The organism is Methanobacteriaceae archaeon (assembly GCA_030656015.1).
Taxonomy (GTDB): Archaea; Methanobacteriota; Methanobacteria; order Methanobacteriales; family Methanobacteriaceae; genus UBA349.
In genome coordinates this window covers 1-115343 of record JAUSNX010000004.1, presented here as the reverse complement: position 1 = coordinate 115343, position 115343 = coordinate 1, and the positions used below count along the sequence as shown (strand labels likewise).

105 protein-coding genes, 1 tRNA gene and 3 pseudogenes (1 of these 109 running past the window's edge) are annotated in these 115343 nt (G+C 32.8%); 74 read left to right on the top strand and 35 right to left on the bottom strand.

Annotation, left to right across the window (positions count from 1 at the left end; genetic code table 11):
• From Q7I96_03735 to Q7I96_03610, 26 genes and pseudogenes are all read left to right on the top strand, one after another.
• Window positions 1–184, top strand: the final stretch of a protein-coding gene (locus tag Q7I96_03735; protein ID MDO9626723.1) for a 50S ribosomal protein L15e. It extends 362 nt beyond the left edge of the window; 184 of the gene's 546 nt are visible here — the last part of the coding sequence; its start codon lies beyond the left edge, outside the window; it ends in the stop codon at window positions 182–184.
• Window positions 185–420: 236 nt separating this feature from the next.
• The gene (locus Q7I96_03730) at window positions 421–846 is read left to right on the top strand and encodes an RNA-binding domain-containing protein (GenBank protein MDO9626722.1); all 426 of its coding nucleotides are present in this window, start codon (window positions 421–423) and stop codon (window positions 844–846) included.
• Window positions 847–1048: 202 nt separating this feature from the next.
• Window positions 1049–1855: an RNase P subunit p30 family protein gene (locus Q7I96_03725; GenBank protein ID MDO9626721.1), complete on the top strand. Its 807-nt coding sequence runs from the start codon at window positions 1049–1051 to the stop codon at window positions 1853–1855.
• Between the two features lie 132 nt (window positions 1856–1987).
• Window positions 1988–2359, top strand: coding sequence for an Rpp14/Pop5 family protein (locus tag Q7I96_03720; GenBank protein ID MDO9626720.1), 372 nt, complete (start codon window positions 1988–1990; stop codon window positions 2357–2359).
• A 143-nt stretch (window positions 2360–2502) separates the two neighbouring features.
• Entirely contained in the window at window positions 2503–3249 is a 747-nt protein-coding gene (gene psmA / locus Q7I96_03715; GenBank protein ID MDO9626719.1) for an archaeal proteasome endopeptidase complex subunit alpha, read from the top strand.
• A 5-nt stretch (window positions 3250–3254) separates the two neighbouring features.
• The gene (locus Q7I96_03710; GenBank protein ID MDO9626718.1) at window positions 3255–3959 is read left to right on the top strand and encodes a ribosome assembly factor SBDS; all 705 of its coding nucleotides are present in this window, start codon (window positions 3255–3257) and stop codon (window positions 3957–3959) included.
• 54 nt (window positions 3960–4013) lie between these two features.
• Window positions 4014–4664: pseudogene (gene rrp4 / locus Q7I96_03705) on the top strand (exosome complex RNA-binding protein Rrp4).
• Window positions 4665–5071: 407 nt separating this feature from the next.
• Window positions 5072–5791 carry an exosome complex exonuclease Rrp41 gene (gene rrp41, locus Q7I96_03700; GenBank protein MDO9626717.1) on the top strand — a complete coding sequence of 240 codons (720 nt, stop codon included), beginning with the start codon at window positions 5072–5074 and terminating at the stop codon, window positions 5789–5791.
• Between the two features lies 1 nt (window position 5792).
• Window positions 5793–6581 carry an exosome complex protein Rrp42 gene (gene rrp42, locus Q7I96_03695; GenBank protein ID MDO9626716.1) on the top strand — a complete coding sequence of 263 codons (789 nt, stop codon included), beginning with the start codon at window positions 5793–5795 and terminating at the stop codon, window positions 6579–6581.
• Window positions 6582–6931: 350 nt separating this feature from the next.
• Window positions 6932–7201: a 50S ribosomal protein L37Ae gene (gene rpl37A, locus Q7I96_03690; protein ID MDO9626715.1), complete on the top strand. Its 270-nt coding sequence runs from the start codon at window positions 6932–6934 to the stop codon at window positions 7199–7201.
• Window position 7202: 1 nt separating this feature from the next.
• Complete coding sequence (locus tag Q7I96_03685; protein MDO9626714.1) at window positions 7203–7334, top strand: DNA-directed RNA polymerase subunit P; 132 nt, start codon at window positions 7203–7205, stop codon at window positions 7332–7334.
• 64 nt (window positions 7335–7398) lie between these two features.
• Window positions 7399–7953 carry a ribosomal biogenesis protein gene (locus tag Q7I96_03680; GenBank protein ID MDO9626713.1) on the top strand — a complete coding sequence of 185 codons (555 nt, stop codon included), beginning with the start codon at window positions 7399–7401 and terminating at the stop codon, window positions 7951–7953.
• 48 nt (window positions 7954–8001) lie between these two features.
• Entirely contained in the window at window positions 8002–8277 is a 276-nt protein-coding gene (locus Q7I96_03675; protein MDO9626712.1) for a KEOPS complex subunit Pcc1, read from the top strand.
• A gap of 174 nt (window positions 8278–8451) precedes the next feature.
• Window positions 8452–8811 carry a prefoldin subunit beta gene (locus tag Q7I96_03670; protein MDO9626711.1) on the top strand — a complete coding sequence of 120 codons (360 nt, stop codon included), beginning with the start codon at window positions 8452–8454 and terminating at the stop codon, window positions 8809–8811.
• A gap of 4 nt (window positions 8812–8815) precedes the next feature.
• Window positions 8816–9100, top strand: coding sequence for a DUF3194 domain-containing protein (locus Q7I96_03665; protein MDO9626710.1), 285 nt, complete (start codon window positions 8816–8818; stop codon window positions 9098–9100).
• A gap of 877 nt (window positions 9101–9977) precedes the next feature.
• Entirely contained in the window at window positions 9978–10601 is a 624-nt protein-coding gene (locus tag Q7I96_03660; protein ID MDO9626709.1) for an energy-coupling factor ABC transporter permease, read from the top strand.
• A gap of 13 nt (window positions 10602–10614) precedes the next feature.
• On the top strand, window positions 10615–11085 hold the full coding sequence (locus Q7I96_03655; GenBank protein MDO9626708.1) for a hypothetical protein: 471 nt from the start codon (window positions 10615–10617) through the stop codon (window positions 11083–11085).
• 293 nt (window positions 11086–11378) lie between these two features.
• The gene (locus Q7I96_03650) at window positions 11379–15821 is read left to right on the top strand and encodes a cobaltochelatase subunit CobN (GenBank protein ID MDO9626707.1); all 4443 of its coding nucleotides are present in this window, start codon (window positions 11379–11381) and stop codon (window positions 15819–15821) included.
• Window positions 15822–16215: 394 nt separating this feature from the next.
• Complete coding sequence (locus Q7I96_03645; protein ID MDO9626706.1) at window positions 16216–20472, top strand: cobaltochelatase subunit CobN; 4257 nt, start codon at window positions 16216–16218, stop codon at window positions 20470–20472.
• Between the two features lie 263 nt (window positions 20473–20735).
• Window positions 20736–21188: a hypothetical protein gene (locus tag Q7I96_03640; protein MDO9626705.1), complete on the top strand. Its 453-nt coding sequence runs from the start codon at window positions 20736–20738 to the stop codon at window positions 21186–21188.
• Window positions 21189–21485: 297 nt separating this feature from the next.
• Complete coding sequence (locus Q7I96_03635; protein ID MDO9626704.1) at window positions 21486–25802, top strand: cobaltochelatase subunit CobN; 4317 nt, start codon at window positions 21486–21488, stop codon at window positions 25800–25802.
• Between the two features lie 172 nt (window positions 25803–25974).
• On the top strand, window positions 25975–26682 hold the full coding sequence (locus tag Q7I96_03630) for a DUF2162 domain-containing protein (GenBank protein ID MDO9626703.1): 708 nt from the start codon (window positions 25975–25977) through the stop codon (window positions 26680–26682).
• A 95-nt stretch (window positions 26683–26777) separates the two neighbouring features.
• Window positions 26778–27449: a MotA/TolQ/ExbB proton channel family protein gene (locus tag Q7I96_03625; protein ID MDO9626702.1), complete on the top strand. Its 672-nt coding sequence runs from the start codon at window positions 26778–26780 to the stop codon at window positions 27447–27449.
• Window positions 27415–27759: a DUF2149 domain-containing protein gene (locus Q7I96_03620; GenBank protein ID MDO9626701.1), complete on the top strand. Its 345-nt coding sequence runs from the start codon at window positions 27415–27417 to the stop codon at window positions 27757–27759. The genes Q7I96_03625 and Q7I96_03620 overlap by 35 nt, the downstream gene beginning before the upstream one ends.
• A gap of 233 nt (window positions 27760–27992) precedes the next feature.
• A complete protein-coding gene (locus Q7I96_03615; protein ID MDO9626700.1) occupies window positions 27993–28682 on the top strand; it encodes a HisA/HisF family protein in 690 nt (229 codons plus the stop codon).
• Window positions 28683–28735: 53 nt separating this feature from the next.
• Window positions 28736–29635 (top strand): PfkB family carbohydrate kinase, encoded by a 900-nt coding sequence (locus tag Q7I96_03610; GenBank protein ID MDO9626699.1) that lies wholly within the window; start codon window positions 28736–28738, stop codon window positions 29633–29635.
• Between the two features lie 149 nt (window positions 29636–29784).
• Here the strand turns inward: Q7I96_03610 and Q7I96_03605 are convergent, their stop codons facing one another.
• Window positions 29785–29970, bottom strand: coding sequence for a hypothetical protein (locus Q7I96_03605; protein ID MDO9626698.1), 186 nt, complete (start codon window positions 29968–29970; stop codon window positions 29785–29787).
• A 332-nt stretch (window positions 29971–30302) separates the two neighbouring features.
• On the opposite strand from Q7I96_03605, the gene pdxS reads away from it, so the two are divergent.
• On the top strand, window positions 30303–31184 hold the full coding sequence (gene pdxS, locus Q7I96_03600) for a pyridoxal 5'-phosphate synthase lyase subunit PdxS (GenBank protein ID MDO9626697.1): 882 nt from the start codon (window positions 30303–30305) through the stop codon (window positions 31182–31184).
• Window positions 31185–31477: 293 nt separating this feature from the next.
• Here the strand turns inward: pdxS and Q7I96_03595 are convergent, their stop codons facing one another.
• From Q7I96_03595 to Q7I96_03575, 5 genes are all read right to left on the bottom strand, one after another.
• On the bottom strand, window positions 31478–32404 hold the full coding sequence (locus tag Q7I96_03595; protein MDO9626696.1) for a P-II family nitrogen regulator: 927 nt from the start codon (window positions 32402–32404) through the stop codon (window positions 31478–31480).
• 276 nt (window positions 32405–32680) lie between these two features.
• The gene (locus tag Q7I96_03590) at window positions 32681–33019 is read right to left on the bottom strand and encodes a P-II family nitrogen regulator (protein MDO9626695.1); all 339 of its coding nucleotides are present in this window, start codon (window positions 33017–33019) and stop codon (window positions 32681–32683) included.
• A 15-nt stretch (window positions 33020–33034) separates the two neighbouring features.
• On the bottom strand, window positions 33035–34261 hold the full coding sequence (locus Q7I96_03585; protein ID MDO9626694.1) for an ammonium transporter: 1227 nt from the start codon (window positions 34259–34261) through the stop codon (window positions 33035–33037).
• A gap of 549 nt (window positions 34262–34810) precedes the next feature.
• Window positions 34811–35149 (bottom strand): P-II family nitrogen regulator, encoded by a 339-nt coding sequence (locus tag Q7I96_03580; protein MDO9626693.1) that lies wholly within the window; start codon window positions 35147–35149, stop codon window positions 34811–34813.
• 128 nt (window positions 35150–35277) lie between these two features.
• Complete coding sequence (locus tag Q7I96_03575) at window positions 35278–36513, bottom strand: ammonium transporter (GenBank protein MDO9626692.1); 1236 nt, start codon at window positions 36511–36513, stop codon at window positions 35278–35280.
• Window positions 36514–37084: 571 nt separating this feature from the next.
• Between Q7I96_03575 and Q7I96_03570 the strand changes: the two genes are divergently transcribed.
• From Q7I96_03570 to Q7I96_03515, 12 genes are all read left to right on the top strand, one after another.
• On the top strand, window positions 37085–37375 hold the full coding sequence (locus tag Q7I96_03570) for a hypothetical protein (GenBank protein ID MDO9626691.1): 291 nt from the start codon (window positions 37085–37087) through the stop codon (window positions 37373–37375).
• Between the two features lie 286 nt (window positions 37376–37661).
• Window positions 37662–38240: an XRE family transcriptional regulator gene (locus tag Q7I96_03565; protein ID MDO9626690.1), complete on the top strand. Its 579-nt coding sequence runs from the start codon at window positions 37662–37664 to the stop codon at window positions 38238–38240.
• A gap of 124 nt (window positions 38241–38364) precedes the next feature.
• On the top strand, window positions 38365–38784 hold the full coding sequence (locus tag Q7I96_03560) for a thioesterase family protein (protein ID MDO9626689.1): 420 nt from the start codon (window positions 38365–38367) through the stop codon (window positions 38782–38784).
• Between the two features lie 91 nt (window positions 38785–38875).
• On the top strand, window positions 38876–40537 hold the full coding sequence (locus Q7I96_03555; protein MDO9626688.1) for an AMP-binding protein: 1662 nt from the start codon (window positions 38876–38878) through the stop codon (window positions 40535–40537).
• A 258-nt stretch (window positions 40538–40795) separates the two neighbouring features.
• Window positions 40796–43303: a DUF5814 domain-containing protein gene (locus tag Q7I96_03550; GenBank protein MDO9626687.1), complete on the top strand. Its 2508-nt coding sequence runs from the start codon at window positions 40796–40798 to the stop codon at window positions 43301–43303.
• A 668-nt stretch (window positions 43304–43971) separates the two neighbouring features.
• Complete coding sequence (locus Q7I96_03545; protein MDO9626686.1) at window positions 43972–44343, top strand: metalloregulator ArsR/SmtB family transcription factor; 372 nt, start codon at window positions 43972–43974, stop codon at window positions 44341–44343.
• A gap of 88 nt (window positions 44344–44431) precedes the next feature.
• Window positions 44432–45655 carry a 4Fe-4S binding protein gene (locus Q7I96_03540; GenBank protein MDO9626685.1) on the top strand — a complete coding sequence of 408 codons (1224 nt, stop codon included), beginning with the start codon at window positions 44432–44434 and terminating at the stop codon, window positions 45653–45655.
• 67 nt (window positions 45656–45722) lie between these two features.
• Window positions 45723–45962 (top strand): thioredoxin family protein, encoded by a 240-nt coding sequence (locus tag Q7I96_03535; GenBank protein MDO9626684.1) that lies wholly within the window; start codon window positions 45723–45725, stop codon window positions 45960–45962.
• A 41-nt stretch (window positions 45963–46003) separates the two neighbouring features.
• Window positions 46004–46777, top strand: coding sequence for an NAD(P)-binding domain-containing protein (locus Q7I96_03530; GenBank protein ID MDO9626683.1), 774 nt, complete (start codon window positions 46004–46006; stop codon window positions 46775–46777).
• 51 nt (window positions 46778–46828) lie between these two features.
• Window positions 46829–47752: an ATP-binding cassette domain-containing protein gene (locus Q7I96_03525; protein MDO9626682.1), complete on the top strand. Its 924-nt coding sequence runs from the start codon at window positions 46829–46831 to the stop codon at window positions 47750–47752.
• A gap of 3 nt (window positions 47753–47755) precedes the next feature.
• Window positions 47756–48508 (top strand): ABC transporter permease, encoded by a 753-nt coding sequence (locus Q7I96_03520; protein ID MDO9626681.1) that lies wholly within the window; start codon window positions 47756–47758, stop codon window positions 48506–48508.
• Window positions 48509–48665: 157 nt separating this feature from the next.
• Complete coding sequence (locus tag Q7I96_03515; GenBank protein MDO9626680.1) at window positions 48666–49604, top strand: permease; 939 nt, start codon at window positions 48666–48668, stop codon at window positions 49602–49604.
• 467 nt (window positions 49605–50071) lie between these two features.
• On the opposite strand, the gene Q7I96_03510 is transcribed toward Q7I96_03515, so the two are convergent.
• Window positions 50072–50203: a hypothetical protein gene (locus tag Q7I96_03510; protein ID MDO9626679.1), complete on the bottom strand. Its 132-nt coding sequence runs from the start codon at window positions 50201–50203 to the stop codon at window positions 50072–50074.
• A 121-nt stretch (window positions 50204–50324) separates the two neighbouring features.
• On the opposite strand from Q7I96_03510, the gene Q7I96_03505 reads away from it, so the two are divergent.
• The 5 genes from Q7I96_03505 to Q7I96_03485 all read left to right on the top strand — a co-directional run bounded on the left by Q7I96_03505 (window position 50325) and on the right by Q7I96_03485 (window position 52601).
• A complete protein-coding gene (locus Q7I96_03505; GenBank protein ID MDO9626678.1) occupies window positions 50325–50675 on the top strand; it encodes a metalloregulator ArsR/SmtB family transcription factor in 351 nt (116 codons plus the stop codon).
• Window positions 50676–50864: 189 nt separating this feature from the next.
• Complete coding sequence (locus Q7I96_03500; GenBank protein ID MDO9626677.1) at window positions 50865–51209, top strand: DsrH/TusB family sulfur metabolism protein; 345 nt, start codon at window positions 50865–50867, stop codon at window positions 51207–51209.
• 23 nt (window positions 51210–51232) lie between these two features.
• Window positions 51233–51622, top strand: coding sequence for a DsrE family protein (locus Q7I96_03495; GenBank protein ID MDO9626676.1), 390 nt, complete (start codon window positions 51233–51235; stop codon window positions 51620–51622).
• A 1-nt stretch (window position 51623) separates the two neighbouring features.
• A complete protein-coding gene (locus tag Q7I96_03490; GenBank protein MDO9626675.1) occupies window positions 51624–51977 on the top strand; it encodes a DsrE family protein in 354 nt (117 codons plus the stop codon).
• Between the two features lie 12 nt (window positions 51978–51989).
• The gene (locus tag Q7I96_03485; protein ID MDO9626674.1) at window positions 51990–52601 is read left to right on the top strand and encodes a (Fe-S)-binding protein; all 612 of its coding nucleotides are present in this window, start codon (window positions 51990–51992) and stop codon (window positions 52599–52601) included.
• Window positions 52602–52821: 220 nt separating this feature from the next.
• Here Q7I96_03485 and arfB read toward each other — a convergent pair whose 3' ends face one another.
• Both arfB and Q7I96_03475 read right to left on the bottom strand, forming a co-directional pair.
• Window positions 52822–53535: a 2-amino-5-formylamino-6-ribosylaminopyrimidin-4(3H)-one 5'-monophosphate deformylase gene (gene arfB / locus Q7I96_03480; protein ID MDO9626673.1), complete on the bottom strand. Its 714-nt coding sequence runs from the start codon at window positions 53533–53535 to the stop codon at window positions 52822–52824.
• Between the two features lie 81 nt (window positions 53536–53616).
• Entirely contained in the window at window positions 53617–54093 is a 477-nt protein-coding gene (locus Q7I96_03475; GenBank protein MDO9626672.1) for an RNA-binding protein, read from the bottom strand.
• A 387-nt stretch (window positions 54094–54480) separates the two neighbouring features.
• On the opposite strand from Q7I96_03475, the gene Q7I96_03470 reads away from it, so the two are divergent.
• Window positions 54481–55959, top strand: coding sequence for a PAS domain-containing protein (locus Q7I96_03470; protein MDO9626671.1), 1479 nt, complete (start codon window positions 54481–54483; stop codon window positions 55957–55959).
• Window positions 55960–56258: 299 nt separating this feature from the next.
• Here the strand turns inward: Q7I96_03470 and Q7I96_03465 are convergent, their stop codons facing one another.
• From Q7I96_03465 to Q7I96_03455, 3 genes and pseudogenes are all read right to left on the bottom strand, one after another.
• Window positions 56259–56909 carry a TrkA family potassium uptake protein gene (locus Q7I96_03465; GenBank protein MDO9626670.1) on the bottom strand — a complete coding sequence of 217 codons (651 nt, stop codon included), beginning with the start codon at window positions 56907–56909 and terminating at the stop codon, window positions 56259–56261.
• Between the two features lie 132 nt (window positions 56910–57041).
• Window positions 57042–57486: pseudogene (locus Q7I96_03460) on the bottom strand (universal stress protein).
• Window positions 57487–57604: 118 nt separating this feature from the next.
• Complete coding sequence (locus tag Q7I96_03455) at window positions 57605–58945, bottom strand: DASS family sodium-coupled anion symporter (GenBank protein ID MDO9626669.1); 1341 nt, start codon at window positions 58943–58945, stop codon at window positions 57605–57607.
• 903 nt (window positions 58946–59848) lie between these two features.
• Between Q7I96_03455 and Q7I96_03450 the strand changes: the two genes are divergently transcribed.
• The 5 genes from Q7I96_03450 to Q7I96_03430 all read left to right on the top strand — a co-directional run bounded on the left by Q7I96_03450 (window position 59849) and on the right by Q7I96_03430 (window position 64376).
• Entirely contained in the window at window positions 59849–60085 is a 237-nt protein-coding gene (locus Q7I96_03450) for an LSm family protein (protein ID MDO9626668.1), read from the top strand.
• A gap of 236 nt (window positions 60086–60321) precedes the next feature.
• Window positions 60322–60507 (top strand): 50S ribosomal protein L37e, encoded by a 186-nt coding sequence (locus Q7I96_03445; protein MDO9626667.1) that lies wholly within the window; start codon window positions 60322–60324, stop codon window positions 60505–60507.
• On the top strand, window positions 60508–61491 hold the full coding sequence (locus Q7I96_03440) for a toprim domain-containing protein (GenBank protein ID MDO9626666.1): 984 nt from the start codon (window positions 60508–60510) through the stop codon (window positions 61489–61491).
• A gap of 50 nt (window positions 61492–61541) precedes the next feature.
• A complete protein-coding gene (purF, locus tag Q7I96_03435; GenBank protein ID MDO9626665.1) occupies window positions 61542–62942 on the top strand; it encodes an amidophosphoribosyltransferase in 1401 nt (466 codons plus the stop codon).
• Window positions 62943–63179: 237 nt separating this feature from the next.
• A complete protein-coding gene (locus Q7I96_03430; protein ID MDO9626664.1) occupies window positions 63180–64376 on the top strand; it encodes a U32 family peptidase in 1197 nt (398 codons plus the stop codon).
• Window positions 64377–64495: 119 nt separating this feature from the next.
• On the opposite strand, the gene Q7I96_03425 is transcribed toward Q7I96_03430, so the two are convergent.
• Both Q7I96_03425 and Q7I96_03420 read right to left on the bottom strand, forming a co-directional pair.
• Window positions 64496–65968 (bottom strand): MDR family MFS transporter, encoded by a 1473-nt coding sequence (locus Q7I96_03425; protein MDO9626663.1) that lies wholly within the window; start codon window positions 65966–65968, stop codon window positions 64496–64498.
• Between the two features lie 11 nt (window positions 65969–65979).
• Window positions 65980–66441: a MarR family transcriptional regulator gene (locus Q7I96_03420; GenBank protein MDO9626662.1), complete on the bottom strand. Its 462-nt coding sequence runs from the start codon at window positions 66439–66441 to the stop codon at window positions 65980–65982.
• A gap of 309 nt (window positions 66442–66750) precedes the next feature.
• Here Q7I96_03420 and Q7I96_03415 point away from each other — a divergent pair, with 309 nt between their 5' ends.
• Both Q7I96_03415 and cfbC read left to right on the top strand, forming a co-directional pair.
• Complete coding sequence (locus tag Q7I96_03415) at window positions 66751–67233, top strand: CBS domain-containing protein (protein MDO9626661.1); 483 nt, start codon at window positions 66751–66753, stop codon at window positions 67231–67233.
• Window positions 67226–68095, top strand: coding sequence for a Ni-sirohydrochlorin a,c-diamide reductive cyclase ATP-dependent reductase subunit (cfbC, locus tag Q7I96_03410; protein ID MDO9626660.1), 870 nt, complete (start codon window positions 67226–67228; stop codon window positions 68093–68095). The genes Q7I96_03415 and cfbC overlap by 8 nt, the downstream gene beginning before the upstream one ends.
• Window positions 68096–68115: 20 nt before the next feature.
• Here cfbC and Q7I96_03405 read toward each other — a convergent pair whose 3' ends face one another.
• Window positions 68116–68598: a GIY-YIG nuclease family protein gene (locus Q7I96_03405; GenBank protein ID MDO9626659.1), complete on the bottom strand. Its 483-nt coding sequence runs from the start codon at window positions 68596–68598 to the stop codon at window positions 68116–68118.
• Window positions 68599–68951: 353 nt separating this feature from the next.
• On the opposite strand from Q7I96_03405, the gene Q7I96_03400 reads away from it, so the two are divergent.
• Window positions 68952–69368, top strand: coding sequence for a DUF371 domain-containing protein (locus Q7I96_03400; GenBank protein ID MDO9626658.1), 417 nt, complete (start codon window positions 68952–68954; stop codon window positions 69366–69368).
• A 153-nt stretch (window positions 69369–69521) separates the two neighbouring features.
• Here Q7I96_03400 and Q7I96_03395 read toward each other — a convergent pair.
• Window positions 69522–69608: transfer RNA gene (locus Q7I96_03395), tRNA-Leu, on the bottom strand.
• 196 nt (window positions 69609–69804) lie between these two features.
• Here Q7I96_03395 and Q7I96_03390 point away from each other — a divergent pair.
• The 5 genes from Q7I96_03390 to galU (Q7I96_03370) all read left to right on the top strand — a co-directional run bounded on the left by Q7I96_03390 (window position 69805) and on the right by galU (Q7I96_03370) (window position 72807).
• Entirely contained in the window at window positions 69805–70089 is a 285-nt protein-coding gene (locus Q7I96_03390; GenBank protein ID MDO9626657.1) for a DUF167 family protein, read from the top strand.
• A 263-nt stretch (window positions 70090–70352) separates the two neighbouring features.
• On the top strand, window positions 70353–70589 hold the full coding sequence (locus Q7I96_03385; protein MDO9626656.1) for a hypothetical protein: 237 nt from the start codon (window positions 70353–70355) through the stop codon (window positions 70587–70589).
• Window positions 70590–70598: 9 nt separating this feature from the next.
• The gene (locus Q7I96_03380) at window positions 70599–71267 is read left to right on the top strand and encodes a hypothetical protein (GenBank protein ID MDO9626655.1); all 669 of its coding nucleotides are present in this window, start codon (window positions 70599–70601) and stop codon (window positions 71265–71267) included.
• 43 nt (window positions 71268–71310) lie between these two features.
• Window positions 71311–71943 (top strand): hypothetical protein, encoded by a 633-nt coding sequence (locus Q7I96_03375; protein ID MDO9626654.1) that lies wholly within the window; start codon window positions 71311–71313, stop codon window positions 71941–71943.
• A gap of 12 nt (window positions 71944–71955) precedes the next feature.
• Entirely contained in the window at window positions 71956–72807 is an 852-nt protein-coding gene (gene galU / locus Q7I96_03370) for a UTP--glucose-1-phosphate uridylyltransferase GalU (GenBank protein ID MDO9626653.1), read from the top strand.
• Window positions 72808–72969: 162 nt separating this feature from the next.
• Here galU (Q7I96_03370) and Q7I96_03365 read toward each other — a convergent pair whose 3' ends face one another.
• Window positions 72970–74277 (bottom strand): tetratricopeptide repeat protein, encoded by a 1308-nt coding sequence (locus tag Q7I96_03365; GenBank protein ID MDO9626652.1) that lies wholly within the window; start codon window positions 74275–74277, stop codon window positions 72970–72972.
• A 99-nt stretch (window positions 74278–74376) separates the two neighbouring features.
• The gene (gene galE, locus Q7I96_03360; protein MDO9626651.1) at window positions 74377–75363 is read right to left on the bottom strand and encodes a UDP-glucose 4-epimerase GalE; all 987 of its coding nucleotides are present in this window, start codon (window positions 75361–75363) and stop codon (window positions 74377–74379) included.
• Between the two features lie 540 nt (window positions 75364–75903).
• Here galE and Q7I96_03355 point away from each other — a divergent pair.
• Complete coding sequence (locus tag Q7I96_03355) at window positions 75904–76257, top strand: metalloregulator ArsR/SmtB family transcription factor (protein ID MDO9626650.1); 354 nt, start codon at window positions 75904–75906, stop codon at window positions 76255–76257.
• A 131-nt stretch (window positions 76258–76388) separates the two neighbouring features.
• A complete protein-coding gene (gene lon / locus Q7I96_03350) occupies window positions 76389–78767 on the top strand; it encodes an endopeptidase La (protein ID MDO9626649.1) in 2379 nt (792 codons plus the stop codon).
• 271 nt (window positions 78768–79038) lie between these two features.
• Here lon and Q7I96_03345 read toward each other — a convergent pair whose 3' ends face one another.
• On the bottom strand, window positions 79039–79755 hold the full coding sequence (locus tag Q7I96_03345; GenBank protein ID MDO9626648.1) for a DUF4012 domain-containing protein: 717 nt from the start codon (window positions 79753–79755) through the stop codon (window positions 79039–79041).
• 375 nt (window positions 79756–80130) lie between these two features.
• Here Q7I96_03345 and Q7I96_03340 point away from each other — a divergent pair, with 375 nt between their 5' ends.
• The 3 genes from Q7I96_03340 (at window position 80131) to Q7I96_03330 (ending at window position 82022) form a co-directional block, all read left to right on the top strand.
• Window positions 80131–80448, top strand: a complete 318-nt coding sequence (locus tag Q7I96_03340; GenBank protein ID MDO9626647.1) for a hypothetical protein — start codon at window positions 80131–80133, stop codon at window positions 80446–80448.
• 545 nt (window positions 80449–80993) lie between these two features.
• Complete coding sequence (locus Q7I96_03335; protein ID MDO9626646.1) at window positions 80994–81233, top strand: PRC-barrel domain-containing protein; 240 nt, start codon at window positions 80994–80996, stop codon at window positions 81231–81233.
• Window positions 81234–81308: 75 nt separating this feature from the next.
• The gene (locus tag Q7I96_03330) at window positions 81309–82022 is read left to right on the top strand and encodes an Hsp20/alpha crystallin family protein (protein ID MDO9626645.1); all 714 of its coding nucleotides are present in this window, start codon (window positions 81309–81311) and stop codon (window positions 82020–82022) included.
• A 332-nt stretch (window positions 82023–82354) separates the two neighbouring features.
• On the opposite strand, the gene Q7I96_03325 is transcribed toward Q7I96_03330, so the two are convergent.
• The 4 genes from Q7I96_03325 to Q7I96_03310 all read right to left on the bottom strand — a co-directional run bounded on the left by Q7I96_03325 (window position 82355) and on the right by Q7I96_03310 (window position 85244).
• Window positions 82355–82780 carry a hypothetical protein gene (locus tag Q7I96_03325; GenBank protein ID MDO9626644.1) on the bottom strand — a complete coding sequence of 142 codons (426 nt, stop codon included), beginning with the start codon at window positions 82778–82780 and terminating at the stop codon, window positions 82355–82357.
• Between the two features lie 131 nt (window positions 82781–82911).
• Window positions 82912–83898, bottom strand: a complete 987-nt coding sequence (locus tag Q7I96_03320) for a magnesium transporter (protein ID MDO9626643.1) — start codon at window positions 83896–83898, stop codon at window positions 82912–82914.
• Window positions 83899–84040: 142 nt separating this feature from the next.
• Window positions 84041–85027 (bottom strand): tocopherol cyclase family protein, encoded by a 987-nt coding sequence (locus Q7I96_03315; protein ID MDO9626642.1) that lies wholly within the window; start codon window positions 85025–85027, stop codon window positions 84041–84043.
• Between the two features lie 85 nt (window positions 85028–85112).
• Entirely contained in the window at window positions 85113–85244 is a 132-nt protein-coding gene (locus Q7I96_03310; GenBank protein MDO9626641.1) for a hypothetical protein, read from the bottom strand.
• 79 nt (window positions 85245–85323) lie between these two features.
• Here Q7I96_03310 and Q7I96_03305 point away from each other — a divergent pair, with 79 nt between their 5' ends.
• Window positions 85324–86079, top strand: coding sequence for a response regulator (locus tag Q7I96_03305; protein MDO9626640.1), 756 nt, complete (start codon window positions 85324–85326; stop codon window positions 86077–86079).
• A 103-nt stretch (window positions 86080–86182) separates the two neighbouring features.
• Here Q7I96_03305 and Q7I96_03300 read toward each other — a convergent pair whose 3' ends face one another.
• On the bottom strand, window positions 86183–86485 hold the full coding sequence (locus Q7I96_03300; GenBank protein ID MDO9626639.1) for a hypothetical protein: 303 nt from the start codon (window positions 86483–86485) through the stop codon (window positions 86183–86185).
• A gap of 168 nt (window positions 86486–86653) precedes the next feature.
• Between Q7I96_03300 and Q7I96_03295 the strand changes: the two genes are divergently transcribed.
• Window positions 86654–87031 (top strand): hypothetical protein, encoded by a 378-nt coding sequence (locus Q7I96_03295; GenBank protein ID MDO9626638.1) that lies wholly within the window; start codon window positions 86654–86656, stop codon window positions 87029–87031.
• Window positions 87032–87045: 14 nt separating this feature from the next.
• On the top strand, window positions 87046–87279 hold the full coding sequence (locus Q7I96_03290; protein ID MDO9626637.1) for a hypothetical protein: 234 nt from the start codon (window positions 87046–87048) through the stop codon (window positions 87277–87279).
• Window positions 87280–87435: 156 nt separating this feature from the next.
• Here the strand turns inward: Q7I96_03290 and Q7I96_03285 are convergent, their stop codons facing one another.
• Complete coding sequence (locus Q7I96_03285) at window positions 87436–88665, bottom strand: GDP-mannose 4,6-dehydratase (protein ID MDO9626636.1); 1230 nt, start codon at window positions 88663–88665, stop codon at window positions 87436–87438.
• 303 nt (window positions 88666–88968) lie between these two features.
• Between Q7I96_03285 and Q7I96_03280 the strand changes: the two genes are divergently transcribed.
• On the top strand, window positions 88969–89577 hold the full coding sequence (locus Q7I96_03280; GenBank protein MDO9626635.1) for a hypothetical protein: 609 nt from the start codon (window positions 88969–88971) through the stop codon (window positions 89575–89577).
• The gene (locus Q7I96_03275; GenBank protein ID MDO9626634.1) at window positions 89574–90200 is read left to right on the top strand and encodes a metal-dependent hydrolase; all 627 of its coding nucleotides are present in this window, start codon (window positions 89574–89576) and stop codon (window positions 90198–90200) included. Before Q7I96_03280 ends, Q7I96_03275 begins: the two co-directional genes overlap by 4 nt.
• A 59-nt stretch (window positions 90201–90259) precedes the next feature.
• Here Q7I96_03275 and hjc read toward each other — a convergent pair whose 3' ends face one another.
• Window positions 90260–90670, bottom strand: a complete 411-nt coding sequence (gene hjc, locus Q7I96_03270; GenBank protein ID MDO9626633.1) for a Holliday junction resolvase Hjc — start codon at window positions 90668–90670, stop codon at window positions 90260–90262.
• A gap of 1413 nt (window positions 90671–92083) precedes the next feature.
• Between hjc and Q7I96_03265 the strand changes: the two genes are divergently transcribed.
• Both Q7I96_03265 and Q7I96_03260 read left to right on the top strand, forming a co-directional pair.
• Window positions 92084–94777: a carboxypeptidase regulatory-like domain-containing protein gene (locus Q7I96_03265; protein MDO9626632.1), complete on the top strand. Its 2694-nt coding sequence runs from the start codon at window positions 92084–92086 to the stop codon at window positions 94775–94777.
• A gap of 1175 nt (window positions 94778–95952) precedes the next feature.
• Window positions 95953–97221 (top strand): oligosaccharide flippase family protein, encoded by a 1269-nt coding sequence (locus Q7I96_03260; GenBank protein ID MDO9626631.1) that lies wholly within the window; start codon window positions 95953–95955, stop codon window positions 97219–97221.
• Here Q7I96_03260 and Q7I96_03255 read toward each other — a convergent pair.
• From Q7I96_03255 to Q7I96_03230, 6 genes are all read right to left on the bottom strand, one after another.
• The gene (locus tag Q7I96_03255) at window positions 97206–98669 is read right to left on the bottom strand and encodes a DUF2206 domain-containing protein (protein ID MDO9626630.1); all 1464 of its coding nucleotides are present in this window, start codon (window positions 98667–98669) and stop codon (window positions 97206–97208) included. The genes Q7I96_03260 and Q7I96_03255 overlap by 16 nt on opposite strands.
• 642 nt (window positions 98670–99311) lie before the next feature.
• Window positions 99312–100445 carry a glycosyltransferase family 4 protein gene (locus Q7I96_03250; protein MDO9626629.1) on the bottom strand — a complete coding sequence of 378 codons (1134 nt, stop codon included), beginning with the start codon at window positions 100443–100445 and terminating at the stop codon, window positions 99312–99314.
• A complete protein-coding gene (locus Q7I96_03245) occupies window positions 100445–101656 on the bottom strand; it encodes a polysaccharide pyruvyl transferase family protein (protein MDO9626628.1) in 1212 nt (403 codons plus the stop codon). Before Q7I96_03245 ends, Q7I96_03250 begins: the two co-directional genes overlap by 1 nt.
• Window positions 101657–101661: 5 nt before the next feature.
• Entirely contained in the window at window positions 101662–103113 is a 1452-nt protein-coding gene (locus Q7I96_03240; protein MDO9626627.1) for a radical SAM protein, read from the bottom strand.
• On the bottom strand, window positions 103110–104081 hold the full coding sequence (locus tag Q7I96_03235; GenBank protein MDO9626626.1) for a glycosyltransferase: 972 nt from the start codon (window positions 104079–104081) through the stop codon (window positions 103110–103112). The genes Q7I96_03240 and Q7I96_03235 overlap by 4 nt, the downstream gene beginning before the upstream one ends.
• Before the next feature lie 37 nt (window positions 104082–104118).
• The gene (locus Q7I96_03230; GenBank protein ID MDO9626625.1) at window positions 104119–104802 is read right to left on the bottom strand and encodes a glycosyltransferase family 2 protein; all 684 of its coding nucleotides are present in this window, start codon (window positions 104800–104802) and stop codon (window positions 104119–104121) included.
• 330 nt (window positions 104803–105132) lie between these two features.
• On the opposite strand from Q7I96_03230, the gene Q7I96_03225 reads away from it, so the two are divergent.
• A complete protein-coding gene (locus Q7I96_03225) occupies window positions 105133–106149 on the top strand; it encodes a sugar phosphate nucleotidyltransferase (GenBank protein MDO9626624.1) in 1017 nt (338 codons plus the stop codon).
• Window positions 106146–106997 (top strand): annotated as a pseudogene (galU, locus tag Q7I96_03220) (UTP--glucose-1-phosphate uridylyltransferase GalU). The gene Q7I96_03225 and the pseudogene galU (Q7I96_03220) overlap by 4 nt, the downstream one beginning before the upstream one ends.
• A gap of 52 nt (window positions 106998–107049) precedes the next feature.
• Here the strand turns inward: galU (Q7I96_03220) and Q7I96_03215 are convergent.
• The gene (locus tag Q7I96_03215) at window positions 107050–108216 is read right to left on the bottom strand and encodes a nucleotidyltransferase family protein (protein ID MDO9626623.1); all 1167 of its coding nucleotides are present in this window, start codon (window positions 108214–108216) and stop codon (window positions 107050–107052) included.
• 115 nt (window positions 108217–108331) lie between these two features.
• Between Q7I96_03215 and Q7I96_03210 the strand changes: the two genes are divergently transcribed.
• Window positions 108332–108736, top strand: a complete 405-nt coding sequence (locus Q7I96_03210) for an FxLYD domain-containing protein (GenBank protein MDO9626622.1) — start codon at window positions 108332–108334, stop codon at window positions 108734–108736.
• On the opposite strand, the gene Q7I96_03205 is transcribed toward Q7I96_03210, so the two are convergent.
• Both Q7I96_03205 and Q7I96_03200 read right to left on the bottom strand, forming a co-directional pair.
• Entirely contained in the window at window positions 108728–110488 is a 1761-nt protein-coding gene (locus Q7I96_03205; GenBank protein ID MDO9626621.1) for an ABC transporter ATP-binding protein, read from the bottom strand. The genes Q7I96_03210 and Q7I96_03205 overlap by 9 nt on opposite strands.
• A 38-nt stretch (window positions 110489–110526) precedes the next feature.
• Window positions 110527–111414 carry a hypothetical protein gene (locus Q7I96_03200; protein ID MDO9626620.1) on the bottom strand — a complete coding sequence of 296 codons (888 nt, stop codon included), beginning with the start codon at window positions 111412–111414 and terminating at the stop codon, window positions 110527–110529.
• 529 nt (window positions 111415–111943) lie between these two features.
• On the opposite strand from Q7I96_03200, the gene Q7I96_03195 reads away from it, so the two are divergent.
• Window positions 111944–115343, top strand: a 3400-nt coding sequence (locus Q7I96_03195) for a hypothetical protein (GenBank protein ID MDO9626619.1), incomplete at its 3' end; no start/stop codon positions are given.

Sequence of the window (115343 nt, the reverse complement as noted above, 5' to 3'; positions counted from 1 at the left end):
TAAACATAAATACTATGAAGTTATTTTAGTTGACCCTAACCATCCTGTTATTAAAAGTGATCCTAAAATCAATTGGATCTGTGAAAAACAACACACCGGACGGGCTTTCCGTGGCTTAACCAGTCAAGGTAAAAAGTCCAGAGGTCTCCGTAATAAAGGAAAAGGTGCTGAAAAATTAAGATAATCTTTTAGATTTCTTACTTTTTCCTCTTTTTTTATCTTAATTATCGATTATACTATTTTCATAGAATATCAGTTTTATAAAAAAAACCAATCTTCTGTTCTAATTATCAATAAACCTATTTATTCATTACTATTTGAAAATTAAAAGTAATAATCTCCGTAAATGAGCTAAAATGAGTTATAATTTAACTTATTAAAATTTCTTATTTATTAATTTCCTGATTCAAGTTGATTAAAATGATCCACAATATTTCATATAGGGTTTTTATCCAAGGTACTGAAAGGCCAGAAAAGGTTGAAGAGTCATTAAAGACTATATTTTCCCGGGCTGAACCTGAAATAGAACATACAGAAGGTTATTATCTCAATCCAGTTACAATTTTAAGTCAAAAAATAACTAAAAAACGGGAAATCAAAGAATTTATTCAAAAACTTCGAGAAATGAATAAAGAAGATATTATAAAAATATCCTATGATTTTGAAAAAAAAATGGATGATAATGGAAATTTCTTTCTTAGATTTGATAAGCAGGAAGCTTTAAAAGGGAATTGGAAAGTGGTAGGACATGGTGATTCTATACACGTTCGAATAAAAATTGCAGCCTATCCTGCTAAAAAAGATGTGGCCATTAGAATAGCTCACCAAATATTTGAAACGGATTAATTATTGTATTGATTTTATATTAACTTAATTAATATTCAACTAATTATATTGATTATATTGATATTACTCTAAATTTATTAATTAATCACTAATTTAAATTATCATTAAATTATAAATCTTAAATTATAAAATATTCAATTCATTAAAATATTATTAATTAAATTTTACAAAGGGGCAATTGTCCGGGAATTATCTGATTAAATTGAAATTTTACGATTTTCACCTACAGGGAAGAAATTATAACTCTGATAAGAAATTAATTTTTGAAGCAAAAAGATTGGGATACTCTGGTGTTTCTTTATTATATTCTAAAGATGATTATAAGGAATCAAAAGAATATTTAACCGAAATTGAAAATGAGATTAATTCAGAACCAACTATGGATTCTAATTCTGTTTCTAATCCAGTATCTAATTCCGCATATAATCTAGATTCTAATTCAGATAATAATTTAAATTTTGAGAAAACTTTTAAGATTTTTCCAGGAATTAAAATTTTCCCGAAAAATTCGGAAGATCTAAAAAGGCAGATTAGAAGTTCTAGAAAAAAAACTAATATTTTAATGGCTGTTGGTGGTGATTTAAAGATAAATCGTGCTGCATGTGAAAATATTCAGCTTGATATTCTTTCAAGACCATATTATAAGCGTAGGGATTGTGGAATTAATCATGTTCTTGCTAAAGAGGCTGCTAATAATGATGTAGCAATTGAATTAAATATTTGCGACATACTGAGGGCCAGATCACCTATTAGATCTAAAATAATGGCGCATTTTCAGGAAATTGTTAAATTACAAAAGAAATTTAAATTTCCACTAATTATTGGCAGTGGAGCGGTTTCTATTTATGATTTGAGAAAACCTAAAGATTTAAATGCACTCAGCCAGTGTTTTGGATTGAGTAAAAATGAAGTGAATTTAGCTATTTCTAACAATCCAAAAAATATAGTTGATTTCAATAATCAGAGAAAGGACATTATTATTGTTGGGGCCAAGAAAGTTGCCAATTAACCAGACAATTAATTTAATTTAATTTAATTTAATTAAATTAAATTATTATTATTATTATTATATTCAATTAATCAATTTTCTAGCCAATTTTGTACTTTTATAAGAATATTTAATATAACAAGATGATTATCCATGAAACTTAAAATATTACCTCCTACACTTAGAGGTTCAAAAAGGTATATTGCATTTGAATTGATTTGCCAAAAATCTATAACTAGGGATGAATTAGTCAATTTAATCTGGAATTCGTGTCTGGAACTCTATGGTGAATCTGAAACAAGTAGATTCAGACTATGGCTCATGAGAAAATGGGACTGTGGTCAAAAAGGTAATGATTTTATTATAAAAGGTATATTGCATTGTAATAGGGGAGATGAAGAAAAAGTTAGGGCTTCTCTTTCATTAGTAACAAATTTCCGTGGAAAAAAAGTAGTTTTCCACACTCTGGGTTTATCTGGAACCATTCATTCTGCAACACAAAAGTTTATTAAATCCAGACCCTAACATAAATACACAGTATTAATAAATTATTAAATTGATTTGAAAATAAGTCTTGATAAAGAAATTGAGCATTTTAAAATCAATTAAATGTCACTAAAAATAAGAAATCACATTCATAAAATAAGATAAAAAAGAGAGGTATACATATGCAACCACTTCAAAGTGCAGGTTATGATAGGGCCATTACTGTATTTAGTCCAGATGGAAGACTATTTCAGGTTGAGTATGCAAGAGAGGCCGTAAAACGAGGCACAACTTCATTAGGTGTCAAATCAAGCGAAGGAATAGTGCTTGTTGTGGATAAAAGACCCACAAGCAAACTGGTCGAACCTAAATCAATTGAAAAGATATTCCAAATCGACCAACACATTGGCGCTGCTACATCAGGATTGGTGGCAGATGCTAGAGCTATTATTGAAAAAGCTAGAATAGAAGCTCAGGTTAACAGAATAACCTATAATGAACCTATTCGTGTAGAAACACTATCTAAAAAGATTTGTGACATGAAACAGATGTACACTCAGCATGGTGGGGTGCGTCCTTTTGGATCCGCTTTAATAATAGGCGGAGTTAATGGTAAAGGATGCAGATTATTTGAAACTGACCCTAGTGGTGCACTAATAGAGTACAAAGCTACAGCTATAGGTGCTGGAAGACAAGTGGCTATGGAAGAGTTTGAAAAGAAATATGAAGAAGACATTACTCTTACAGATGCAATTGAACTTGCTCTAGATGCTGTTTACGAAGCCACTGAAGGAAAAACAACTCCTGAAAGTGTTGAAATAGCTGTTATTGATGCTAAAGACAAAAAATACAGGAAATTATCTGAAGAAGAAATTAAAGATCATGTAGAAGAACTTCTCATCAGAAAAGAGAAGGAGGAAGAGGAGTAAAAAACATGGTTAATCTTGAAGATGCAGTTATTGCCCGTTTGGAATCCCATGGGGAACGATTCGAGATTTTTGTGGATCCTGATCTTTCTGCAGAATATAAGAAAGGATCTAATGAATCTAGGATAGAAATAGAAACAGTTCTTGCAGTGGAAGAAATTTTTAAAGATGCTAAAAAGGGTGATAAAGCGTCTGAGGAAGGTATGCTTAAAGTATTTCAGAGCACGGATCCCTTGGAAGTTGCAGAGTTAATTATTCAGAAGGGACAAATCCAGCTCACTGCCCAACAGCGCAGGGAAATGCTAGAGGATAAGCACAAACAAATTGTTGCTAAAATAGCTAGGGAGGCTATTAATCCTCAAACAGGCTTTCCTCATCCACCAAAGAGAATTGAAAAGGCCATGGAAGAAGCAAAAGTTCATATTGATCCATTTAAAACTGTTGATGAGCAGATAAATATTGTTCTGAAAGCTATTCGGATTAAAATTCCAATTAGATTTGAAAAGGTGAAAATGGCAGTTATGATGCCTGGTGAATTTGCCGGTGGCGCATATACAGCCATATCTAAATTTGGAAGAATATACAAAGAGGAATGGCAGCAAGATGGATCATGGATAGCTGTGGTTGAAATACCTGGAGGCCTGCAAGATAGTTTCCATCAAAAAATGAGTGAACTCACAGGCGGGAATGTGGATACCAAAGTTATTAAATAAACTTCTTCTTTTTCCTATTCTCATATGGCTTTCATATAGAAAAGGAGGCATAATGTGATATTAATAAAAGATAAGGACCTTGTAGTTCCTGGTGAAGTGCTGGCGGAAGACGATTTTCACGCTGGTCGAGGAACTTTCAGGGAAGAAAATAAAATATGCTCTTCGGTAGTAGGCTTAGTTTCTATTAGAAATAAGAAAATTAGTGTAATTCCGCTACAAAGTAAATACCTTCCTAAAAGAGGGGATGTGGTTATTGGAGAAATCAATGACATAAGATTCTCTATGTGGGGATTAGATATTAATTCACCTTACTCTGGTCTTTTACCAGCATCAGAAGTATTTGGAAAAGAAAAAAGGGAACTTGAAAAAGTCTTTGATGTTGGGGACGTCCTTTTTTTGAGAGTAATTGATGTTGATGAAGTTAAAAAGGTCAAACTTGGATTAAAAGGTCGTGGATTAGGCAAATTTAAGGGCGGAATATTAGTTTATATCACTCCTACTAAGGTACCTAGACTTATCGGTAAAAAAGGATCCATGATTAATATGATCAAGGATAAAACTCACTGTGACATTGTTGTTGGTCAAAATGGTGTGGTATGGGTCAAAGGACAGCCAGAAATGGAAAGAATTGCTGAGAAAGTCATAAAAATGATTGAAGAGCAGGCCCACACTTCTGGACTGACAGATAGGGTACGAGATTCACTGGCTGAATTAACGGGTGAAAAGGTTGAATCTGATGATAACCATGAAATTCTTCAATCAGTAGAAGATAAACTGGAAACTGAATTGGGCAACAAACCCGATGAGGAGCATACTGATTTAAAAGAATCTGAATCGGATGAATCTGCAATTGAAGAAGATGAAGGCCAAGAAGAAGATCAATTAGAATCTGGTCAAAAAGATCAGGAAACTCAGCAAAATGTCCATAAAGATGAAGACGATGCTGAAGAGGGAGAAAGCGCAGAAGAGAAGGAAGCGCAGGAAAAAGATGAAGTAGATGAAAAATCTGAAGATTCAGATGAATCTACTGAAGAAAAAACTCCAAAAGATGAGAAAAGTTCTCTCCCTCGTAAAATAATTGAATCTAAATTTAATTTTAATCAGTTTAAGAGGTGATTATTATCATCACAGAAGATACTAATTTAGGGGCAAAATCAAGGGAAGATGGAAGAGCTTTTGATGAATTACGTCCCTTGAAAATTGAAGCAGGCGTTTTAGAAAGAGCTGATGGCTCAGCATATTTAGAATTTGGTGGAAATAAAATACTTGTGGCTGTTTACGGTCCAAAAGAATCGCATATTCGCAGATTCCAACGCCCAGATAGGGCCTATATCCGTTGTAGATATAACATGGCTCCATTTTCAGTAGATGATAGGAAAAGACCAGGCCCTGATAGAAGATCGGTGGAAATTTCTAAAGTGACTGCAGAGGCCCTCCAACCATCCATACTTCTTGAAAAATATCCAAGAGCTTTAATTGATATTTTCATTGAAGTATTAGAGGCAGAAGGTGGAACTCGGTGTGCAGGGATAACTGCAGCATCAGTGGCTCTAGCAGATGCAGGTATTCCCATGAAAGACATGGTTGTGGCCTGTGCTTCTGGTAAAGTCAACGACCAAATTGTTCTTGATCTTTCAGAAGTTGAAGATAAAGAAGGTCAAGCTGATGTACCCGTTGCTATCATGCCACGCAGTGGGGAAATTACTCTTTTACAAAGTGATGGTAGTTTAAATGCTGGAGAATTCGAAAAAGCAATTGATCTTGCAGTAGAAGGATGCCAAGCCATTAGTAAAGTTCAGCAAGATGCCTTAAAGAAAAGGTATGGTGAGTAAAATGAATGTTGTTCCTGAAATAACTCGCAAAAGTATAACTGACCTTATCAATAATTTAGAACGTCCGGATAGCCGAGCTTTGGATGAATATCGTGAAATTTCACTGGAAACTGGTGTAATTTCTAAAGCTGAAGGCTCTGCCAGGGTTAAGATTGGAAATTCTCAGATTATTGTAGGTACTAAATCTCAACTAGGTTCTCCATTCCCTGATACTCCTAATGTTGGGGTTATAATGACTAATTCTGAATTACTACCTATGGCAGCACCAGAATTTGAACCAGGACCTCCGGATGAAAAATCTGTGGAGCTAGCCCGGGTCACAGACCGCTGTATCAGAGAAAGTCAGATGGTGGACCTGGAAAAGCTATGCCTGATTGAAGGAAAGAAGGTTTGGATGATTTTTATTGACTTACACATACTTGATTACGATGGAAATTTAATGGATGCTGCGGTTTTAGGTGCAGTTGCTGCTTTGTTAAATACCAGGATTCCCAAGGCCACTATGGTAGATGATGAAATAGTTATTGACTATGAAAACAAGGAACCTCTTCCAATTAGAGAAAAGGCATTAATGTGTACTTTTGCTAAAATTGGTGAACAGATGGTTTTGGATCCTTCTCTTGCAGAAGAGGAAATCCTTTCTGCTAGACTTTCCATTGGTATGACTGAATCTGGAAATATATGTGCCCTTCAAAAAGGTGGAGCAACTCCTTTAACTAAAGAAGAAATAATGAATGCTGTAAAAATTACTGAGGAAAAAACTAAAGAATTGATGGAATATTTACCATAATTAACCATCAATTTCAATTTTTAAACCTAACATTTATATATTTCTTTAATTAAATTTTAAATTACTAAATTATTTTGTCGATCATTTAATATTGGCATAATAAACTAATTCACGATACTAAAGTAATTTTTACTTTTTTAGCTGTTATATAGAACTTATTAACTCTATATATCACTATTTAACAAAAGAAAGGTTATTTTATATCATAGTAACTGCAATTAATTTCAGAAATTGTCAGTTTTTCAGTGTTAATCACTAATTCAGTGATTCATTTCCCATTTATTTGGGAATTGATGATGAGTTTGAGGCTTATCATTTATAAATTGTAAAATTTACTCGGAGTGATTCAAATGGCAAGAACCAAAAAAGTTGGTATTACAGGAAGATTTGGTGCAAGATACGGTCGTAAAGCCAAAAGAACTGTAAAACAAATCGAAGAAAACATGAAAAAGAAACATGTATGCCCTACATGTGATCGACCTGCTGTTAAAAGAGTTAGCAGTGGTATATGGAAATGTAGAAAGTGTGGCGCTGTCTTCACTGGCGGAGCATACGTACCTGTTACTCCTATGGGTAAAACCGCTACCAGAAACATAAAACGGATTATTGGAGGTTCATGATTTGTATAAATGTGCTGAATGTGGAGCTATAATTGACCCTAAAGGGTACATGGAAAATAAATGTCCTAGATGCAGATACAGAATTCTCTTTAAAGAAGTTCCCACTGTTAAAAGGACTATAAAAGGAAGATAAGGTAATTATTAATATTTTAATCCTTATTAACCCTCTTTATTCTAACTATTTTATCTGAGATTTTATGTTAATTACAACTTCAAGAAAACCTTCTAAACGTACCAGATCTTTTTGCCAGTATTTAAATCGTGTTTTCATTTCTGAATACACTAATCGTGGTAAAATGAGTATGAGGGACGTTCTTTTAAAGGCAGCCAATTTAGGATATTCCTATTTGGCAGTTGTTTTTGAGTATAATGGCAATCCCAGTAAGATCACCTTTTTTAATAAGGACGGATTAGAAATTATTTCTATGACAATAAATGTGGCCTTACCTGAGAAAAGAATCAATATTCAAAAAGAGGATTTGTCATTTAAATGTGACTTTGAAGAAATGGCCATTTTAGGGGATATCCTTCAATTAAAAACAGTAAATGATTTTGAATCTGAAGCAGATAAAAATGACTTGGATTTTGAAGATTTTCAAGAATCAAATCTTATAACAATCAAAGATTCCAAATCTAATGATTCAAAACAAGATTATAAGGCTATTTTAGATGTTTTTGATAAAAAAGGCATTTGCACTGGATTTAAAATTTTTATTAAGAATTTTAAGCTTGAAAATAGTTCAAAAGATTGATTATTTGATAATTAAATCTATTATTAATTATAATCTGGAGATTGTATTTTGATTCAGAATACTCCATTAAAGTCTGTGGAAAGTGAAATTGAGATAGTACTTGATAGCAATTTACAAGCCCAAGTAGTATTTACTTCAGTTAACCCTGAAATCATCAGTTCTCCTTCACAACGTTCTTCAATGGAGATGTTAGTTAAAGGGAAGTCTATTTTCCTTAAAATTAAGTCTAAAGATTCAGCTTCTTTTAGAGCATCTTTAAATTCTTCTATTAAATGGATCATGTTATCTCTAGATGTTTTGGAACTTCAAAAAGAGGATTATTGATAGGATTATTGATATAATACAAATGTGATATTGTTTATATTAAAATTCAATTAATAGATTCCAAAATGAATTTATAAAATTAATTTAGAAATAATATAATGGTCTATAAATCTATAGATTAAATGGCATTAAATTAATATTTTAAAATCATTCTAAATATTATGAGGTGAAAAAATGGAAGTACCACAAAATATTCAACACCAACTAACTCAATTCCAACAACTACAACAACAGGCTCAGGCCATCTCCATGCAGAAACAAACTGTTGAAGTACAAATTCAGGAAACCCAAAAAGCATTAGAAGAACTCAAAAAAGCTGATGATGAGGCTGATGTTTATAAATCTGCTGGAAATCTATTAGTCAAAGTTGATAAAACTGAAATCAACACTGAACTGGAAGATAAGGTGGAAACTCTTAAACTTAGAGAAAAAACCATTTCTCGTCAAGAAGAAAGGGTAATGAGTAAACTTCAGGAAATGCAAGCTTCCCTACAAGAAGCCATGCAAGGCGCTGGAATAACTCCTGGGATGTAATTAATTGAAAAATAAGCTCAAAAATTTGACTCAAGAAGATTTAAACGAGATATCTGATTTTATTTCTTCTTCTGCTCAAAATTTTATTTCACAGAAAGTTTCTCAAAAAGAGATCAATGACCTGGATATTAAGGTTGAACTCTCTTACGAAGAAAAACTTGAAGTTGATATTACTATAGATCTTTCGCTGGATGATTTATCTTCAGTGAATCCTGATATTGTTGATGAGGCCATTGAACATTCTTTTGAAGTTCTTGAACCTTTTTTAGATGTTAATTTCAGGACATAGGTTTTTTGAAGTTCTTGAACCTTTTTTAGATGTTAATTTCAGGACATAATTGATTTTTAATTTAGTTTATATTAAACTCATTTTTATTTTTGCTTGATTTATTGATTTTACAATAGATTAAATTCTTATTTTGATATTTTTCACCAAAAACTGTTTAATACCATTCTAGGGTTTTTTACTCAATTTGTAATACTTATTTTCCAAAAAGTATTTATAGTATTTTGACATTCTATTAATTGGGCATTGTTTCCTCCACTGCTCGGTCATCTTTGGTATGACTTAATAAAAATATGGGCATCTAATAACAATCCTTTCGCTCAGCCTTTATTATTGGATGTCCTATTTTACATTTCAATACTTTTTATTACTTTTTCTTTATATTCGGGCCTAAAGTTAATAATAATAAATAAATAGAAAGTGTTATAATTATCTAAACAATCCATATTTGTCACAATAAATTTGGCACTAGTATGATATTTTATATTCGCCAATTTATTCCCTCTTCCAGTAGGGATAATCCCTATTGGAACTCCCACTTATTTTATTTTTTAATCCTGTTAGTTTAGAGTTATGTATTACTTTCTGTTTAATGAGTTTCATTTGTTATTTATATTTGTGAGTGAGGGTTTTTTTAATAATTATGCCTTTTTAAACCTTTAATTTTTTTATAGATTTTAATAAAACTTTTAGACTTCTTAATTTCTTATTACTAATATTGCTTTTTAATCCATTTTGTGTTACTTAAATTAATCTATTATTACTAATATTATGGATTTCATTAGATTTGTAATAAGATAAACATTATAAATGTTATTACAACAATCTATTTTAGCAGTATTGTAAAAATGATTAAAAATTTAAAAAAAGGAGGACTTATTTGCATTTACCTGATGGAATTATACCTTTATGGCAAGCGGGGATTTACTGGATCTTAGCCATTATACCCTTAGCATTTTATGCTTTTAAAATTTCTAAAAGCGAGCAAAAAGATAAACTGATTATAAATACGGGAATTTTTGCCGCGGTGACCGTTTTAGTATCTTCTTTATCCATACCATCTCCCTTTGGTATCCCTATGCACTTTTTCCTGATACCCCTAGTAGCTATTTTGCTGGGCCCCCTCACAGGCATAGCTGTAGCTTTTTTATGTTTGCTTTTGCAGTTCCTTTTCTTAGGAATGGGGGGAATAACCACTCTGGGAGCTAATGTACTAGCTATGGGTGTGGTAATGAGTATTTCAACTTATTTATTCTACAAACTAACCTATGATCTTGATGAAAGATTAAGCATCTTCGCGGGTACTCTAATGGGTATAATAATGGCCACAGTCACTAATGCTATTATTCTAATACTGGCTGGAGTTGCTACTTTAGAAATGTTAATGGCTACTTTAATACCATTTTATTTATTCATTGCGGTTATTGAAGGGCTAGCCAATGTTGCTATCATATCATTTATCTCCAAAGTCAAACCTGAAATGTTAAAAATAGATAAAATTTAAAAAGAGGATTAAAATGAAAATAAAAGTAATTTGCTTATTATTTATTCTTTTAGGAACGATCTCCGCGGTCAGTGCCCATGGAATAGATGTCACTAATCAATCAACCATTGTCATTGCAGATAATTCTACCGGAGTGCTGGCTAAAAAAGTAACAACTGATTTGGGACTTAATATCTCTGTTTATAAATTTAAATCAGCAGATGAGGTAACCCACCAGCTGGAACATGCTTTAACCAACTCCAATAAGAAAATTCTGGCAGTGGCCTATCAAGATACTGTCAATGATTTTCTAGCTAAAAACCCTAGTGTGTCTAACCGGATATTTGTTAGTTCTGGGGATGAGATGGATATAAAAAATGGATTAACTCTTTTATCTTCCAATAATAATACTGGATTTTTAACACCACTATTGGCTGGTCTTTTAATTGGTATTATGGCTGGTTTAGGCCTGGGTGCTTTCTGGATGAAGAAGAAGTTAAGTTGATTAAGTTTTTAATTATTCTTCTTTTTTTTAATTTTTTAAGGATTTTATTTTATAATTAATACTTTGGCCTGTTCAATGCTGATTTTATAGATATTACTTTTTAGGTGTGGGATTTATTTTTAAGGACATAATAGTCATTTAAATTTAGATTTTCTTTAAAAAGTATTATTCTTTTTATTATTTTATTACTAAATTTAAAATATATTAAAAAATGTAATAATATTTAATTAATAACTATTATTATATACTGGTAAGTTCAATTTACTTTGATTAAACGTAAAGGAGGTGAAAAGATGAAAAAAAACGTAATTTTACTAGTAACGACTTTATTTTTCATCATTGCAATGTGCGGAGCAGTATCCGCAACAGAGAATAACACTGGAGGTGATCAGAACAATTCTCAAATTGTTATTTCTGGTCAGGTTCTGGATTGTGTTACCAAAGAACCATTTGCAGGAGTAGATGTAACTGCTTCAAACAATGGAAACAATATATCAAAGACTAAAACAGACAACCAAGGTAAATACGAGCTCAAATTTTTAAGTAATTATACCCAATTCAATATCACCGCCAGCCAGGATGGTCATAAATCATCTACAAAACTGGTAAATGTTGATTCGGATTCAAATAATCAAAATAAGAATCTAAGTGGTAATGCTAATTTTGAGATGGGAAAACCTAAAGTGTTGATTATTGTTTACTCTGTTAAACCTGGATTCCTTGATGCTATCAAAGATTGTGATTTTTTAAACATTACATTCTATACTTATACTGCAGGAAATCTTCCACAATCAGTCAATATAACTGATTATGATATGGTTTTTGTGGACTATTTAGCATCAGGACTAAAAAATAATGACTACGTTAACCGAGTAGCAGCTTTGATGAATCAATCAGCAGCAAATGGAATTCCCACAGTAATGACTATAAATTATGCCATTAGCATTCATAGTGCAGTAATTATTGCTAATGGGAATTCACAGTACCAGTGGATGAGAGATTACTGGTCCAACATTAACTATGCCAATGGAAAAGAACTCTTTAAATTCATTGGAGTGAAATTTTTCGGATTAAATGTGGGAACACCCCAAATACCAATCTATTCAATCAGTGAAGCCATATACCATCCCGATGCAAATAAGCTTTTTGCGAGTTTGGATGATTATAAAACATGGTATCAATTCAAGGCAGGAAAACCTACTGTAGGGATTGTATTCAGTCAGTCTGAGTATTCAGGCACTGATATGGCCACAATGGATTCTTTAATCCGCGCTTTTGAAAATAAGGGTTATAATGTGATACCATATTTCTATCCGCATAGTGGAACCCCAAATATCAATAAGTTTCTACTACAGAATAATCAATCCGCTGTGGATTTAATAATCCATTATAAAATGTTTGGTTGGACTTCCAACAGCTCGTACAATGATACTCAATTAGACCTCCAAAAACTGGATGTTCCTATCATAAAAGCCTATAAATATTTCGGGAACTATTCAAGTTGGCTAAATGGCACACAGGGAATGCAAGCAAGTACCTTAGGTAGTACCATTGTTCCTTCTGAACTTGATGGGATGTTTGATCCAATCATAATTGCCACGCAGGAAGAAATGCCGCAGTACTTGCCATACACTATTACATTGTTCAAACCAATTGATCGCCAGATAAATTGGTTGGTGGATAGTGCCATAGCATGGATTAACCTCAGGTACGAATCCAATAGTGATAAAAAAATAGCAATAATTTACTGGCACGGAACTGGTAAAGACCAGGGAGCAACAGCAGGGCACCTGGATGTATACAACAGTATTAGCAGTATATTACAGGCTCTTAAAGACAGTGGTTACGACCTTGGAACCAATAATGTGCCTAATAACAATACATTAGTGGATTTAATCCGTAATCAAGGTTTGAATGTAGGATTATGGGCTCCAGGGGAGTTAGAAAAACTGGTAAAAAATAATCCAGTGATCTTGGTTTCTGAGTCTGAGTACTTGACCTGGTTTAATAAACTCAATGCTGCAAAAAGAAAAGAAGTCATTGATATGTGGGGTGAACCACCAGGTGACATAATGACTTACACTAAAAATGGTGTAAAATATCTGGTTCTTCCAGTTATCCAATATGGAAATATTATTCTGGCACCTGAACCTTCACGTGGTTATAACCAGGATATTGATGCCATGTATCATGCAGGCAGTGTGCCACCTACTCACCAATATCTGGCCTTTTACTTCTGGCTAAAGAACGACTTTAAGGCAGATGCAATTATTGACATGGGAAGGCACGGTACTGTAGCATGGCTACCTGGAAAAACTGGGCCTGGTCTGGATATAGATAACTGCTGGGCAGCTATTGTAAGTCAGGATATTCCAGTGATATATCCATTTACTGTAGAAGGTAGTGAGGGTATGTTACCAAAAAGACGTCAAGGAGCACTAATGATAAGCCATTTAACTCCATCATTAACTGTTTCAGGACTCTACGGTAATTTGACCATACTCAACGACAAAATTTCAGAATACAATTCCCCTAATATTGATGCCGAAACCAAAGCTAAACTAAAGATAAGTATTTTACAATTAGTAAAGGACTTAAAAATCAATGAAGATATTGGAGTGAACTTAACCACAATCAACGACACTAACTTTGACCAGTTCCTGGGAAAAGTGCACGCGTATTTGGATGATATAGAATCAGAATTCATACCCTATGGATTGCATGTATTTGGACAGCCACCTCAGGGAGATGAGCTTACCAATCTAGTTCAATCTTTGCTTGGGTTTGGTTTCAGAGATTATATGAAAGCGAATAACCTATCTGATGCACAGGTTCAGTTAATACTTAAAAAGTTATTAATTGAGGGATTGAACGTAAATCAAGCTCAAATTTCAGTTCTTGGTTCAACCTCTCCACAAATGACCACGTATCTAAACCAGGCTTTAGTACACGCTGCAAATATCAATAAATGTACCAATGAGATGACAGGTCTTCTCCGGGCATTAAATGGTAGATATATCCCTCCAGGTATTTCTGGTGATCCAATTAATAACCCGAATGTACTTCCAACTGGAACTAACTTCTATTCATTTGATCCTAGGAAAGTTCCAACTGCCGAAGCTACAGCTATTGGTAATAAATTAGCTCAAGACTTAATTGACGACTACTTGAAGAAAACAGGTAATTATCCTACTAAGATATCATTCATGCTCTGGGCTATTCATACGCAACAGGATATGGGTGTAATGGAAGCAGCGATATTTTATCTGTTAGGTGTAGAACGAGTACCTGATGCCTCAAATCCAAGTATTGTAACTGATGTTAAGTTAATTACTAACTTAGGAAGGCCTAGAATTGATGTAGTGGTGAGTACTACTGCTCTATACTTGACCATGTTCCGATGTAGATTGGATCTCATTGATAAAGCAGTTAGATTAGCCGCAGCAGCCAATGATACTCAGCCAAACTATGTGAAACAGAATTCAGAAAATACCTACCAATACTTAAAGTCAAAGGGATACTCTGATGATATGGCCAGAAAACTGTCCATGGCAAGAATATTCTCTCAAGAAGAGGGTAATCACAAAAATGCCATGCAGCATGCATTGCTTGCAGGTGGGTCCTGGGAAAATGAGAGTCAATTAGCTGATACTTACATCAGCACCTTTGGAAATCTATTCCAGGGATCAGAGGTTAACTCTATTCTATTTGAAGATTTGTACAAACAAAATCTCAATGGAACAGAGGCAGTCGTATTTAGACGAACTTTCAATGCTAATAGTTTATTCAGTGACAGTGACTACATGGGATACTTTGGTGGTCTGGGCCTTACCATAAGAGAAATATCAGGTAAGGAGCCACTGATGTATATTATGAACACAGAAAATACCAACAATCCTAAACTGGAAACACTGGCAGAATCTCTTTGGAGGGATGTAAGGTCTACTTACATTAATCCAAAATATATTGGGAAGATGATGCAGTCTGGTGCTCCAGGTGCAGCTCAGTTCTCAGAATTCATAAAAAACATGGCTGCTTGGAGAGTAACTTCACATGATTCTGTGAATTCCAACATGTTCCAGGAAGCATATGATGTGTACTTCAAAGACAAGTATAATCTCAACATGAAAAAATGGTTTGATAGTGCTAATCCATACTCACATCAAGCTATGGCTGCTGTTTTATTGGATTCCATAAGAAAAGGTTACTGGGATGCAAGCGAATCTGATAAAAAATCTTTGGTTAATATTATAGCTCAAAATGTTATTGACAATGGTATGGCGTGTAGTGACTCTACTTGTGGTAATCTGGCTATGATGCAATGGGCTTCTCAGTACTTAGACCCAAATATGCTGGCTAAGTTCAAAAATGCTGTTTACACGTCCACTTTGTCTGCAGGTTTTGCTCCGGAACCTGCTAAACCATCTGAAGGCGGTAATCCTTCTGAAGATGGTTCTGATGGTAGTTCTGATTCTGGTTCTAGTGGTGGATCTTCTACTAGCTCTGGTTCTGATTCCAATTCTGGTTCTAGTTCTGCTTCTTCTCAGGATAAATCTGTCAGTGAAGAATCTCAGGCCACTACTGGTGAACAATCTTCTCAGAAGGCCTATGAGGTTTCTGAAAACAATAAAACCTCATCTAAACCTAATAACAACTATATTTATGCTATTGTTGGCTTATTAGCTTTATTAGGCCTTATTGGATTTGGATACTTCAAAGGTGTTGGAAGAAACTAAAACCTATAATCTACCCTTTTTCTTTTTTTTATTTTTTAATAGATTAGTTAATTATAGTATTTTTAATTTTCACGAATATCATTGAGTAAATTTATTTTTTTAGTTATCATATGCTTCATTTTGAGTTAAATAGGGGTTTCAGGTTTTATTTTCTACTTTTTAATGGTTTATTAATTTTAAATTATTATTTTAACGGATTATGTCTTATTAAAATTTTAGTATTAACTTTCTATGTTTATAATTTATTTTTAATTGAATTTAATAATTTTAAGTAGCTTATTTCATTAAAAGTATTATTTATCCTATTTTTTTATTACTAAATTTAAAATATATTAAAAAATGTAATAATATTTAATTAATAACTATTATTATATACTGGTAAGTTCAATTTACTTTGATTAAACGTAAAGGAGGTGAAAAAATTAGAAGACAAGTGATTTTAATTATAGCTACATTTGTTTTCATCATGTCACTGTGTGGTGCAGTGGCCGCAACAGATTCACAGGAGGGTATAAATGATACGACAACTGTGCAAACTGTAAATGGAACAAATGCTAGTTCAAATGAACCAGACCCACGAATACACGGTGTAATAAGAAATAACACTACACTGGCCAATGGGGCGGTAATAAACATTAGAAACCCATCTAATAACTCGTTGATTATCAGTGGAACAACTAATTCCAGTGGAGAATATGATATCTACTTCAATTCCAGTTTAACACAATTTAAAGTGGAAATTCTCTTTGGAGGAAGAAACTACACTACTAGCGTAACACCAACAGGTACACCCATACCTACGGCCGAACTCAACCATACCTTTGTACCAACAAAAATGCTCAAAGATGTGAAAATGGTTATACTGGTAGCCGGTGGTAGAGTTGGAACTGTAGATCGAGTAATGAATGATGTATATTTGAACAATTTGCTTCCTGAAGGGTATGATTTTGAATTAAGAATCTTCTCTGAAGATACTCTTTCTACTGATTCAGCAACATTCCAGAGATTTAGCGATGAATTGAAAACATCGAATATTTTCTTAATGGTTAACCCTGGTGTCAGCACATTCACAGCATCCCTTGCACCGTCTGTAAAGCAAATGCCTACAGGTTCCAAGGTATATTTGTTAGGAGGATCAAATCCGTTGACAACAGATATCAGTGTGACCACTCTTGCATATTCATCTGTTCTTAATGCTAATTTAACTACAGAAAATATTAAAAGAGCATTATTGGCTACATTAAAAAACTTCACAGCAATTAACAGCTCAACCAATACTACAATCATTGGAATGCCAACAGAATTTGTTTATCATCCAGATACTACAAAAATTTTTACTACAAGGGCAGATTATGAAGCTTGGTATATTTCATCAGGTAAATACAAAGCAAACGGCCCATGGATTGGACTACTTTTCCATGCGTGGTATTATGGTGCCAATGATCTAGCAGCATACAATGCTTTAATTCATAAATTGGAAGAGAGTGGAGCCAACGTAATAGTGCCTATTTTCTCAGACTTTGCTACCACGGCCAACAAATTCTTTATGGTTAATGGAACTCCAGCTATAGATGTGTTGATTACGCATTTACACAGTGGAATGACTGATAATGCTAGTTTAAATATATTAAATACTTTAAATGTACCAATTTTAAGCCCAGTCCATGTATTCCTTCAAGATACCCTTGACGGTTATCTAGCAAGTAGCACGGGATTATATGGTGGCGAATTAACAACATGGATCATCACTCCTGAGATAAATGGACGAAGTCAACCTGTTTTAATAGGTGGATCCAAAAGTATTGGAACTGACCCAACCACAGGTGCGGATATTAAAATATTTGTTCCATATCAACCAGGTATTGATCAGTTAGCTGATCGGGCTGTTTCATGGGGTATTTTGAAACATAAATTGAATGCTGACAAAAAACTGGCTTTAATTTATTTCGACAATACTCATGATGAAGGAATGCCTACTGGAGGCAGTTTAAATATTGAGGCTAGTCTGGCAAATATTCTAAAAGCTCTTGCAGCTCAAGGATACAATGTTGGATCTATAAATGCCACAAATTTAACTGCTGATAGTGTTCTGGCCATGATTAATGACCATGGTAGGAATTTAGTGAATTATACTCAAGCAGATCTGGCGAACCTTATTGCCAAAGGAGCACCAACCATAACGGTTGCTCAGTACATGCAATGGTATAACCAATTACCTGCTTCTCTTAGAGCACAAGTTGAAGAAGTTTGGGGCCCCGCTCCAGGCAATCTGATGATTTACAATGGTAAAATTGTATTCCCTGGTATAATGTTAGGAAACATATTCATGGGACCACAACCAATATGGAAGTGGAATGGTAATTCATCCAGTCTGGATAATAACACTCTACCACCAACCCATCAGTATATTGCTTTCTACCTATGGCTGCAAGATGGTTTTAATGCCGATGCTGTAGTCCATACTGGAGAACACGGAACATTAGAACTTCTTCCTGGTCACACTTCAGGTATGACTGAGGACGATTGGTCAAATACTCTGATAGGGGAAATGCCAAATATCTACATCTACTCTGGAGCAAATGATAATGCTAAAAGAAGAGCTTATGCCGTTCTTATTTCTCATTTGACACCACCAGTAGTTGAATCTGCATTATATGGTAATTTAATGGAGATGCATGATCTACTGACTTCATTTGATACAGCCTACCAGCAAAACGATACTGGATTAATGACTATCTACTACAACCAAATCTGGAAAAAAATTAATAATGAAACAGGTTTAAAGGAAAGATTGGGAATTAATTCATCTACTCCTTCTGGAACTGTATTGAATACATTACATAGCTATTTGCACACATTACAGCAACTACTGACTCCTTATGGTTTACATACCTTTGGAGAGTTACCTGATAATGAAACTTTGGAGAAATTCATTGCCGCAATTATTGCATTTGATCCAGGAAACAGGACGGGCCAGCATGATTATATTTTGAACTTACTAAATCAGAGTGTAATTAATGAGATGGCCTCTTTGTTAAAGGCATTAAATGGAGGATATATTAAGCCAGGTGTAGCTGCGGACCCTGTTAGAAATTTGGCATCCCTACCAACTGGAACGAATACATATTCTTTTGATCCAAGAAAAGTTCCTGATGCAGCGGCTTTAACAATTGGTTATACTGCAGCAGAAGCTGTTTTAAAAGAATATCTGAGTAGTAATAATGGAACATTTCCAGAAACCATGGCCACATCTATACGTGGTAATGAAGTAATTACTACCAATGGACAAAGTATTGCTACGATTTTCTACTTGCTGGGTGTAAAACCGATTTATTTAAGTGGAACTGTTGTAGGAACTGAAGTCATTCCTCTGGAAAACTTGACCATCACTATTGGAAATGTAACTGTACATAGGCCAAGAATCGATGTTCTTATCAGTGCTTCTGTAAGCTTCATTAATGTATGCCCGAATATTATAGCACTCATTGATAATGCTATTAAACAAGTGGCTATTTTAAATGAATCTAGTGACAAGAACTACGTGCGCAAGCACTACTTGGCTATGATTCCTCAACTAAAAACTGAGTTACTGGCACAAGGTTTAAGTCAAGCTGAAGCAGATACTCAGGCCGAACGCTTAGCAAGAGCCAGAATATTTGGTTTACCACCAGGTGCTGATCCCCATGCTATGGGAACTGCAAGAATCCTACGTTCCTCTGAAACATGGACTGAAGAAGAGCTTGCTGAAGCTTACCTGGAATATGAATCATATCTCTATGGTGATGGTTTAAGTGGTGTACCTGGTCGAAGTGTTATGGAAAAATTACTCCGAACTGTTGATAGTGCCATGGTAATCACACCGCGTGTATCTAATGGGGCTCCTGCACCAACTTATCGTGGTGTAACTATGATACAATTCCTGGTTAAACGCATGACTGGTAAGGACATAACTCCAATAGTTGTTAACACTGCTGATCCAAAAAACCTCATCATAAGAACTCTAAAAGAAGCTCTTGATGATAGTATAACCATGACTCTACTTAATCCGGTCTGGAGAAAAGGTTTGTTTGATGAAGGACCTGCTGGACAAAGACGTATGGCTTTAGCTTTTCGCAGTATAATTACCTTAAACATTAATCATGACATAAGCTCTGATAAATTACTGCAAATAGCCAATGAGCTTGTATTTGGTTCTGATGCGCTTACCGATCCTGATGCACTGAAGATGGCTGCTAAATCTCTTCTCATGGCTTATAATCATGGAATGATTTCCCTGACATCCGAACAGAAGAAGAAACTAACTAAGATTTTGGGTATAGATGGCACTACTCCGGATAATGGAAATCCATCAACTCCTACGAATCCGTCTAACCCGTCTACTCCAAGTAATCCTGGTGCTACTCCGTCCAGTCCGTCTGCTTCGGATAGTGGTTCATCCAGTTCGGTGAGTCCTGCGGCTAGTGCATCTGCAGCTTCTGTTGCATCTGCTTCTGTTGCTGGTGATCAGTCTGGTAAATCCTATGAAGTTTCTGAAAATACTAAAAGCTCATCTAATAAGAATAATGACAACTACGCTTACGCTATAGTTGGCCTAATTGCTTTAATGGGCCTTATTGGATTCGGATACTTCAAAGGTGTTGGAAGAAACTAAAAAACAAATAATCTACCCTTTTTTCTTTTTTTATTTTTTAAAGTAATTCGATAGAAATTCATATTTAATTATCACTAATTTTTAGGGATTTATTACAAAACCTTTTATTATCTCAAAAAAAGTAATAATAAAAATTTAATAGTAAGTATTATATAATTAATTTTTAAATATATATTATTTGAATCAAAATTTTAAATGTTTTATATTATTGTTTAGGAGGTGAGACGATAATAAGACTAAAAAATAATTTTATCCTTTTTATAATGTTAATTACCGTAGTTTTTGCTTTTAGTGGGATGGCCTCGGCACATCCGGGACATACTGAATATCCAGAAGAAATTCCTATTGAAGTTACTGATGATACTTCTGATTCTGGATCTACCACTACAACAACTTCTAGTAATGATAAGAGCAAAACTTCTAATTCCAAGGATAAAACTAAAACCACTACTTCTAAAAGTAAAGGCGGGTCAAGTAGTACAAATAGTACAAATAGTGTATCTTACTCCAATCAAGATGATGGTACAGTAAATAATGTGGAAGATAGTGCAACTCCTGATGCTGAAGAGGTTACTAGTGCCGGATCTAATAATTCTACACCAAAAAGTTCATCCTCGGGATCAAGTTTTCCAGGAACTGGTGCTGCTTTAGTAGTGGCCATTGGTGCTATTGCTGGTGGAGGATATTTATTTAGAGATAAAATATTTAATAGATAATTATTTTCTTATTTTTTTAATTTAAGAATTTTTTAGCATGGCTTTTTTTAATTAATTAACCTTAATTTTATGATATATTGATTTTTTTATTTAAAAAATAGTAATTGGGAGAATTAATCTCCCTTTAGATATTTCCTAAGTAAGGAGGTAGTTTAGGATGACAACATCAACCCCGTTATTCTATTCTCATTTATTTTATTTAAATTTTACTTGAATAAAATTAAAGTTAACTTGAAAAAATAGAAAGATATAAATATCAATTTTACTTGATTTATATTCAAGTACATTTGCAAAGGGATGTACTATAAATTTAAAGGAGGTGAAAAGATTCGAAAACAAATGATTTTTTTAGCTTTGGCTATGGTTTTCGCAATAATAATCTGTGGATCGGTTTCTGCAGCAAACACTACACAAGGGGGTGAAATAGATTCAGAAATTGCTTTAAATATTACTTTAGAGCATCCAGAAGCTCTCTCAGGCAATAATTTGCCAAATGTTGTTGTAAAAGATTCTGATGGAAATTCTATTTCTAATGTTTCAGTTACTAAATCTGGGAATAGTCAGTATAAACTGAATTTTAAAAGTAATAAAACTAGTTTAAAGGTCAATGTTACTGCTTTGGGCCACTTGTCTCAACTGGTAAATGTACAAATGAACTGGTTAAACTCAACAAATTCAAGCTACGGTTATTCATCAGTAAACTTGAGAGCCTACAATCTTCTCATTTTGAGTGGATCTTCAACCTACTCCAAACCAATGGTTTACTCCAATAGAAAACTTCGAGAAGAAGGATACTATTACAATTTGAAGTTTTACACTACCAGTGATTTAACTTCTGGAAACACCATCCTTGAAAATGAGATTAAAGAATTTGCCTTGAAATCAGACATTATTGTTCTGGAAATGATTGGTGTAAGTTCGGTTAACAAGGTGAAAGAGCTAATTAATGGTACTAATGCCATAATATGGGCTTTAAGATCTAATTCAACTTTCAACAATGATTCATCTATTAATTCCAATGATACACAAATGAGAATTTACTGGGATAACTCGGGTGAAGAAAACATGGGCCGATTCCAGCTTAAAACACTTCAAAAAATTGGAATGTATGTTATCCCTTCTCAGGATTTAAGCCCGGTTTCTTATCCTACAGTGTTCGTTTACCATCCGGATTCAGTTATTGCATCATTTACCAGTTTCAATGATTATCTGAATTGGTATTCACAAAATGGATCATATAATGCAAGTGCTCCCTGGGTTGGAATCTTGGGTTATAAATCTCATTTCATGAATGGAAACGGCGAATTATTGCAAGCGCTTTTAAGAAGCCTGGAAGAAAAAGGCATGAATGTAATGCTTGTTATCTGTGATTCAAGTAATTCTGCAAGAGCCAGTGCATTTTCCAGTTTTTTCATGAATGGAAATTCATCCCGGATTAATGCTCTGGTATGCTGCATGGGATACACCATGGTATTGAGTAATGCCACGGCCAGTGCTGAGATTCTGGAAAAACTTAATGTGCCTGTTTTTGCTCCAATTTATGCCTCAGATATGGATACTTGGGAAAATAGTTCTTCAGGACTTTCCAGTGAGGTATACTGGCAAGTGGCCTGGCCAGAAATGGAAGGACGTATTGAGCCTATTTTGATGGGTGGTGTTGAATCTAGTGAGATTGATTCTTTTACAGGAATAAGTATAAAAAAATACACACCAATACTCGATCGAATTGAAAGAGTCACCAGCAGGGTTGTAAACTGGATAGATTTACAAATACTCCAAAATTCTGTTAAAAAGATAGCTCTTATTTACTACAATGCTGCTGGAGGAAAAGATGGTGTAGGAGCATCTTATCTTAATGTTCCAGAAAGCATATCTCAGATTCTTAAAGCAATGGATGATGCGGGTTATACCGTAAATGGTAATTATTCGGTAGAATCAATAATTAATCTGTTTTTAACTGCTGGAAACAATGTGGGTTCCTGGGCTCCAGGTGAGCTTAAGAAACTAGTTGATGCTGGGGCCATAACCATGCCCTTAAGTGATTATCAGAAATGGTTTGCGACCTTACCCCAAGATCTTCAAAATGAAGTTATTGCAAAGTGGGGACCTGCTCCCGGAAATGTCATGGTTTATGATGGAAAAATTGTCATTCCCGGTATAATGCTAGGCAACATTTTCGTGGGTGCTCAACCCATGAGAGGATGGGGTGAAGACCCAACTTCTATTGCCCATTCAGCAACATTACCTCCCACACATCAGTATATTGCGTTTTACATGTGGTTGCAAAACAACATGAAAGCTAATGCTGTTATTCATCTGGGAACACATGGAACTCTGGAATGGCTCCCGGGTAGAAGCGTAGGGCTGGGTATTGAAGATTGGCCTGATGTTCTTTTAGGCAATATGCCCAATATATATCCATATATTATGGATAACACTGGTGAAGGAACACAAGCAAAAAGAAGGGGTTATGCAGTAATTATTGACCATTTAACTGCCACCATAGTTAATTCTGGTCTTTATGGTGATCTTGCAACACTTAAAGATAAAATTAGTAGCTATGATTCTACAGATCAGTCTGATAGAAAAGCAGTACTTCAAAGCGAAATATTAGGACTTATTAAATCCTTAAATCTAAACGAAGATCTCAATATCGACCTAAATTCCACCAGTTTTGAAGATATCAAAAATAAGGTTGAACATCATTTAGAGAAAATTGAATCTTCTTTGATTCCATATGGACTGCATACATTTGGTGTTGCTCTTAATGGAACTGAATTAGAACAAATGATTGATTCTATTGTTAGTTTTGATCCAGTAAATAGAAACAATACTGAGTATCGGAATTATTTGAGGTCATTACTTACTTCTAATTTGGAGATGGAAAACTTATTAAATGTTCTTAATGGAACTTTTGTTTCTCCATCATTAGGTGGCGATCCTATTCGTAGGGGTGAAGATGTTTTACCTACGGGATTGAATTTTTATTCATTTGATCCGCGTATGGCACCAGATGCAACTGCCTGGAAAATTGGAAGTCAACTGGCCGATGAAATGCTGGCCCAATACTATGCCGCAAATGGAAGATATCCAGAAACCGTGGGAATTGTATTGTGGTCTACTGAGACGATGCGTACCATGGGCCAATCTATTGCCATGATATTAAGGTATATGGGTGTAGAACCAACTTACGATAGTAGTAAACGTTTTACGGGCTATAAAATAACATCTTTAGCAGATTTAAAGCGCCCAAGAATTGATGTGCTGGTAACCATAAGTGGATTATTCAGAGACACCTTTTCATATACTACTAACGTTTTGGACAATGCATTCAGACAAGTTGCTAATCTATCAGAAAGTGCTGAAAACAACTATATACGCAAACACTACTTGGCAGATTTGGCTAATTATACCCAAAGTGGAATGAATTCTACCATTGCTCAAACTTTAGCAGGATCACGTATATTTGGTCCTCCTGCTGAGGCATATGGTACTGGTGTTGCTCAACTGATTCCTTCCACATCTGGATGGGATGATCAGAATGATTTGATAGAAGTTTATCTTTCCAAGATGTCATATATTTATGGCAATGGGATATATGCTTTAAATGGTATTGATGCATTTAAAAACCAGTTAAAGAACGTTGATGCTACTATTCAAGTGAGAGACAATAACTACGGACTTCTGGATAATGATGACGTATATCAATATCTAGGTGGCCTTACAATGACTGCTGAAAGTATTTCTAACAAAGATGTCAGTGTTTTCATTGCCAATACTCGGGGAACTCCACGCATTGAGACTTTAGGTCAGTTTATGTCTACTGAAATACATTCAAGGATTTTAAATCCTAAATGGAAAGAAGGTATGCTTAATGAAGGTTTTTCAGGTGCCAATGAAATTGCCAGAGAAATTGGTCATTTATTTGCCTGGGAAGCAATTATTCCAGAATCTGTTAGTGATTCAACCTGGAAATCTATTGCTGAAAACTATATACTTGATTCTAGTGTTAAAAATCAGCTTTTAAAGGCTAATCCTTATGCATTTGCTTCAACTGCAGCATGGATACTGGAAGCTGCTCGAAGAGGTATGATTACTATGGATGCAGCAACTCAAACTGCAGTGGCCAATGAATACATCAAAGCTACGGTGGATTATGGAGTAGTTTGTTGTCACCATACTTGTGCTAATTTAGAGTTCAATAAGTGGGTGGCCAAGGCTTCCTCTGCTTCCTCTGCGACACTGAAAGCTTATGCTAAGATTATGCAAGCGGCTACTGGTAAAGATATTGGCATAGTATCCAATGATCCATCTACTCCTTCACAGGGTGGTTCATCTACTGGAGAAAATGGTCAATCTTCATCTATTGAGGATAAGGGTCAATCTTCTTCCAGTAATAGTCAATCTTCTGCTTCGACTCAGTCTAAGGAATCGTCTGACTCATCTGCATCTGAAAGTACAACTGGTTCCAGTAGCTCACAGCAAAAAGCATATGAAGTTAGTAAAAACCCGCAAGGATCCTCGGATAGTACGGGAGTTTCATTCTTTGCTATTTTGGGTATAATTGGACTTTTAGGACTATTCGGTGTTGGATATTATAGAAAAAACATTTAAAAACCCATTTTCCTTTTTCTTTTTTTTTTAGTGAAGTAATAAAAACAGATTCGATTTCAAAAATAAGTATTAATCATGATTTGTTATTACTAAAAAGGCAAAATAAGGTAGAAAAGTAATAATACGTTTTATATAGGAAGTATTATATATCAGTTTTTATCAAGGTGAAAGTATGGATATTGTGAGTTTATTATGGCAAATGGGAGTATTATCAGTATTACTGGTATTTGGAATAAAGATTGGTCTGGCTATGGGATTTGCAGGCCTTAATAAAAAGACGGCGGCATTAATTATTATCGGATATGGATTAGGAATACTAGCAATCACTACGCTGGCCAGTGCCTACATGTCATTGGTACAAGGCTTTTTTACGCAGTATGCGTCTGTTATCACCATAATTATGGCGGTTGTTATAATGTATGCTGGATTTCACACTATTCGTGAATGGAAACAGAATCAAAAGAATACTGCTAAAGCGACATGTATGGCTATGGTAGCACCATGCCCTTGCTGTTTTGGAGCAGTTATTGCGGTTATTGTAATGGTTTCTCCATTAATTGGTCTTTCTGCAGCCACTATTGGTCAATATTCTGCATTGTTTTTAATGATATTGATAACGATATTTTACTTAAGTTCAGGTGCAATTGTTAAATTTGTGAAAAAACCTTACCCTGTTCTTTTAGGAAATTTTATGCTATTTGCAGGCCTTTATTTTATGGTGTCTGCTATAGTACTCCCTAATATAAATTCAGTTTTAAGTTCAAAAATGACTCCTTTGGACATACCATCCATTACTACTTTGGTACTGGCTCTGTTAGGTTCATTAGGGTTATTGGTTCTTGGAATATTCTTAAATAAAAAAAGAAGTACTTTAAATTGATAAATAGATGAAAAATAGATAATAAAATTGAATCTAATGATATAAATTCAATTTTTTTTTAAATATCAATTATCATGATAATATGAGGTGATTTAATGGTTGCAGTCCCTGGCAGTGAAATGTTAGGTAGTATTTTACATGTAATTTCTCTTAGTCTTTTAATACCAGTTATTGTAGGTCTTTTGGCTTTTATGGCTTATGCTATAATTTCTTTTGGTGGGATGATTTCAGAATATTCCAGCCGAATTAAGACTACTCCTAAAGAAATAGAAGATATTATTAAGCAGATTTCTCATCCACCTACTTCTGAACAGATTATGGCTGTAGTGGAGAAAAGTGGTATTCCACAAGGCCAAAAAAATATTTTAATTGATTTGGCTAATACACAAGATATGCCTGATGCTTCACGTGAGGCACTGGCCCGTAAACTGGTGGAAAATGAAGAAATAAAAGCAATGAAAGGAATAGAAAAAACAGATATTGTAACTCGTTTAGGACCTACTCTGGGATTAATGGGTACTTTAATTCCTATGGGTCCTGGACTCGCTGCATTGGGATCGGGTGATATAAATACTCTGGCCCAGGCTATTATTATAGCATTTGATACTACAGTAGTGGGTTTGGCTGCTGGAGGTATTGCTTATGTTGTTTCTAAAGTTCGAAGACGATGGTACGAAGAATACATATCTAACCTTGATACATTAGTGGATTCAGTTCTGGAGGTTATGAAACATGGTGCGAAAACACAGACGGCGAATGCTTTCTAGTCAAGGTGAAGAAGATCCCACAGCAGGATCCGCCAATCTGGTTGATGCCATGCTGGTACTGGCCGTTGGATTTTTGATCTTTTTGGTAATGTCTTGGAACATGCAGAATGTAGTTTTCTCTGACATGACTCCTCAAGAGCGTCAGGAAACCATGGAAGCAATGAAAAAAGCAGTAGAACTCAATCAAGGTGATGAGCTGAATAATACTCCTCAAACATCTTCTGGATCTGGCCAGGGATATGTGGAAATGGGCCAAGTATATAAAGATCCTAAAACAGGCAAACTCATTATGGTTCAAGGTGGTGGATGACATAAACTAATTATTTTTTTTATTTACTTTTAAGTAATACTTTTTTTAAAAAAGTAATTAACTTTATATAGTTTATTTAACTTAATTAGATTGGGGTTAACAAACCCCTCCCCCTTAAATATAGTTCTATTTTGAAGATTAAAATTGTATATTTAATTTTTTTTTACTAATTCTTAGATTCAATATATTCAAATCAATTATTTTAATAAATATAAAAATCTAACTTTAAAGATATGATGGAAATTATACCTGTACTGGACTTAATGTCTGGAATGGCAGTCTCTGGAAAATCAGGCCATAGAGAAACTTATCAACCATTAAAAACGGTTTACTCTTCTTATCCAGATCCAGTGCAAATTGCAAGCAGCCTTAAAAGACAAGGGGCTCATCAAATTTACATTGCAGATTTAGATGCCATTGAAAAAAAAGGATCAAATCTGGAATTGATAAGAAAAATTAATCATATATTGCCGGTAATGATGGATTGGGGAGTTAAAGACTTAAAAAGCTTTGAATTTGCCCTTGAATTTGCTGATAAAATAATTGTGGCCACAGAAACCCTGAAAAGTCTGGGGGAACTTTCGAAAATATTTGAAAAATTTCCTAAAGATAGAATAGTGGTCAGTGTGGATATAAAAAATGACCAGATTCTGGCTAAAGAAATGGATATTTCTTTAAATGACTTTAAAGAATTTTTAATTGATTTAAATCCTTCTCAAATAATATTACTTGATATTTCTCAAGTGGGAACTTTTAATGGTTTTAATAAGAATTTGATTGATGAATTTTCAGAATTTAAAGATTCTTTAATTTTAGGTGGTGGAATTATACCCTCTGAGATTAAATCATTGAATGAAAAAGGACTAAATAAAGTATTGGTTGGATCAGCACTCCACAAAGGAGATATTCCTTTGAAACTGTAGGTATTATGTGTTTATAGATTAATATAATTTAATATTAAAAATTAAGTGATAAAATGGGAGAATTTCTACTTTTAGGCCCGGTTAGCAAGGATACTATCATCCGACGAAATCAAAAAACTCATTCTGTAGGGGGAGCAGTTTATTACCAATCAAAAGTCTTTAATGGCCTGGGATTGAATTATAAAGCTGCTGTTACTTTGGCAGTTGAAGATAAAGATATTTTGAACCGTTTTCCTGATAAAAACAGTATTTTACCTATCTTTAAAAAGGATACGGTAAAATTTGAGAATAATTACTATGATGAAAACCCTAATCATAGATTCCAGAGATCCAATGCTCCAAGAATTCCAATTACTAAGGAAGATATTTCCAATATATTTTCTAAAATGGGGGGCAAATGCAATGGGATTTTATTAGGCCCTCTTTTACCATCAGATATTCCATTGGAAACAGTTTTAGAATTAAGTAAAAAAAATATTCCCATATATTTGGGATTTCAGGGATATTTAAGACAATTTGATGGGTGTGACATATCCCTGGAACCTTTAAGTGAAATTAAAAAATTATTAAACCTGGTTGATATTCTATTTTTAGATGAAAAAGAGGCCCGAGTTGTGGGAAATCCAGATGACAACCTTTCTGAAATTGCTCGAAAATTATCACTAAATGGTCCTCAAGAAGTAATTATCACCTGTGGGAATAGAGGATCCATTATATATTCCTGTGAAAAAAGAACTGCGTTCAAAATAATGCCCTATGCTCCCACTAAATTGAATGATCCAACAGGTCTTGGTGATACCTACATGGCTGCTTACATTTCCCGGAAGATAATGAGTAATGACCCTCAAGATTGTGGAAAGTTCGCTTCCATGGTGGCCACCATAAAACTGGAAAGTTCAAATGGGTTTGATAAAAATTGGCAGTATATAGAAAAGAGATTGAAGATTGATTAAATATATTTGAATTTTATTTTTAAATTTGTATTTTTAATTTATAAAAAAAAGATTGTAAGATATATCTAAAATATTAGAAAAAAATAAAATATATACTAATCTATTAAATATCTAAAAATGAAATATTAATGGTTAGAATGCTATTTAAGTTATGTTCCTAGCATGAATGGTAAAATTAAAAATGGTAATAATCCTGCTAAGAAAAATAGAGCTATTCCTATTATTGTATAATTATTTTTACGATCCATAATTCCATTACAAATAAGAAAAATTCCTATAACTGCTAGAATTCCAGGAAGAATGTGTGAGTATATTAAAGTTCCAGTAAATGCCATATTATCACTTTTATTTTGATAATGTATAATATTAAGTTCTATATTGATTTTTAATTTTTATAATTTATTTTTTAATATAAAATATTTTAAATTGGTTATATTGATTTTTTGTATGGATTTTTGAAATGATTTTCAGGAATGGTTATTTAAATTTCAAATCTTTTTTTCTTAGATTTCTTTTAGAAATTTCAATAAAAAGTATTTATTATCCTAAAATCAAACTGTTTATGTTGATTACTAATTTTAACCATCAATTATATAAATTTTTGCGTAATCAATACAAATTTAACAGGTAGGAATCACGCTAAACTTATAATAATGGAGGAAAATTTATGTTACATGGTACAGAAGTTTTAAAAAAGGGCTTTGCCAAAATGACCAAGGGCGGAGTTATAATGGATGTTGTAAATGCAGAACAAGCAGCTGTTGCTGAAGATGCAGGTGCTGTTTCAGTCATGGCCTTAGAAAAGGTCCCTTCAGACATTAGAGCTGACGGTGGAGTGGCTCGGATGGCAGATCCAACTAAAGTACAGGAAATTATTGATGCAGTATCTATTCCAGTAATGGCCAAAGCTAGAATAGGCCATCTTGCAGAGGCTCAAATTTTGCAGTCTCTGGGAGTAGATATGATTGATGAGAGTGAAGTTTTAACTCCTGCTGATGAAATGTTCCACATTGATAAAAAACAATTCACCATACCTTTTGTATGCGGAGCCAGAAATCTTGGGGAAGCTTTAAGGAGAATTGACGAAGGTGCAGCTATGATTCGTACCAAAGGTGAACCTGGAACTGGTAATATTGTAGAAGCGGTCCACCACATGAGAATTATTATGGGCCAAATTAGGGAAATCCAAAATAAAGAGGAAGAGGAACTCTGGACCTTTGCCAGGGAAATTGAATCTCCACTATCTTTGGTTAAAGAAACTGCTAAATTAGGCCAACTTCCAGTTGTTAACTTTGCTGCTGGTGGAGTTGCTACTCCTGCTGATGCTGCTTTAATGATGCAACTCGGTGCCGACGGTGTATTTGTTGGATCTGGAATATTTAAATCAGATGATCCTGAACAATTCGCCCGAGCTATAGTAGAAGCAACTGCTCATTACGATGAACCTGAAGTTTTAGCTGATGTTTCAAGGGGACTTGGAAAAGCTATGCATGGTCTGGAAATCAGTGAAATAGCTGATGCGGACCGTATGCAAGATAGGGGAATTTAATTAATTCTATTTAATTTTAAATTCTTTTTTTATTTCATTTATTTTTCATTTTTTCTTTTAAATTAATTTTAAATTCAAATAAAGTCTTTTGTTGATGGATTACTAATTTAAGTAGCTAATTTAAGATATATTTTTTTTAAAAAATAAGATAACTAATTAGAAAATAAGAAAATAAAAATTATTCACAAAAAAGAAATAACTAAAAAAATTTATTTAAAAATTAATTTATTATTAAAAAAAAATTAGAAATGAAAGTTGTATAACCTAAAAAATAAAAATTATTAATTAAAATATTAATCTAAAGCTTCTGATCCTCTCTCTTCACTACTAATGCGTATTGCATTATCAGAGGATGATATTATAACTTCATCACCAATGTCCTCATTTTTTAGCTTTTTAAGCATATTTACTATGAAATCTACCTCGTTTTTTCTCAGCACAATCATTATTTCATGCCATTTTCTGGCCTTCATTTCATAGTTACTGGCCCGATAAATTTCATGGGTGTGTTTTTCTGAATCATAGTGCTTTATATCAGTTATAGTAATATTAGAGAATCCCAATTTTTTTAATGATGATTTAACTGAATCTAGCATAATGGGGTGCAGGGTGAATCTGACCTTTTTTAAGGATTCTTCCTGCTGCATTTCAATTTGTTTATTAAAATTTCTGATTTCAAACTTTCGTTTCTCAAAATGAGGATAGGGCTCTGCTTTACTATTTAAATCATCGGTGAATTCTTTTTTATCAGATTCTTTATTCAATATATTATTTTCTTCATTAAGTTCTTTTTCTTCTTTTATTTCCCCTATTTCACCATCATTAACTTCTTTTATTAAAGAAGATATTCTATTCAAGGCCGTAATAATTGCTTGAAAATGCTGGCCTTCTATTAAGATGAAATAGTTTTTAGAATTTAGAGTTTCTAATTCATTTTCTGACAATATGACATAGGGTATTTCTTCTTCAATCAATGTTTTTTCAAGGTTTATTATGCACTGATACCGGGATTTTTCTGCAAAAATCATTAGGCCATCAATTTGAGCTATTTTTTCATTAATCGAATAAAAATTGTCATTAGATGGTTCCTTTAGAAGACAAGTCTTTGTCCCGTCAATACTAATTTGATTATAATTTAAAATTTCCATATCCAGCCAATCGTGGCTATCAATTTCAAGACTTCCTTCATTTTTCAATACAAGAATTTTTTTAGGTATCATTTTGCAACCTACTGCAAATTTCTTAATATTTTCTTTAATATTTCTAAAATCAAAAATAATCCATTAAAATAATTTAATTCAGATTTAGAGAATAAATATAAATTGTTTATTATTTTTAGAATAAATGAATGAAATTAATAGGTAAAATTACTATTAAAAATCAGATTTAATAAATTTAAAAAAAATAGATTCCCCAATCTTTTTAATTTACTTTAAGTTTTTTATAAACAATTTTAAAAAAATAAAATGAATAAGGTCATTAGACCTTATTTCCAATTAAACAGCTTTTTTGCCACTTTCTCCGGTACGAATCCGAATTACTTCTTCTACAGGAGATATGAATATTTTTCCATCTCCAATGTCTCCAGTTTGAGCAGTTTTAACAATGGCATCTGTAATTTTTTCTACATCTTCATCGTTAATTATAATCTCTAATCTGGTTTTTGGTAAAAGATCAATTCGGTAGTCGCTCCCCCGATAGCTTTCGGTTATGCCTAACTGCCTGCCTCGTCCTTTGACTTCGACCACAGTCACACCATTGCAACCGATTTCTTCCAGGGCTTTTTTAACATCTTCCAGTTTTTCTGGGCGGATAATTGCTACTATCTCTTTCATTTTCATTTCCCCTTATTAGATTCTGTAACCTGACTCTTCGTGGAGATTAGTGTCCAGACCTTCGATTTCATCTCTTTCTTCTACTCGTAGTCCCATTGTGTATTTAATGGCTAATCCGATGATTAGGGTTACTACAAATGAGTAAATAATTACTACGAAAACTGCTATTAGTTGGATCCAAAGTTGTTCAGGATTTCCATAGAATAATCCAGTTCCCAGGGAGTTTATAAACGGTGCTGCGAAAAGACCCACAGCTATTGATCCCCATAGCCCAGACATTCCGTGTATTCCAAATACATCCAGTGCATCGTCGTATCCTAATTTCGGTTTTAGGTAGGATATTGCGGCGTAGGAGATAAATGAGGTGACAAAACCTATTATAATGGCGGCTTGTATGGTTACAAATCCGGCTGCCGGAGTAATTGCTACTAAACCAGCAATGGCACCAGATATGGCACCTAGCATGGTTGGTTTTCCTGTTTTAATGTAGTCAATAATTACCCAAGATATCATACCCGCAGCAGCAGCAGTGTTTGTTGCCAGGAATGCAGATCCAGCCAACCCTCCAGCAGTAAGGGCAGATCCAGCGTTAAATCCAAACCATCCAAACCATAGGAGGGCTGCTCCAATTACAGAGTATCCTAGGTTATGTGGTAGTAATCTGGTATCTTTTCTTTTACCTAGTAGTAGAATCAGGGCTAAGGCAGCTATACCTGAGTTTATGTGTACAACGGTACCGCCTGCAAAGTCAAGAGCACCCAGGTTGAATAAAATTCCTCCACCCCATACCATGTGGGCAATAGGAACGTATACTAGGGAGACCCAGGCCACAATAAATACCATCCAGGAAGAGAATTTCATTCTCTCTACTACTGCTCCAGAAATCAAAGCCACGGTTATAGCGGCGAAAGTCATCTGGAAAGCAATATAGACAAATTCAGGTATAGTTGGGGCTAGTGTTGCCAATTGGTCTACACCAATTCCATTCATCATCAAATTAGTCGGATTTCCAATTAATCCCATCAAAGTATCTGCACCAAATGCAAACTGGTACCCATAGAGTACCCAGATTATACTTGTTATGGCAAATGCGATGAGAGATAAAAACATTGTATTTAATACATTTTCTTTTTTAGTTAGCCCGCCATAGAATAATGCCACACCAGGGATGGTCATGAGCATTACCAGGGCTGTGGATATAAGCATCCACGCTGTATCACCAGAGTTAAGAACAGGATCCATAACATTTCCTCCATTTTTTTATTAAAAAATTTGCAACTAAAATGCAAATTTTAATAATCGATTTTATTTAATTTTGCTATAAATTAGAATTTGAATGTTTATTTCTATTATTTATTTATATATCTAATCTATAAGACTTATTTCAGTGAAATTAATATCCACTGAGATTATTTCCGGGATCATGGTCTTTATACCATGATGGTATATGGGACTAAATATGATCCTTTCGGAAATCGGAAGCCATCTTCCGACATATTAGATGTAGTGAATATTAGTATATAAATGTTTCGAATCTGAGCCTTTTTTTGTTCAGAAAAAATAGAAAATATGTTACTTTATATGAGAAAAATTACTCCAATAATGAAAAATTAATCATTTTAAATGAAAAAACATGATTAAATATGGTATTTTAATATTATTTAAAAAATTATCTTTACTATAATTAATTTATTTAAAAAAAAATTGGAAAATGTTTAGAATTATATTCTTATAAAAATCAATTTAAAAATATTATTTAAAATAAAAAAAAAATAAAATTAGAAGAAACTATTAAATAGCTCCTTCACCTTTTTCACCGGTTCTGATTCTAACTACTTCTTCAATAGGGGAAATGAATATTTTTCCATCACCTATATCTCCAGTCTTGGCTTGATTTACAATGGTATCCACTACTTTATCTACATCAATAGATTTTACAATGATTTCTAACCTGACTTTAGGCAGGAGATCTACAGTGTAATCTTTGCCCCTATAACTTTCTGTTATTCCTAACTGTCGGCCACGACCTTTAACATCTTCTACAGTCATACCATTAATGCCTAACTCTTCCAATGAGTTTTTAACAGTTTCAAATTTATCTGGACGAATTATTGCGATTATCCTTTTCATTTTATCACCTTATTAGCTGATTTTTGTCCTAATTACTCATAAAATTGAATATAATGAATCTATATTATTAAAAAGTTAATTTAAATAGGTTATTATTTTTCAATTGTCTTGAGTGCATTTATAAATATCTAGGATAATCTGTAACCGGATTCCTCATGCAGATTAACATCAAGTCCATTTACCTCATCTTGAGGAGCAACTCTTAAACCAATAACTTTGTCCAGAACTTTTCCAATAATCCAGGTCATTATAAATGCATAAGCACCTACAATGATTATGGCAATTGCTTGGGAATATAATAATCCTAAATTACCAGTTATTAAGCCACCACTGGTTAAAACACTATTAATGGCGGGTAATGCGAAAACTCCTACAGCCAAGGAACCTACTATTCCGCACACGCCGTGTATTCCAAATACATCCAGTGCATCGTCGTATCCAAGACGTGGTTTAATATGAGATACAGCATAGTATGAAATTATTGAGGCCACAAAACCGATACAAATGGCCGCTGTGACATTTACATAGCCTGCAGCAGGTGTAATTGAGGCTAAACCAGCAACAGCACCAGATAATGCTCCTAAAAGAGTAGGTTTTCCAGTGTTGATTTTATCCATTAACATCCAGGTTAATAATCCCACTGCAGCGGATATATTAGTTACTATCATAGCAGAAACTGCTAAATCACCGGCTGCTAGGGCAGATCCTGCATTGAACCCAAACCACCCAAACCATAATAATCCAGCACCAATAACGGAGTATCCCAGGTGGTGTGGTAACAATCGCATGTCTTTTCTTACTCCTAAAAGCAATACTAAGGCCAGAGCTGCAACACCACTACTCAAATGAACCACTATTCCGCCTGCAAAGTCAAGAGCACCCATTTGAGCCAAGAATCCTCCGCCCCACATCCAGTGAGCTATAGGAACATAAACCAGCACTAACCAGATTGGTACAAATGCCAACCATGCAGAAAATTTCATTCGCTCTACAATGGCACCAGAAATTAGGGCCACGGTTATGGCAGCAAATGTCATCTGGAAAATCGCAAATAATCCTGTGGGTATGGTCGGTGCCAGATTTGCTAGTGTTTTTGACTCTAAAACCCCATTAAAGAATGGATTCTGGATAGCACCTATCAATCCCGATACATCATTACCAAATACAAGATCATAACCAAATATGAACCATAATATACTTACTATGGCAAAAGTTACAAATGATAAAAGCATGGTGTTTAAAACATTCTGTCTTCTTATTAATCCGGAGTAGAACATTGCCAGTCCGGGTATTGTCATCAATATAACAAGGGCCGTGGCAATTAACATCCACGCGGTGTCCCCTGAACTAAATACAGCTGTCATTTTTTTTCTCCTAAACCTTATCAACAATTTTTGGACTATAAAATATTAAAATAGCTCATAAGTCCAATTATCTAAATTAATAGCTATCTAAATAATAGCTCAATACAATTATTTTTAATTTAATTTTTATTAAAATATTCTATCCTATCACACGGAAAACAGAAACATACTTCCGATACTTATTCTATGTTCTTATTTTCATCTTAGTAGGATATAGGAAACCTATTTCCGATAAAAATTTAATTTAGCTACTATATAATACTTACGGACAATAAAAATTATAAAAAAATAATAATTTTCAGGGAAAGTTATTTTATAATTCGGTTATTAATTGTTTAATTAAAAAAGTTAGAATTAATTCTTTAATTCAAGAAAAAATATATATTGTTATTTTAAATGAAAAATGAACATTAAATTTAAATATTTCTGAAATAATAATGATTAATATATAAAACCGAATAATAAACAGAATAATTATATACTGAATATAATTAATTATAATAATAACCTAATTTAACGAAATTTAAATATTCTCAAGCTTTTGTTAAATTAAATCAATTAGAGGGATAAATTGAATTCAAAAAAACGCGGTAAGCTATTTGCAGTTTTAATGGTTTGTTTCATTGCTTATGGTTTTGGTTCTTCAGTAAGTCTTTTGACATCAGATACAATTTCTCTGGAAGTTCCATCAGTCCTGGCAGCAGACCAGCAACAAATAAGTACTATTGGTGACCCTAATTTTGAACCAGTATGGTTAAAACAGCAATTAATTAAGAATATCACTAACAATACTAATATAACGATACATAACAATACAAATACGAATAATAGTACACCTAAAAGGATTAATAATTCTAACTGATACTTTAATTAATTTTTTTATATATTATATTTCAGTATTATAAAACTATTTATTTAGATTTTTTTTATTTAGAGTATATTATTAAAAGCAATATTAGTATAATAATTAAAAATTACTATTATAATTAAAAAGTTTATTTTAGGTTAATATTATGTTTGAACATGTTTTGAACTAAGAATATGGGTCTTAATGATTTAATTATATAAGGCACCATACACAAACAAGATATGGAATTAATCATAATTAAAATCATTTTAAAAATAGAAAATAAATTAAAGGTGATCATGTGTCGGATAAGAACTTAATTGGGGCAAAAATTCGCCAACTAAGAGAAAACAGAGAAATGAACCAGCAGCAACTGGCTAATGCAAGTGAAAACAGTGTAGAACTATTAGAACATATTGAAAATGGGGATGTAGTTCCTTCCCTAACACCTTTAATTAAGATTGCAAAGGCTCTTGATGTGAGAATTGGTACATTTATGGATGATGTCCAACAAAGAGGCCCAGTCATTGTTGAACAAGGGCAAACAGAAAAAGTAATTTATTTCTCTGGCCAAAAAGACCAAACCAAAGAAAGTGCTATGGAATTTTATTCACTGGCATCTGGCAAATGTGATCGTCATATGGAACCTTTTTTAATTGATGTTGATATCCATGACGATGCTGAATTCAAGCTGGAATCTCATGAAGGGGAAGAATTCATCTATGTTATTGAAGGCGAAATTGAGATCGTTTATGGAAGTGAAAAATATACGGTATCTAAAGGAGATACTATTTATTATGATTCAGTAGTTCCTCACCATCTACATGCCTATGGGGAAAAACCGGCCAAGATTTTGGCTGTAATTTATGCTCCATTTTAATGATTTAATTATTTGGACTTAAAAACTAATCAACAAAAAATAACACAATAATACAACAAATATATTAAATCTTTTTATTAATTTTGAAATTAATAAATTAAATTTACTTAATGAGGAATATTGAATGTTTAAAATAGATGTTATACCTCGATTTGGGGATATAGATGGATTGAAGCATGTTAATAATACTGTTTTAGCAATATGGTTTGAAAAAGGAAGAAATCCTATATTCCGAATGTTTACTCCTGATCTGGATTTGAGTTACGAAAAATGGAAATTAATTTTAGTAAGAACTGAATTCGACTTCATAGGTCAGATGTACTATGGCGGAGATGTGGAAATTCGAAGTTACATTACTCATATTGGTAATTCGTCATTTACTATTGGACATGAGGCCTGGCAGGATGATGAAATAAAAGCAAAAGGTAAAGCTGTCCTGGTTCATTATGATTTCATCGATCAGGTTCCTTTAGCTATTCCCGATGAAATAAGGGCCGATTTAGAAGCCAATTTTGTTAAAGAAGAAGATATTGGTAAAAAATAATATTGGTGAAAAATAAAGAATATTTAGTTAAAAAATTTATATAAATTGGTAATTTAACTGATTGAACAAATTTAAAGATAATGGTGATTTTATGGTCTTTACAGAAGACACCATAGGCGAATTTTTTGAAAAACAGGTTAATAAATATCCTGATAACGAATTCATGGTTTATCCAGACCGTGATCTGAGATTCAAATACAGTGAATTTAATGATAGAGTGGACATGCTGGCCAAGGGCCTATTATCCATTGGAATTACTAAAGGCGATCACGTGGGAATATGGGCCAATAACGTACCTGACTGGTTAACATTCATGTTTGCAACCGCTAAAATAGGAGTAGTGCTGGTAACAGTTAATACGGCCTACAAAAGCCATGAACTGGACTATGTATTGAAACAATCTGACATGAAAGCCTTAGCAATCATTGATGGGTTTAGAGACGTTGATTATGTAAAAACAGTTTATGAACTGGTACCGGAATTAAAGACGCATGCTAGAAGTAACCTGGATAGTGAAGAATTTCCGCATCTTAAGAGTGTTATTTACATAGGTCCGGAAAAGCACCGGGGAATGTATAATACCAATGAAATAATGCTTTTAGGAAAACATACTGAAGATAGTGTTCTGGAAGATGCTAAAAAAGGCCTATCTTGTGACGATGTGATTAACATGCAGTACACCTCTGGAACTACTGGCTTTCCTAAAGGGGTTATGTTGACTCATAAAAATATTTTAAATAATGGTTATTATATTGGTGAGCGACAAAAATTTACTGAAAATGATAGATTATGTTTAACTGTGCCTCTTTTTCACTGCTTTGGAATAGTACTGGGCGTTATGGCTATTTTAACTCATGCAGGAACATTTGTAATTGTGGAATTGTTTGACCCATTACTGGTTCTGGCAGCAGTTCAAAAAGAGCGCTGCACAGCATTATATGGGGTTCCAACCATGTTTATTGCAGAGTACAGCCACCCTATGTTTGAAATGTTTGATCTTTCCAGTCTGCGTACTGGAATCATGGCGGGTTCTACTCCCCCTATCGAAGTCATGAAAAAAGTGGTTAAAGACATGAACATGAGTGAGATAACCAGTGTATATGGACTAACCGAAGGGTCGCCTGGATTCACTCAGACCAGTGTAAATGATCCACTGGAAAAAAGGGTGGAAACTGTTGGTAAGACGTTACCTGCTTGTGAGGTTAAAATTGTAGATCCTGAGACTGGTGAAACCCTGGGGCCAGGTGAACCCGGTGAAATATGTTGTAAAGGTTACAATGTAATGAAGGGTTACTATAAAATGCCTGAAAAGACCAGAGAAGTAATTGATGAGGATGGTTGGTTGCACAGTGGGGATTTGGCCTCTGTGGATGAAGAAGGTTATTATACTATTGTAGGTCGTATCAAAGATATGATTATCCGTGGTGGAGAGAATATTTATCCTCGTGAAATCGAAGAATTCCTTTACACTATGCCTGGAATTAAAGATGTGCAAGTGGTAGGAATCCCTGATGAAAAATACGGTGAAATAGTTGGAGCATTTATTATTAAGGATGAAGATGCTGACATCAAAGAAGAAGATGTTCGAGATTACTCTATTTCTAATATAGCTCGCTATAAAGTCCCTAAGCACGTATTTTTCATTGATGAATTACCTTTAACTGCCAGTGGAAAGGTGCAAAAATTTATACTGCGAGAAATGGCCGTTGAATTTTTAAATAAAAAAATATCTGAAGAAGAAACTCTGGATTAAGAATCTGGATTAAATAATAAAAGTTTATAATTTAAAGTTCCCTAAATATTTTCTTTTTTTTATTTATTATATCTTTTTTAATGATATTATGCAGTTAATTAATTAATAATTACATAACAATCTTATAACGAGATAAAGATTTGATTTACTTGAAAAATGGTTTTTTAATCAAATGCTTTATTTAAGGCAGATAATTAAATAAAATAACTTATTATAATTAACTTAATTATAAATTAAATTTCATTAGTCACGATTTAAATGATTATTTTAAAAAGAAAAAAGAAAATTCTGGAAGTTTTCCCCATTGGAAGCCCTAAGGGTGCCTTAAATTCCCGAAGAAAACCAGAATTTCAGGGATATATAAAATTCAAAAAAACACCTAATGGTCCTAAAATCCATAAATTCGTGATAAAAAAGGATAAAGAAGAGTTGTTACCTCCTGCGGAGGCAGTGAAGCTCTTTAGAAAACAGGCCGTGTTTTTAATTGATAGAGATCCTGAAGTGGAAGAATTTTTGGATTCACTTAATATAAAGTACAGAAGAACCATTATATGCAACCACTGCACCATGGAAGGACACATTACTATTATTAATTCCAAATCATCTTTTAATTATCATGAACAGAAAATTTGCCGACTCTGTGCCGAAGAAGTAATTAAAAGAGAATTAAATTACCGGGGCATAGATAAAAAGACTTTTAAAAATTTTAAAAGAATTCTAGATAAAACTGGAGATCTTGATCAGGTTTTAAAAGTTCTTGATCCTAGTTTTGATCCTCTTAAAAATTCCAATCTCACTCTTTTTGATAGAATTTCTTCCTCTAAAGATAATGATTTTCCTAAATTAAGTGTGGACCAGCTGGATATCCCTCAAAAGTTTAAAACTATTCTAAAATCTCATGGAAGTAAAAATCTGCTTCCGGTGCAGTATAAGGCTGTGGAAAATGGGGTTTTAGATGGAAAAAGCTTGATGGTGGTATCGGCCACTGCCAGTGGAAAAACTCTTATTGGTGAGCTGGCAGGCATACCACGGGCCATGCAGGGCCAGAAATTCATTTTTTTAACACCACTGGTGGCACTGGCCAACCAGAAGTATAGGGACTTTAAAAAGAGGTATTCCAAATTAGGCCTCAAAACTTCTATTAAAGTGGGAATGAGTAGAATACGGGCTAGAGAAGAAATTAAACTTCCTGACGATGATATTAAACAGGCAGATATTATAGTGGCCACCTATGAAGGTATAGACTTCATGTTAAGGTCAGGCAAAGCTCAGCTCCTTGATGGTTTAGGAACTGTGGTTATTGATGAAATTCACACCCTGGACGATGAAGAACGTGGCTCTAGGTTGAATGGCCTTATTAAACGACTTAAAAATATTTATCCTAATTTACAGCTTATTGGTCTCTCTGCAACAGTTCAGAATCCTCAAGAAATCGCAGGATCATTTGGATTAAAATTAGTGGAATACGACCGCCGTCCAGTACCTCTGGAACGGCATCTGGTTTTTACGCGTAGTGAAGAGGAAAAAAGGAGTTTAATTGCTAGATTTTCTCGCAGAGAATTTAAAAATAAGTCTGAAAAAGGTTTCCATGGCCAGACCATAGTTTTCACAAATTCTCGTAGAAAAACACATCTCATTGCAGATTACCTGACTCGTAACCAGGTTAAATCTTCAGCATATCACGCCGGACTTTCTTATGCTCAAAAAGAAAGAATAGAAAAGGCCTTTATCAAACAGGAAATTTCAGCTGTGGTTACCACTGCGGCCCTAGCAGCAGGGGTGGATTTTCCAGCATCTCAGGTTATTTTTGAAACCCTGACCATGGGAAATAAATGGATTAACCCCAATGAATTTTCTCAGATGTTAGGCCGGGCGGGAAGGCCTTCCTATCACGACCGAGGAATTGTTTATCTTTTACCAGAGATTGGTCTGAGTTATGATGATGAGAGTGAAGAGTTGATGGCCCTGGAGCTTTTGGAAAGTGATGTAGATCCAGTCCATGTTAATTACTCTGAAGAAGATACATTAGAACAGATTTTAGCAGACATATGTTCGGGATCAGTTTCAACCAATGCCGGACTTTCTAAAATGTATAATGGAATGAATATTCCGGTGGATGCTCTTAATGGCCTCAGCACCATAGAATCTTATGGATTCGTTCAAGAAGATCATGGAAATATACGACCTACCAATTATGGTAAAGCAGTTTCCATGTCTTTCTTGCAGTCAGAAGAAGCTGAATACATTAAAAAACATTTAAAGAAAAAATCTAAAAAAGACCCCTTACAAATTGCTCTTTCATTGGAACCTTTTGAGAGCGTATATCTATCAAGCAGGCTTCATAAACAACTAAGCCGGGCCTTAAAGGCCAATTTTTCCACCAGACTATTTGCTGATTCTACGCTGGATATCATTTCCACTGGAGAAAACTTAGTTAAACTGGATCCTAATTTTCAACAGGCTGTTTTAAATATTCAGGTGGACTTTTTATCATGCAAATGCAAGGATCGACCGTTTTGCTACTGTTTACAACGGGAATTATCATCTTATATTGTAAAGCAGCGTTTAAAAAAGCAAGACCCGGTAGATATTACTAAGAAACTTCTAAAAAAATACCAGATACATGCCTATCCTGGAGATATATTTTCCTGGTTGGATGCTCTAGTAAGGATGCTGGAGGCCACTAAAAGAATTGCTAGGGCTCTACATTATCATAAAAAGGCCAAAGAATGTGCTAGAATTATTAGGGCCATTGAAAAGGGATAAATACTGCTGATATCAGGTATTTATAGAATTATTTTAATAAATAATTAATTTTAATTTTTTAGTTTATTCTTTTGTTTATTATTTTAAGAATATATTAGAATTATATTAAAAATAATAATATGATATTAAATATTTACTAATTCTGTTTGCTCTGACTTTGGAATGTTGTTGCAAAATGGTTATATTGCTAAAAAATAAACTATAATTGGGTTTGGTAATTTGGTTTGGTATCCATATTAAACCTTTGAGTTTGGGGTTTCCCCTAACTCATAAATTATTATAATAAATATTGTTTTTAAATTCAGATTTCGTTAAAAATAACCATAATTCCTTGGTTATTCTCTAATTTTCATCATTTCATATATTCCTAATTAATAATCAAAAATTAAATTTAAGAGAGAATAATCCCGGAAAATCTTAAATATCACTAATAATTGATAATCTTATCTATTCATTATATTTGACTATTTTTATACCTTTTATATCCATGAACGTATTCATTTAACATTTAATTATTCTTATAGGTTGAATATTTAATAAGTGTACATTTATCAATATATTTATATATTTGGATATATGAAATTAATTAATGTGGATGGAATATTCTTGCAATGACAATTATTTGTGAAAATGACTAGATGATCTGATAGATTCTAAATAGGAGTATTATGAAAATAAATGAGCTTAAAAATTGTTGTAATATTGATTTAGATGAACTAAAACGTTTAAAAAATGAATTTTCTAATTTATATGATGATGAGAAACTAAATCAGAGTACAGGAATTTTCAAGGCCATTGCAGATCCTACCCGTCTTAAAATATTGTATTTACTCAAGTTTAGGGATTTTTATGTTTGTGAAGTTATGGGAGTATTAGATAAACCCCAATCTACTATTTCACATCATCTTAATGTTTTAAAAAATGTTGGCTTAATTAAATCATCCAAAGAAGGTATTTGGATTCTTTATGGGCTGAAAAACCCAGATATCATACATTTTATGGATGATTTATGTGAACCTGTTCAAGATATAAGGAGATGAATTATGACGGAAGTTATTGATGTTAAAAAAGTAAGAGCTAGGGGTAAGTTGATGAATTCAAAAACTTGTGGAAATGGAGGTAATTAATATGGCATGGCTTGCTGGATATCCAAGAGAAAAAATTCAATGGTACCCCACCATAGATGATAATAAGTGCGTTAAATGTGGAATGTGTATGAACTGCGGAGGAAAAGTCTACAAATGGTCTAAGGATGGTCCTGTGGTGGATAAGCCTTACAACTGTGTTGTAGGGTGCACCACCTGTGCAACTCTCTGCCAGGGAAATGCAATTTCATTCCCAGACAAAAAAGCTCTTCGCGAACTATACCAAAAAGAGAAAATCTGGACAAAAGTCAAAAAAGAACTCAAAGAAGAGGGTCGTCTGGAACAGAATGAAACCATTAAAGATAATGAAAGTAGTTGTTGCGAAACTAAAGCACCAGTCCAAGCGATAGAAAATCAGGGATGTTGCGGAGGCACTGCAGAACCTACTGTCAAATCACCTGAAAATACTCCTGAAGAAGGAGAAAGTAGCGGATGTGGATGTGGATGTGGTGCAGATTACCCAGATGAATTTGTAAAAAACAATCCAGAACATCCAAAAACCATAGCTGACGATGAGTTCATCCAAAAACTCGAAGAATACTCCCACTCCATTGGCATCAAAAGTATAGGGTACACCAATGTTTCCCCAGAATTAATAAATACTGGAAATTCGATCATGTTTCCAAATGCAATTGTTTTAACCATGGAAATGGATGAAGAATTAATTATAACAGATCCTGGAAATGAATCACAGGCATTGAATGATGAGCATTATGAAAAGCTGGGTAATATGACCTACCAAATAGCGGACTATCTCAGAGAAAATGGTTTTGCAGCCGAGGCAGCTCACCCTTACGGAAATGTGGTAAAATTGACACCACTTGCACAAGAAACAGGTGTGGGATGGATAGGAGAAAGTGGACTTCTAATAACTCCAGCATCCGGCCCAAGACAAAAAATTTCAGCCATATTCACCAGCATTGAAAATCTACCAATCAAAGCAGATAATGAACACGCCTGGATAACAGAATACTGCAAAAGATGCGGTAAATGTATCAAAGCCTGCCCTGAAAAAGCACTTATTGAAAAAGAGACATGTTGTGGTGGAAACGAAATCGAATTCGTGGAATCACTTTGTATTGGTTGTAGTGAGGGCTGTACTTACTGTATAGAGGACTGTCCATTTTATGAAAAAGGATATGCTCATATTAAAAACAAATTTGACAAAATGAATGCTAAATTAGCAGAAAGAAATATAACTTCTTAAATGTAATCTTTTGAATCATTTATGGGATCCATTAAAAACATAGCGAGATTATTTGAGGTGATTATGCATGAAAATAGAAGTATACGGAACTGGATGCGGAAATTGTAAAACTTTAGAAAGTAACGCAGAAAAAGCAATAAAAGAATCAGAAGTAGACGCGGAAATCATTAAAATCCAGGAGATGGATAAGATATTTGAGGCAGGGATCACCAGCACCCCAGGATTAGGAATAGATGGGGAAATAAAATCCATGGGACGTATTCCCTCAGTAGATGAGATTAAAAAATGGATAGAATCAAAAAAATAAAATAATTCTTTGATTTACATTTTTTTATGGAGGTTACTTTAATGAAAAGTATGGGCTTTATTGGCGGAGGAAGAGTAACTAAAATACTACTAAATGGTTTTAAAAAGGCAGGAATTGAATTAGATGATGTAGTGGTGTATGATACAAGTTCAAGTACTATTAAAGAACTTAAAAATGAATTTTCTGAAATTAAATCCGTTTCAAATGATAATAAGCTTGCTGCTTCACAAGATATGGTTTTCTTAGCTGTTCATCCACCGGCCATGAGTGGCGTGTTAGATGAAATAAAATCCTATTTGAATCCAAATTCCATTGTGGTTTCCCTGGCACCGAAACCCAAAATCGAAGACATTTCCAGTTTGCTGGGTGGATTTTATCGTATAGTACGTATAATGCCCAACGCACCATCCATCATCAATCAGGGCTACAATCCAATCAGTTTTGCTCCAGAGATAACTGATTCTCTGAAAAAAGAGATCATGGCATTATTCAGTGTTTTGGGAGAAACTCCTGAGGTGGATGAGGATAAATTGGAAGCTTATGCTGTTTTAATCGCAATGGGACCTACCTATTTCTGGTTCCAGTTTAATGAGTTATTCAAATTAGGACGTTCCTTTGGACTGGAAGATAACGAGATAAAGGATAGCTTGCAAAAAATGGTCACTGGTGCAGCCCAAACTTTTTATCAGTCCAGTCTAACCCCAGAAGAAGTCATGGACCTCGTTCCAGTTAAGCCCATGGGAGATGAGGAGGAAAATATAAAAACCGCATATCAATCTAGGTTGACATCAATCTTCCAACAGCTGAAAAAGTGAATAAAACTTAAAAAAAATCTTATTTCAAAAATAAATGATGGGGAGATATTAATGGAGTACGTTGTAGAAGTTCAGAAACTAGCCAAGGGCTACAATGGAATTAAGGCCGTTGATGATGTGGACTTTAAGGTTAAAAATGGCGAAATATTTGGTTTTTTAGGGCCTAATGGGGCTGGAAAAACCACCACAGTCAGAATGTTAACGGGTATAATCAAACCCGATAGTGGGAAAGCTTATATTTTGGGATATGACATTCAAAAAGAACCTTTAAAGGCCAAAGAACATCTGGGTGTGGTCCCCGAAACTTCCAACGCCTACATAGACCTATCCGCATGGCAAAATCTGATCTTAACAGCTGATCTATACGGAGTGCCTAAAAAGGACGCTGAAATAAGAGCCGATGACCTTTTAAAGGAATTTGACCTTTATGAACGAAAATATGATAAGGTTAAAGGATTTTCCAAAGGTATGAAGCAGCGTTTGATCCTGGCTATGGCCCTAATTAATGACCCACAACTTTTATTTTTAGATGAACCTACCAGTGGGCTGGATGTTCAGAGTAGCATTTTAATCCGAAATATGTTGTTGCAGCTCCGTGAGAAAGGTAAAACCATCTTACTCACCACCCACAACCTGGAAGAAGCCAATAAGTTATGTGAAAGGATAGCTATCATCAACAAAGGCAAAATTACTGCCATAGACACTCCTGAAAATCTTAAAAAAATGATAAAAAAGTTGAATGCCATAGAGGTAACCTTCGATGTCCCAGTATCTGTTCAGGATTTATCAGACCTCCCTGAAATACAGGAAATCCGTAAAACTGGTGATAAATTCATTTTAAACACAAATAATGTCAATAACCTCATTTCTGAAGTTACAGAATATGCAAAATCTAAAGATATCAAGATAATGGTTCTGAACACCTTGACCCCGTCACTGGAAGAAGTTTTTTTAGAACTTACTCGGAGGAGGTAATAGATGTTAAATCTTTATTTCAGTCAGTTCAAACGTTCCCTTGCCATTATGAAAAAGGACATCTTGATCTACTATTTTAAAGGACCAGTAATCATATTTGGGATATTGATACCATTATTCCTGTTTCTGGCATTTTTAACCGGTAGTAAGAATTTATCCACAGATTTTCTAATATCCGGGCTAATTGGGATGACCATGCTCTTCACTGCCACTTCTGTATCTCCAGTTATAACACCTTGGGAATCACAGATGAATACTCTAGAAAGACTGATGACATACCCCATATCCATTTACACCCTCATACTCGGCGATATTCTGGCTTCAGTCATCTTCGGAACATTAATCACCCTGGTGCCTGTGATCATAGGATTAGTCATTGGAGTAAATATAATACATCCCATTATCCTCATCGCAGGAATTGTTTTGGCTTCAATTTGTTTCTCAGCCTTGGGACTCTTACTTGCCACACCCCCCACTAATGCTCCATCCAACGTCATGATGATTTCATCCCTGGTTAAATTTCCACTGGTATTCATAAGTGGAATTTTTATTCCCCTAGAAAGCATGCCATTCTGGGGCAAAGCCATTGCATCGTTTTCACCTCTCACCTACTTCACAGATTTAACGCGTTATTCTCTAGGAAATGGTAGTTATTACTCCATACTAATTGATTTCGCAGCTATTGTGTTGTTCACAATTATATTCTTTGTACTGGCAGTTAAAATCCATAAAAAAACATTACCTATGCGAATTTAGGCCAAACATTCCGATTTAAATGATATGCTGAAGATGATAAAAGATTATATGCAAAGAATAAGGAATCAAATTAAAAAAATTTTAAAAAAAAGTTAAGAGGTAAAATATGGTCCCTGATATTCTACAGGAAAGTGTTAATTATCTTACTTACGTTCTGATGGGTTTAGATCCGGCATCAGCGTTAGGAAGTGCAGTAAATTTTTTCATATATGACACTATCAAAATCTTAATCCTATTAATTATAATAATATTTGCCATAGCTTTCTTCAGAAGCTATATATCTCCCCTTAAAGTTAGGAAAGCTTTAGGTAAACGAAATGAGTATTTAGGAAATGTTGTAGCAGCATTAATAGGCATAATTACTCCTTTTTGTTCCTGCTCAGCTGTCCCGCTTTTTATTGGATTCGTTGAATCAGGAGTGCCCTTAGGTGTAACCTTTTCATTTTTAATAGCATCACCTATGATTAATGAGATCGCTATTATCCTTCTTTGGGGTATGTTGGGATGGCAAGTAACAGCTTTATACATCATATCAGGGCTTATTATTGCTATAATTTCTGGTATAATTATTGGAAGGCTTAAACTGGAAGGTGAAGTGGAAAGCTACGTTTATGAAATGATTGAAAAAATAAAAGAGGCAGAAAAATCAGGCATAGCTTTAGAAGAAGAAAAGCAAACCTTAAAAGAACGCGCCCTATCTTCAAGAGATTATACTTTTGATCTATTGAAAAAAATAGGACCCTATGTGGTAATAGCTATTGGAATAGGTGCAATTATTCACGGTTATGCTCCTGCAGATTTCCTCCTCACATATGCCGGACCAAATAATCCTTTAGCAGTACCTATAGCCGTATTAATTGGAGTGCCTTTATATTCTAATGCTGCGGGAATTATTCCTTTAGTCGCGGTCTTTATAGAAAAAGGTATACCAATTGGAACCGCTTTAGCTTTTATGATGGCCGTTACCGCACTATCATTACCCGAGATGATTATACTTAGAAAAGTTTTGAAACCTAAACTTCTGGTTATATTTATAGGCATACTAGTGGTTTCCATAACTGCTATAGGTTACTTATTCAATGCAATAATATACTAAGATTATTTAAGTATCATCTATTTTTTTCTTTTTTTAGTATAATTATTAAAATAGAAAGTAAAAAAATTAAAAATATTATTTTAAAAAATAAATAATGAATAATACTTTATTAGAATTCGATTATTTCATTTTCATAAGTCCTATTTTCCAAACGACACTTCCATAATTCATGGTTTCTTCAAAGGCATCATCCAATCACCGTAAGGATAATCAGTAACAGCAACAACTTTTAACATTTCATTCACTTCTAAATGTTTCCATTATCTATTATTTAATTTCATCTCTAATGCTTCTGAAAGCATTAGTTTTCTCATGTTCACTACCATCTACGGTGGTGGGGTCTTCAAATGATTCATGGAGATAGTTTTTTCCTCCCGGGAAAAAGGGACATACCTCACCTTCTCACCACATACAGTAACCACATAATCATTTCAAAGCCCTCAAACTCCTTGAGACTTTTTGAACGATTACGGGATTATATCAACATTCACTTCTTCTAAGACTTTCACTGCATAGGGATTTACAGTACTAGGATTACTTCCTGGGCTGTAAACATCATAATATTTTATATACAATGATTTTAGAAGTCTTTTTGCCATTTGGGATCTTTCAGAATTGTGGTTGCAAATGAATAGAACCGAATTTTTAGATTGTTACTTCATCTTATCAATAAATAAAACATCCATATATTTAAATATATCATGAGTATAAAGAAAACTCATGAAATCATGCGAAATTGGTGGGGGAGACAAGCCCAGCGAAGAACAAATTAATCGGCTGAAAAAGATAACATCCCAAATTCCGGCTGATGAGTTATTATATGAAAATGCAAATGTCATAAAGGCCCTTGCAGATCCAACCCGACTAAAAATACTCCACTTATTAAAACATGGCGAATTATGTGTTTGTGAAATTATCACTGCAATGGAAAAACCACAACCAACCATATCCCACCATTTAAACATCTTAAAAAGAGCAGGATTCTTAAAATGGCGTAAAGAAGGAGTTTGGATACATTATGGCCTTTCTAATCCAAAAATTATAGAAATTTTAGATAACTTGACTAAATAAATTATTAAAACTAAATAAATTATTAAATGGAGATAAGTAATAAGTCCTTTAATAGAGGTTTCCTATCTTAATAAGTCTGGTTAATGTTGTTTCAATCTTCCAAAAACGTTATTTTAAGAAAAATAGACAAAGCACTTATAAATTAATTGACTACATTATCTTCCATAACAATCGCATTAGAAAGAATAATTGAAAATCATTGATGGAAACAACATGCATATAGGATTCATATTAACCAAAAGCCCCTCAGAGCAGGGATTCATGACATTTATTGATTTTTCAAAATTATATATTAATAATGATCAAATTTCCATTTATCTTGTGGGAAACGGAGTTTACTGTGCCCGGAAAAGTTATTCTAATCCTGATTTAGAAATGCTCTTTAAAAGTTCAAAGGTTCATGTGTCGAGTAATGACCTTAAAACAAGGGGAATTGAAGATGAACAGATAAAAGAGGAATTTGTTGTGTTTTCTCAGTATGATAATATGATAAAAGATGTTATGGAGAATTTTAATCAAGTTGTTAGCTTTTAAATTTAAAGAGTTAGATGATGAGAATGATGAGCAAACCCCATGAAGATTTATCCCATAAAAAATTCCTAGTAATTGTGCTAGTGGATGGTCCTTACATCTCACAATATGCAGATATTGGATATAATATGGCTCAAACGGCTCTAGGCTTAGGATATGGAGTTAAAATATTCTTATACATGGATGGTGTACACATATTCCGAAAAGATCAGAACCCTCGTGTCCTTCCAAATATTTCCCAGAATTTTGAAGAATTAATAGAAAATGGTTGTGAAATTAAAGCTTGTATAAGATGTGCGGATGCAAGAGGATACCTGGACAAATCACATTATTTAGACGGGGTTGAAATAACAAGCGTATATGATCTTGCAGAATGGATGGATGAAAATAGTAAAGTTGTAATGTTGGGCAGTTAACATGACCTCTTCATTAGTTATTATAGATAAAGCCCCTTATGGCCATGAAAATGCTTTAAGCGGAATTTATATTGCAATAGCAAGTTTAGATAAAGGAATTGATTCAGATGTTCTTTTAATGGGTGATGGTGTTTACGCCGCCCAAAAAAACCAATTCTCAAAACAAACAATTGGTTATCCATCCGTAAGTGAATTAATATATTCCATGTTCCCTAATGGAACTTTATTTGTTCATTTAGACTCTTTAATTCAAACAGGAATGGTATATGATGATTTGGTAGAAATTGCTGAACTCATTGATGGTAAAACTCTTTACGAACTTTCAAAATCAAAAAAACATATAATAAAAATTTAAGAGGCAGTTAAAATGGAAATGAAAGAGTTAAAATATGATATTTTCGAAGATGGTGCACTAGTAAAAAGTGTTTCTATCACTAAGATAATGCCTTGCATGGCAGAAGAAGGTAGGGTTAAGCTGGCAATGCAACTTGATTCAACATTAGGTACTGTAATGCCCCTACTTATGGCTAAATTCCCCCCAGGAAATGTAAATTACATTAAAAATAAAAAAATCCTAACACTAAATACACATAAACGGGTGATAACATTTTTTCCCTCAGGAAAGATCATGATGATGAACACCGTAGACCCTGAAGAAGGAATTGAAATAATTACGGAGTTTATGGAAAAAATAAATCAATGTTACCTGGAAAGTGAGAACGGAGATGCTGGTGAAGATCTATCGGGAAAATTATCAAAAATAGGACCATTAAACCTTTATAACTGCCTACCTCAGACCAACTGCGAAGAATGTGGAACCGCTACCTGTATGGCATTTTCAATGAAGCTACTCTCTGGAGACAGCACCTTAGATCAGTGCAAACCTCTCCTCAATGCTGAGAACCAGGACAAACTGAATTCTTTGAAAGTGCTCCTAGGAGATCAACTTATGAAAACCCTGGGATGGAAAGGAAGCTAGTAAATATTTAAGACTTATTTTTTTTAGTAGATATTATATAATTCCTGATAATTTTTTAAAAAAGGTTCCTAGTTATGCTCAAGAAGATTTTCAAAACAAATAAATATGCTATTAAATTTAGTAAACATTTAAAGTAATGCTGGTTTTATTTAAAATAATATATTAATTAAAATTCTATATAATTTAAAAAAAATAACTAAATGGAATATTAGTCTTTAAATTAATAATAATCTTCTTCATCAGACTCTATTAATTTCCTAACATCTTTTTCAATGCTGGTCAGGGCCTTATCAATTAAGCTCTGGCCTAAAACTGGATCTAAACATATTCCCTCTTTTTCTAATAGCTGAGCACCTTTTTCAATGCCTTTATCTTTGGCTCGGGCCTCAGTAAATCCTACCATACCCACTTCACCGTATTCATTAATATTGCAATGCTCTTTTAGTTTTCTCTCATCAACCAGACCTAAAATCATTCCCATGGAAAGTTCACCTGAACCGGCATGAGGCCCTTCAATTTCCACGATTTTATTATTAAAAACTATTTTAAGATCCAGTTCTTCTTCTAAATCTTTTAAATAATCTTTAACTGGAACATTTCCGCCGTGTCCATTCACAATAACTATTTTTTCTAGTTGTAAGCATTTTTTAGCAGATTTAAGGGTAGGTTTTAATCGTTGTTCTACCAATTCCTCTACTGAAATGTGTATGCCGTGTTTTATATATGGAAATTCAGTGGCCGCATATAAAACACCTAAAAACTTGGCACCTGTTTGAAATGAGGCCTCTAGTGCCATATATGATGCAATTTTAGCATCAGTATCAATAGGTAGGGCGGCCCCATGATTTTCCAGATGTGAACCAAGGGCCAATATCCCAATTTGATGCACTTCTGGTGAAATTACATTTCCAGATTCATAACGAAGTTGTACCATTAAAACACCATTAAAATATGTTTATTTTAAATTTATATGGTTTAAATACAAGTTATATCCCATATTCATTTATATCATATATTAAATTTCTAAATCCCAGATAGGATCTCCAATAAAATGAATGGTTGTTACAGCCTTTCCTTTATTATTTTCCACCATTTCGGAACCACTTATTAATGATATGCCCACTGCCAGTGGTTTTCGATGAGTTTCATCAATAACTACTACCACATCGCCTTCTACCAGGTCGGGATCTGCATCAACTATACCGGGACTCATTACATCCGCGCCATTGGCCATGAACCTTACGGCCCCCATATCTACCACGACGTATTTTGATTTCAGGTCCATGGTAAGTGCGGCCTTTAATGTGGGGAATGGCTTATTATCCACTAACATAACTTGTGGCTGACCATCAACCAAAACAATAGGATATGGTTCCGCTTCCAACATTTCTATTTTAGCTTTTGAAGGGATAAGGAATGAGTAATCTCCTAATTCTTCGGTTATCTTTTTCAATTTCTTTTTCTGAAGATGGTATCTTTTTCTAATCTTCAATTAAAACACCTGATATAATATATTTAAATTTCAATGGATTACTATGAACTGATTTTGTTCATTTTACTTATAATTTGTTTAAAACTCTAAAATTATATATTATTTTGTTTTTTCTTGTTTATTAATCATTTCTTAAAATATAATTAGATTTTGCAAGGTTAAAATTCAAAATATTAGGGGGAATTTGGATGAAATCAATTTTATTAAATTACCTTATTTTTTTTATTAGATCTATGATTTATGGAGATAACTTTATGTCTGAAAGACTATAATTTATTTAATACAATTAAGTGAATTAATGTATTAATTATAATTGGATTGTCAAAAAATATAACTATATTTAATGCTATGACTGAATTAAGCTAATTATATTCACCATATCTATAATTGAGTATCAATGGGGGAATTAAATTAAAAAGCAACCAAGACTTTAAAGAAGAAATATTCTACAAATCTCCTATTGGGATTCTTTTTTATGATACTGATGGTAAATTAACTGAGGTTAATCAATCTGCTCTGGAAATTGTGGGAAATTCATCATTAGATATTTCTAAAGAGCTTAATTTGTTTGATAATCCATTTATTGCTTCCCATAAGGAAAAATTTCTTAAAGAGGAGATTATTAAATTTCAAACTCCTCTAGATTCCAGTAATCATGAAAAAATAGGTTGGTTCACCCCTACATTTCAGGGAAATGTTTTTGTGGATTGGACTATTTCCTGTATTGATTCTGGATTTTTAGCACAAATTCAAGATATAACTGAACGTAAAAAGGTTGAAGAATCCATTAAAAATAGTGAAGAGAAATATCGCAGTTTGTTTGATGATGACTTAACTGGAGACTTTATTGCTACACCAGAAGGTAAAATAATTGAATGTAATCCTGCTTTTGTAGACATATATGGCTTTTATACTCATGATAATGCTCTCCAATCACATATCTCAAAATTTAATTCAACTGACTGGATTAATATTATCCATAGATTAAAAATTGAGGGTAAAATTAAGGGTTATCAAAGTTGGCAAAAAAGACAGGATGGCCAGGAAATCCATGTTATTGCTAATGTGGTTGGCATTTTTAATGAATCAGACGAGCTTATTCAGGTTAAAGGCTATATATTCGATGATACTGAGCGTAAAAAAACAGAAGAGTCCCTTAAAAAAAGTGAAGAAAAATATCACCGTCTTTTTGATGAAGATTTAACTGGAGATTTCATTGCCACCTTGAAAGGTGAAATTATTGAATGTAATCCGGCATTTGCAGAGATATATGGGGTTAATAATTTTGAAAGTTCACCTAATTTAAATATTTCTCAATTTAACTCATTTGACTGGCCATATATAATTACTCGTTTGAAGAAGGAGCGTAAAATTAAGGGTTATCAGAGTTGGCAAAGACGGGCTGATGGTCGCAGAATCCATGTTATTGCCAATGTAGTTGGCATTTTTAATGACGTTAATGAACTTACACAGATTAAAGGCTATGTTTTTGATGATACTGATCGGGAAAATGCTGAAGAAGAACTTATTTTAAGTAAAAGTCAAATGAAAGATATTTTAGATAGTATTCAAGATGGTTTTTCGGTTTTGAGTAGATTATGGATATTCACCTATGTAAATGCAAATGCGGGTGAATATTTTGGTATGGAACCTGATGAACTAATTGGTCAAAATATTTGGGAATTATTTCCCGAGCTTTTAGGCACATCTTATGAAAAAGTATTCCGCTCGGCAATGGAAACTAAGAAGACAAAACACTTTGAAGTTCTAGGTATTACCTATTCGGATCGTTGGTTTGAGTTCACGGTTTATCCATCAGCAGATGGTATTTCTATTTACTGGAGAGATATCACTATACGCAAATAAAATAAGAGTTATGGCTTATTGAATTATTTATAACAGATTATGTATTCTTAAGTGGTGGAAAGATTAGTAAAAAAAATTATATAATAATTCTAGAATAAAGCATTTAATAAACCATATTTAAATAAAATCATTTTATTTAAATTTAATTAATAACATTAATTATGTATATAAAAATGGGTTTATGCAGTTTTAGGATTTTAAGTATTCAATAAATCGTAGGTGTATTGAGATTTGTCTTCTGGGTATTTAGGAGATTTATAGTAATATTTATTAGAATATTTAGTTAGGATAATATTTATTTAGGAAGTGAACATTTCTTCAACTTTTTTTATGGCCTTTGTTTTTACCAGAATCGATATTTTACAACCTTCTTTTAAAGTGGTCTTTTTATCAGGAATTATGATGTCGTCCTTTTCATGCAAGGCACTTATAATAAAATTTTTTGTAGGACTTACATCGCTGACTTTTTTATTAAACATTTTTTTATTGGTTACCGTAATATCTAATAATTCAGCGTTTCCCTTACCTATAATCACTAAGTCTGCTATTTTAGGCCTAATTATAAGTCTTTCGAGATAACTTGCTGCAGTAAGTTCTGGATTAACTACAAAGTCAATACCTACCTTTTTGAAAGCTTCTTTGTGACTTGGTTCACTTACTCGAGCAATAACCTTGGGAACATCATAATTCTTAACCAGTATACATGCCAGGAGGTTGGCTTCATCGTTCCCGGTAGCAGCAACAAAAACATCAGCATTTTTTATATTTACTTCTTCAAGAATTTTAGTTTCGGTCCCATTTCCACAAATAACCAGTGCATCTAATTTATTCACTACACTATGGGATAAGTTTTCATCTTTTTCAATAATAGTTACATCCTGATCATCATTAATTAAAAATGAAGCAAGACTCAAACCTACTCTTCCTGCACCCATTATCACGACATGCATGAGAACTCCTTGTTATATGGATTTAAAATTTATCTAAACATTTTAGTATTATAGTTAAAATCATTGTTATATTAAATCTAAAATTTATCTAAACATTTTAGTATAGTTAAACATGTAATGAATTAATCTAATTTAAGATATGATATTAATGGGAACTTTTACTCCACGTACTACTCTTTCTGTAGTACTTCCTAATAAAAACTTTTCCAGGCCAGGCTTTCCAGATTTTCCCATTATTATTTGATCAATTTCTAATTCGTCCGCTGTTTTTAGTATAACATCATCTGGTTGACCTTATTTTATTAAGGTTATCAATTTAACGTTTTTACATTTACCATTGCACTTAGCATCTTCTATTTTCTTTTTAAATTTTTTGACTGCTTCTGTTCCTTCTGCTCTAAGCTGTTTATCTAATGATTCCCTTAAATCTGGTTGTGGTAGGGAACTCAAATAATGGTGTCAATCACATTAAAACAATAATTTCAGCCCCCACTATGTTTGCAGTAGAAATAGCATATTTTCCAGCTTTTTGGGACTGTTCTGAGTTTTCAATGGGTAATAATATTTTTTCATACATGTTTTAACCCCTTTAATTTCTATATTTTTGTAAATTCAACATTTTATAATATTTAAAAAAATAAAAAAAATTTTAATAAATTGGTTTTTTTAGCCAATTTATTTTATTTGGATTGTTTTTAGATGAAGTATGGTGCCCAGAAGATCATTACTAGTATAGTTAGTATGATTCCTATGACTACCAGAGGTATTCCTGCTTTTAATATCTCTTTGATGTTCACATATTTGGTTCCGTAAGCCATGGCGACGGTGGGATCGGCCATGGGGAACATAAATGATAATGAACAGGCAATTGCTACTGGTACGGCGTAGGTTCCGAGAGCTAGTCCTTGTGCACTGGCTAATGTTACTGATAGTGGTACTAATATTGCGGATAGTGCGATGTTAGACATAACCTGTGTAATTAAGGTGGCTATGACCATTAACAGAATCATTATGAGTATGGTAGAAGGGTGGCTTCCGAGCATGGCAAGTATGTTTTGTATCATCCAGTTAGCGGCTCCAGTGTTTAGTAATGCTGCTCCTAGTGATAGTGCTCCTCCAAAGAACACTATGAGTCCCCAATCCACATTTTTCTGTGCATCTTCCCACTCAATTATATTGAATGCAAAGAAGAGGAAAGCACCCATTAATGCAATAGCATAACTGCTCAAACCCGTATAACCAGTAGTTAACCATAACCCAATAGTTAATAACAAAATAATTCCAGATAATTTTTCATTCCGAGAAATCGGACCTAAATCATCTAATTTAGATTTAACTAAATCTTTCCCGCCAGAAATTCCTTTAACCTCGAATGGGAATATTTTTCCCAGTAATTTCCAGATTACGAATAGCATGGCTATGGCTAGTGGGAATCCAAAGGCCATCCAGTTTGCAAATGGTATTTGTAAATAAGCATAGGCCATTAAGTTAGGTGCAGTTCCAATGGGTGTACCAAATCCTCCAGCCAGTGATCCATATGATGCTCCCAGCACCATAGCTTTAGCAAAGTTACTTTTTCCTTTTTCTGGATCCTCAGCACCCATCATAGGAATGACTTCTTTAATAATGGGCAGTAACATGGCAAAAGCCACAACATTCTCAATCCACGCAGATAACAAACCTGTAGCGAATACACTTACAAATAGTCCACGATCAGGTGTGGTTCCTACCTTACCTAACATCCAAAAAGTCATACGCTGTGCAAGTCCACTTTTCCTTATTGCTTCGGCTATGATAAATCCACCAATCATTAAGAAGATTATAGGGCTGGCAAAACCCAAAATAGCCTGGTCAAATGTGGTAACTCCAATAATGGGTTGCAAAAACAAGATAACTATGGAAGTAACAGCTAAATGATAAGCTTCACTGGCCCATAAAATTACAGCAAAAACTAATAAAGCAATAGCAGCATGACCGGGATAACTAAGGCCCTGCATAGGGACTAACATTACTAAAATAAACGCAACAATTCCAATAGGTAATCCTAAAGTCTTTAATGATAATTTCGTTTATAATCCCTCCTTTTTTTAACAGATAATCTACTAATAATATCATATATAAAGATATTTTATAATGATTAATCATCTTCAAAAACTTTAATATATCATAATAAGTTTCGAAATTCCTTTTTGAAAATTGTAGTAACCATAACTTCAAAATAATTAAAAATTAATAAAAATAACATAGAATAAATAAATCAATCAAATTAAAAAAATTGATACCTTTTTGCACGGATATTATAATTTTTCAATTAAGAGTTAGAGGGGCTATAATGGAAAGTTACATTCAAAACTTATTTGGGAAGATGCTGGTAATTATATTCGAATGGCTGCATGTTTTGAAGCATTCAAAGACGGTGAAAGTTCTCTTGAAGAGGAGAATAGGATTCTGGGTGAGCTTAAAAATAGGTTAGCAAGTGTGGATTTTGTATTTGAATAATTTCCATTTTTAATTTTTACATAATTCTTTCAATATTTTATAAAATAATCCTTAAAAACTAAGCGTCAATTTTAAATATTATTTCAAAATATTGTATAATCACCTAATAAATTAAATACTATAAAGAAATGATTTCAGGTATATAACTGATGAAAATTAAAGTATAATTATGAAATAAATATTAAAATATAGTTTCTTTAAAATAAAGATTTAAATACTCTATTTTACATAGAAGATTATAACAAGTCTGTATATAGAACTTGATCATGATTGTCGATTGAATTTATGGATAATAAGATTTTGTGACATTCTTTTCTAATGATAGATTATTATTTGAGTTCCAATAGGATTATTAGAATTCATTTATAGCTTTTATCTTTGAGAGCGTTACATTTAAATATAAATCCAGCCAACATTGAAGGTATAGGATAGGTGATATTATGAATGCACAAAAAGTGAATGTACAAAGACCACTTGATGCATTAGGTAAATCTTTGAATTCTCCTGTGTTAATCAAGCTGAAAGGTGAGAGAGAATTTAGAGGGATTTTAAAGAGTTTCGATTTACATATGAACTTAGTGTTAAATGATGCTGAAGAATTAGAAAAGGGTGAAGTGACCCGAAGATTGGGCACCGTGCTCATTCGTGGAGATAATATAGTATATATATCTCCTTAAACTCCCTTTTGGATATATTCTTTTAATTAAATAATAAAAATTAAATAATAATTATATTGCATTAAATCGGTTTTTTAACCAATATTTAAATATTTTATTTGATATTATAATGCTCTTGATTAATATTGATTGAAAGAAAGTCTTTTTATAATATTAAATTGACTTTTAAGCAATCTCATTTTATTTAAGTTTATATTCCATCAGGATATCACGTCTTATTTTAGGAGGACTTAACAATGAAAGGTACACCATCATTTGGTAAAAGGAATAAGAAGACTCACATCCGATGTAGAAGATGTGGACGAAATGCTTATCATGCTCGCCAAAAAGTATGTGCTTCCTGCGGCTTTGGTAAAACCAAAAAAATCAGGAGATACAGCTGGCAGAACAAGAAAGTAACTACTGGTATAAGGTTGAAATAGATGGATAATACTAGTCCTATTGATGTTCGAATAATCGTAGAAGGCGCTTCTGATGTGGAAAGTGTTTCTAAGGCCATGCAAGGTGTGGCTTTAGGCGCGGAATACCATATCACTATCTCTTCTATAATACCTACCACTAGCCTTGAAATTGCTCAAAGGGCGGTTCAAGGGGCAGATGTGGTTTTAATAGCCACTGATGTGGATGCTCCTGGGAGAGAATTGGCTGAGAAATATCAGGAAGCATTAAAAGATCAGGTAGGCCATTTAGAACGCATGAAATTCCCTTATGGGCATGATGTGGAATACATTGACCCGATTTTAATAAGGGATGAAATTAAAAATGCAATCATTAGGGCGGGACTATCATCTATAAGTTACATTAAATATTTTAGAGAACTGGAAACTGAACTGGACGCTTCAACTGATAAACTAAGAGAAATTTCAGTGGAAAATCAAGAACTTCGCAGTGATAATCACGATACACAAGAAAAGCTGGAAGAAACTATCCAGATCAATCAGCAACTTCAAGAAGACTTACAAGCCCTTCACGATGATTCGCATCAAGTGAAAAAGGAATATGCTCAGCTGAAGAATAGATGTTCACGTCTCCAGGAAAAAAATTTATTAGAAGCTTTTTCTATTAAAAAGCTTTGGAATGAAGCTTTTGATCAAATATTAAAAGAAGAAGATCAAATTATTTTTGCTACTAATCAATTTAAACCAGATAATATTGTGGTTGGTCAGGGATGGATTAGTGCCCGATCCCGCGATGAGGCCATTGAATGGCTGAAAGTTATTAAAACTGCTTTAATTTTTATAGATCCGACTACTACTGAAACTGATTCTTCAATATCTGAAAAAATGAGTGAATTTTCAAATTCACACGTAGATTCGGATATTCTGAATAAAAAATTTAAAAATTCTGAAGATTCAAATGAAGAAGAAGATAGGTTGGATAAGAGATTTAAAAACATATTTGATTAGTTTTTTATTATTTTCACACCCTTATAACACTGGGAAACGGAGAATCCAAATTGCGAGATAAATGTGGTATTGTTGGTATATATTCCTCTGATCAATCTAGAGACGTCGCAACCCCTATTTACTACGGTCTTTTTGCCCTGCAACACCGCGGACAAGAGGCTGCGGGCATATCTGTCCATAATGGTAAAGAAATTAGCACATACAAGGGTATGGGTCTTGTTTGTGATGTATTTAACAATGGAGAGATTGAGGGATTGGAAGGAAACGTAGGCATTGGCCACGTAAGATATTCGACTACTGGAAAATCAAAATTAAAAAATACACAGCCATTTACCACTGAATTCCAGGACGGTCGTATTGCCATTGCCCATAATGGAGATATAATCAATTCTATGGAACTTCGCCAAGACTTGGTAGATAAAGGCCATGAGTTCAAATCGACCACTGATTCTGAGGTTATCAGTCACATGCTGAGCAGTGAGTATGCTAAAAGCATGAACATGATAAAATCCATTGAAAATGTGGCTGAAAAACTTATAGGATCGTATTCATTAGTTGTTCTTTTAAATCATGAATTATATGTTGTCCGAGATCCAGTAGGAATAAAACCACTGGCCCTTGGTGAAAAGAATGGCTTGAAGATGGTGGCATCTGAATCGGTTGCTTTTGATGTGGTTGGTGCAGATTATATTCGGGATGTGGAACCTGGAGAAATATTACTTTTAAATGAAAAAATTTACTCTCACAAAATGAAAATCGCAGAAAGCACGCCTCGTGCACACTGCATGTTTGAATACGTTTATTTTGCTCGTCCGGACAGTATTCTCGATGGAAAGAATGTTTATAATGTCCGCTTAAATATTGGCCGAGAACTGCATAGGGAGTTTCCGGTTGATGCTGATGTGGTAATGCCCGTACCAGATTCTGCAATAACGGCAGCTATTGGCTATTCTCGAGCATCAGGACTACCTTATGGTGAAGGTCTAATTAAAAATCGTTATGTGGGTCGTACATTTATCATGCCTACACAAGAAGAGCGTGAAATGTCTGTAAAACTCAAAATGAATCCTATCAAATCAGAGTTGGAAGGTAAAAGTATTGTTCTGGTTGATGATAGTATAGTTAGGGGAACTACTTCCAAGGCTCTTATTGATGTTTTGAAAGAAGCTGGAGTAAAAGAAGTTCACCTAAGAATAGGATGCCCACCAATTATTTCCCCATGTTATTATGGGATTGCTATGGCCTCTAAAAAGGAGCTTGTAGCAGCTAATAAGTCTGTTGAGGAAATCAGAAAGTCGTTGGGTGTTGCATCACTGGGTTACCTCTCTATTGACTCGCTTAAGAAATGTATTGGCCTTGATGAGGAAAAACTCTGTATGGGATGTTTGAATGGAAAGTACCCAACAGAACTACCTAAAAATCTGAAAGAATATGAATCATGTCGTTGTTAATGTTTAAATCAGGGAAATAATGATTTAAATAAATGATTTAATATCTTTTTTATTTCTAATTGGATTTCACTTACAAATATTTTTAATTTTATTTTTATAATAATGAATAAATTATTTTATAATTGAAACCGGATTACTAAAAATTTAACCAGGATACTACAAATTTTAAAACTTTAATTTAAGATTAATATTTATTAAATTCATTAAATCACAAAAAAATTGATAGTAGATGAATATATGGTCGAATTACTCGCTCCTGCAAAGGATTTCAAGGCTTTAACTGCTGCTCTAAAAAATGGTGCAGATTCTATTTATGTAGGTATTGAAGGATGTAATATGCGGGCCAATGTTTCAAATTTCACTCTTGAAACACTTAAAAACGCCGTGAAACAATGCCATGATTTAGATAAGAAAATATATGTCTGTACCAATACCATAATGAAAAATAAGGATATTAATTACTTTAAAGATATTTTACCAGTAATCCATTCTTATGAGGTGGATGCCTTAATTATTTCTGATTTAGGGGCCCTTAAACTTGCCAGAGAAGAGGGTATTGAGACTCATATGAGTATTCAGGCCAATATTTCTAATTTTGAATCTTTAAATTTATTGGAAGAGTTGGGAGTTAAACGGGTGGTTCTCTCCCGAGAATTATCACTTCCAGAGATAAAGGAAATTAAAGAAAACACTAATCTAGAAATTGAAACCTTCGTGCATGGTGCCATGTGTGTGGCTGTATCAGGTAGATGTTTTTTAAGTTCTCATCTTTACCATAAAAGTGCCAATTGTGGGGACTGTTTACAGCCCTGCCGTAAAGAGTGGAATCTCGTCTCTGAAGATGATGATTCATTTGATTTAGTTCAAAATCTAAATGAAAGCCATATCTTGAGTCCTAAAGACCTTTGCATGATAAAACACATTCCTGAACTCATGGAGGCCGGAATTGATGCCTTTAAACTTGAGGGAAGGGCCAGACCGGCCGACTATGTGGCCACCGTAACTAAAACCTATCGGGAAGCTATTGATAGTTATGAGTCGGGTAACTGGAAATTTGATGAAAGCTGGGCAGACGAACTTAAAAAAGTCTTTAATAGAGGTTTTGACACTGGTTTTTACTTTAGAAATCCCTACAAAACCAGTATAGATAATGAATCTACTTATATTAAAAAAGACATTGGTTTAGTAGTTAATTATTATAAAAATGTTTCTGCAGCCGAAATAAGACTTTTTCACGACCTGAAAATTGGCGATGAAATTATCATTCAGGGAAATAAGACCGGATCTATTACGCAAAGGGTGGAATCAATGCAAATTGATGGTAAAAAAATTAAGGAAGCTAAAAAAGGCCAAAATGTGGGATTAATAATTAAAGATCAAGTAAGGCCTAATGATATTGTTTATAAAAGGATTTTAAGAAATAATAAACCTTAATGTCAAATATATTTAAATAATCTTTTTAAATTAATCTAAAATAAATAAAAATAAATCCAGAACACCAAAATGTGTCCCGGTACAATTCCTGGAATTTTATAAATTATTTATTTAAATATTCATTTTGCGTTTTCTAAAAATTCTTCTGACATCTTATCTTCAACAGTTTCGTTAGGGTCACTTAAAATTGCTTCTTTAAGGAAAAATGCAATAATTAAACCAGCAAAGGCCAATATTATAGATACCATGAAGATGTTTTGAATGGATAAAGTTAAAATTTCCTTTTGACTTAAATTAAAGGCTGCTGAACTGTTCATCGAATAGTTCATTATAAATCCAAATATGGGGATGGCTACGGTGGCCCCTACATTTCTGAAAAACTGCATAGCAGCTGTAGTAATCCCTATTTCTCTGTTTGAAAAAGCATCCTGCACACTTATGGTAAATACAGTGTACATTATTCCAGATCCTAAACCAAGAATGGTTGAATAGGCCAGTAGTTCATAAGGGGTGGTATTTACATTCATGGTTGCCAACAGGATAACTCCCACTCCCGTAATTAAAAATTCTGCAATAGCCAGCTTTTTATATTTTCCAGTTCTGGAAATAATCTGTCCTGCAATGTTAGCTGATATGGTGAGACTTATGAGCATAGGAATCATTAATAATCCTGAATTAGTGGCACTCATTCCTAAAACGCCTTGAGCAAATAGTGGGACATAAATTATCCCACAAAATATCAATGCACTTGCTAAAAAGTTTTCTATAGATGAAATAGTAAATGTTGAATTTTTAAATAGATACATGGGTAAAATCGGTTCTATAGCTTTTTTTTCAGCCCAGATGAACAATACGAACATCACCGCTGAAAATATAAACAATCCTATTATTTCAACTAAAGGATAAGCATTTAAATCTTGGGCCAGTGTTAATCCTAAAAAAAGCCCACTTAAAGCTAAGGTAAAGGTTATAATACCTGAATAATCAATAACTTTTTTTACACCATCTAATTTTAAATCAGGGAGTGAATTCATCAGCATTCCTATAGCTATAATTCCTATAGGCACATTAACGAAAAATATCCATCTCCAGCCCACAGTGTCGGTAATTACTCCACCTAATATAGGGCCTAAAACACTGGAAACACCAAAAACAGAGGCCAGTATTCCCATATATTTACTTCGATCTCGAGGAGAGAAAATTTCTCCCACTACAATAAATGGTAGGGCTATTAAAATACCACCCCCAATACCCTGAATTCCTCTAAATATAATTAATTCCATCATGTTGGTTGAAAAACCACACATAATTGAAGATATTACAAATATGACTATTCCCAGGATTAGAATATTTTTTCTACCATAAATATCAGATAATTTTCCAAATAATATGATGGCAATGGTTGAAGATAGCATGTAGGACGTAAATGGCCATACATAGTATTCCATACCTTGCAGGTTACTGATAATTTGGGGCATGGCCGTACCAATTATGGAATTATCCAGTGCCGCCACCAGGAGTCCCACCATTAATCCGGCCATGATAAAGACCAGATTCTTGTCGTGTTTGGTAGTAGTTGATTCAGTATTCATGATATTCACTCTCAGTTTATTTTAAAAACCAGGCTTTTTATGGTTTTTAAGGAGTCATTTAATGAGTTATATTCGTCTTGATTTAGATGGGAAATATTATTGCTAATTATTTTTTCCACTATTTTACGGGATTCCACTAAAAACTGGATGCCCTCTGGAGTTATGTCAATATTGGTAATTCTTCGATCTGTCTCATGAGATGAACGGATAACCTGGCCTTCTTTAACCAGATTATCAATATAAATTGTCATATTAGGCTTAGATATGCATAAAATTTTACCAATTTTAGATATGGACATGGTTCCATTAACTTTCAATGTTCCCAGTATCTGATAGTATCCTGCTGATTTGGATTTTTGATTTTCATGATCCACTGACATTTTCAGCTTTCTATAAAATAGGGGATAATAAATTAATAGATTATCAACCATTTTTTCAAATTCTGGTTTTTTAATATTCTTACTTTCTTCCATTATCCCACCATATTTATTTTTATTGTAAGTTAACAATGATGATTGCTTTAAATTTATTATACTCTTTTAGATTTCTAAATATTAGCCATTATAGGGTTAATTAAATTTAATCGAATTTTAATCTAAATGGTTATGCACTTTAATAGTTACTAACTTTAACTAATTTTTTTTAATTATTTTCTATTAAAGTTTTCCACTATATAAAATTACACCAAAAGAATTACTATAAAAAGGAATATAACATTATTATTCTAAGTATAATTATAAAATGATAATTTTAGTATTAATCAGTTATTGGGAGTTGAAATGATGATTAGTGTTCAAGAAGCCATGCAAAAAGATGTCATTACTTTAAGAAGAGTAGAAAAAATCGAAGAAGCAGCGAGAATTTTAAGGGCTAAAAAAATTAGTGGGGCACCTGTTGTAGATGAAAATAATAAAATGATAGGTATAGTCAGTGAAGGCGATATCATGAGACTTCTGGAATTCCATTCCCCTAATTTAAACCTTATTTTGCCTTCTCCTCTGGACTTAATAGAATTACCCATACGAATGAAATCAGAATATGATGAAATTTCCGCAGGATTAAAAAAAGCATCTGTGGTGATGGTAAACGAAATAATGACCAAAAAATTGATTACTATCTCTCCAGAAAAGTCCATTTCTGATGCTGCAGAACAAATGGACATGCATAAAGTTAAAAGACTCCCAGTTTTAGATGAGAAGGGTGATCTCATTGGTATAATTACTAGAGGAGATATTATCGGCGCCCTGGTGAAATCCAATGAGTAAAACCAAGTGTATGGTTACTCCCACCAATAAACACATTACTGAGCCAATAGTTAAGGCCACCAATAAATCCACAACCAAGCGTATAGCTATTTATGGTAAGGGTGGAATTGGAAAATCAACTATTGTCTCAAATATAGCTGCTGCCTATTCTGAAAACCATAATGTGCTGGTTATTGGATGTGATCCTAAAGCAGACACTACTCGTACCCTTTATGGTAACAGGCTGCCTACGGTACTGGATGTTTTGAAAACAAAAAGGCAGGCCCAGGTAGAAGACGTTATATTTGAGGGATTCAACCAGGTAATGTGTGTGGAAAGTGGAGGGCCAGAACCAGGAGTGGGATGTGCTGGTCGTGGTGTTATTGTGGCTATGAACCTCCTGGAAAAGCTTCAGGTGTTTACTGAAGACTTGGATGTAGTTATTTACGATGTCTTGGGGGATGTAGTCTGTGGAGGATTTGCTGTTCCTTTAAGGGAAGATTTCGCTGATGAGGTCTACATCGTCACTTCTGGAGAATACATGGCCCTTTATGCGGCCAACAATATTTCAAAAGGAATCAAGAAGCTTAAAGGGAACCTGGGCGGAATTATATGTAACTGCAAGGGCATAGAAAATGAGGAAGAAATTGTTTCGCAGTTTGCATCAGAAATAGGTTCTATGGTTATTGGTGTAATCTCCCGCAGTGAACTGGTCCAAAAAAGTGAAATTGAGGCTAAAACAGTTTTGGAGAAGTATCCGGAATCAGAACAGGCTGATTTGTATCGTAAATTGTCTGAGGATATTTACCACAACACAGAATTTACAGTTCCTCGTCCCATGGAAATTGAAGAATTTGAGGAGTTTTTTAGAAGATTCCATTGATGATGGGATTAATTTTTTCTTTAAATTCCACAATTATTTTTTGTTTTATTTTTACTATTTTTATTCATGATTTTATTAAAATCATCTAAATTATTAACTGATAATTCTAAATCTTCAAATGCACTCAAAACCCCTTTCAAGGCATCATCATAGTCTTTAAAGTAAAAAAGATGTGATACACAACTACAATCAGAACAACCAAATCGGATCATAGGGGATGATTTATCTGAAATTAAAGAGGCCAGGGAACACTCTATTTTTTCTTCTCCAATGGAATAAATCACTTCTTTTATATTAGAGCTGGAATCCATTAGCAAATAATCCGCATGCCAGTGTAATTTCTTCTTTGAAGATAAATGTCGAGTCACCCGACTTTCCAAGGAATTAAGGGCCGATCCCACGTAAATGTAAAATCCTCTTTTAAACTGCAGTTCCTCAAGTCTACCCACTGATATTTTAGAATCTTTTTCCACTTCAATGATTAAACAGTAAGTCCCTTTCATAAATTGCACACCGGAGGATTATCTTATCTTTTACATGACTCAAATTTAATTTAAAATCAATGAATTCTTAAATGAATAATTAAGCTATTTTATAAATAAATCTATTAATTAATAGTACTCTATCAATTATAATAAATATTCATATATGTTGAATCTAGACTACAGTTATATTGCTCAAACAATAAATATTATAAGTTTCTGCGGGCCTAGTTATCGCCTGGGGGGGTTATAATCAGGGCAGTTGCAAAATGCTCCATATTATCAACATATTTGATTTTAATGGGTATGATTAGTAGGAGTGCCCTATCCATACTCAAAGCTATTATTACTAAATAACAACTTGAAGTGATTTAATGAAACTCACCCTTAAAACACATGGACATACAAATGTAACCTCTAAACACAAAACAACCTTTGAAGTAACCACTGATCATGAAATTTCTATAAAAGCGGATTGTATTGTAGGCGTGGCCTCAGAAAAATCCATGAAAGACTTCTCTGAAGAACTTAAAAAGGCCATGAGAAGAACAGATGTTGAAATAAAAGTAATTTTAAGTACTAAAAATGCCCATGATGAAATTACTGGTTTTGGACACTCAGATTTGCTTTTAAATCATCCTACAGACATTGTTTGTAGAAAAAGTAATTATATTTGTGGCCGTACTTTAATGATAAATGCGGACAAGGCTGCCTGTGATTTAAATAGTGATTTAATAAATGATTTAAAAAATGGGGAAGAAATGCAGGTGGAAATTACTGTAAAAGACTGATTTTTTAAATTAAGGTCCTAATATTTTTATCAAATAGGGTTATCAATTTTAAGGTAGTATAGAATTAAAATTAGATATATTATAATTTAATTTAGCTTTTAAATTCTTATAAATCTTTTAATTATTTTAAAAATAGTATTTTAATTATTATAATGGTGCGGGGGACGGGACTTGAACCCGCGAAGGGACTCACCCACTAGGCCCTCAACCTAGCGCCTTTGACCGCTCGACCACCCCCGCATTCTTGAAAAACAGTTCTAAATGCAAGTACTTTCATCTTTTCTCTTTTTCACTATTTATACTTTACCTTTTGGGGGGTTATGATTAAATTATTTATCAATCTAATAATCTAATATACTTATTCAAAATATTTATTTATATGCTATTTCATAAAGTTATAATTATAAATCATGTTTTATGGTGAATGGGAAATAAAATGAAAGCTATAAAAGAAACTGAGGGTGGAATTTTAGTAGATATTGAAGTTTCACCCAATGCATCCAAATTTGAAATTTATGGTTATAATTCTTGGCGAGAAAGACTCGAAATACGAATAAAAGCCATACCTCAAAAAGGGAAGGCCAATAAAGAAATTATTAAAGAAATGTCTAAATTGACTAAAATGGATGTAGAGATAATATCTGGAATAAAAAGTCATCAAAAAACACTTTTGATAAAGAAACTATCTCGGGATGATTTTATAAATATTATTGTGATATAAAATGGTTATAGCTATATTAATTTAATTAAAATTTGCTTATTTTATTTCTAATTTAAATAATGGTTGAATATAAATGATAGTATTCCTATAATTCTTATTAGTGCATATAATGCTCTTATTATGGTGATAAAGATTAATATTAATTAGAATTAGGGTTAAAATCAAAAGATTTATATCTAATACTTTTTATAAAATATATTATATTAATTAACGTTAATTAATAATATAATTTTAATAGTAAGTAAGAATTGACGGGGGAAAATATGATATCAACTGTAACTACAACAACAACTGCTGTTACATTGGGCCAAGTAATGACTTACAGTATAATCGCTGTAATCGCATTAATTTTGTTTTTGGCCTTAAAGGAAATTTTAAGCTCGGAAGTAAATTATAGCAATCGAATAAGCTCGTTTATAAAAGGGTCTAATATCGCGATTATGCCTCTTTTGCTGGTTTTCGCTGCTGTTGTTACTTATAAGATAGTAACCATTTTGTAAGGTGAAACAATGAACAAAAATATACTTTTTATAGCTTTAATAGTGATTTTAGTTGCTATTATTGGTGTTGCTGCATATATGATGTTAACACCTAGTGCTGAACCTTCTCAGGTTGGTGAAAAAGGAACTAAGTTTGCTATTCATAACAATGGTACTACTTGGGCTCATGTGGATATGATCATAGAAAATGCTACCTTGAAGAATGGAACTGTCCAAAATTTCTATATTGAAACTTGGATGAAACCAACTAATGGGTCTGTGGTTATAGATTTAAGTAAATTATTAGGCTATGGCAATGAAAAACTTCCAGCAGGGACTACTATTAGAATTGTAGGATGGAAAGGTCTTTACGATAGTGCTAGTACAACAAATCAAGATTTAAATCTTAAAATGGAAGGATGGTCAAATACTATAAATCCATTAACCAATAACAATTTGTCTGATGTTTTGCTAAATAATCTGACGGTAGCTAAACTTCCAAATAACCTTACAGATAATACTGTGATTATTGGGAATTCTATATCTGAAGTCGAACAAAATGACAATTTGGATGGCATAAGTCTCTTTAATGAGTTAGTATATGAAGAAGAACTTTTAACAGTTAATGCTGATGGGTCTGTTTCCATTGTATTTACTCAAATACCGGCTTTATGTAGTTTACCTGCCCGGATAGTATAATTTTTCTTCTTCTTTTTATTTTTTATTTTCGTTGGTGAAATTAATGTCTCGTAAGTATTTAATTTTTTTAGTAATTGTTTTATGTGCGAGTGGTATTTTTATATTAGATTATTCCACTGGTGCTGTTCAAGGAGCTATTTTTGATCAAATACCTTATAATTATACTGCTGACGTGTGGTTACCCCCTATTTCTTCGGATAGTGGTTCCATAGCAGGTTTTTATTCTATTTATGGTAAGGGAAAAGATTTTAATTTCAAAATTGATTTACCAGGAGCTCAGTTTTTTGATCTTCATGAAATCAATGGAACTCAAGTTTGTTATGATAAAAATGGATTGTCTGGTCAAGGCCACCTTAATTTCATTAAAATAAACTATAACACCATTTCTGCACTATTATCAAAGGATCTTAAAAAGGCCATGTTTAGCACAGAATTTTCAGGAGTTTACACTATGAAGTGTGCTGCCTGGACTGGTGGAGGAAATTTCTCCAATAATGGTCAAAATTTCTCTGGAACATTTATTATTATTGGACCCGCCACAGACTGGGTGGGAAATTTTACATTAGCTGAAGAAAACAAAAGAATTAAAATAATCTCAAGCTATATTTACTATCCTCATGCTCAAAAAACTTCAGAAAATACTAAAAAAATTAACAATAATATATTTTACATGTGATGAGTGACTACAATGAAAGCAGTTATACCCGCAGCAGGCCTAGGTACTCGATTTTTACCAGCTACCAAAGCCCAGCCTAAAGAAATGTTACCAGTATTTGACAAACCAACTATCCAGTATGTGGTGGAAGAGGCCGTGGCCTCCGGAATAGATGATATACTGATTGTAACTGGTAAAGGAAAAAGGTCTATTGAGGATCATTTTGACCGCTCATTTGAACTTGAATATATTTTAAAAGAAAATGATAAAGATGAGTACTTGAGGGAAGTTGAAGCTATCTCTGAGTTAGCTGATATTTACTATGTCCGCCAAAAAGAACAGAAAGGTTTAGGAGATGCTATTTATTGTGCTCGTAAGCATATAGATGGAGAGCCTTTTGCTGTTTTATTAGGGGATACCATAACTCGATCTGAGGTTCCGTGCACTAAACAACTCATGGATGTCTATGAAAAATATGGTTCGTCAGCCATTGCCGTAGAAGAAGTTCCTGTAGATAAAGTAGAACGATATGGAATTATTAAGGGTCAGGAAAAGGATGAAAATCTTTACTTGATTGAAGACATGGTTGAAAAACCAGCTGTAGATGAAGCACCTTCTAATCTAGCCATCATGGGTAGATATGTGCTTGATAGCAAGATATTTGATCACATTGATGATGTACCTCCTGGTTTTGGAGGGGAAATTCAATTAACCGATGCTATGAGACTTCTGGATGATATTTATGGCTATGTTTTTCAGGGAAAGACTTATGATATTGGTAATAAAGTTGAATGGCTGAAAACATCTTTAGAATTCGCTTTTGAACAACCAGAAGCAAAAAAAGAATTAACTGAATATTTAAATGATTTATTGGGTTGTAATTAATCTACAAAAGTAAATAATTTTTTATTTTTCAATTATTTTTTTTATTTTATAATAAATATAATAAATTTTTTTCCAGAATAATAGTTTTTAGAATCTTTTTTTATTATTTTTCTATACTTTATTCTAAATTCTTATTAGTATTAAATATTTAAAATATTTATTTTAGAATATTAAAAATGGCATTACTAAGAATAAGACTGAATTAGAAAGTCCGTGAGAAATGGTAATCCCCAGAATGCTTCTGGTTTTTTGGAATGAATAACCATAGAATATCGCTACACAGAATACAAATATCAAATCCGTAAGGGAGTTCCAGCCAATGTGGAGACTGGTAAATAGTAATGCAGTATATAATAATCCTAAGGCCATTCCTAACACATCTTCGGCATTTTTTTGTACTATCCCTCTGAATAATAGCTCTTCGGCCAGACCAGTGGATATGGTAAGAATTATAACACCAAATAATAGATTGGTGACATCAAAAGTATGGATTAAAGGTAAGGGATGTAGTATGTTGTATTCAATAAACCCTAAAAATGGGCCGGTTAATGCAATTATAAGTTGAACTTTTAGATTACCTCCTATTAGTCCTACTCTTTTTCTATTTATACCTTGAATTTTCATCAAGGCAATGGAAGATGCAAATAAAGGTATAGCAATTATAGGAAATAGGTAAAGAGTAGGTATGTTCATTAGGGGCATGGTAAGCCCAATAATACGTATTATGGGCAGTACCATCATTGATCTAAGAAGAGTAGCATAGGTATAAGATGGTGTTAAAGATGATTGAACTAGCAGAGCAGCTAATACTGAAAAGTGAATTAGCAATCCGATTTTCATGTCAAAATATGTTGTAAATAATTCTCCCAGAATTAAAAGTCCTAGATATCCTATTAAAATTAAAAATTCAGAGCTTGTAGGCCTATTTGCTTTTATTTTATTTTTAAGCTTTAAGATACGTCCATAGTTGTATAGTTCGCTTGCAAGATCTTTTTCTTTTTTATTAATTTCTAATGAACGTTCGTGTTCATAGATGGCGTCATGGTAGGCACCTTGAGCTTCAAGAGTACTGGCTAAGTGTGAAATAACCTTAGCTTCTTTTTCACTGTCACCAGCTTTTTTAAATTTCTTTATGGCCTTGTGATATGTATTACGGGCTTCATCATACCTATTTCTTTTTTCTTGAATTTCAGCCATACCTACATAAGCATAACCCTCACCAATAAGATCTTCAGTGTCTTTATAAAGTTCTAATGAATTATAGTAACTTTCTTGGGCAAAATCATTTTCACCCATTTGACAATAGGTTTTACCCATTTCTAACAAGGTGTCTGCAGTTTTCTCAGCATTTCCTGCATCAGAAAATATTTCCAGTGCATTTTGCATGTGCTGAAGGGCATCAAAGAATTCACCTTTATCTTTAAGGCCAATTCCTTTTTCCAGTTCCCTTTGTGCTTTTCGCCTTGCCAAGTTATCCACCAGTTTAATAAATAATAATAATATAATTAAATTGTTTTAATTAAATAATCATCAAAAAAGTTTTTTTTTTAAATTCTATTTTTATTAAAGTTAAAGATTGTCATTGTTAATATATAACTTTTGGTACCAGTCCCATGCGGTGGATATAATATCATGGAGATCTGTCCATTGAGGATTCCAGCCTAGTACTTCATATGCTTTTTTGGAACTTCCCACTAAAATAGGAGGATCTCCAGGCCGAAGTTCATCTTCTATAACTTTAATTTGATTTCCAGTTACTTCCTGACAAGCTTGAATTACTTCTTTAACTGAAAAACCATTTCCATTACCTAAATTAAATACTTGACTTTTATTTTTTTCATTCAAGTATTTTAGTGCTTTATAATGGGCCTGGGCCAGATCAAGAACATGAATATAATCTCTAATACAAGTTCCATCTGGAGTAGGATAATCTGTTCCATAAATGCTCACAGATTCTCTTCTTCCTGAAGCAGCATCCAGTACTAATGGTATTAAATGAGTTTCAGGATTGTGCCATTCTCCTATTTCTGATGAGGGGTCAGCTCCTGCTGCATTGAAATATCTTAAAGAAACATAATTCAAATCATAGGCCTTTGAATAATCTTCCAGGATTTTTTCAACCATTAATTTCGAATTTCCATAGGGGCTCATAGGATTTAAGGGATGGTCCTCACTTAGTGGTAGTTTTTGAGGCTCACCATAAACGGCACAGGTTGATGAAAATATAAATTTATTTACATTAAACTCCTTCATTACATCCAAAAGGTCGAGGGTATTTTTAAGATTATTAACATAATATTTTTGGGGGTCTTCTACAGATTCTCCTACATAGGTAAATGCTGCAAAGTGCATCACCGCATCAATTGTATATTTTTCAAATATATTTGTTAGGAGTTCTGTATTGGATAAGTCACCTTTCACAAATTTTCCCCATTTAACAAACTCTTCATGGCCATAGCTAAGATTATCCAGTACCAGAGTCTCTTCTCCATTTTCATGAAGCACTTTATTTACATGGGAGCCTATGTAACCTGCTCCACCTACAACTAATATCATACTATAACCAATTTGTTTTTTTAAATAGTATATTTTTCGGATTTTAGGATTAATTTTTTATTTCTGTGAGGTTTAGTTTCGGATTTAGAAATATATATAAAATATTTTTTTCATTAATATTTTTTTATTTTTCATTAATGTGATATCTCTTGAATTTTGTATTTTTATTAATTCATTTAGTTTTATAATTTTGGCCTTGATAATTTTTAGTGATTTTATAATTTTTCAATTTTTAACTTCATTAAATAATTTCTTGTTAAATTTCATAATTCAATTAAAATTTTTTAATATCTACTATTTTTAAGATTTTATAATCATTTAAGGTTAGAAATTTACTTCATTATTCACTTTTATTAAAGATTGGTGTAAATATGTCCTAAGGTGTATACTAATTGATTGAAATTGGCCTATTTTAATTAAAATTACTTTTATCATTTTTAATACTTTTTTACTATTATTTAAAATAATTTTTCTATTTTAATTACAAAATGTATCTAAAAGCGAAAACTATATAAGCATATACTTATATACTTATGATTCATGCTGAGGATAAATTCTGAATATACTTGTGATATTTCAGAAGAATTAGAAGAACTTTTTAAAGCACTGGGTAACATTAACCGGCTTTTATTGATTTATTCCCTGGCTTCAGGGGAGATAGAAGCAGTCAATGTGTCTGAAATGGCCCGGATGATGGGCTTAACCCAACCTGCAGCATCGCAGCATCTAAAAGTGCTTAAAACTGCTAAAATCCTTAATGCTGAAAAACAAGGCAATCAAATTTATTACACATTTAACCAGGAAGCACTGATAAAACACAAAATAAAGGTAGATTTCCTTTTTGGATGTGTTTTAACCAAGTGTGACTGTTTAGAAAAAAAGAGGAACAAATAAATTCCACCTGGTGGCAAATTTGTGGAATTATTAAAATTATGAATTAAATATGGCAATATTTTAAGCCATTTAAAATTACAAGCCGTTAAATAATGGCAATTAACATTTACTTATACTAACTGAGGGATACTATGAGAGAACTAAACTTAAAAGATGAATTATCTGTACTCGTTATACCCGACATGGTCTTATTACATGAAACTGATATGAATTTAAAAATTGGAAAACAAATTGGGAGTGAAATTTATAATCGGGTCTCCAAAGACGATTTTTATGGAATAGCTTTAGCAGTCAAAGAAGGAATTAATAGAAGCGTATATTCTGAATCTGACTTTTATAGGACTGGTACTTTAGTTAAAATCTTAAATGCTAAAGAAATGAGAGATTTCTATCATTTGAAAGTTGAAATAATTGAAAGAGTTGAAATTGATGAAATGATGTCTGAGGGAAGGAATTACCGGGCCACATATCATTTAAGTCCAGATATAGATGATTTAGATGAAGAAAACAAGAAAGAAACCCTCAAACACATTAGATACATTGTATCTGAGATAAGTGAAAATTTCAAAGGATCTCAGGCCTATGTTGAGAAAATTTCTAAGCTAAATGATCTCAACCAGGCACTGGCCTATGTATTTCCTTACCTACATCTGTCTCTTCCACAAAAACAGGACTTACTGGAAATACGATCTCTAAAAGAGAAGAGTCTAAAATTCCTTGATATCTTGATTGAACAAAAGGAATCTTTAAAATATCAAATGGAAATGGCATCTCGAGTAAATGATGAGATGAATAAAAAACACCGGGAAGTAATGCTAAAAGAGCAGCTCAAAGCTATTCAGGATGAATTAAACGATTCAAATGGCGAAGGAAATAAAAAAGATTACCGTGAACAAATTGAAGCAGCTAATATGCCGGAAGAGGTCAAAGAGGTTGCCTTAGAAGAAGTGGCCAAACTGGAAAGACAAGGCCCACACAGCTCTGAGGAAAATGTTATCCGTAACTATTTAGACTTACTGGTTGCTCTTCCATGGGGAGATACTGAAATAAAAGAAATAGACATTGAAGCAGCTCGAAAGATACTTGATGATCAACACTATGGCTTAGATAAAGTTAAAGATCGTATAATTCAGCATTTAACGGTCATGAAACTGAAACAGAACAAACAAGGATCCATATTACTTTTAGTTGGACCTCCAGGAACTGGAAAAACAAGTTTAGGTAAAAGTATAGCTGAAGCACTGGAGCGGAAGTATGTCCGAATCAGTCTGGGTGGAGTTAAAGATGAATCTGAAATCAGAGGTCACCGAAGAACCTATCTTGGTGCATTGCCAGGTAGAATTGTTCAAGGAATGAAACGTGCCGGCGAGCGGAACCCAGTCTTCATTCTGGACGAGGTTGACAAACTAATGCCCTCCTACAGCGGAGACCCGGCCAGCGCCCTTTTAGAAGTTCTGGACCCTGAACAGAATAATACCTTCTCTGACCACTACTTAGAAGTGCCTTATGACCTATCTGATGTATTCTTTATAGCCACGGCTAACTCCTTAAGAGATATCCCCGGGCCACTACGTGACCGGATGGAAATCATAGAAATTGGCAGTTACACCAGCCATGAGAAGTACCATATAGGTAAAAACCATGTTATGGCTGAAGTCTTAGAAGAACACGGTTTAGATGAGAATCAACTCCAAATTACAGATGAGGCATTAAAAACCATAATCGAGAAATATACTCGTGAAGCAGGTGTAAGAGGCCTTAAACGTCAGTTATCTGCAGTGGCCCGTGTCGCCTCTGAAAAAGTAGTTTCAGGTAAGGATGAATTACCCTATGTGGTTACGGAAGACATGCTATATGATGTTTTAGGTCATGAATTGACTCAGTATCATCAAGCTGGTAAAATTAATCCTCCAGGAGTAGTCACTGGCCTGGCCTGGACTCCGGTTGGTGGGGATATTCTCTTCATTGAAGGGGCATTCATGCCAGGTAAAGGTAAATTAACTCTCACGGGTCAATTAGGTGATGTAATGAAGGAATCTGCAAAGATTTCCCAGAGTTTAATCCGTTCCCGTCTGGCCATTAATTTGAAGGCGGTTGAATTCGATAAAAAGGATCTTCACATCCACGTTCCATCTGGTGCCATTCCTAAAGATGGTCCTTCTGCAGGTGTAGCTTTGTTGACCACTATAGCTTCTTTAGTGACCAACCATGAGGTTGATCCGAAGCTGGCCATGACTGGTGAGATCTCTTTAAGAGGCGCAGTCTTACCAGTGGGTGGAATTAAAGAAAAGGTTTTGGCTGCCCATCGTGCTGGAATTAACCGGATAATTCTACCAATTGACAATAAAAAAGACTTGGATGATGTACCGGATGATGTTAAAGCAGAAATCGAGTTCATACTTGTGGAAACGGTAGAAGATGTTATTCGAGAAACTATTGACATTGAACTACCTAAACCTTTAATGCTGGAAATGAACACCGGTTCTATTACTGGCGGGGCTGGAGTTTAAGTCTATTTAAAAAAGAAGAATTAGAAAGAATTCAAATTACTCATTAATCTGAATTCTTTTTTTTATTTTTATAATTATTTCTGATTTTTTAATATTTTTTTTAGGGTTTTATTTTTATAATTATTTCTGATTTTTTAATATTTTTTTTAGGGGTTTTATTTTTATAATTATTTCTGATTTTTATTTTCAGTTTATTTTTTTACATAAAATTTATTTTAATGATTCTAATTATAATTTTATAAAAAAAAATAAAATGATTTTACTTCTTTAACTACCTCCCTAGCAATGAATTAAGTCCCATGGAAACTGTAAATTTTGTAATTAAGCTAGCGGGTACTACTCGAATATTTCCTTTATTATATTGTTCAATTGCAACTTTGGCCAGGCTAATATAAGTAGCAGGATTACTTTTAGCAGCTTTTAGAACTGGTTCCATCAGTGCCGATGTAGCATTACCTCTATTTTGAGTACTGGAGTCAGTTTCAGTCATATCTCTAATATAACCCAGCGAATCATTAACACTCATTGGGGCACCATTTACTTCTATAGGTCCTACGGCGGTTAAAAGCGCATCTACTGCATCGGGTGTTATCATAACCACGGCATTGGTTTTAATTCCTTTATTATATTCCACTATTTCCTGAGCCCTTTCTGCACCGAAGGTGGTATTTACGCCATACAAGGAATCGTGAAGCAACAACATACCAGAACCTAATTGCGAGGGTTCAGTGTAAGTAGGACTAGTCATTCCACCGGGGTAAATAGGAGTTATATCTTTTACACTACCATTTACTATATTAAGGACATAGGCCATATCACAGGCCCCCAGACCTTCTGTTCCCTGGTTTTCTGTGGTATCAACAGCTAATAGCAGTATTTTGTAACTTCCATTAAACTCTGTAGTTTGATTTAATCCATAAAATAAGGCCGTGGCCCCACTAGCCACCACTAGCATTAACAGTAAAAATACTTTTAAAATTGTTCTCATAATAATTCATTCCATCATTTCTCTAGCGTTATAGATTATATATTAAGTCCTAATACTCTTAAAATTTATTATTCTATCGCTTTTTTTTTATTGATGTTAAATTTCTTAGATAATTACAAATAAACTTTAAATAATCTTTAATGATTATTTAATTTTCAAATAAACCATATATTTTTTTAACTTCTAACTTAAATTAAGGGAATATATTAAAAGTATTTATTCCACATTTACACCCTAATCTTTCCTTAGTCTTGCATAAATTAATCAAATGAAGACTTAATTTATATTATATTTAAAAATTAACCATTTGTTTGGATTTAATCATAAATCATAAAATATAAATCAAAATTAAACATATAAATAAAATGTGTTATTATGAATGTTCCACCCCTAAAGATGATAAAGATTATTTTGATTATAACGGCAGTATTTTGTATTTTTGCTGCGATAATTTATGGGATTTATTCTTTCAGTTTATTTTGGCAGACTTTTGCAGCGAGTATCACTATTAGCTTTTTACTGGTGATTTTAGTTGTGCTTTGTTTAGCGGTACTTTACCTGGGTATTCGCAATTTCTTACTTAAAAAAGAAGTTGATAATTATAAAAATAAATTAAATCAGCTTAAATTTGAATTAGAGCGATGTAAATCAAAATCAAATTCTGAGAAAGAAAATGAAGATAATAATGTTTGATATTTATAATGAGAATAATTCTATTTTTATAAGAAAAAATTAAGGAATTTGTGACCAACTTCGTTATAGAATCGTTTAACGAACTTAGGGTCTGAATATACTGATTCTTCAATTTAATAATATATGGTACAACCAATTATTCTCGAATTATATATAATCCCCATATTCTGTTCTGATTTCCTTCAGTTTTTAGATTGATATAGGCATTTTCATTATATTCTGATAATTTATGTTCATGTCAGCTTTCCCGTCTTCATGTATTTTTAATCTAAAAAAACATCTTAATTGGGGATTTTTTCCTTATTTCATTATATTCTAACCGGGTCACCATAATCTTTGATTTTTTATATTTATTATAATTCTATTTTAATTTGTTTTGTATTTCTCATAAATTCAAATTAGCCAATTTCCATTCAAAAATAGAAATATTTAATAGTAACTATTTTCAAATACATAGGGTTTAACACTAACCCTAAACATATATAATATTAGAAGTTAAAGGCTTTGTCAAATAAAAATTGGAATTGTAATTTAGGAGTTAAAAAATGAAAATATCAGATGAATTACTTGGAAAAGATGTTATAGATGAATCTGGAGACCAAATAGGGTTAGTTAATGATGTTGAATGGGATTTTAAAACCAACACCGTAAAATCCATTATTTTAAAAGAAGCAGGGATATCTGCAAAAATTGGACTGGGTGATCATAAAATAGTGCCTTATGAAATGATTGAAACTATTGGGGATAAAGTTCTAATTAAAGGCAGAGTTTTTAAGAATGAATAATAATTAAATGTTTTAATTCTTTTTTTTAGTCAGATTGTTAAATTTTCATTGGATTCACTTAAAGGAGAGATTACTATGAGAAATGATATAACTGAATCAAAACATGGAATGAAAAAAAATACCCAGAAAAAAGTTGAAAAAGGGAAAGATTGGGGTGAAGAAAAAAAAGAAGGGGTAAAAAATAAGATGGGTGATGCTAAGGATTCTGCTAAAGATATGAAAGAGGATGCTAGCAGTAGGATAGAGGAAGTTAAAGAAGATGCTTCTGATAAAAAAGAAGAAGTAGAGGAAAAATTAGGTGAATTTAAAAAAGAAGCTGAAGACCAGAAAGAAAAGCTTGAAAAAGAGAGTAAAAAAGAAGGGGTTACTCCTGCAGAGAAATTATTGAACGATCTAGTATCTAAATTCAAGGAAGGAAAAGTGCAAATTGATGAGGCCATATCTGATTACAAGAAACCTGAAACATCATCCAAACCATTAGTTGATGTTCTGGAAACCAATGATACTATCATATTAATAGTCGATATTTCTGGTGTCAAAAAAGAGGATATAGATATTGGTATTTCAAGAAATAGAGTAGAAATAACAGCTATGTTCCAAAAAGAACATGAAATTGAAGGTGCTAAATTCACTCAAAAAGAGAGATGTTATGGCAAAATAAATAGAACTATAAATCTTTCGACGGAAATTAAAGTTAAAGAAGCCACAGCTAAATACAAAGAATGTAAACTGACCATCACTCTCCCTAAAGTGGTAGAAGAGATAACAAAAGTAAATATTGAAGATTAAAATCTTTTAAATGACGATGGTTTAAAGGAGTGATAGCATGGTGAGAAGTATTTTATATTATATTGTCGCTATTATCATTATTGTAGTTGTTTTAAGGTTTTTAGGGATTCTATAGACGATAATGATATTTTTTTTAAATTTTAATAAATCTGCTAAAATTAAAGCCTAGATTAATTCATTTTTTTTTTAATTGATATAAATCTAGTTCTTATAATTTGATCCAGCTTTTTTTTTCAATTATAAATTAGCACATTTATATAATTTTAAATATTTATTTTATTTTTAAATGAATTTTAAACACATAAAAAATGTAGAAAATATAATTTTGTTATTCACTTATTTTTATAAACAATCAAACTATCGGGACTCTTGCCCCGAACTTTATCCAGAACCTTCTGCTCTTCCAAATCTTTAATAACCACGGCACGGAATTTTAAATCATCACGGGCCTCATCAAGCAGCTTCTTGGTCACATGAATTCGGTGCTGGATCTTATTATTTTCATCCTCAATTTTTCGCACATCTAAGAGTTTTAAATCCATTTTAATAAGTTCCAATTCTCTCAAACGGCTGTTAAGATCTTCTTTTTCTTCTCTAATTTCGGATAATCTGCCCTGACACATATGTAACTCTTTAAGTGTTTTATCTAATTGAGATTTAGTTTCTAATAGTTCAGATTCCAGTTCTTGGATTTTAAGTTCCAAATTCTCTGCTTTTACTGGTTTATCATCAGAATTTTTATTATTTTCAATTGCCATGTCCCTTCTCCTAATAATTCTTTAATGGTGTGGTTTCAATTGCCATGTCAATTCTCCTAATAATTCTTTAATGGTGTGGTTTTAATTGTCAGGTCCCTTACTTAATAATTCTTAAAATAAAAAGCACTTAATCATGTTAAACCGATCAGTAACAAGGCCACTCCTAAATAGATGGCCAGAGTTATTATATCACTTACAATTGTGGCCAGAGGCCCGGTGGCAACTGCTGGATCGAAATTTAGTCTTTTAAAGATTAGGGGAGATATGGTGGCTATAATAACTGATGCTATTATACTAAAAAACATGGAAAGGAATATTATGCCTCCTAATAAAGGATTAGATCTGGTTATAAAGGCCATTAGTCCGGCTAAAAATCCGGATACCAGAGCTATAACTGCGGCCACCTTTATTTCTCGAATAATATAAAACCTCATGTTTAGATTGGTATCCAGGGCCATACTACGAATAATTAAGGCCTCTGATTGGGTACCGGCTGCGTCACTCATATAGACCATAATGGGAATGAATGCCGCCAGTGCAATAAAACTGGATAGGAGACTTTCAAAACGAGCAATAAGTGAAGCAGCAGCAATACCACCCATAACTCCAATTATAAGCCATGGAAGTCGGGAACGGATCATGTGGAATGTGCTGGATTGAATAGAAGTATATTCATCCCCTACCTTGTGAAAAATACCTCCAAATTTGAATATATCTTCCTGAACTTCTTTATTAAAAATGCGCAGGATGTCGTAGTGGGTAATTATTCCTAAAAAATCATTTCCATTTTCAATTACGGGAATCGACTTTAATCCGTGTGAAAGGGCCAGGAAAACTACTTCTTCTGGTTCGGTATTTTTGGTAATGGATATAGGTTCCCGGTGCATTATGGCACTGGCCTTAAGAGGAGGGGTAGAACTTAATAATTTTTTTATGGAAATAACTCCTTGCAATGAATTTGAGTCATCCAGAACGTAAATATAATCAATATTATCAAATTCAATGCTGTTAGTTTCCAGGTATTCCTGAACTTCTCCTATGGTTTGATTTAGAAGGCAAGTGGGAACTTTAGAGGTGATTAAATTTTCTATTTGTTTATTGGAGATTTCAGATTTCATTATTCACCTTATAATTGTTAAAAAATTATTTTTTTATTTAATGAAATAATTGTTCAGATTATAATTGTTAAATAATTATTTTTTTATTTAATAAACATTAAAATTCGTTTAATTGATATAATAATAGTTAAATTAATAAATTTTACTTTTTTATTCCTTTTATTAGTTCCTGAATATCTCCTACGAATTCCAGGCCAGAGTTTCTCCCAGTGCCTTCAAAAATTAATTTATTTTTCTTATTATTATCATAAAGCTTTAAGTTTATTTTAGAATTTAAGGATTCATTAACTTTAGAAGTCATCTCACCTTGAGAAGGAGCAGGTAAATCCACCCCTTTAGTTCGCTCAGCATCTATTTTGAGCCGATGATTTTTATTAGAAACCTCAATTATTATTCTCTCATGATCCACTTTTAATTTCTTTATGTGGGATCGGTTATAGGTGCTAAACTTGAAAAGTCGACCATTTAATAAAAATCCGAAAATGAATCCTGTAAAATAATTTTTCAGCCAGGGTATCTTAGCAATAGAACCAAAAAGTGATGCATTTTCCTCTTCAAAATGGTTACTCTGCATCCATATCCAAGAAGAAGGCATGGAAGTTCCCCAATCTTTTTCTAAATAACCCTTTCCCTTATTAAAATCCTTTTTCTGATTATTTATTTCAATATATCCCTTTACTTGATGGTTAAAACTTAAAACTCCGTGATAACATTCCATGAATGGAACAAAGGAGTACCAACCCATAACTCCCGGTGAAAATACACTAACGGGCCAGGGTATAATATTTTTAAATTCAAGACGGGCCTTTATTTGAAGAGAATCTTTATTTAAATTTAAATGGAGCTGGTGGTGTGAGAAAAAATTATCTGCAATTTTCAGCTTAAATTCACTTTTTGAGGCTTTAAATTCGTCAATATCAAATTTAAAATAGTTCATTTCATGATTTCTAGCATCAAAAACCATTATAAATGCATGGGGCTTTTCATCGTTTTTAGGAAGGGAGATACCAGGTATTATGGCAAAGGCAATTTCTTCAGTATCATCTACTAATTTGTAGTACCAACCTTCGAAATACCCTTTCTTAGTTTTACTTCCCTGAAACTGAGATGGATTGTATTTTTTAAACATTTAATAAGTATATGTATATTCGATTTTATAGACTTTTTTGTTTTAGGGTGGTTGGATGGTGTGGTGTATTGGTTAATTTTTGTTTTTAGGGGGTGGTTGGATGGTGTGGTGTATTGGTTAATTTTTGTTTAGTTGGTTGATTCATGAAGTGGTTCATTTTTGTTTTATTATTAAATATTTTCATATTTTTTTTCATATCATGTGAGTTTTTTACCAATATTGATACCCCATAACAATATTGCCCTTTTAAAGAACACACTATATTTATTAATTACCAATTACAAACCTTGAGGTGCATGAGTTTAGCTAGAATTTTAATTGTTGAAGACGAGGCAATTACTGCCCTGGAACTTACTCGAAGACTGGAAAGATGGGGCTTTGAAGTCGTAGGGGATGTGGCCAGTGGACAAAGTGCTCTGGAAATGGCGGAAAAGCTTAAACCAGATTTAATTATAATGGATATTAATCTAAAAGGAACAATGGATGGTGTGGATACTGCCAAGGCCATATCTCAAATTTATGACGTTCCTATTATATTTTTAACGGCTCATGGTAATGAAAATATTATACGCAAGGCCCAAACTGTAAATCCGGCACATTATATAATTAAACCTTACCGGGAGAATGAATTAAAATTTGCAGTTGAGAGTGGAATTGAAAACCACAAAGTATTCATGGAACTTAAAAAGAACGAACTTTCTTATAGGTCTATGGCCAAAAACATTCCAGGTATTGTTTACAGGACTTACTTGGATGAAGAACAGCATGTTGAATTTTTAAATGATTTTTTAAAGGATATTACTGGTTATTCTCCGGAAGATATTGAAAAAATAGATTTAGCAGTTCTGGGATCTTTAATCATTAAAGAAGATTTGGATAGAGTATTATCAGTTATTAATGAATCTATTAAAACAGGTCTGCCTTATGAGGTTTCTTATAATATTAAGGACCATGAGGGTAATATTAAACTAATGGAAGAAAAGGGAAGGCCGACTTTAAATTCTCAAAAAAATGTAACCTCTTTGGAAGGAGTTATCTTTTATTCTCCTTAAAGAGTTTTAATAATTAAGTAAAAGAATTAAATAAAATATAAAAAATATTAGAAAAATATATTATTTTTTTTATAAATGTATCCCATTATTGAAATGAGCTAAATTAATCTATATCTTGAAATTCCAAGAGTATTTTACAATTTTGACCTTCATAGTCCTTTAAGGGCTTTAAAAGTTCAACATACCCATCTAAACTGTATGGTTCAAATTTTTCCTGTTTGAAAAAGTACATAGGGCTTTTTAAAGAGGCTGTGGTGAGAACTTGTAATCGTATTATTGGGCCATAAATACTTATTTCCTCTTTTATAGTATTTATTATGGGTTTAGGATTGTGATCTATGAAAACTGAGTCTTTTTTATTTTTGTAGGGTGCTTTTTTTATTATTCCTTCATAATGCTTAATCATGATATACACCGTTTAGGCTATAGGATATTGAATTATATGATTAAATACTTTATTTATCATATACTATTTTTATTAATATTAATATTATCGTATTCTTTTTATATAAATTAATAAATTTGATATTCCATATATGGATAAATTTAATTCTAATTTTAACAAACTAGTATTATGAGTAAAAATTATCTTCCGGAAGAAATGGAATTTTGTTATTTCAAAATAGATTCTGGTTTCATCTGTGTAAAATTGGATGGCAGTAAATTAGTAGTCACTGGTCCTGAAGATGATATAGTGGAACCTTTCCAAGAGGAATGGATGCTCTTCTGGGAAACTTTAGAAGAAATTGGCCTGTGGACTTGGGAAGACGACTATGACCGATGTTGTTTGGCCGATGGCTATAGTTGGGAAATTAAAATCATATATAATAATTATTCTATTGATTCCACTGGAATGAATCATGGGCCGACACGGGTGGTTGGTGGAGAGCTGGTTTCTTCCTTGGATGAATTCTTAATGGCCCTGGAGGAATTGAGTGGTGTTGAATTTTAGTGGAGGAATGTTAGTTGGAAATTGGAAAATTAAATGCCTATTATTTGAAATCGGAATTAAAAGTAGGGAAAACAAGTACTGAAATAGCTCAGGCCTTGCTTTGCAGTGCCACCGAGGAAGAACTACAGGATGTGGTTGATGAATATTTAAATAACCATGAAGATCCTAAAATTCCCGAGCTGGTTATGTTTTTAAAAAATAAGGGCCATTATGCCATATTTTTAGATAGTGAAGTCTTAATACCTTAGTTTTTCTTATTAATTATTTAAATAAATATATTTTTGACTTTATTAGAATAAAAAAGAAATTTTTATAGGATATTTAATAATTTAAAAAAATTAAATTAAATTTTATTTTACTGCCTATTTTCTTTCTTTATGAAGTAATTCAATTGATCATTGATTTTACTGTCTGTTTTCTTTCTTTATGAAGTAATTCAATTGATCATTGATAACATCACTCAGACTGTACTCTATTTTACAACCTAATTTCTCTATTTTACTGGTATCGGCCAGGAGAATAGGTACTTCAGCAGGTCTAAATCGTTCTGCATCAAACTGAATCTTAATATCTTCTTTATCAGTTTCTACAATTATTCCTTTATCACTGAGGATGTATTCTAATTGATCTTCTAACATCAATTGGTCAACTTTGGTTTTATCAAAATTAATGCCGAATATTTCAGAGTTATTGATTTCGGTTGGGTTTTCAATGATTTTCTCATTATTCATGGTTTTTATTCTCTTGATTTCCCATCCGGCCTGTTCCAGGCCTAATAAAATGTAACTCAAAACAGAATTGGTTCGCATGGATCCTTGATTATATACTTCACCAGAGACTCCTTTTTCAGCCAGTAACAGGTAACCCTTTACAATATCCTTTACATGGGACCAGTCACGGAAAGCATTAATATTTCCAATACTAATGTGGTCTATTTCATTGAATTTTAATTTCATAATCTGGTTAGTGATAACGGAGGTAACAAACATCAATCCTCGGCCAGCACCTTCGTGATTGAAAGCCCTGGAGACTACGGTATTTAATCCATAGGAGTGATAATAGTTTCTCATTAAAAAGTCACCATATACTTTGGATACGGCATAGGGCGACATAGGCCTAAGGGGATTAGTTTCTTTAATAGGAACTTCGGGAATGTTTTCCACATCCGGGAATATGGTACCGTACTCTTTTTGGGCCTCTTGGTAATGTTTTTGAGAGGATATTACCAGCCCGTATTCCTCACTGGAACCGGCAAATATTATTTTAGCATCATTATTTTTTATCCTCACCGCTTCTAAGAGGTTAGAAGTACCCATACAATTTATTTGTTGAGTTTCCATTGAATTTTCAAAGGACCGGGCCACAAATGACTGGGCCGCTAAGTGGAATATGTAATCTGGATTAGATTGATCAATGGCCTGAGCAATAGATGATATATCGGTTAAATCTCCCTCGATTAAGGTAAAAGATTCATCTATGCAATGATCACAGAGGTTTTTTGATTTAGTTCCATCTGCTCTTCTGCGTATAAGGCCGTAAACATTTGCCTTCTGGTCAATAAGTTCTTTGGCCAAGTAGGAGCCCACAAATCCAGTGGCCCCCGTGATTAGTATGTTTTTGTTGGTGAAGTTCATGTGATCACTTAATAATGGTTAAAACGTATAATTATATTATTGTACTTTTGTTATATATTATTTAAATTTTATTAGTTGATATTTAATTCTTTTTAGTAAATTTATTATATTATTTTTTTTTATAAAATAGGTTAGTTGATATATTGGTGTACTTACAGAATGTAAAGATCTGAGAAGATATTGGAATGATTTGAAAAATAAAATAAAATCTGAAGGAAATGAAATGTACGTAAATATCGTACAGTTGAAAATGCCTGAACTAATGGATAATATTTAAATATAAAAATAATCATAATTATTTATATGAATTTAATACAAATTGAATCTCATATAAATCAAGGCCAGAACCTGTTATTCTATAAAAATGATGTTCATGATATTTATAAACAAATAAATTCTAATTTTCTCTGTGTGTTCTTTAATGAGCCTACTCCTATTAAACATAGGTTGATCGAATGTATTGAAGTTGTGGTTAATCAAAAAGAGCCTTCTTTGAGTCGTTTGACTTTACCAGAACTGATTAAAATTCTTATGGTGAAGTTAAATTCCAAGAAATTAATCATACTTTTTAATAATTTTCATATATTAACTCGTAGATTAGTGGCCACCCTACAGGAGTTGAATAGGTATAATAATATTATTTTTATTTGTAGCTTTGATAAGGACTTTAAGAGTGAAGTCTATGGTTTTTTTAACACATTTCACCTGATGAATGTGGATCAATATAAACTGGAAACCGGAAAAGATGAAATAAATATATCTTATGCCGTGTACTTCTGCATGGGCCTTATATGTTTTTTCATTTATCTTAAAACTGCATCCTCTGCATATATAGGTGCCATGTTAATTGGTGGTGCCTGGTTCGGCCTGGTCATATTTAGAACATTTGTCTACACCGGAGGTAGGGTATGAGAAATTATACTCATATAATAGGCGCTGTATTCTTTTTCCTTATACTGGCCTATCTACTGAATATTACTAATCCCTTTTTAGGATTGTTCTGTGCGGGGTGGATATCAGTATTTCCGAATATGGTGGATAAGATTACTGGTAAGCATCGGGGATGGGGCCATTCATTTTTGTGGCTAATTCCTATGGCCCTGGTGGTAATTTACAGTCCATTAATTGCATTGGCCTTAATGGTTGGTTTTTTATCTCATCTTTTACTGGATAGTTTCACGGTTTATGGTACTCCGGTTTTATATCCCTTTAAAAAATCGGGTTTTGTTTGTTTAAGTAAAAAGAGAAGATTTAAAACGGGTTCTAATTCTGATAAAGCCCTGTTTATTTTTCTTTTATTTTTAGTGGTTCCCATTATATTGTTCACCACCGGGTTAGGGAATGTGTTGCTGGGGGATGTGGCCTTTGCCGTCGGTAATCAAACAAATAACAGTACCAGCTCCTCACAGAATAGTAATATTTATTTAAGCTTTAAACTGGATGAGGCCTGTAATAAGAACATTACCTTTGAGAAGATCAATGAAAATAAGACTAGTATTGTGGTAATGGATATTAATAGTACTTCAGGAGAATAAGAGTAGTATTGTGGTACAGGATTAATAGTACTTCATGAAAATAAAAAAATATTTATTTTTCATATGAATCTTTTTTGTAGTTCATGGGAGGCTAGTTCTTTTATATTCACTCCTTTTTGAATAGCGGTATGGTAATCTATGGATAGTTTTTGATTGTCTTTACTTATTTGCATGGCATTGGGCCTGATAAATATCCATGATGTTTGGTTTATGAATTTTAGGGCCACCCATGGTTCTGCTTTGAATTTCCAGGCGAACCTTATGAGATTTTTTATTTGGGCGGTTCTGATTATTATTCTATTATTGGTGGTTATTTTTACTTCTATGACAAATACTGACTCTCCATCTCCAGCTAATAGGTCTGGATTTCTTATGGAGGATCCAGGTAATCTGCAGGCTTCATAATCTGCTTTTTTTAGTTCTCCTACCAGTTCATATTCGTGTTTTATTCCAAAATCTTTGATTCTCATTTTCATCTTTTTCCTGAATTTTATTACTAATAGTAGTTTGTAGTAACACTTATATATGTATTACCATTATAATAAATAGTATCACTTATGGGAGGTGGAAAATCTTAGTGCTATAACAGCTAAAAATGGTTCTTACACTTATGTGTGAAAAATGAGACAAAAACAAGACGTTATATTGCAAGTTTAATTGATACTTCCCCTTATCAATTAAACTTTTTTTTAAAATATTAAATTGCTAAGTGAGAAAAAATTAAAGTATGCTTGAAATCTGATGCTAAAGGTTATAATAATCTCCTTTTAGCTCGTAGAAATATAGGTGGGTTTAATATAAAAAATAATGAAGGAAAGTTCCCAAACAACAAATTCTAAATTCCTCAAATCACGTAGGGGCTAATTTATATTTGCACTATTATGGCCTGAAAGTTCCCAATCAGGTGGTGTACAAATTGGCCCCCTATGTATTCTGGGGAATTTGGAATTTACATAATAAAAGAAAATAAAACAATTTTAAAACTTAAAAAACCATAGAAAAAATCTAATTGAGAAAAGAGATTTTTAAATAGCTCTAAAACCAGGTTCTATTGAGTAAATTCATTATAGGAGTCTGAATTCAAATCGAAATAGCAATGCTCGCTGAGAGGGGAAAAACACACATGAAATCAATTAAAGATCTAAAAGTCAGTGAAATGGATTTATTTCAACCTTTAAAAAAAGAGTATATAATTATTTTTAACAATTATTATATAATTCCCATGATGAGTATCCTGAAAAGGAAGATTATATAGTATATACCTATATAGTATATAATAATGATTTTGTAATACTTTTTTTACAGTATATAAAAAATCTTAAAAAAACCTATATATCATAATAAAATTTTAAAAATATATTATTAATTTACTATATAATAAAAAAGAAAAAATCATATATAAAAAAATAAGAAGCATTTGAATGATTTATATGGCCTTAATATTGTTTTTTTATTGCTGTTGATCCTTGACCTTGTTGAAACACTTTGTTTGCATTGAAATTGATTTGGAAATGATTTTTTTATTTCTATAAAATTGAAGTAGATAATATTAGAATTATTTTATCTAAGAATATTATTTTATTTATAAATTAAACTTTAAATCGATTTAGCTACAAATTATTGGGCCTTAAGTGAAGATGTAATCTGGATGGGGTTTTTCTAATCCAGTAGCTTTAATTCTGCCTACGTATTTTCCGATTAAACATTATACCTATTTTATTTGGAAATGTTTGCGTATAATTATACAATATTACCAATCCTTAGGAAAATTCTTATATATTTATCTTTAAAGTATATACTGATATTCATTTTATAAAAAAATATCAAACATAAAGGAGGTGAAAAAGATTAAAAAACAAATAACTACCAAAATTATCATTTCTATGATTCTTGTTATAGTTTCATTAATAGGTATAGGTGCAGTTTCGGCAGTTGACACTAATCCGGTAGATTCTGTTTCGGCAGATGACCTGGCACGTATAGAAATTTCAGGTCAAGTTAGTCAATGTTCTGATGAAGAACCTTTCTCTGGAGCAACAGTAACTGTTAAAGATAACGGGACAGAGATTGACAGTACTACCACTAATTCAGATGGAACGTATAATTTAAGATTCCAAAGCATAAAACGAGTTTTTACAGTAACTGCCAATGCCAATGGACATAAACCAACTACTCAGGATGTTGTGGTTTCTGAAAAATCCAATGGTACTTACGCTGGAACACTAAATTTCAAATTAGGAAATAACGATGCATACGTCTATCAAGGGTGGGGCACAAATCCCGATGAGGATTACACCTTCTCGGACGGAACCACTATCCATCTTACAGGAGCTACTAATGCCTTTACCACAATTGATGAAGGTATAACTTATGCTACCGGTAATCCTGGAGTAAACACCGTATATATCGCACCCGGCACCTACAATGAATACAGTATGAGTATCGACACTTCAGTTAACCTGTGTGGTGAAAACCAGGATACTACGATAATTGATGCCAATGAAAATGCCCGGATACTGACTGTCTCAAACGGAGCAATCGTCAACATAGAAAAACTAACATTTAGGGATGGTGCATCAGAATATGGTGGTGCTCTCCGTGTTGAAAGTGGAACCACAACCATCACGGATTGTACCTTTGATTCCAACACTGTTCTTGATTATGGTGGTGCTATATATGTGGATCCTGGTGCAACAGCTCATATATCAGGTAGCACATTCACCGATAACACCGCCTATGATGGTGGTGCAATATACAATAATGGTGGAATGTTGACCATTAACCGATCCACTTTTACCAGTAACCAGGCATCTGGTACAAATTATGGTGGTGGTGCCATCTTAAATTCTATAAATGGCGGTACAGTGAATTTAGCCGACTGCATTTTTACAAGTAACAGAGCAAATGGATTTTCTGGAGGAGCTATCTACAATCGATATATTTTAAATGTAGAGAATTGTACCTTCAATAGCAACACGGCTAATTCTTATGGTGGTGCAATATCTGCAGGTCGAGGTAATAATACGATAACTGGATGTACATTTAATGGAAACACTGCAGATACTGGTGGAGCAATCGCTGTTGGTCTTGCTGATACATGTACTGTGAATGGTTCTAACTTCATTGGAAACTCAGCAACCTCTATGGGAGGTGCAATATACAGTAATATAATAATTACGGCTAATTTCAATAGATTCTACAATAATAATGGCCCACAAGGTAGTGCTATTTACACGTTTGACAATGATTCGAATGTGGAGAATAACTGGTGGGGTACTAACCATCCGATTTTCTCCAGTTTGATTTATGGAGCATCAGCACCTACACAATGGTTGTACATGACCATCAATGCCACACCGGCAACTATTAACAACACCCAAACCAGTTTAATAACTGTTAGTTTTAACAACTACTGTTCAGATGGAACTACTTACACACCATTTACTCCAGTTGGCTCAGACCATATCCCTAATGGTACTCCGATAACTTTCAATTTAACCAATGGACCTTTCGGAACCTTAACAACACCACTTACAGTTAATACTCTCGGAGGATTAGCATCCATACTATTCACTGCAACTAATGTTGGTGTTCAGGATGTTAATGGAACCCTTGATGACCAAAAATGTACTGCCAGTGTAACAATTAACCCGGCCACTTACGTGGATGTTTACAACCAATTCAGGGATCTTCCATGGGGTAATGAGATTACCACTGCTAACTACAACGATAAGGTCTATGTCATGGTCAAAGTGCAGAATCAGGGTCCTGATTCCACTTCGTTGAGTATTTTGAACACATTGGAGGGTATTACTTGGACTGAGAACTACTATGTTCTTTCAGGATCAATCAACCCATCGGATCCAGGTAACTGGGTGTTAAATGATGCGGTGAACACATTTAATGGAACACACTGGAACATACCGGCTTTAAGTGCTTCAATCGGTGGAAATGTCAAATGGCTTGCCATAGAAGGGATCATTAACAGGGTAGGCACTGTATCTAACTATGCTGAGACTGAAAGTCAAGGTTCATATCCATACAGGGGTTATGATTCCGACACCTGTGAGTTGTATGTTCCCAGTGCAGACTTGTACCTGGTGATAACCAGTAACAAAAACAAACCCAAAGTGGGTGAAATATTCACCCTAAGATACAAACTGGGAAACAAAGGACCGGATGAGGCAGAAAACGTAACCATAACCATAAAACTGCCTGATGGATTTGTAATATCCAAAATTGAAGGTGATGGAACCTGGACTATAAAGGGCAACACCATCATCTGGACCATGAAAAACGTTAAAGTAGGTGATCCCTACTTATATATCTCAGGATGGACTACACGCGCCACTAGTTTCCTGTTTGGTGCATCAATCCTATCAGACACCTTCAACATCAACACAGAAGGAGTAAGTACACTCACCGTAAACACACAACCAAAAATAAATGCAGCCACAAACACCACAGTAAATAGTAAAAAAGTAGCAATGCAAAGCACAGGAACACCCATAGTGCCTTTGGCCTTAGCGGTGCTTAGTGTATTATGTGGATTAGTAATAACCCGGAAAAAACAATAAAAGGGATACTAGATCCCTTACCCCATTTTTTTTATTTTTTATTTGGCCCGTAATTATGTGGATAATTATGTTATTTTTTTAAGGCCATAATCTGGTTTTTAAATATTATATGTAATATATTGCCTTAAATCCAGAATTTAGATGATTGGAATAATTTTAATATCTGTTTTTACTCATCAGAAATACGGTGATGGTTTTTAATGCTTAAAATGGTTCAGAGTTCTTCTTGAAACAAATTCCTAAATTCCTGAAATACATAGGGGATGTGTAATGCACCTTAACTTTTTTAAATTCATAAGTAATATGTTTTAATTAAATTATATGATAACTCTATAATTATTCAAATATATATTATTTTTAATTTCCTTTGCATAACAACTATCAATTAACAATATCAAAAAAGTGTGTGTGCATATATCTCCTGTGTTCTCTGGGAAATTTGGAATTTAGGTCTAGATTAATTTAAGGCCTATTTTTCGGCTTAATGTAATTCGTTTGTTCTCATATATAAACTTAGATTTGGATATTGGGTTATTTGTGGGGAGTGGGATCGGGGGGTTGTTTTTTATATCAATATATAAATATAGGGTATAATATATGACTCATAAATATCTTGATGGAATGAGAAACTTAAACTTTTTCGAAATCTTTAATTCTTAATGCTTCCAATAACATAGTTATCTGCTGGGTCTCCATGGAGTTTTCAAATGACAGTGCCACAAAAGATTGGGCTGGAGGATATGTCATTAATGCTCCTTTTATAAGTTTAATCCTTTCTGGATATTATAATCAACTAGATTTTTAGATGCAGTCCCATCTGCCCTTCTATGGATAAGTCATATACATTGGCCTTTTGATTGCTTACTTCTTTGGCCAAGAGCCTACGAATCCTGTTACGCCGGTATGAGGATGTTTTTGTTGGTGAAGTTCATGAAATCACTTAATAATTGTTATTTTTGATAATTATATTATTTTACTTATTACATATTATTTAATTTTTATTTTAATGAATTTAATTTAAATCATTTATAATAATTATCCTAAGATCATTTTACATGAATTCTTTAACTCGATGTATTATATATGATAATTACTAATTAATTATTAGATATTCTTTTACCATTATGTTATCTATTTAATCTAGTTTGACAGCATTTAAAATCAGTTATGATACAATGATATTCAAAAAAATTAAAACACATATAAGTGACCCACTTATGAAAAATTCGTATTTCCTTATAGGTAATTCTTTACTTTTTGCGGGGGTGGGCTTTGTTTTTTGGATTATTGCTGCTAGACTTTATTCTACAACAGAAATCGGTTTAGGTGCGGCTATTATATCTGCAATGAATTTTTTAAGTTTGTTTGCATTATTAGGATTTGATATAAGTATTATTCATTACCTACCTTTAGAAAAGAATAAAGAAAAAATAATAAATTCAAGTTTTTTAATTACAATTTTATTGGGTACTATAATTTCCTTAATATTTTTATTCGGTTTAGAAATATGGGCTCCTGCATTAATTTCTATCAAAGAAAATTTATTTTTCTGTTTTTTCTTTGTATTTTTTTCTGTTTTCTGTGCTCTTTCTAATCTACAAATTAGCGTTTTCACAGGTCTTAGAGATGCCAAATACTCGTTTTATCAATCATTAACAAATATTTCTAGAATTTTGGTTTTACCTTTATTTATTGCATTAAATGCATTTGGTATATTTATTTCATTTTCACTAACATTTTTTTTAGCTTTTATTTTAGGAAATAAATTAATTATAAATGTTCTTCCAGAATATAAGTTTTTAAAATCAATTAATATTAATGTTATAAAAAAAATGTTTTCTTATTCTTTTAAAAATTATATTTCCAATACATTTTTAAGGATGCCAGACTTTATACTTCCATTAATGGTCATAAATACTTTGGGAGCTGAAATAAATGCTTATTTTTATATTTCTTGGGCTTTATCTTCGATATTACTTACAATTCCTATTTCAACATCGAAATCACTATTAGCAGAAGGTTCTTATTCTCCAGATTTATTTAAAAAAAATGTATATAGATCTATAAAAAATATTTTTTTGATATTAATATTACTTATATTAATTATTCTGTTATTCGGAAAATATATTTTATTAATTTTTGGTGAAAACTATTCTAATAATGCATATTATGTTTTAATTCTTTCTGCTTTAGCTAGTCTTCCTTATTCTGTTAATGCATTATATTCTACAATAAAAAGGGTAAAAAAAGAGATGAATGCGGTTATTATCATTTATGGTTGTTTAGTTTTATTTTCTATAATTTTTGGCTATTATTTTATGCATCTATTTGGATTAATAGGTATTGGCTTAGCATGGTTATTTAGTAACATAATTGTTTTAATTATCGTATTTATTGATATAAAGTTAATTTCTCCTTTATTTAAAGATCATAAGAATAGGTAAATTGTAGAATCTTCAGATGTGTATATTTTATTAGATTGCATTATTGAACCATAAATTGGTCTTTTTTTAAGATCAATTACCAAATCTCCCATTTTAAAAGCATCTAAAGTAGTATTTCCCATAAATAGGTATTTATTTTTAATTTTAATAGAATCTGGTGAAAAAGCATATATTTCATTTTTTGAGTAATAACCTGAAGTTAATGAACCATCTCTGCTTTTTATAGATCTCCATGGATTAAGAACACCTAATGTAATATTATCTTTGTAATTTCTGGACCATTTAATTCCCGCTACTTCGGAGGGACTGTAAACATGCCATTCTGAATTTTTATTTAAATTAACTGAATATGGAAGATTATCTCCCACACTGAAATTGGCTAGACCTGATGAAAATATAAAAAATATGCAAAGAAAAATTGCTAAAATATTAAAGTTAGTATTCAAATTGATATTTTTTATTCTGATTACTTTTTTCAAATAAAATACTGTTTGGATAAAACCAATAACTATTAATGGTGACAATACTACTAAAGAAATTTGTAGTCCTCTGTCCATTCCTAATGATGAATTTGAGAATATCTGAAATACGATAAAAAAAACGAATATAATACTAATTATCGAATAAAATTTGCTTTTTACAAACTTTTTGCCAGAATTTAAAAGACTTAAACATAATTTAATCGTGCCAACTGCCATGAAAAATAATAAAGAAGCGTTCATAATTTTATATATTGCCCAAACCAAACTAGGGGTTTGCTTTGTTAAATAAGCAGCACCCGTTCGTGTTTCAGGATTAGCAATGATATCAGTAATGCTTGAAGTTATATGGTTTCCTATACTTATTATATTTGTGAAAACAGATCCTTCACTAGTGTAAATATGCCAACTAATAATTGATACTGCTGCAAAAATTATAATCGTTATGGATACCTGTTCTTTTTCTTTAAATGCAAACAATATTATTGCAGTGGGTATTAAACAGATTAAAAAAATGTAACTAACTCCATAATGGGTCAGTGGCAACATTAAAACAAAAGGAATGATTAGAATATTTCTTAATTTACTATTTTTACTTAATAATACTATTAAAATTAGAATTAGGAATATTTCTGCTATGAACTGTTTATCTATCATATCTTTAAAGAATCCATAATAAAACATGAATACAAATGCTGAGAAATAAGCGATTTTTGAGCTGTTGAATTGATCTTTAACAAGATAATAAATTCCTAATGGCACAAAAGAGAATAAAAATGGGTAAACTATTTTATAAATCCATATTAAACTTGTTTCTGTCAAAAATGAGTAAATTGGACCCAGTAAAACCACTGTGATTAATGAATTAGCGTCCGAAGGTAAATTATAGTTCCAAATATTATTATTCAAAACTAAAGAAGCGGAGTAATATTGATAATGGATATCCCATGACCATAAATAGTCAGACACTAATTGGGTGCTAAACAGTATAGATATGGAAGAAACCCATATAATCAAAGAATGATACTTTTTATATCTAAATAAAAATGGCATTATTGAAATAATAATGATTAAAGCACAATTTATTATATTTACATTGAAATAATTTAAAATGTAAGTTCCAAATATTGCAAAAAATGGAATTAATACAATTATTGCTATTTGAATCAAATTAAATTCAAGATATAAATTATTATGTATCTTATATTTATTACTTAAAATAAGCAAAGGAATTAAAATCAAATTATATGCAATCAAAATGTTGACTGGGTATAAGAGCTTAATATTTAAAGAATAGCCAATTAAACTTAGTGATAAACCTAATAAAGTACTAAAAAAAATACTTGTACTTATGACTAATAAAATATTAAGAATATTGCTTTTTTCATCTATTTTTAATAATCTAAGGATTATGAATCCCGGTAAAAAAGATATTATCAAAAATCCAAGTATTTGGATTATAAAATGATAAATTTTGTAAATATAAATAAGATTAGTAAATAAATGATTACTTATAAATAAAATATCAAATATTATCAATAAAAAAAGTGTGATAATATTAAAGTATCTATTATTCAAATTATTAATGTTTAAAAAGTTTATAATTTTCATTTAAATCTTATATTCTTCATATAATGTTTTATAAACATCCATATGCTTTTTTGCAATATTTGACCAAGACAACTCTTCTGATTTGGATTTTACTCCATTAATAATACTTTTTTTAATATTTTCGTTTTTCAAAATGTATATAATTGCTTCTGCAAGTTTGGCAGGGTTTTTGGGAGGAACTAATAATCCACTGATTCCATCTTCTAAAACTTCTGAGATTCCACCCACATTTGTGGCAATTACTGGATTTCCAAATGCATATGCGACTTTAATTATCCCGCTTTGACCACTCATGGTGATATAGGGCATTACAACAATCTCAGACCGATTAAATAATTCTGATACTTTTTCATCTGGAATATATGAATTATGTACTTCATAATGAGGATTATTATAAATAGTTTTCTCAAATTCGGATAAATCTCCTTCGCCAGCAATAATAACTTTAATATCAGGAATTTGTTTTGATATTAATGTAGTTGCTTCAATTAAACATTTCAATCCTTTATATTTCCGTATATTGCCAAAAAATAGAATAGTATTCTTTTCCTTATCACATTCTTTTTCATAATTCTTAAAAAATGAGAATGTTCCATAAGGTATTACACTAATTTTATCAGAGTTTATATTTTTTTCTTTAATTAAAACTTTATGATCATTTTTCGTATGAACTATTATTTTATTATATTCAATTAAATATTCAAATGCATTTACTGCAAATTCTTCAAATATTTTAATTTTGAAACTTGAATTGGAATAGATACCATGTTTTGTATGGACAATAATATAATTTTTATTTATTCTTTTTAAAAAAATAAATAATGGTAATGGTGGAATTAATGGTGTTGGAAAGTGAACAATATCTGGATTAACCTCCTTTATTATATCAATTTTTTTAAGAGAAATCAAACTATTTATATTTTTTAATGAAAAGATTGATTTAATATTATTCATAGATAATTCTATAGGTTCAAACACTTTTATGATTTCAACATTTTTTGAAAAATATTCCTCATTAATAGCCTTACTTCCAATAACAACTACTTCTGCAAATTCTGATACTGCATTAGCAAGCTCTGCAGTATAATGTGGCATGCCACCCCAATCATAAGGGAGTACATATGCAATTTTCATTAATTTTCTGTCTCCTTTAATCTGTTTTTTATAATTTCAAATGAATTCTTCTTTTCTTTAATAATAATTTCTCTATAAATTTGACCGTAATTCTTTTTTTGGTCTATTGATTCTTTTAAACACTTAAAAAGATTATTAATTTCAAAGTCATCCATGAATTCATTTATTGACATTAAATGAACTTTATTTTTAAAAAAAGTCTTAAAAAATCCCAATCCTTTATTTCGATAATAAATATGTAATGTGGGCACATTAGCTAAAACTCCAAAAATTGCTCCATGCATTCGCATTGAGATTACAAAATCTAACTTTTTCATTACTTCAATAATTTCTGATGGTTCTAAATTATTAATATCTAAAATAGGTATTTTTTTTTCTAATTTAGAATTCAATTCTAAACAAAATGCATAATCATCTTGTTCGTAAGGCTGTGAAACTACATTAGCATTATTAGAAGTAGGTATAAAGAAAATGGAATAATCATCCTGTATTTTTTTTAACATATTAATGAATCTTTCAGAATATTTTCTTGAATGTAATCCAGATGTTACAGGAATAACTCCTATAATGGGCAAATCTTTTGGGTTTTCCTGGATATTTTTAGTTAATTTAACAGTGGCCTCTGATTTTTTACTATTTAACCAAAAAGCGAAATCTATAACAAGGTTTAATTTCTCTTCAGGAATTTTAAATGAGCTTAAGTTTGATAATGAAATTTTATCTCTTATGAAAAATACTTCTACATTTTTGGCAAATTGCCGATAAAAATTCTTGTATATGTAACTATTACTGGGTGTTTCAGTTGATATTCCACCTAAAATGAGTTTTGAATTTAAAATTTTCTTTTTGTAATATGCATTTAATATTTCTGCTAATACATGAGGTGCGAAGCGTGTATTGAACCTAGATCCTCCCATATACCAAATAAAGTCCAAATCATTAATATTTTGTAGTGATGGTGTTTCATTAGTAAGAAGGAACTTCATTGCATGATATTTCGATCGATTTTTTTCCAGGGAACTAAGTGATGTATCAATAATTTTAATATTTCTGTTATCCCAGTAATCACTTGGAAAACCGGGCTCAACATCAAAAACATGAGTAGGTTCAATATTAAGAAGAGAAAATATTTCAAGCGATCCTTCAAAAATCGCCATATCTCCTTTATTGGAATGTACAGCTCTTATTAAACCTATATTTCTGGGTTTCACCAATATCAACTCTCTGAAGCATATTTCAAATACATTCTTGCAGAATATATTAATCTTTTTAGTTCACCAATTCCATTTTTCCTAAAGATTTGTTTAAATGCTATGGGAACATAATTTAGTGATAGATAATAATCACTTAGTATATTATTAACAATCTGATTTATCTCTTCATTAGATATTTCTTTATAAGAAACAATGGCCTTTTGATGACCTTCTTCATCTAAATATTCATTTGGATCGTCAGTAAGTAAATAGTTGTTTTTTTTACAAAATTCGTAAAATTCTGTTCCGGGGAATGGTGAAGCAACTGAAACTTGAAGAATGTCTGATTTTGTTTCTTTTATAATTTTTTTTGTGTTTTCAATAGTTTCTTTTGTTTCACCAGGTAATCCGATGATAAAATCACCATGTAATAACAAACCTGCCTTTTTACAATCTCTTGCAAACTGCCTAATTCCATCTACAGTTATGTCTTTTTTAATATTATCTAATATAATTTGATTTCCAGATTCAAAGCCAACAATAAGTAATCTACAATTCGCTTTTTTCATTTCTAGCATAGTTTCATAGTCTAAACCAACTCGAGCATTACATGCCCATGTGATTTTCAATCCTCTATTTTTGTATTCTCTACAAAATTTCAGGACTCTTTTTTTATCAATAGTAAATGTATCATCTTCAAAGAATACTTCTTTAACTTCTGCTAGATTTTTCTCAACCCATTCTAGCTCATCCAACACACTTGATACAGATCTTACTCTGTATTTTCGACCCATAAGTGTTTGAGGCCAGGAACAGAATGTGCAATTGAATGGACATCCTCTGCCTGTGAAAATTTGTACTTCAGGAGAAAGTGAGCTTCCCAGAAAGTAGTCATCGATATTAAGGAATTTTTTATATATTTTTGAAACAAAAGGAACAGCATCTAAATCTTTTGAAGATGAAAGTTCTCTATCCGGATTATTTATTATTTTACCATTGAACTTATATGATATCCCTGCAACATTTTTGAGATTCCCTGCATTTTCTAATGTTTCAGAAAGTTCTTTTAGTGTAAAGTCATATTCGAAACGGGTTACAATATCTATTGATTTGTTTTCAAGTATTTTTTCAGCGAATTGGGATCCTGGAGGGCCTACTAATACAATTTTAATTTTCTGTTCATAATTTTCTTTTATAAATTTTGCCACAGAAATATCATTATTTAAGCTGGGAAAACTACTATCCATTACAATCAGTTCTGGCTGGAACTGTTTTAAATCTTTCAAAACATTTTTTCTATTCCAATCCCAAGCAGGAGCATCAACTAATCTGATTTCATGGTATTGATCAAGAACTGCTGAGGCATAAGAAAGCCAAATTGGGTAGTAAAGGGTTCCACCGCGCCCTGTATCTTGCCATCGCATTCCCCTACCAAAATGGGGCATATATGGTGGGTTTAGTAAATAAATTTTCATTTAAAGACACCTCGCATCATCCCGAGTCCATATCCATATAACCAAATATTAACTAGAAAAAAAAATGTGCTTAAATTGCATTCTTTTTTATAAGTAGATATGATGCTAATTAATCCAATTCCCAAAATACTTAGAACTATTAAACTAACAAATGTATAACTATAAACATTATAAAACAATGAAATTATGCCCAATAACATTAAAATCAAAACATAGAACATTGGAGCAAAGTGAAACCATTTACCCATTTCATGATGTATCTTTGTGGACTGCATTCGCCCTAAACCATAATAATATGCCATTTTCATGAATTTTTTCCAGCTAGATCTCCTATAATGATCCACTTTAGCAAATGGTGTATATAAAATTTTATAACCTTTTTTTCTGATTCTGTAATCTAATTCTTCATCATCTGTTGTGATTAAAATATGATTAAATCCATTAACTTCTTCTAGTACATTTTTCCTATACATGACATTACAAGTAGGGTTATGATGTATCTCAATAATTTCTTCACCTTCGAAAGCATATCTAGCTCCGGGTTTACTTAAAAATGAGAGCACAGATCCTACACATTTTGCAAAATGTGTGTCATCTTTAGGAGTTAAGTTAGGCCCACCTACTGCTGCAACATTCTCTTGAAATGGTTTTAATAGTTCAATTATCCAATCTGGATGAACTACACAATCTGCATCTGTAAAAACAGTGAAATTCCCACTTGATTTCTTTAAACCCAAATCTCGAGCTTTAGAAACTCCTAATCCTTGAGTTTCCAAATATACAATGTTTAGGTCATGTTTTTGATCTAAAACAATATTTTTAGTACGATCTGTAGATCCATCATTTACTATTACAATTTCTATTTTATTATGTGGATAGTTAATAGTTTTTATAGAGTTTAAACATCTTTTTACGATAATTTCCTCATTTTTCATAGGAATAATAATTGAAACTAGTGGTGTGAACATTTTAACAACACATATTTAATTCAAGTGTTTAAGAACTTTAGGAGAATTTTCTGTTTAGCATATAACTGACATGTCTCCAGCCATCTTTTATAGAACTTAGTTTGGCTTCCCCGCCCCTAACACGGTATTCAATAGGAACCTCTTTAACCTTTATATCTTTTTCAGCAATCTCTATTACCATTTCAATGGCAAATTCCATACCTGGAGAATGGAGATGGATATTATCCAGAACTTCCCTTTTAAAGGCCCTCATTCCACAGTGAGTATCACGAAGATTAGAATCAAATAATATATTCAGCATTTTGGTAAGCATGGGATTTCCAATATATCTATGCAAGGATGGCATGGCCCCTTCGTGCATTTGACCAGTTAAACGGTTACCCATTACAAATTCATATCCTTCATTCAAAATAGGGCTTATGAAATCAGGGGTAATATCAAAGGGATAGGTGCCATCGGCATCACCCATAACAATAATTTCCCCGGATGCTTCACCCAAACCGCGAAGATATGCATTACCATATCCTCTTTTTTCTTCATAAACTACTTTAGCTCCAGCATCATTAGCTTCTTGAGCTGTATTGTCGGTAGAAGCGTTATCAACTACTATTATTTCAGTTTCCAGTCCTAATTCTTTTAATTTTTGAATCGGAATCGTTTTAATGGTTTTTCCTACAATTCCTTCCTCGTTTAATGCAGGTATTACAAAAGATATAATCATAAACACACCTATCACAATTAATCATTAATCTATTATTATACCTTTTAAAGAGACATAACTATATAAAATTATGCATATTATTATTTTTATATAAAATAATATATTATGCATTAAATCTATGTTAACTATTTATCATTTAGTAGCATAGTTAAAAAGTGTTTGTAAATTTAGGGATATGGAATGATAGTAACTATCTCAAACCCACTAATATCATTTTTTAGTAAAAAAGACTTATTATTTTGGAAAAAAATTTTTATTAATTCTTCACTAACAAACTTTTACAGTCATTTATAGACAAATTTATATTAGATAATAACTTAAGGTGACAACATGAAAAAAACAGTAGGTATGGTACTCTGCGGGGGAATGGGAAAAAGATTACGCCCCCTAACCGAAGAAATCCCCAAACCACTAATCGAAATACAAGATAACTACACAATCATGGATAAACAATTAGCAGAATTCAAACATGCAGGTGTGGATCAGGTTCTATTATTAACTGGATTTTTAGGTGATAAAATCCGTCAAAGATATGGTGATGATTATCTAGGACTCCAAATAAAATACGTGGAAGAAGATAAACCATTAGGTACCCTGAATGCAATCCGTTTAGGTTTTGAACATTTAAAAGATCAACCATGTGTTATCCGTAATGGGGATGTGGTGGCAGATTTAAATATCAAGAAGATGATTGAAAATGGAGAAAAATCCAGTTATCCATTATATCTCTTTATCACTCAGATGAAGTCTCCTTATGGCATAGTGGAGGTAAATGGTGACCGTTTAACTTTATTTAAAGAAAAACCAGTTCTGGATTATTATATTAATGGGGGAATTTACTATTCTAAAGGAAATATAGACTTTGGAGAATTTGAAACCGGTGATATTGAAAAAACCGTTTTTCCGAGTATGGCACGAGAAAACCAGTTAGGTTATTATAAAGAGAGCAATCTTTTCTGGATGGCCATTGATACTGCCAAGGAATTAGAAGAAATAAGGAAAGAATACCAGAACCGAGAAGACAAGCCATGGGGATATGAAAAAATACTAATTAGCACGGATAAATATTTAAATAAAGAACTCTTCATTAAAGAGGGCTATCAAACATCATTCCATTACCATGAGAAAAAAGATGAGACCATGTACATTATGCAGGGATCAGGGTACATTAAGTTTGAGGATAGAAAGGAGTTTTTATCAAAAAATGATACCATCCGTATAGAACCGGGGGTACCTCATTCAATAGTGGCCCAAGATAATCTTATTTTACATGAGATTTCCACTCCTCATCTAGATGACACGGTACGTTTAAAAGACTATTACATGAGAACAAAAGTGGTATCATGAATGCAATAATACCTGCTGCGGGATTAGGGACACGATTTTTACCAGCAACCAAGGCTCAGCCTAAAGAAATGCTTCCTGTCTTTGATAAACCTACCATTCAGTACGTGGTGGAAGAAGCAGTAGCTACTGGTATAGAAGACATATTAATCATAACCGGTAAAGGTAAGTGGTCCATTGAGGATCATTTTGATAGTTCCTTTGAATTATCATATTCTTTAAAGAAAAATAAGAAGTATGACTATCTAGATGAAATTAGCTCCATTTGTGATCTTGCTGATATTTACTATGTCTGTCAAAAAAGACAGCTTGGCTTGGGAGATGCAGTGTCCTATGCGAATAACATGTAAAAGACGAACCATTTGCGGTTTTATTAGGAGATACAATAACCAAATCCCACATTCCCTGTACTAACAACTCGTGGATGCTTATAATAAATATTCTGCTTCATGTATTGCAGTAGAAAGGGTTTCTGAAGAAAAAATCCAACGTTACGGTATAATAAAGGGACATAAGATCGAAGATAGTATTTATAAAATTGAAGATATGGTGGAAAAACCTAAAATTGGTGAGGCACCGTCTGATATGGGTATAATTGGACGCTATGTACTGGATCCGTCCATCTTTGATTTCTTAAAACAGTAAAACCAGGTTATGGTGGTGAGATTCAGCTAACCGATGCTTTGTGCCTTTTGGATGAGGCTTATGTTTGTGTATTCCAAGGCAGAACCTATGATATCGGAAATAAAGTTGATTGGCTTAAGACTTCCCTGGAATTTGCCATGGATAATGATGAATATAAAGATGAGATAATTGAACACATAAATGCAATATCATTGGATGAATATTAATAACTGTTTAGATATTGTTTTAGAGATAATTCATAAAACAATATTTAATTAACTAAATAGGGTTTTTTCCATATCTTTTTAATAGCAAAAATGGTCTTATAAATGGATAAAATTTAAAAAAATAGGGTGAAATTTTAAAATCCTGGTAATCATCATAACTGGGCTTACTAAATCCATAAATACAGTCTTTAATCCCAATTTGAATGTTATCTCTTTTTTTCAAATCTAAGAAGAACTTTTCTATTAAGTTCCAAGAACTTTTATCATTCTCAAATATTCTCTTTTTAATCTGCATTACAATATTTATAGCTTCTTTATCCGGATTTAATTGTATTTCATCAGGAATTCGACCTCCTTTAAGATCCCGAATCAGAATTAGGTTTATAATTAATATTCTATTTACTCCTAATTCTTTTGAAATTTTCCATACTGCCTGCCAGTTAATATCTTTATTTTTTACAACTTCTACCAAATCCATAATCCATAATAATCTATTCCAGTTATGTTTAGCACAGTGAATACACATCATTAAAAATTCATTTTCCGCTGATGGAGTTATGATTTCAAAATTATTAATTTTAGTGAATATTAAATCACTAAATAATCTATTTGAATCTGATTTAAAAGAAAAAAAAGGACCTTCAAAGTTCCAATTCAGCTCAATTAAAACTCCGGATTTATTTTTAAATCTATATTCACAATCCAGCTTCATATATGTGGAATTATCAACTTCAATAGGTGGATCTAAATAGTAACCATTAGAATTCATTATATTTTTTGCTTTAGCCACATCTGACTTAGCAATAAATATGTCAATATCTCTAAATTCCCTCAGGCCAACATTCCCATACGCCATCTGGGCCAAAACAGGCCCCTTATAAGTAACAGCATTAACACCATTTTCTTCCAGTAACTTCATGACCTTAACAAGTTCACCAGTCATCATCAAATTTTTACGAACATTACCATGATAAAACTCTCTCAAACTTACTAAAACATCATCCGGAACCTTATCGGGACAGATCTTATTTAAATTATAATAGAGTAATGGCCTTAACCTGTGTCTTGTGACCATATCCAGGATATATTCCCAATCTAGATCTAAATTAACCAGTTTAATTATCTTCTTTTCAAGCTCATCATTAACCTGGCTATGGCCGCAGCTAAGTATAAGCTTGTCTTCTGGTTTTAATTTAAATTCATTTTTAGAATTTATCAATTGGATTCCTCAATAAAGCTAAGTAAAAATTATATAAGTAAAAATTATATATACTCATGAATTATACTAACTTTTTAGTATCAAACTACTTAAACATTTTAAACTTGGTGGGCATATGGATAAAAAAATTTTAATCATTCTTTTAATATTATTCACAGTTACAATCTCAGGCTGCACATTTAAAACAGAATCTGATAATACCTTTGGCCAGAAACCAAATGCCACCAATAATGATCTGTATATTGCAAACTCCACGGGAGACCATTACGATCGAAATGGAACTCAATATTATTATGTATGGGGATATGTGGGAAATAATGCAGGTAATCAAGCACCTAACGTACAAATAACAGTCAAATTCTACAGCGAAAATGGTACTTTAATAGGAACTAATACCACAGCACCAAATAAGCCAAAAATCATTCCACCAGAAGGACAGTCTTATTATTATGCTGGCTTTAAAGACCCTAACAAAACCATTACTAAATACACTATTTCACTAGCAATGAACTCAAAATAACTCCCCAAACCTACCTTTTTTTTCATTAAACTCTTCCCAACTACCTTCTTCTACAATATGGCCATCTTGCATCAGATAAATAACATCAGCACTTTCTATGGTTGAAAATCGATGGGCGATCATTAAAATGGTCAAATCGCCGTGCAACTTCTCAATTGATTGCAATATTCTTTTTTCATTTTTGGAATCCAGATTACTGGTGGCCTCATCCATTATCAAAAGGGAAGGCCTCCTTAATAATGCTCGTGCCAGGGCCAAACGCTGTCTTTCCCCGCCCGATAATCTAACGCCCCTATCTCCAATAACAGTATCTAATCCATCTGGAAGATCGAAAACGAAATTTGCTGATGAAATTTCTAAAACATCATTAAGATCTTTTTCCACTGCATCATTTCGAGCTAATAATAAATTATTCCGAATGGTATCATTGAATAAGAAAGTATCCTGGGCCACATATCCAATTTGATTTCTCCAAGACGCGAAATTCTCTAATTCCACACCATCAATACTTATTTGACCTTCATCTGGCCTTAAAAGGCCCATAACTAAATCAGCAGTAGTACTTTTTCCAGCACCGGAAAGGCCCACCAAAGCAGTTATTTGATTTTTCTTAATTTTTAAGTCAAGATTTTTAATATTCAAGTTATCTTGATAGGAAAATGAAACATCTGTGAATTGGATCTCTTTTTCAAAAAATATATCTCCAGATTCAAGTTCACTCTCAGATGAGGCTTCACATTCTCTTTTTAAATTAATTACATTTACAAAGGCAGGTAACATGTTTATAAAATATTGATAACTCCTTTGAATAGTTGAAAAGCGTGGTATAATCCTTATAAAAAGGAATAATAGAATTAAAAGCTCGGCCGTAGAAATTTTCATTATCTCCACTACAAAAAAGACTATAAAACTTAAAATAATCACTGAACCCACATCAAATAAAAAACGAACATCAGCATAGCTTTTTATAGTTTCCATATATTTGCGGGCCACTCCATTAGAAACTTTAGAAAAAGTTTCAACATTCCTTTTTTCCATATTAAAACTTTTAATGGTCTTCATTCCATCTAAATGTTGATTGGTAATGGAATAAAGATTTTTAGTAGTGTTTGATAGATCTTCACCCTTTGTACGAGATGATTGGCTCCTTTTTTTAAGTAAAAGAAGTAAAACAATTCCAATTATAAAAATTATTCCAGCCACAGGCCCGGACAAATTTATTGCAAAAATGATGTAAACCGCCAGCACAAAGATACTGGCTATTAATGTTAAAAATTGACCAGTTCCCATACTAACCCGTTCGATTTCATTGGTTAGGGCATGGGCAAAATGAGCTGATGGTTTTTTAGAGAAAAAAAGCCATCTGGATTCTGAAATTGCTTTAAAAAGCTTTTTTCTAAGATCTGCGGCAAAGCCGTACTGAATCTGGGAACTTTCAGTAGTCTGTAACTTGGTTAAAAAAGCATTTAAACCAATAATCAGGACATATATAATTAAAACTGCACCTAATGTTGGTTTAATATTAATATAGTTAAAAAACGAGGCTATAATTCCCGCAATCTGGCCCAGAGCACCTTGTTGAACATCCAGGCCTACTAATTGCAGTAAGGGGATTAGTAGAAGAAGGCCTATTCCTTCACTCAGACTGATAAGTACCATTAAGGATATAGTGAAAGAAAATTTTTTAGAATTGAAACTGGATAATAGCTTCAAGTAATTCCAAAAGTAGCTATCAGTAATTTTTTCTCTCATTTAATATAACGTCCTTTTCTACTAAAACTAATTTATTTTTAATAAACATCCTTTTCTACAAGATTTACCATTTCTGGAATTTTATCCAGTGATCGTTCTATATTTAATTGTTTTATAGAAACATTCTTAACAATTTTTGCATATTCCTCTAAATTAGTGGCCTGATCTGAATTTTGAAATATGTTGGCACAGTATGAATTTCTAATAAGTTCAATAAGTGCCTCTTGAGGTTTTAATTCTTCTAAGTATGTTTTTTCCTTATTTTCTATGACATAGATATGTTTTAGAGAAACAACTTGGTTACAAAAATCATCCACCAAAAATGATCTTTTACGAGATTCCGGGTGAATTGGAAATGATTCCATAGATTTATCAAATATTTCCATGCTCTCCGGCCATAATTTTATTCTAGGCAACCCCGGAAAAACCACGGGAAGGTTATCTCTAAATTCTATACTCAAAATATCATCGGCAATTAATGGATAACCACTATTCATAAAAGAAAAGGTGGTGGTTGATTTACCTGCCCCATTATGGCCCATGAAAGCCACAGCAACATCATTCATATTTACGGCACTGGCATGAAGTACCAGCCTACCTCTTTGATGTAATAGTATTCCCAAGGCAGGGCCTAAAATTAATGCTCTAAGGAATGTTTCATCTATACTTGTCTGTGAATTTACAATGATTTCTTCCCCTTTGATTATCTGACAGATATCTATATTATTCCATATTAAATACATGGATTCTTCAGTTAAAATATAATGGCTGGCAATTCTAAAAACACCTTCCGATATGATTTTTTTAGAAGAATAATCAAAGTCACCATATTTTATTAGAATATCTGAATCCTCTGAACTTTCCAATAACTCAGGGAAAGTAATTTCTGATTTTATGTTTAGGCCATGGGCAGTGTAGGTGGGCATAAGTTATCACGGGATATAATAATTATGAAATTACATATGTTGAGTATTAGATCACTTAATTAATTATGAATAATTGGTCTTCATTAAATATAGAAATATCCTATTTAATATCATTATCCTTTGTTCTATTTGTCACAAAAATATGCACTTTGTAAATTAGCTCGGAAGATGCAATTTGGGCCTCAAGATTAAAATGATATTAAATCTTATTTTTGCTTAATTTAAGTTTATTAATGTTATTTTTATTAAATTAGGATTTTAAAGGATTTTAATGATTTAAATGTATATAATTTTGAGTTATAGGGGGTATTTAATGGTAGGTTTGGCCTAACTATTACTCTCAAAATGCTATTTTTATCTGGTTTTATAATCCCAATCGAAATAGTTATATGCTTGTTTTACGTAATTATTGATTATAGAAATTATACTTGTGAAATTTCTCACAAAAAATTCTAAACTATTTATAAACTTGTGAGATTTTTCACAAAAACAATTTTAACAATATGGAGTATATTAAAGGTGAAAAGGGATGAATAAAACAAAAATTATAGTACTCTCAATGTTGCTAATGGGCCTGGCCCTATTTGTTAACATGGATGACGTTTCTGCTGACTCGTCAGTTATCTATGTTAATGCGACAGGGGGAAATGATGCATGGGACGGTTTGAGTTCCAGTTGGAATGGTACTAGTGGCCCTAAAAAGACTATCGGCGGAGGTACTAATACAGTAACTGCTAATGGAACAGTTAACATTGCTAATGGTTTGTATACTGGCTCAAATAATAGAGATATAACCTTAAGCAAAAATATGGTTATTAAAGGCCAGAGCACAGACGGCACTATAATAAATGGATCTAATGATGACAGAATATTTATTATAAATACTGGGGTTAATATTTCTCTTATCAATATAACTATTGCCAATGGGCGGGTTAAAAATAATAATGGTGGAGCCATTCGAAATAATGGTGGAACTTTAACTGTTAATAATTGTAACTTTAAGAGTAATTCTGCTAATAGAAATTCTGGAAGTAATGGTTTAGGTGGAGCTATTTATAATACTGGCTCTTTAACCATTATAAACAGTGTTTTTATGGATAATACTGCTACCTGTGATGGTAGTGCAATCTGGAGCTCAGGATCTTTAACCATTAACAATAGTAATTTTACTTCTAATAAAGCAACTCGTGATGGCGGTGCCATATTTTCCACAAGTAATACAACCATTTCTGGCAGTAATTTTGTGAATAATTCTGCGGTTACAAATGGTGGGGCTTTAACAAATAGTGGAAATTTAACTATAGTCGCCAGTAATTTTTCGGGTAATAGTGCTTCTGATGGTGGGGCCATCTATAATACAGGAAGCTTAACCGTAACCAGTACAACTTTCAGAGAAAATAGTGCCCAGAATCGTGGTGGGGCTATTTATAATAATGGTAATCTATCTGTCTTAAGCAGCACATTTGAGAATAATAGAGTCCCTATTACTAACGGATATGATTATAACGGTGGGGCCATATTCAACAACTTCAATGCTAACTTAAATGTAACAGGAAGCGTTTTTAATTATAATACTGCTTCTGTTGGTGGAGCAATACTCTCTTTTAATAATTCCACTATCACAGGTAGTACATTCACTGGAAATACCGCATATTCTGAATATGGTGGTGGGGCTGTTGCATGGGGAAACACAGATACTCTCGCTACAGGAACTATGAATATAAGTGATTCCACTTTTACTAATAACAAAGCTGGTTATGGTGGATCTATTTGGAGCTATGGTACATTAAATGTGTTAAGAAGTACATTTACTGGAAATAATGCTACTTACAATGGTGGTGCCATACGTACCTGGGGTACTTTAACTATTTCTGGCAGTGATTTAATTGGAAACAATGCTGGTACAAGAGGTACTGGCATATCAAATTATCAGGGCACCACTGTTGCCAATTTCAATAGAATTATTGGCACAGGAAATATCATAGAATCTATTAGTGGCTCTATTGACGCTAAAAACAATTGGTGGGGATCCAATACCAGCCCATCAGCAAAAGTATCTGGTAGCGTTGATGTTTCAACCTGGTTAGTATTAAACATAATTTCTTCACCAAACTCCATATACACCGGGAATACTTCAACCATAACTGCAGATCTAACTCGTAACCAGAATGGTGTTTATTTCAACCCTGCTAATGGCCATGTGCCAGACGGAATAGTAGTAAACTTTGCAGGGACTCTAGGATCTATTACTTCAGGAACTTTGGTTAATGGTAGTGTGAGCAGGATTTTTACTGCAGGTTACACTCCGGGTGTTGCTGTAGTTAATGCCACAGTCGATACTGTAATAAAAAATACAACTGTAAACATTAATCCAGTGGCCAGTATAACAATTAATCAATCTGTAAATACTCCAGTAAATGTGGGAAACAAAGTAACATTTCTGGTTAATGTAAAAAATAACGGGCCAAATACTGCAACTAATATTAACATAAGGGATATCATACCAAGCGGATTAAGTGGAGTGATTGTTACTCCTTCTGTAGGAACCTACAACGCTATCACTGGTATATGGACCATTCCAAGTTTAACCAATGGTTCAACCGCCACCTTAAATATAACTGGAAACGCCACAGCTGCGATGGCTGGAAAAACAACAGAAAACACCGCAACACAAATCAGTCAAACGGAATATACTCCTGAGTTAGCACATAGTACTATTGGTGTTTACACTAAAATGGCTGATGTAGTTATGTCACAAACATCCACAAAAATCGTTAATGTAGGGGATGTTGTAACTTACATTGTATCAATTATAAATATAGGGCCTGATGCGGCCACTAATTTCATTATAGAGGATATAATTCCTACAGGTTTGTTAAATGTTGTTGTTACACCATCTACGGGTACATACAGTAATGGTAACTGGACAGTTCCATTCCTGGCCAATGGTGACTCTGCAACTTTAACCATAACTGCTGTTGCAAGTGCTGCTATGGCTGGTAAAAATACAACCAATACTGCTACTAAAATATTTGAAACAGAATATGATCCAACAACCATTGGAGAATCAGTAAGTGCTGATGCTTATACTAAGGAAGCTGGTTTAGTAGTAACTAACACTGCTAATGGTGATAGACTTAATGTTGGTCAAACCGGTACCTTCACAGTTGTAGTAACTAATAATGGTCCGGATGAGGCCACTAATATTAAAATTACTAATGATGCACTTCCAGATGCATTTATAGCATCATTTGATAAAGGAAACTATGCAGATAATATTTGGACTATTTCATCCCTTGCTTCTGGTGAATCAGCAACTATGACCTTCACCTGTGATGCATTATATGATAGTTATGCGGGAACAACAATAACTAATCATATTACAGTAGACCTTAAAGAATACCCATTCACGGTTAATGTAGATGATTCATCAATCTATGTCAAAATGGCCAATGTGGTTATAACTCAAACAGGATCCTACAACAAAAATAATGTTACATTTATTGTTACTTTAAGAAATAATGGGCCGGATAATGCTACTAATATACGTATTGAAAATTTAATCCCTCAAGGATTAACTAATGTAGTATTCACTCCATCCATTGGAACTTATGATAGTCAAACGGGTATTTGGACTATTCCACTTCTTAATAATGGCCAGGTAGCTACCTTGAATGTTACTGGAACTGCTGTTCCACAATCTACAATTTATAATGTAGTATCCATAATTTCGCAGGATGAATATTCACAGGACTCGAAAAACAGTATTGGTGGCACTTATATACCTGCAGCTGATGTTAGGGTTAGTTTGTATACTAGTACTGGTAAGTATACTAATTGGGATGTTAATAATGTGGTGACTTGGGTTGCTGAAATTATTAATTTGGGGCCTGATGATGCGCATGATGTTGTGGTTACTGTTTTGTTGC

Excerpts from the sequence above, each read along its gene's own strand:
- Q7I96_03205 (MDO9626621.1), bottom strand. The coding sequence starts at position 110,488 with ATGAGAGAAAAAATTACTGATAGCTACTTTTGGAATTACTTGAAGCTA.
- Q7I96_03340 (MDO9626647.1), top strand. The coding sequence starts at position 80,131 with ATGAATGTTCCACCCCTAAAGATGATAAAGATTATTTTGATTATAACG.
- Q7I96_03540 (MDO9626685.1), top strand. The coding sequence starts at position 44,432 with ATGGCATGGCTTGCTGGATATCCAAGAGAAAAAATTCAATGGTACCCC.
- Q7I96_03465 (MDO9626670.1), bottom strand. The coding sequence starts at position 56,909 with ATGCATGTCGTGATAATGGGTGCAGGAAGAGTAGGTTTGAGTCTTGCT.
- Q7I96_03320 (MDO9626643.1), bottom strand. The coding sequence starts at position 83,898 with ATGAAATCTGAAATCTCCAATAAACAAATAGAAAATTTAATCACCTCT.
- Q7I96_03240 (MDO9626627.1), bottom strand. The coding sequence starts at position 103,113 with ATGAAAATTTATTTACTAAACCCACCATATATGCCCCATTTTGGTAGG.
- rpl37A (MDO9626715.1), top strand. The coding sequence starts at position 6,932 with ATGGCAAGAACCAAAAAAGTTGGTATTACAGGAAGATTTGGTGCAAGA.
- Q7I96_03210 (MDO9626622.1), top strand. The coding sequence starts at position 108,332 with ATGGATAAAAAAATTTTAATCATTCTTTTAATATTATTCACAGTTACA.
- Q7I96_03525 (MDO9626682.1), top strand. The coding sequence starts at position 46,829 with ATGGAGTACGTTGTAGAAGTTCAGAAACTAGCCAAGGGCTACAATGGA.
- Q7I96_03315 (MDO9626642.1), bottom strand. The coding sequence starts at position 85,027 with ATGTTTAAAAAATACAATCCATCTCAGTTTCAGGGAAGTAAAACTAAG.
- galE (MDO9626651.1), bottom strand. The coding sequence starts at position 75,363 with ATGATATTAGTTGTAGGTGGAGCAGGTTACATAGGCTCCCATGTAAAT.
- Q7I96_03590 (MDO9626695.1), bottom strand. The coding sequence starts at position 33,019 with ATGAAAGAGATAGTAGCAATTATCCGCCCAGAAAAACTGGAAGATGTT.
- Q7I96_03545 (MDO9626686.1), top strand. The coding sequence starts at position 43,972 with ATGAAAATAAATGAGCTTAAAAATTGTTGTAATATTGATTTAGATGAA.
- rrp42 (MDO9626716.1), top strand. The coding sequence starts at position 5,793 with ATGAATGTTGTTCCTGAAATAACTCGCAAAAGTATAACTGACCTTATC.
- pdxS (MDO9626697.1), top strand. The coding sequence starts at position 30,303 with ATGTTACATGGTACAGAAGTTTTAAAAAAGGGCTTTGCCAAAATGACC.
- Q7I96_03520 (MDO9626681.1), top strand. The coding sequence starts at position 47,756 with ATGTTAAATCTTTATTTCAGTCAGTTCAAACGTTCCCTTGCCATTATG.
- Q7I96_03510 (MDO9626679.1), bottom strand. The coding sequence starts at position 50,203 with ATGGCAAAAAGACTTCTAAAATCATTGTATATAAAATATTATGATGTT.
- Q7I96_03345 (MDO9626648.1), bottom strand. The coding sequence starts at position 79,755 with ATGAGAACAATTTTAAAAGTATTTTTACTGTTAATGCTAGTGGTGGCT.
- Q7I96_03640 (MDO9626705.1), top strand. The coding sequence starts at position 20,736 with ATGTTAATTACCGTAGTTTTTGCTTTTAGTGGGATGGCCTCGGCACAT.
- Q7I96_03325 (MDO9626644.1), bottom strand. The coding sequence starts at position 82,780 with ATGGCAATTGAAAATAATAAAAATTCTGATGATAAACCAGTAAAAGCA.
- Q7I96_03575 (MDO9626692.1), bottom strand. The coding sequence starts at position 36,513 with ATGACAGCTGTATTTAGTTCAGGGGACACCGCGTGGATGTTAATTGCC.
- Q7I96_03445 (MDO9626667.1), top strand. The coding sequence starts at position 60,322 with ATGAAAGGTACACCATCATTTGGTAAAAGGAATAAGAAGACTCACATC.
- Q7I96_03390 (MDO9626657.1), top strand. The coding sequence starts at position 69,805 with ATGAAAGCTATAAAAGAAACTGAGGGTGGAATTTTAGTAGATATTGAA.
- Q7I96_03680 (MDO9626713.1), top strand. The coding sequence starts at position 7,399 with ATGTTAATTACAACTTCAAGAAAACCTTCTAAACGTACCAGATCTTTT.
- Q7I96_03400 (MDO9626658.1), top strand. The coding sequence starts at position 68,952 with ATGAAACTCACCCTTAAAACACATGGACATACAAATGTAACCTCTAAA.
- Q7I96_03430 (MDO9626664.1), top strand. The coding sequence starts at position 63,180 with ATGGTCGAATTACTCGCTCCTGCAAAGGATTTCAAGGCTTTAACTGCT.
- Q7I96_03335 (MDO9626646.1), top strand. The coding sequence starts at position 80,994 with ATGAAAATATCAGATGAATTACTTGGAAAAGATGTTATAGATGAATCT.
- Q7I96_03655 (MDO9626708.1), top strand. The coding sequence starts at position 10,615 with ATGAAAATAAAAGTAATTTGCTTATTATTTATTCTTTTAGGAACGATC.
- Q7I96_03235 (MDO9626626.1), bottom strand. The coding sequence starts at position 104,081 with ATGTTCACACCACTAGTTTCAATTATTATTCCTATGAAAAATGAGGAA.
- Q7I96_03200 (MDO9626620.1), bottom strand. The coding sequence starts at position 111,414 with ATGCCCACCTACACTGCCCATGGCCTAAACATAAAATCAGAAATTACT.
- Q7I96_03260 (MDO9626631.1), top strand. The coding sequence starts at position 95,953 with ATGATATTCAAAAAAATTAAAACACATATAAGTGACCCACTTATGAAA.
- Q7I96_03385 (MDO9626656.1), top strand. The coding sequence starts at position 70,353 with ATGATATCAACTGTAACTACAACAACAACTGCTGTTACATTGGGCCAA.
- Q7I96_03670 (MDO9626711.1), top strand. The coding sequence starts at position 8,452 with ATGGAAGTACCACAAAATATTCAACACCAACTAACTCAATTCCAACAA.
- hjc (MDO9626633.1), bottom strand. The coding sequence starts at position 90,670 with ATGAGAATCAAAGATTTTGGAATAAAACACGAATATGAACTGGTAGGA.
- lon (MDO9626649.1), top strand. The coding sequence starts at position 76,389 with ATGAGAGAACTAAACTTAAAAGATGAATTATCTGTACTCGTTATACCC.
- Q7I96_03265 (MDO9626632.1), top strand. The coding sequence starts at position 92,084 with ATGATTCTTGTTATAGTTTCATTAATAGGTATAGGTGCAGTTTCGGCA.
- Q7I96_03250 (MDO9626629.1), bottom strand. The coding sequence starts at position 100,445 with ATGAAAATTGCATATGTACTCCCTTATGATTGGGGTGGCATGCCACAT.
- Q7I96_03620 (MDO9626701.1), top strand. The coding sequence starts at position 27,415 with ATGGTGCGAAAACACAGACGGCGAATGCTTTCTAGTCAAGGTGAAGAA.
- Q7I96_03530 (MDO9626683.1), top strand. The coding sequence starts at position 46,004 with ATGAAAAGTATGGGCTTTATTGGCGGAGGAAGAGTAACTAAAATACTA.
- Q7I96_03375 (MDO9626654.1), top strand. The coding sequence starts at position 71,311 with ATGTCTCGTAAGTATTTAATTTTTTTAGTAATTGTTTTATGTGCGAGT.
- Q7I96_03380 (MDO9626655.1), top strand. The coding sequence starts at position 70,599 with ATGAACAAAAATATACTTTTTATAGCTTTAATAGTGATTTTAGTTGCT.
- Q7I96_03230 (MDO9626625.1), bottom strand. The coding sequence starts at position 104,802 with ATGATTATATCTTTTGTAATACCTGCATTAAACGAGGAAGGAATTGTA.
- Q7I96_03535 (MDO9626684.1), top strand. The coding sequence starts at position 45,723 with ATGAAAATAGAAGTATACGGAACTGGATGCGGAAATTGTAAAACTTTA.
- Q7I96_03450 (MDO9626668.1), top strand. The coding sequence starts at position 59,849 with ATGAATGCACAAAAAGTGAATGTACAAAGACCACTTGATGCATTAGGT.
- Q7I96_03425 (MDO9626663.1), bottom strand. The coding sequence starts at position 65,968 with ATGAATACTGAATCAACTACTACCAAACACGACAAGAATCTGGTCTTT.
- Q7I96_03630 (MDO9626703.1), top strand. The coding sequence starts at position 25,975 with ATGGATATTGTGAGTTTATTATGGCAAATGGGAGTATTATCAGTATTA.
- Q7I96_03295 (MDO9626638.1), top strand. The coding sequence starts at position 86,654 with ATGAGTAAAAATTATCTTCCGGAAGAAATGGAATTTTGTTATTTCAAA.
- Q7I96_03275 (MDO9626634.1), top strand. The coding sequence starts at position 89,574 with ATGAGAAATTATACTCATATAATAGGCGCTGTATTCTTTTTCCTTATA.
- Q7I96_03285 (MDO9626636.1), bottom strand. The coding sequence starts at position 88,665 with ATGAACTTCACCAACAAAAACATACTAATCACGGGGGCCACTGGATTT.
- arfB (MDO9626673.1), bottom strand. The coding sequence starts at position 53,535 with ATGGTACAACTTCGTTATGAATCTGGAAATGTAATTTCACCAGAAGTG.
- Q7I96_03635 (MDO9626704.1), top strand. The coding sequence starts at position 21,486 with ATGTACTATAAATTTAAAGGAGGTGAAAAGATTCGAAAACAAATGATT.
- Q7I96_03405 (MDO9626659.1), bottom strand. The coding sequence starts at position 68,598 with ATGAAAGGGACTTACTGTTTAATCATTGAAGTGGAAAAAGATTCTAAA.
- Q7I96_03495 (MDO9626676.1), top strand. The coding sequence starts at position 51,233 with ATGATGAGCAAACCCCATGAAGATTTATCCCATAAAAAATTCCTAGTA.
- Q7I96_03415 (MDO9626661.1), top strand. The coding sequence starts at position 66,751 with ATGATTAGTGTTCAAGAAGCCATGCAAAAAGATGTCATTACTTTAAGA.
- Q7I96_03305 (MDO9626640.1), top strand. The coding sequence starts at position 85,324 with ATGAGTTTAGCTAGAATTTTAATTGTTGAAGACGAGGCAATTACTGCC.
- Q7I96_03580 (MDO9626693.1), bottom strand. The coding sequence starts at position 35,149 with ATGAAAAGGATAATCGCAATAATTCGTCCAGATAAATTTGAAACTGTT.
- Q7I96_03615 (MDO9626700.1), top strand. The coding sequence starts at position 27,993 with ATGATGGAAATTATACCTGTACTGGACTTAATGTCTGGAATGGCAGTC.
- Q7I96_03605 (MDO9626698.1), bottom strand. The coding sequence starts at position 29,970 with ATGGCATTTACTGGAACTTTAATATACTCACACATTCTTCCTGGAATT.
- Q7I96_03710 (MDO9626718.1), top strand. The coding sequence starts at position 3,255 with ATGGTTAATCTTGAAGATGCAGTTATTGCCCGTTTGGAATCCCATGGG.
- Q7I96_03560 (MDO9626689.1), top strand. The coding sequence starts at position 38,365 with ATGTTTAAAATAGATGTTATACCTCGATTTGGGGATATAGATGGATTG.
- Q7I96_03610 (MDO9626699.1), top strand. The coding sequence starts at position 28,736 with ATGGGAGAATTTCTACTTTTAGGCCCGGTTAGCAAGGATACTATCATC.
- Q7I96_03625 (MDO9626702.1), top strand. The coding sequence starts at position 26,778 with ATGGTTGCAGTCCCTGGCAGTGAAATGTTAGGTAGTATTTTACATGTA.
- psmA (MDO9626719.1), top strand. The coding sequence starts at position 2,503 with ATGCAACCACTTCAAAGTGCAGGTTATGATAGGGCCATTACTGTATTT.
- Q7I96_03505 (MDO9626678.1), top strand. The coding sequence starts at position 50,325 with ATGAAATCATGCGAAATTGGTGGGGGAGACAAGCCCAGCGAAGAACAA.
- Q7I96_03550 (MDO9626687.1), top strand. The coding sequence starts at position 40,796 with ATGATTATTTTAAAAAGAAAAAAGAAAATTCTGGAAGTTTTCCCCATT.
- Q7I96_03330 (MDO9626645.1), top strand. The coding sequence starts at position 81,309 with ATGAGAAATGATATAACTGAATCAAAACATGGAATGAAAAAAAATACC.
- Q7I96_03225 (MDO9626624.1), top strand. The coding sequence starts at position 105,133 with ATGAAAAAAACAGTAGGTATGGTACTCTGCGGGGGAATGGGAAAAAGA.
- Q7I96_03355 (MDO9626650.1), top strand. The coding sequence starts at position 75,904 with ATGCTGAGGATAAATTCTGAATATACTTGTGATATTTCAGAAGAATTA.
- Q7I96_03595 (MDO9626696.1), bottom strand. The coding sequence starts at position 32,404 with ATGATACCTAAAAAAATTCTTGTATTGAAAAATGAAGGAAGTCTTGAA.
- cfbC (MDO9626660.1), top strand. The coding sequence starts at position 67,226 with ATGAGTAAAACCAAGTGTATGGTTACTCCCACCAATAAACACATTACT.
- Q7I96_03490 (MDO9626675.1), top strand. The coding sequence starts at position 51,624 with ATGACCTCTTCATTAGTTATTATAGATAAAGCCCCTTATGGCCATGAA.
- Q7I96_03585 (MDO9626694.1), bottom strand. The coding sequence starts at position 34,261 with ATGGATCCTGTTCTTAACTCTGGTGATACAGCGTGGATGCTTATATCC.
- Q7I96_03730 (MDO9626722.1), top strand. The coding sequence starts at position 421 with ATGATCCACAATATTTCATATAGGGTTTTTATCCAAGGTACTGAAAGG.
- Q7I96_03420 (MDO9626662.1), bottom strand. The coding sequence starts at position 66,441 with ATGGAAGAAAGTAAGAATATTAAAAAACCAGAATTTGAAAAAATGGTT.
- Q7I96_03515 (MDO9626680.1), top strand. The coding sequence starts at position 48,666 with ATGGGTTTAGATCCGGCATCAGCGTTAGGAAGTGCAGTAAATTTTTTC.
- Q7I96_03555 (MDO9626688.1), top strand. The coding sequence starts at position 38,876 with ATGGTCTTTACAGAAGACACCATAGGCGAATTTTTTGAAAAACAGGTT.
- galU (MDO9626653.1), top strand. The coding sequence starts at position 71,956 with ATGAAAGCAGTTATACCCGCAGCAGGCCTAGGTACTCGATTTTTACCA.
- Q7I96_03485 (MDO9626674.1), top strand. The coding sequence starts at position 51,990 with ATGGAAATGAAAGAGTTAAAATATGATATTTTCGAAGATGGTGCACTA.
- Q7I96_03300 (MDO9626639.1), bottom strand. The coding sequence starts at position 86,485 with ATGATTAAGCATTATGAAGGAATAATAAAAAAAGCACCCTACAAAAAT.
- Q7I96_03440 (MDO9626666.1), top strand. The coding sequence starts at position 60,508 with ATGGATAATACTAGTCCTATTGATGTTCGAATAATCGTAGAAGGCGCT.
- Q7I96_03720 (MDO9626720.1), top strand. The coding sequence starts at position 1,988 with ATGAAACTTAAAATATTACCTCCTACACTTAGAGGTTCAAAAAGGTAT.
- Q7I96_03650 (MDO9626707.1), top strand. The coding sequence starts at position 11,379 with ATGAAAAAAAACGTAATTTTACTAGTAACGACTTTATTTTTCATCATT.
- Q7I96_03280 (MDO9626635.1), top strand. The coding sequence starts at position 88,969 with ATGAATTTAATACAAATTGAATCTCATATAAATCAAGGCCAGAACCTG.